111 protein-coding genes and 1 other RNA gene (1 of these 112 running past the window's edge) are annotated in these 115,343 nt (G+C 44.0%); 58 read left to right on the top strand and 54 right to left on the bottom strand.

Features of this window, described 5'->3' with window-relative positions; genetic code table 11:
* Window positions 1-2,041, bottom strand: the 5' portion of a protein-coding gene (locus tag L870_RS0107575) for an efflux RND transporter permease subunit (RefSeq protein WP_028517636.1). 59 nt of this gene lie to the left of the window's left edge; only the first 2,041 of its 2,100 coding nucleotides appear in the window; the start codon lies at window positions 2,039-2,041; the stop codon falls past the left edge of the window.
* Between the two features lie 369 nt (window positions 2,042-2,410).
* Between L870_RS0107575 and L870_RS0107570 the strand changes: the two genes are divergently transcribed.
* Window positions 2,411-3,019: a TetR/AcrR family transcriptional regulator gene (locus L870_RS0107570; RefSeq protein WP_028517635.1), complete on the top strand. Its 609-nt coding sequence runs from the start codon at window positions 2,411-2,413 to the stop codon at window positions 3,017-3,019.
* Window positions 3,020-3,076: 57 nt separating this feature from the next.
* Here L870_RS0107570 and L870_RS0107565 read toward each other — a convergent pair whose 3' ends face one another.
* The 4 genes from L870_RS0107565 to L870_RS16995 form a co-directional block, all read right to left on the bottom strand.
* Window positions 3,077-4,417 (bottom strand): MATE family efflux transporter, encoded by a 1,341-nt coding sequence (locus tag L870_RS0107565; protein ID WP_028517634.1) that lies wholly within the window; start codon window positions 4,415-4,417, stop codon window positions 3,077-3,079.
* Window positions 4,418-4,618: 201 nt separating this feature from the next.
* Window positions 4,619-5,923 (bottom strand): UDP-N-acetylglucosamine 1-carboxyvinyltransferase, encoded by a 1,305-nt coding sequence (locus L870_RS17010; RefSeq protein WP_037271624.1) that lies wholly within the window; start codon window positions 5,921-5,923, stop codon window positions 4,619-4,621.
* 111 nt (window positions 5,924-6,034) lie between these two features.
* On the bottom strand, window positions 6,035-7,528 hold the full coding sequence (locus L870_RS18975) for a peptidylprolyl isomerase (RefSeq protein WP_080676382.1): 1,494 nt from the start codon (window positions 7,526-7,528) through the stop codon (window positions 6,035-6,037).
* A 183-nt stretch (window positions 7,529-7,711) separates the two neighbouring features.
* The gene (locus L870_RS16995) at window positions 7,712-8,563 is read right to left on the bottom strand and encodes a peptidylprolyl isomerase (RefSeq protein WP_080676381.1); all 852 of its coding nucleotides are present in this window, start codon (window positions 8,561-8,563) and stop codon (window positions 7,712-7,714) included.
* A gap of 403 nt (window positions 8,564-8,966) precedes the next feature.
* On the opposite strand from L870_RS16995, the gene L870_RS0107540 reads away from it, so the two are divergent.
* The 7 genes from L870_RS0107540 (at window position 8,967) to L870_RS0107515 (ending at window position 14,426) form a co-directional block, all read left to right on the top strand.
* A complete protein-coding gene (locus L870_RS0107540) occupies window positions 8,967-9,779 on the top strand; it encodes a hypothetical protein (RefSeq protein WP_028517633.1) in 813 nt (270 codons plus the stop codon).
* Window positions 9,780-9,969: 190 nt separating this feature from the next.
* Window positions 9,970-10,068: signal recognition particle sRNA small type (ffs, locus tag L870_RS18970), an RNA gene on the top strand.
* Window positions 10,069-10,104: 36 nt separating this feature from the next.
* Entirely contained in the window at window positions 10,105-10,995 is an 891-nt protein-coding gene (locus L870_RS0107535; RefSeq protein ID WP_028517632.1) for a tetratricopeptide repeat protein, read from the top strand.
* Between the two features lie 17 nt (window positions 10,996-11,012).
* Entirely contained in the window at window positions 11,013-12,626 is a 1,614-nt protein-coding gene (gene dnaX, locus L870_RS0107530; protein WP_028517631.1) for a DNA polymerase III subunit gamma/tau, read from the top strand.
* A gap of 74 nt (window positions 12,627-12,700) precedes the next feature.
* Entirely contained in the window at window positions 12,701-13,051 is a 351-nt protein-coding gene (locus L870_RS0107525) for a YbaB/EbfC family nucleoid-associated protein (RefSeq protein ID WP_028517630.1), read from the top strand.
* Window positions 13,052-13,057: 6 nt separating this feature from the next.
* The gene (gene recR / locus L870_RS0107520) at window positions 13,058-13,660 is read left to right on the top strand and encodes a recombination mediator RecR (RefSeq protein WP_028517629.1); all 603 of its coding nucleotides are present in this window, start codon (window positions 13,058-13,060) and stop codon (window positions 13,658-13,660) included.
* A gap of 280 nt (window positions 13,661-13,940) precedes the next feature.
* Entirely contained in the window at window positions 13,941-14,426 is a 486-nt protein-coding gene (locus L870_RS0107515; protein ID WP_028517628.1) for a hypothetical protein, read from the top strand.
* A 57-nt stretch (window positions 14,427-14,483) separates the two neighbouring features.
* Here L870_RS0107515 and L870_RS16990 read toward each other — a convergent pair whose 3' ends face one another.
* Both L870_RS16990 and L870_RS16985 read right to left on the bottom strand, forming a co-directional pair.
* The gene (locus tag L870_RS16990) at window positions 14,484-15,347 is read right to left on the bottom strand and encodes a YitT family protein (protein ID WP_051411462.1); all 864 of its coding nucleotides are present in this window, start codon (window positions 15,345-15,347) and stop codon (window positions 14,484-14,486) included.
* A gap of 111 nt (window positions 15,348-15,458) precedes the next feature.
* The gene (locus L870_RS16985; protein ID WP_037271621.1) at window positions 15,459-15,653 is read right to left on the bottom strand and encodes a hypothetical protein; all 195 of its coding nucleotides are present in this window, start codon (window positions 15,651-15,653) and stop codon (window positions 15,459-15,461) included.
* Window positions 15,654-15,911: 258 nt separating this feature from the next.
* On the opposite strand from L870_RS16985, the gene L870_RS0107500 reads away from it, so the two are divergent.
* Window positions 15,912-16,904: a helix-turn-helix domain-containing protein gene (locus tag L870_RS0107500; RefSeq protein ID WP_080676380.1), complete on the top strand. Its 993-nt coding sequence runs from the start codon at window positions 15,912-15,914 to the stop codon at window positions 16,902-16,904.
* Between the two features lie 58 nt (window positions 16,905-16,962).
* On the opposite strand, the gene L870_RS0107495 is transcribed toward L870_RS0107500, so the two are convergent.
* The gene (locus L870_RS0107495) at window positions 16,963-18,177 is read right to left on the bottom strand and encodes a hypothetical protein (protein ID WP_028517626.1); all 1,215 of its coding nucleotides are present in this window, start codon (window positions 18,175-18,177) and stop codon (window positions 16,963-16,965) included.
* 470 nt (window positions 18,178-18,647) lie between these two features.
* Between L870_RS0107495 and L870_RS0107490 the strand changes: the two genes are divergently transcribed.
* From L870_RS0107490 to L870_RS0107475, 4 genes are all read left to right on the top strand, one after another.
* Window positions 18,648-21,056, top strand: coding sequence for a glycogen/starch/alpha-glucan phosphorylase (locus L870_RS0107490; RefSeq protein ID WP_051411461.1), 2,409 nt, complete (start codon window positions 18,648-18,650; stop codon window positions 21,054-21,056).
* Between the two features lie 102 nt (window positions 21,057-21,158).
* Window positions 21,159-23,045, top strand: a complete 1,887-nt coding sequence (locus tag L870_RS0107485) for a glycoside hydrolase family 13 protein (RefSeq protein ID WP_028517624.1) — start codon at window positions 21,159-21,161, stop codon at window positions 23,043-23,045.
* A 482-nt stretch (window positions 23,046-23,527) separates the two neighbouring features.
* Entirely contained in the window at window positions 23,528-24,805 is a 1,278-nt protein-coding gene (locus tag L870_RS0107480; RefSeq protein ID WP_028517623.1) for an MFS transporter, read from the top strand.
* Between the two features lie 593 nt (window positions 24,806-25,398).
* On the top strand, window positions 25,399-26,736 hold the full coding sequence (locus tag L870_RS0107475; protein ID WP_028517622.1) for an aspartate kinase: 1,338 nt from the start codon (window positions 25,399-25,401) through the stop codon (window positions 26,734-26,736).
* Between the two features lie 252 nt (window positions 26,737-26,988).
* Here the strand turns inward: L870_RS0107475 and L870_RS0107470 are convergent, their stop codons facing one another.
* The 8 genes from L870_RS0107470 to L870_RS0107435 all read right to left on the bottom strand — a co-directional run bounded on the left by L870_RS0107470 (window position 26,989) and on the right by L870_RS0107435 (window position 34,616).
* Complete coding sequence (locus L870_RS0107470) at window positions 26,989-28,395, bottom strand: glycine--tRNA ligase (RefSeq protein ID WP_028517621.1); 1,407 nt, start codon at window positions 28,393-28,395, stop codon at window positions 26,989-26,991.
* 442 nt (window positions 28,396-28,837) lie between these two features.
* A complete protein-coding gene (locus L870_RS0107465) occupies window positions 28,838-29,344 on the bottom strand; it encodes a hypothetical protein (protein ID WP_028517620.1) in 507 nt (168 codons plus the stop codon).
* Window positions 29,345-29,382: 38 nt separating this feature from the next.
* Entirely contained in the window at window positions 29,383-29,883 is a 501-nt protein-coding gene (locus L870_RS0107460) for a hypothetical protein (RefSeq protein ID WP_028517619.1), read from the bottom strand.
* A 20-nt stretch (window positions 29,884-29,903) separates the two neighbouring features.
* Complete coding sequence (locus tag L870_RS0107455; protein ID WP_028517618.1) at window positions 29,904-30,881, bottom strand: glycosyltransferase family 2 protein; 978 nt, start codon at window positions 30,879-30,881, stop codon at window positions 29,904-29,906.
* Window positions 30,882-31,018: 137 nt separating this feature from the next.
* Window positions 31,019-31,543 carry a hypothetical protein gene (locus tag L870_RS0107450; protein WP_028517617.1) on the bottom strand — a complete coding sequence of 175 codons (525 nt, stop codon included), beginning with the start codon at window positions 31,541-31,543 and terminating at the stop codon, window positions 31,019-31,021.
* A 102-nt stretch (window positions 31,544-31,645) separates the two neighbouring features.
* Entirely contained in the window at window positions 31,646-33,586 is a 1,941-nt protein-coding gene (gene thrS / locus L870_RS0107445) for a threonine--tRNA ligase (RefSeq protein ID WP_028517616.1), read from the bottom strand.
* 73 nt (window positions 33,587-33,659) lie between these two features.
* Window positions 33,660-34,142, bottom strand: a complete 483-nt coding sequence (locus L870_RS16975; protein WP_028517615.1) for a transposase — start codon at window positions 34,140-34,142, stop codon at window positions 33,660-33,662.
* A 93-nt stretch (window positions 34,143-34,235) separates the two neighbouring features.
* On the bottom strand, window positions 34,236-34,616 hold the full coding sequence (locus L870_RS0107435; RefSeq protein ID WP_028517614.1) for a hypothetical protein: 381 nt from the start codon (window positions 34,614-34,616) through the stop codon (window positions 34,236-34,238).
* Window positions 34,617-35,179: 563 nt separating this feature from the next.
* Here L870_RS0107435 and L870_RS0107430 point away from each other — a divergent pair.
* From L870_RS0107430 to L870_RS0107420, 3 genes are all read left to right on the top strand, one after another.
* Window positions 35,180-36,100 carry a uridine kinase family protein gene (locus tag L870_RS0107430; RefSeq protein ID WP_028517613.1) on the top strand — a complete coding sequence of 307 codons (921 nt, stop codon included), beginning with the start codon at window positions 35,180-35,182 and terminating at the stop codon, window positions 36,098-36,100.
* 53 nt (window positions 36,101-36,153) lie between these two features.
* The gene (gene ppk1, locus L870_RS16970; RefSeq protein ID WP_080676379.1) at window positions 36,154-38,343 is read left to right on the top strand and encodes a polyphosphate kinase 1; all 2,190 of its coding nucleotides are present in this window, start codon (window positions 36,154-36,156) and stop codon (window positions 38,341-38,343) included.
* Between the two features lie 105 nt (window positions 38,344-38,448).
* Window positions 38,449-39,093 (top strand): CDP-alcohol phosphatidyltransferase family protein, encoded by a 645-nt coding sequence (locus tag L870_RS0107420; protein WP_028517612.1) that lies wholly within the window; start codon window positions 38,449-38,451, stop codon window positions 39,091-39,093.
* Window positions 39,094-39,171: 78 nt separating this feature from the next.
* On the opposite strand, the gene L870_RS18485 is transcribed toward L870_RS0107420, so the two are convergent.
* The 9 genes from L870_RS18485 to L870_RS0107375 form a co-directional block, all read right to left on the bottom strand.
* Window positions 39,172-39,645, bottom strand: a complete 474-nt coding sequence (locus L870_RS18485; RefSeq protein ID WP_051411459.1) for a DUF2726 domain-containing protein — start codon at window positions 39,643-39,645, stop codon at window positions 39,172-39,174.
* Between the two features lie 84 nt (window positions 39,646-39,729).
* On the bottom strand, window positions 39,730-40,812 hold the full coding sequence (locus L870_RS0107410; RefSeq protein ID WP_028517611.1) for a hypothetical protein: 1,083 nt from the start codon (window positions 40,810-40,812) through the stop codon (window positions 39,730-39,732).
* Between the two features lie 242 nt (window positions 40,813-41,054).
* A complete protein-coding gene (locus L870_RS0107405) occupies window positions 41,055-42,926 on the bottom strand; it encodes a PLAT/LH2 domain-containing protein (protein WP_028517610.1) in 1,872 nt (623 codons plus the stop codon).
* 249 nt (window positions 42,927-43,175) lie between these two features.
* Window positions 43,176-44,087 (bottom strand): hypothetical protein, encoded by a 912-nt coding sequence (locus L870_RS0107400; protein WP_028517609.1) that lies wholly within the window; start codon window positions 44,085-44,087, stop codon window positions 43,176-43,178.
* A 12-nt stretch (window positions 44,088-44,099) separates the two neighbouring features.
* Window positions 44,100-44,582: a hypothetical protein gene (locus tag L870_RS0107395; protein ID WP_028517608.1), complete on the bottom strand. Its 483-nt coding sequence runs from the start codon at window positions 44,580-44,582 to the stop codon at window positions 44,100-44,102.
* A 12-nt stretch (window positions 44,583-44,594) separates the two neighbouring features.
* The gene (locus L870_RS0107390) at window positions 44,595-45,050 is read right to left on the bottom strand and encodes a hypothetical protein (RefSeq protein ID WP_028517607.1); all 456 of its coding nucleotides are present in this window, start codon (window positions 45,048-45,050) and stop codon (window positions 44,595-44,597) included.
* Window positions 45,051-45,194: 144 nt separating this feature from the next.
* Window positions 45,195-46,517 carry a hypothetical protein gene (locus L870_RS0107385; RefSeq protein ID WP_028517606.1) on the bottom strand — a complete coding sequence of 441 codons (1,323 nt, stop codon included), beginning with the start codon at window positions 46,515-46,517 and terminating at the stop codon, window positions 45,195-45,197.
* Between the two features lie 109 nt (window positions 46,518-46,626).
* Entirely contained in the window at window positions 46,627-47,946 is a 1,320-nt protein-coding gene (locus tag L870_RS0107380) for a hypothetical protein (protein WP_028517605.1), read from the bottom strand.
* Window positions 47,939-49,447: a hypothetical protein gene (locus L870_RS0107375; protein ID WP_028517604.1), complete on the bottom strand. Its 1,509-nt coding sequence runs from the start codon at window positions 49,445-49,447 to the stop codon at window positions 47,939-47,941. The genes L870_RS0107380 and L870_RS0107375 overlap by 8 nt, the downstream gene beginning before the upstream one ends.
* A 342-nt stretch (window positions 49,448-49,789) precedes the next feature.
* On the opposite strand from L870_RS0107375, the gene L870_RS0107370 reads away from it, so the two are divergent.
* The 7 genes from L870_RS0107370 (at window position 49,790) to L870_RS0107340 (ending at window position 60,121) form a co-directional block, all read left to right on the top strand.
* Window positions 49,790-52,135 carry a glycogen/starch/alpha-glucan phosphorylase gene (locus L870_RS0107370; protein ID WP_080676378.1) on the top strand — a complete coding sequence of 782 codons (2,346 nt, stop codon included), beginning with the start codon at window positions 49,790-49,792 and terminating at the stop codon, window positions 52,133-52,135.
* A 36-nt stretch (window positions 52,136-52,171) separates the two neighbouring features.
* The gene (locus L870_RS0107365; RefSeq protein ID WP_028517602.1) at window positions 52,172-53,233 is read left to right on the top strand and encodes a sensor histidine kinase; all 1,062 of its coding nucleotides are present in this window, start codon (window positions 52,172-52,174) and stop codon (window positions 53,231-53,233) included.
* Between the two features lie 45 nt (window positions 53,234-53,278).
* On the top strand, window positions 53,279-55,600 hold the full coding sequence (locus L870_RS0107360; protein WP_028517601.1) for a glycoside hydrolase family 95 protein: 2,322 nt from the start codon (window positions 53,279-53,281) through the stop codon (window positions 55,598-55,600).
* Between the two features lie 18 nt (window positions 55,601-55,618).
* Window positions 55,619-57,286 carry a glycosyl hydrolase gene (locus L870_RS16960; RefSeq protein ID WP_051411458.1) on the top strand — a complete coding sequence of 556 codons (1,668 nt, stop codon included), beginning with the start codon at window positions 55,619-55,621 and terminating at the stop codon, window positions 57,284-57,286.
* A 13-nt stretch (window positions 57,287-57,299) separates the two neighbouring features.
* Entirely contained in the window at window positions 57,300-58,610 is a 1,311-nt protein-coding gene (locus L870_RS0107350) for a hypothetical protein (protein ID WP_028517600.1), read from the top strand.
* 189 nt (window positions 58,611-58,799) lie between these two features.
* Window positions 58,800-59,555, top strand: coding sequence for a sporulation transcription factor Spo0A (spo0A, locus tag L870_RS0107345; RefSeq protein ID WP_028517599.1), 756 nt, complete (start codon window positions 58,800-58,802; stop codon window positions 59,553-59,555).
* Between the two features lie 56 nt (window positions 59,556-59,611).
* Window positions 59,612-60,121 carry a flavin reductase gene (locus L870_RS0107340; RefSeq protein WP_028517598.1) on the top strand — a complete coding sequence of 170 codons (510 nt, stop codon included), beginning with the start codon at window positions 59,612-59,614 and terminating at the stop codon, window positions 60,119-60,121.
* Window positions 60,122-60,148: 27 nt separating this feature from the next.
* On the opposite strand, the gene L870_RS0107335 is transcribed toward L870_RS0107340, so the two are convergent.
* Window positions 60,149-60,400, bottom strand: coding sequence for a helix-turn-helix domain-containing protein (locus L870_RS0107335; protein ID WP_028517597.1), 252 nt, complete (start codon window positions 60,398-60,400; stop codon window positions 60,149-60,151).
* Between the two features lie 131 nt (window positions 60,401-60,531).
* Here L870_RS0107335 and L870_RS0107330 point away from each other — a divergent pair, with 131 nt between their 5' ends.
* Window positions 60,532-60,735 (top strand): hypothetical protein, encoded by a 204-nt coding sequence (locus tag L870_RS0107330; RefSeq protein WP_028517596.1) that lies wholly within the window; start codon window positions 60,532-60,534, stop codon window positions 60,733-60,735.
* A 28-nt stretch (window positions 60,736-60,763) separates the two neighbouring features.
* Here L870_RS0107330 and L870_RS0107325 read toward each other — a convergent pair whose 3' ends face one another.
* On the bottom strand, window positions 60,764-60,985 hold the full coding sequence (locus L870_RS0107325; protein WP_028517595.1) for a helix-turn-helix domain-containing protein: 222 nt from the start codon (window positions 60,983-60,985) through the stop codon (window positions 60,764-60,766).
* A 116-nt stretch (window positions 60,986-61,101) separates the two neighbouring features.
* On the opposite strand from L870_RS0107325, the gene L870_RS0107320 reads away from it, so the two are divergent.
* Window positions 61,102-61,467 (top strand): hypothetical protein, encoded by a 366-nt coding sequence (locus L870_RS0107320; protein ID WP_028517594.1) that lies wholly within the window; start codon window positions 61,102-61,104, stop codon window positions 61,465-61,467.
* A gap of 293 nt (window positions 61,468-61,760) precedes the next feature.
* Here the strand turns inward: L870_RS0107320 and rpsT are convergent, their stop codons facing one another.
* Entirely contained in the window at window positions 61,761-62,021 is a 261-nt protein-coding gene (rpsT, locus tag L870_RS0107315; protein WP_028517593.1) for a 30S ribosomal protein S20, read from the bottom strand.
* On the opposite strand from rpsT, the gene L870_RS20025 reads away from it, so the two are divergent.
* Together L870_RS20025 and gpr are read left to right on the top strand one after the other, a co-directional pair.
* The gene (locus tag L870_RS20025) at window positions 62,015-62,137 is read left to right on the top strand and encodes a hypothetical protein (protein ID WP_278244606.1); all 123 of its coding nucleotides are present in this window, start codon (window positions 62,015-62,017) and stop codon (window positions 62,135-62,137) included. The two genes, rpsT and L870_RS20025, sit on opposite strands and share 7 nt — an antisense overlap.
* 110 nt (window positions 62,138-62,247) lie before the next feature.
* Entirely contained in the window at window positions 62,248-63,096 is an 849-nt protein-coding gene (gene gpr, locus L870_RS0107310) for a GPR endopeptidase (RefSeq protein WP_028517592.1), read from the top strand.
* Window positions 63,097-63,458: 362 nt separating this feature from the next.
* Here the strand turns inward: gpr and L870_RS0107305 are convergent, their stop codons facing one another.
* Window positions 63,459-64,211: a DUF2461 family protein gene (locus tag L870_RS0107305; protein ID WP_028517591.1), complete on the bottom strand. Its 753-nt coding sequence runs from the start codon at window positions 64,209-64,211 to the stop codon at window positions 63,459-63,461.
* 338 nt (window positions 64,212-64,549) lie between these two features.
* Here L870_RS0107305 and L870_RS16955 point away from each other — a divergent pair, with 338 nt between their 5' ends.
* Window positions 64,550-64,915: a hypothetical protein gene (locus L870_RS16955; RefSeq protein ID WP_051411457.1), complete on the top strand. Its 366-nt coding sequence runs from the start codon at window positions 64,550-64,552 to the stop codon at window positions 64,913-64,915.
* Window positions 64,916-65,248: 333 nt separating this feature from the next.
* Here the strand turns inward: L870_RS16955 and L870_RS0107295 are convergent, their stop codons facing one another.
* From L870_RS0107295 to L870_RS16950, 3 genes are all read right to left on the bottom strand, one after another.
* Window positions 65,249-66,544, bottom strand: a complete 1,296-nt coding sequence (locus L870_RS0107295) for a Sapep family Mn(2+)-dependent dipeptidase (RefSeq protein ID WP_028517590.1) — start codon at window positions 66,542-66,544, stop codon at window positions 65,249-65,251.
* Between the two features lie 124 nt (window positions 66,545-66,668).
* Window positions 66,669-67,799, bottom strand: coding sequence for an ABC transporter ATP-binding protein (locus L870_RS0107290; RefSeq protein ID WP_028517589.1), 1,131 nt, complete (start codon window positions 67,797-67,799; stop codon window positions 66,669-66,671).
* Window positions 67,800-67,911: 112 nt separating this feature from the next.
* Window positions 67,912-68,697: a pseudouridine synthase gene (locus L870_RS16950; RefSeq protein ID WP_037271765.1), complete on the bottom strand. Its 786-nt coding sequence runs from the start codon at window positions 68,695-68,697 to the stop codon at window positions 67,912-67,914.
* Window positions 68,698-68,788: 91 nt separating this feature from the next.
* On the opposite strand from L870_RS16950, the gene L870_RS0107280 reads away from it, so the two are divergent.
* The gene (locus L870_RS0107280; RefSeq protein WP_028517588.1) at window positions 68,789-69,196 is read left to right on the top strand and encodes a DUF4830 domain-containing protein; all 408 of its coding nucleotides are present in this window, start codon (window positions 68,789-68,791) and stop codon (window positions 69,194-69,196) included.
* A gap of 1 nt (window position 69,197) precedes the next feature.
* Here the strand turns inward: L870_RS0107280 and L870_RS0107275 are convergent, their stop codons facing one another.
* The 3 genes from L870_RS0107275 to L870_RS0107265 are packed head-to-tail and all read right to left on the bottom strand — an operon-like array spanning window position 69,198 to window position 70,876.
* Window positions 69,198-69,581: a magnetosome magnetite crystal formation protein family gene (locus L870_RS0107275; RefSeq protein WP_051411456.1), complete on the bottom strand. Its 384-nt coding sequence runs from the start codon at window positions 69,579-69,581 to the stop codon at window positions 69,198-69,200.
* Between the two features lie 18 nt (window positions 69,582-69,599).
* Complete coding sequence (nrdR, locus tag L870_RS0107270) at window positions 69,600-70,076, bottom strand: transcriptional regulator NrdR (RefSeq protein ID WP_028517586.1); 477 nt, start codon at window positions 70,074-70,076, stop codon at window positions 69,600-69,602.
* A complete protein-coding gene (locus tag L870_RS0107265; RefSeq protein WP_028517585.1) occupies window positions 70,073-70,876 on the bottom strand; it encodes a sugar phosphate isomerase/epimerase family protein in 804 nt (267 codons plus the stop codon). The genes nrdR and L870_RS0107265 overlap by 4 nt, the downstream gene beginning before the upstream one ends.
* A gap of 161 nt (window positions 70,877-71,037) precedes the next feature.
* Here L870_RS0107265 and L870_RS0107260 point away from each other — a divergent pair, with 161 nt between their 5' ends.
* Window positions 71,038-71,652 (top strand): MntP/YtaF family protein, encoded by a 615-nt coding sequence (locus L870_RS0107260; protein WP_028517584.1) that lies wholly within the window; start codon window positions 71,038-71,040, stop codon window positions 71,650-71,652.
* 2 nt (window positions 71,653-71,654) lie between these two features.
* Here L870_RS0107260 and L870_RS0107255 read toward each other — a convergent pair whose 3' ends face one another.
* From L870_RS0107255 to dnaA, 11 genes are all read right to left on the bottom strand, one after another.
* Complete coding sequence (locus tag L870_RS0107255; protein ID WP_028517583.1) at window positions 71,655-72,455, bottom strand: metallophosphoesterase; 801 nt, start codon at window positions 72,453-72,455, stop codon at window positions 71,655-71,657.
* Window positions 72,452-72,916, bottom strand: a complete 465-nt coding sequence (locus L870_RS0107250; RefSeq protein WP_028517582.1) for a hypothetical protein — start codon at window positions 72,914-72,916, stop codon at window positions 72,452-72,454. Before L870_RS0107250 ends, L870_RS0107255 begins: the two co-directional genes overlap by 4 nt.
* A complete protein-coding gene (gyrA, locus tag L870_RS0107245; RefSeq protein ID WP_028517581.1) occupies window positions 72,906-75,536 on the bottom strand; it encodes a DNA gyrase subunit A in 2,631 nt (876 codons plus the stop codon). Before gyrA ends, L870_RS0107250 begins: the two co-directional genes overlap by 11 nt.
* A 39-nt stretch (window positions 75,537-75,575) precedes the next feature.
* Window positions 75,576-76,163: a hypothetical protein gene (locus L870_RS0107240; RefSeq protein ID WP_028517580.1), complete on the bottom strand. Its 588-nt coding sequence runs from the start codon at window positions 76,161-76,163 to the stop codon at window positions 75,576-75,578.
* Window positions 76,160-78,091, bottom strand: coding sequence for a DNA topoisomerase (ATP-hydrolyzing) subunit B (gyrB, locus tag L870_RS0107235; protein WP_028517579.1), 1,932 nt, complete (start codon window positions 78,089-78,091; stop codon window positions 76,160-76,162). The genes L870_RS0107240 and gyrB overlap by 4 nt, the downstream gene beginning before the upstream one ends.
* Window positions 78,092-78,217: 126 nt before the next feature.
* Complete coding sequence (locus L870_RS16945) at window positions 78,218-78,658, bottom strand: transposase (protein WP_028517578.1); 441 nt, start codon at window positions 78,656-78,658, stop codon at window positions 78,218-78,220.
* A gap of 1 nt (window position 78,659) precedes the next feature.
* Complete coding sequence (gene remB / locus L870_RS0107225) at window positions 78,660-78,920, bottom strand: extracellular matrix regulator RemB (RefSeq protein ID WP_028517577.1); 261 nt, start codon at window positions 78,918-78,920, stop codon at window positions 78,660-78,662.
* Window positions 78,898-80,046 (bottom strand): DNA replication/repair protein RecF, encoded by a 1,149-nt coding sequence (gene recF, locus L870_RS0107220; RefSeq protein WP_028517576.1) that lies wholly within the window; start codon window positions 80,044-80,046, stop codon window positions 78,898-78,900. Before recF ends, remB begins: the two co-directional genes overlap by 23 nt.
* Window positions 80,043-80,255 carry a S4 domain-containing protein YaaA gene (yaaA, locus tag L870_RS0107215; protein WP_028517575.1) on the bottom strand — a complete coding sequence of 71 codons (213 nt, stop codon included), beginning with the start codon at window positions 80,253-80,255 and terminating at the stop codon, window positions 80,043-80,045. The genes recF and yaaA overlap by 4 nt, the downstream gene beginning before the upstream one ends.
* A 27-nt stretch (window positions 80,256-80,282) precedes the next feature.
* Window positions 80,283-81,389 (bottom strand): DNA polymerase III subunit beta, encoded by a 1,107-nt coding sequence (gene dnaN, locus L870_RS0107210; protein ID WP_028517574.1) that lies wholly within the window; start codon window positions 81,387-81,389, stop codon window positions 80,283-80,285.
* Between the two features lie 489 nt (window positions 81,390-81,878).
* A complete protein-coding gene (dnaA, locus tag L870_RS0107205) occupies window positions 81,879-83,249 on the bottom strand; it encodes a chromosomal replication initiator protein DnaA (protein WP_028517573.1) in 1,371 nt (456 codons plus the stop codon).
* A 558-nt stretch (window positions 83,250-83,807) separates the two neighbouring features.
* Between dnaA and rpmH the strand changes: the two genes are divergently transcribed.
* From rpmH to L870_RS0107140, 13 genes are all read left to right on the top strand, one after another.
* On the top strand, window positions 83,808-83,942 hold the full coding sequence (gene rpmH / locus L870_RS0107200; protein ID WP_028517572.1) for a 50S ribosomal protein L34: 135 nt from the start codon (window positions 83,808-83,810) through the stop codon (window positions 83,940-83,942).
* A 68-nt stretch (window positions 83,943-84,010) separates the two neighbouring features.
* Window positions 84,011-84,379: a ribonuclease P protein component gene (gene rnpA, locus L870_RS0107195; protein WP_028517571.1), complete on the top strand. Its 369-nt coding sequence runs from the start codon at window positions 84,011-84,013 to the stop codon at window positions 84,377-84,379.
* Window positions 84,376-84,657 (top strand): membrane protein insertion efficiency factor YidD, encoded by a 282-nt coding sequence (gene yidD / locus L870_RS0107190; protein WP_028517570.1) that lies wholly within the window; start codon window positions 84,376-84,378, stop codon window positions 84,655-84,657. The genes rnpA and yidD overlap by 4 nt, the downstream gene beginning before the upstream one ends.
* Before the next feature lie 12 nt (window positions 84,658-84,669).
* Entirely contained in the window at window positions 84,670-85,788 is a 1,119-nt protein-coding gene (locus L870_RS0107185) for a YidC/Oxa1 family membrane protein insertase (protein WP_028517569.1), read from the top strand.
* Window positions 85,789-85,807: 19 nt separating this feature from the next.
* Window positions 85,808-86,893: an RNA-binding cell elongation regulator Jag/EloR gene (jag, locus tag L870_RS0107180; RefSeq protein WP_028517568.1), complete on the top strand. Its 1,086-nt coding sequence runs from the start codon at window positions 85,808-85,810 to the stop codon at window positions 86,891-86,893.
* Between the two features lie 53 nt (window positions 86,894-86,946).
* The gene (gene mnmE / locus L870_RS0107175) at window positions 86,947-88,308 is read left to right on the top strand and encodes a tRNA uridine-5-carboxymethylaminomethyl(34) synthesis GTPase MnmE (RefSeq protein WP_028517567.1); all 1,362 of its coding nucleotides are present in this window, start codon (window positions 86,947-86,949) and stop codon (window positions 88,306-88,308) included.
* Between the two features lie 46 nt (window positions 88,309-88,354).
* The gene (gene mnmG, locus L870_RS0107170) at window positions 88,355-90,220 is read left to right on the top strand and encodes a tRNA uridine-5-carboxymethylaminomethyl(34) synthesis enzyme MnmG (protein ID WP_037271762.1); all 1,866 of its coding nucleotides are present in this window, start codon (window positions 88,355-88,357) and stop codon (window positions 90,218-90,220) included.
* A gap of 1 nt (window position 90,221) precedes the next feature.
* Complete coding sequence (rsmG, locus tag L870_RS0107165; protein ID WP_028517565.1) at window positions 90,222-90,926, top strand: 16S rRNA (guanine(527)-N(7))-methyltransferase RsmG; 705 nt, start codon at window positions 90,222-90,224, stop codon at window positions 90,924-90,926.
* A gap of 115 nt (window positions 90,927-91,041) precedes the next feature.
* Window positions 91,042-91,857 carry a ParB/RepB/Spo0J family partition protein gene (locus L870_RS0107160; RefSeq protein WP_028517564.1) on the top strand — a complete coding sequence of 272 codons (816 nt, stop codon included), beginning with the start codon at window positions 91,042-91,044 and terminating at the stop codon, window positions 91,855-91,857.
* 203 nt (window positions 91,858-92,060) lie between these two features.
* A complete protein-coding gene (locus L870_RS0107155; protein ID WP_028517563.1) occupies window positions 92,061-92,885 on the top strand; it encodes a ParA family protein in 825 nt (274 codons plus the stop codon).
* Between the two features lie 45 nt (window positions 92,886-92,930).
* Window positions 92,931-93,785, top strand: a complete 855-nt coding sequence (locus L870_RS0107150) for a ParB/RepB/Spo0J family partition protein (protein ID WP_028517562.1) — start codon at window positions 92,931-92,933, stop codon at window positions 93,783-93,785.
* An 11-nt stretch (window positions 93,786-93,796) separates the two neighbouring features.
* The gene (gene serS, locus L870_RS0107145; RefSeq protein WP_028517561.1) at window positions 93,797-95,089 is read left to right on the top strand and encodes a serine--tRNA ligase; all 1,293 of its coding nucleotides are present in this window, start codon (window positions 93,797-93,799) and stop codon (window positions 95,087-95,089) included.
* Window positions 95,089-95,520 (top strand): DUF3592 domain-containing protein, encoded by a 432-nt coding sequence (locus tag L870_RS0107140; protein ID WP_028517560.1) that lies wholly within the window; start codon window positions 95,089-95,091, stop codon window positions 95,518-95,520. Before serS ends, L870_RS0107140 begins: the two co-directional genes overlap by 1 nt.
* Before the next feature lie 394 nt (window positions 95,521-95,914).
* Here the strand turns inward: L870_RS0107140 and L870_RS18965 are convergent, their stop codons facing one another.
* The gene (locus L870_RS18965; RefSeq protein WP_080676375.1) at window positions 95,915-96,022 is read right to left on the bottom strand and encodes a DUF3789 domain-containing protein; all 108 of its coding nucleotides are present in this window, start codon (window positions 96,020-96,022) and stop codon (window positions 95,915-95,917) included.
* A gap of 287 nt (window positions 96,023-96,309) precedes the next feature.
* Between L870_RS18965 and L870_RS0107130 the strand changes: the two genes are divergently transcribed.
* The 6 genes from L870_RS0107130 (at window position 96,310) to L870_RS0107105 (ending at window position 101,684) form a co-directional block, all read left to right on the top strand.
* Window positions 96,310-97,467: an FprA family A-type flavoprotein gene (locus L870_RS0107130; RefSeq protein ID WP_028517559.1), complete on the top strand. Its 1,158-nt coding sequence runs from the start codon at window positions 96,310-96,312 to the stop codon at window positions 97,465-97,467.
* A gap of 20 nt (window positions 97,468-97,487) precedes the next feature.
* Entirely contained in the window at window positions 97,488-97,691 is a 204-nt protein-coding gene (locus tag L870_RS0107125; protein WP_028517558.1) for a ferredoxin-thioredoxin reductase catalytic domain-containing protein, read from the top strand.
* 20 nt (window positions 97,692-97,711) lie between these two features.
* Window positions 97,712-98,029 (top strand): thioredoxin, encoded by a 318-nt coding sequence (trxA, locus tag L870_RS0107120; protein WP_028517557.1) that lies wholly within the window; start codon window positions 97,712-97,714, stop codon window positions 98,027-98,029.
* A 139-nt stretch (window positions 98,030-98,168) separates the two neighbouring features.
* Window positions 98,169-98,663: an RNA polymerase sigma factor gene (locus L870_RS0107115; RefSeq protein WP_028517556.1), complete on the top strand. Its 495-nt coding sequence runs from the start codon at window positions 98,169-98,171 to the stop codon at window positions 98,661-98,663.
* The gene (locus L870_RS0107110; RefSeq protein WP_028517555.1) at window positions 98,653-100,734 is read left to right on the top strand and encodes a hypothetical protein; all 2,082 of its coding nucleotides are present in this window, start codon (window positions 98,653-98,655) and stop codon (window positions 100,732-100,734) included. Before L870_RS0107115 ends, L870_RS0107110 begins: the two co-directional genes overlap by 11 nt.
* A gap of 203 nt (window positions 100,735-100,937) precedes the next feature.
* Window positions 100,938-101,684 (top strand): exodeoxyribonuclease III, encoded by a 747-nt coding sequence (locus tag L870_RS0107105; protein ID WP_028517554.1) that lies wholly within the window; start codon window positions 100,938-100,940, stop codon window positions 101,682-101,684.
* Window positions 101,685-101,721: 37 nt separating this feature from the next.
* On the opposite strand, the gene L870_RS0107100 is transcribed toward L870_RS0107105, so the two are convergent.
* Both L870_RS0107100 and L870_RS16940 read right to left on the bottom strand, forming a co-directional pair.
* Window positions 101,722-102,822, bottom strand: a complete 1,101-nt coding sequence (locus L870_RS0107100) for a metallophosphoesterase (protein WP_028517553.1) — start codon at window positions 102,820-102,822, stop codon at window positions 101,722-101,724.
* The gene (locus tag L870_RS16940) at window positions 102,810-103,901 is read right to left on the bottom strand and encodes an iron-containing alcohol dehydrogenase family protein (protein ID WP_037271611.1); all 1,092 of its coding nucleotides are present in this window, start codon (window positions 103,899-103,901) and stop codon (window positions 102,810-102,812) included. Before L870_RS16940 ends, L870_RS0107100 begins: the two co-directional genes overlap by 13 nt.
* Window positions 103,902-104,043: 142 nt before the next feature.
* On the opposite strand from L870_RS16940, the gene L870_RS0107090 reads away from it, so the two are divergent.
* On the top strand, window positions 104,044-105,333 hold the full coding sequence (locus tag L870_RS0107090) for a glycoside hydrolase family 5 protein (protein WP_423752168.1): 1,290 nt from the start codon (window positions 104,044-104,046) through the stop codon (window positions 105,331-105,333).
* A gap of 75 nt (window positions 105,334-105,408) precedes the next feature.
* Here L870_RS0107090 and L870_RS0107085 read toward each other — a convergent pair whose 3' ends face one another.
* From L870_RS0107085 to L870_RS0107075, 3 genes are read right to left on the bottom strand one after another with little or no spacing between them, the layout of a single operon-like run.
* Window positions 105,409-106,335 carry a hypothetical protein gene (locus tag L870_RS0107085; protein WP_028517551.1) on the bottom strand — a complete coding sequence of 309 codons (927 nt, stop codon included), beginning with the start codon at window positions 106,333-106,335 and terminating at the stop codon, window positions 105,409-105,411.
* 29 nt (window positions 106,336-106,364) lie between these two features.
* Window positions 106,365-106,727: a hypothetical protein gene (locus tag L870_RS0107080; RefSeq protein WP_028517550.1), complete on the bottom strand. Its 363-nt coding sequence runs from the start codon at window positions 106,725-106,727 to the stop codon at window positions 106,365-106,367.
* Complete coding sequence (locus L870_RS0107075) at window positions 106,724-107,302, bottom strand: RNA polymerase sigma factor (protein WP_028517549.1); 579 nt, start codon at window positions 107,300-107,302, stop codon at window positions 106,724-106,726. Before L870_RS0107075 ends, L870_RS0107080 begins: the two co-directional genes overlap by 4 nt.
* Before the next feature lie 222 nt (window positions 107,303-107,524).
* Between L870_RS0107075 and L870_RS0107070 the strand changes: the two genes are divergently transcribed.
* The 6 genes from L870_RS0107070 (at window position 107,525) to L870_RS16935 (ending at window position 110,888) form a co-directional block, all read left to right on the top strand.
* Window positions 107,525-107,992: a DUF2975 domain-containing protein gene (locus L870_RS0107070; RefSeq protein ID WP_028517548.1), complete on the top strand. Its 468-nt coding sequence runs from the start codon at window positions 107,525-107,527 to the stop codon at window positions 107,990-107,992.
* A gap of 13 nt (window positions 107,993-108,005) precedes the next feature.
* Window positions 108,006-108,212 carry a helix-turn-helix domain-containing protein gene (locus tag L870_RS0107065; RefSeq protein WP_028517547.1) on the top strand — a complete coding sequence of 69 codons (207 nt, stop codon included), beginning with the start codon at window positions 108,006-108,008 and terminating at the stop codon, window positions 108,210-108,212.
* A gap of 11 nt (window positions 108,213-108,223) precedes the next feature.
* Window positions 108,224-108,595, top strand: coding sequence for a hypothetical protein (locus tag L870_RS0107060; RefSeq protein WP_028517546.1), 372 nt, complete (start codon window positions 108,224-108,226; stop codon window positions 108,593-108,595).
* Window positions 108,596-108,692: 97 nt separating this feature from the next.
* Window positions 108,693-108,986: a hypothetical protein gene (locus tag L870_RS0107055; RefSeq protein WP_028517545.1), complete on the top strand. Its 294-nt coding sequence runs from the start codon at window positions 108,693-108,695 to the stop codon at window positions 108,984-108,986.
* A 14-nt stretch (window positions 108,987-109,000) separates the two neighbouring features.
* On the top strand, window positions 109,001-109,396 hold the full coding sequence (locus L870_RS0107050; protein WP_028517544.1) for a hypothetical protein: 396 nt from the start codon (window positions 109,001-109,003) through the stop codon (window positions 109,394-109,396).
* Window positions 109,386-110,888, top strand: coding sequence for a DUF4153 domain-containing protein (locus L870_RS16935; RefSeq protein WP_051411454.1), 1,503 nt, complete (start codon window positions 109,386-109,388; stop codon window positions 110,886-110,888). The genes L870_RS0107050 and L870_RS16935 overlap by 11 nt, the downstream gene beginning before the upstream one ends.
* Before the next feature lie 407 nt (window positions 110,889-111,295).
* Here L870_RS16935 and L870_RS0107040 read toward each other — a convergent pair whose 3' ends face one another.
* Together L870_RS0107040 and L870_RS0107035 are read right to left on the bottom strand one after the other, a co-directional pair.
* Window positions 111,296-112,570 carry a sensor histidine kinase gene (locus L870_RS0107040; RefSeq protein ID WP_028517543.1) on the bottom strand — a complete coding sequence of 425 codons (1,275 nt, stop codon included), beginning with the start codon at window positions 112,568-112,570 and terminating at the stop codon, window positions 111,296-111,298.
* Between the two features lies 1 nt (window position 112,571).
* Window positions 112,572-113,285, bottom strand: coding sequence for a LytR/AlgR family response regulator transcription factor (locus tag L870_RS0107035; RefSeq protein WP_028517542.1), 714 nt, complete (start codon window positions 113,283-113,285; stop codon window positions 112,572-112,574).
* Between the two features lie 336 nt (window positions 113,286-113,621).
* Between L870_RS0107035 and L870_RS0107030 the strand changes: the two genes are divergently transcribed.
* Together L870_RS0107030 and L870_RS19260 are read left to right on the top strand one after the other, a co-directional pair.
* A complete protein-coding gene (locus L870_RS0107030) occupies window positions 113,622-114,581 on the top strand; it encodes a glycosyltransferase family 2 protein (RefSeq protein WP_028517541.1) in 960 nt (319 codons plus the stop codon).
* Window positions 114,582-115,070: 489 nt separating this feature from the next.
* On the top strand, window positions 115,071-115,223 hold the full coding sequence (locus L870_RS19260; protein ID WP_155250159.1) for a hypothetical protein: 153 nt from the start codon (window positions 115,071-115,073) through the stop codon (window positions 115,221-115,223).
* Window positions 115,224-115,343 lie beyond the last annotated feature (120 nt).

Below are 115,343 nucleotides of genomic sequence, written 5' to 3'. Positions count from 1 at the left end.
TCTTGCATATTACCTTGTCAAAGACCATGAACATTGACGGGAGAACGGTAATTACTATTACCATTGAGATAAGCGCACCTCTTGCAAGGAGCATACACAGCTCTGAGATAAGACCGATATCGGAATAAAGTGCAACGCCTACTGTTGCGGAGAAAAATCCGAGAGCCGATGTAATGACAGATTTTATAGAAGTGCTGAGTGCAATGCCGATAGACTCCTTTTTGTCCTTGCCGCTGCTGCGCTCGGTGCGGTATCTTGTTGTCATGAGTATCGCGTAGTCAACAGTAGCACCGAGCTGGATAGTACCGATAACGATAGGAGCTATGAATGAGAGCTTTGAGCCTGTGTAGTAAGCTAAACCGAGGTTTATCATTATTGCAAGCTCTATTACCGAAACAAGTATCACAGGAAGTGATATTGAACGGAATGTAAATGCGATTATAAGGAAGATAGCAGCTATTGAAAGGAAGTTTACTATCTTGAAGTCTCTGTCGGTTATGGTTATAAGGTCCTTTGTTGCAGGTGCTTCGCCGATGAGCATTCCGTTGGGATCGTATTTCTGAACTATCTTGTTTATAGTTCCCACCTGCTCGTTTACATCGTCAGAAGCTACTTCGTATTCAGAACCTATGAGTATGAGCTGCCATTCATCGCTCTTGAGTACGCTTCTGAGCTCCTTCGGAACTGCTTCCTCGGGAATAGCCGAGCCAACAAGTGAATTGAAGCCCAGTGTGAACTGAACGCCGTCAACGCTTTCTATCTTGTTCATCATCTTGTTTGCGTCCTTAGCACTCATATCCGATCTTACCATGAGGATATGTGTGCTGTTCATGTTGTATTCCTCAGCAAGCTTTGTGTTTGCGATAACACTGTCAAGAGTCTTTGGAAGAGTGCTGTCAAGCTTATAGTAAACACCGTAGTTGCTGTTGCCGAATACGGCAGGTATCAGGAGAACTATCGCTCCTGTAAGGAATACCCATGAATGCTTTACGATAAATGAAGATGTACGCTTAAAGCCCGGTAAGAAGTCCTTATGTGAGGTCTTTGCAATAGCCTTGTCGAATATGAGTATCATTGACGGAAGGACAGTTACGCAGGCGATAACGCCGCATACAACGCCCTTTGCCATTACGATACCTAAATCAAGACCAAGTGTGAATGTCATGAAGCACATTGCAAGGAAGCCTGCAACTGTTGTGAAGGAGCTTCCTACAACTGAGGTTATAGTAGCTGAAATAGCGTGTGCCATTGCTTCCTGTCTGCTGTCGGGATAGAATTTCTGCTGTTCCTTGTAGCTGTGCCATAGGAAAATGGAGTAGTCCATTGTAACACCGAGCTGCAATACCATTGCAAGTGCCTGTGTGATGAATGATATCTCCCCGAGGAAGATATTGGAGCCTAAGTTCCAGACTACTGCAAATCCTATGCTCAGCATAAAGAATACAGGGATAAGGAAGGAATCCATTGTTATCATAAGTACGATACTTGTGAGGATAACTGCGATGAGCGCATATATAAGCGTCTCATTCTGGGTGATATTCTTCATATCAAGAGTCATTGCTGACATACCGCTGATGAAGCACTGCTTTGAAGTTATGCTCCTCATTGTCTCTACAGCATTGAGAGTAGCGTCTGCGGAGGTCGTATCATCAAAGAATACAGCCATCATCGTAGTGTCGCCCTTGTTGAAGAAGTCGTATATATCCGCAGGAAGTATCTCCTTCGGGATAGTACAGCCTGTCATGGACTGATAGCATACTACATTTGAAACATGATCGACAGCCGCTATCTTGTCGGCAGTCGCCGCCACGTCTTTATCGCTCATGCCCTCCACCATTACAAGGGAGAAGCCGCCTTGTCCGAACTGCTCCTTCAGGATATCCTGTCCTACCATTGTATTTATATTCTTCGGCAGATAAGAGAGTATGTCGTAGTTTACACGTGTCTTGACATATCCTATTGCCGCAGGGATAAGCATTACCACCGAGACCACAAGTATGAGTGCTCTGTGTTTTGCTATCCATTCACCGAGTTTTAGCATCTTATCATATCCTTTCTGTTATATTCAGGCGCATATTGAACGTCCGTGAGTATATACCCTTAGGAGAAAAGCTTTAATATGGGAAATTGTAAAAGCTGAACCGACCTCACGGACATTCAGTGTGCGCCTGTGCCTTTGTTATTTCATAGTATATTACAAAAATGACCGTTAGTCAACCATTTCAGAATAAAAAATGACCCTCGGTCATTAATTTTGTATGGGTGCACAATTTTACTCCTCATATAAGCTGACTGTTGGTCAATTTTATACCCTTGACAGGGTCTGTTTTTAGGGATATAATAATTATGACAACAGATAATAGTGAGGACAGTATTTAATACAAAGGATAAAATGAAAGGAGAGGTCATAATGGGTAAGGTAGATGCGAATAAAAAACTGAAAGAAAACTCGCTGCTGAAAACCGCCTTTGAATTTTTCACCACAAAGGGCTTCAGCAAGACCTCTATAACTGATATCGTAAGCAAGGCAGGTGTGGCAAAGGGTACTTTTTACCTGTATTTCAAGGATAAGTATGATATCAGGAACAAGCTTGTATCTCACAAGTCAAGTCAGCTGTTCCTGACCGCTCTGGACGAGCTTGGTGACGAGCTGAACGATCTTCCTTTCGAGGACAAGCTCATAAGAGTCATTGACAATATCATCAATCAGCTCAATAACGACCAGTCACTTCTCACATTCATATCAAAAAATCTCAGCTGGGGCATATTCAAAAGTGCAATTACTTCTCCTGCATCGGATAAAGATGTAGACTTTTCAACAGTGTATTACACTATGTTGAACGAAGCTCCCTATGATTTCCGAGATCCCGAGATAATGCTCTTTATGATAATCGAGCTTGTAAGCTCTACCTGCTATTCGGCTATACTCTACAAAGAGCCATGTACAATTGTCGAATTAAAGCCTTATCTTTATAATTCCATAAAACTTATAATCTCTCAGCACGAAATAAGATCATAAAAATGATCCCCCTTACTGAATAATTCAGCAAGGGGGATTTTTAATACTATAGGGATTTTAACGTGTGATATTCTTTACCCACTTATACTTCATGTAATGCTTGTATACAGCAGGTATTTTTACAAACTCGTCCAGCGTAATTATGAACGCTACCGCAAGTACAGGCAGCTTCAGCACAAAAGCTCCGATCATGCCCATTGGCACTACCACGCACCACAGCGTCACGATATCGCATATCATACCGAAGCGCGTATCGCCGCCTGCGGGGAACATTCCGCCTATAATGGTGGAATTCAAGGAATTGCCGATGATATAGTAAGCCGCCATGAACATCATGTATTTCAGGTAAAACTGAGCCTGATCGTTGAGCGTTATGACTTTAAGTATAACAGGGGTTAATGCCAGTATGACCACCCCCGAGCATACGCCTATGAGAATAGACAGCCGCACGAACTTGCCGCCGGCTTTTTTGGCTTCTTCGATCTCGTTCCTGCCCAGCATACCGCCCAGTATGATGCCGACTCCCGATGCGATTCCCCAGCAAAGACTGGCTATTATGCAGCGTACAATGCTTGCTATGGAGTTTGCAGCTACTGCATCAGTACCGAGTCTGCCCATGATGACAGAGTACATTGTGACTCCGCCGCCCCAGCCAAGCTGATTGAGCAGCAGAGGCAGGGTATACTTTATGTAGTCCTTATGTAGAGCAGCATCGTTCAGCCTGAACATTTTTCCCACACGCAGAGGCAGACACTTGCCGCGGAGTATTACCACAAGGATAAATATACACTCAAATGCTCTCGCAAGAACAGTAGCTAAAGCCGCACCGCTTATGCCCATTTCGGGAAAAGGTCCGATTCCGAAAATAAAGCAGCCGTTTGCTATTATATTGAATACTACAGCAAGGCTTCCTATAAGGGAGCTGAGCCTTGCACAGTCGCAGATCTTCATTATTCCAAAATACGCCTGTGAAAAGCCAGCAAGGACGTATGACAGCGACACTGTACGCAGATACACTCCGCCGAGGCGTACAAGCTCGGGATCATTGGTGAAAAAACGCATTATATATTCAGGGAATATAAATGCTCCCAAAGTAAAAACTGCGCCCACCAAAAGGGAATACCTCATGGTCAGAGCAAGAATATTTTCAACGGTAACACGGTCTTTTTTGCCCCAGTACTGAGCTGCAATGACATTACAGCCCGATACGAACGCCAAAAAGAAAAGACTGTACACAAAGGCTACCTGTCCTGCGAGTGAAGACGCAGAAAGGGAGTCCTGATTTAAGAATCCCAGCATAAAAGCGTCCGAAGCCGATACCAGCGATGACATAAAGTACTGGAACGCTATAGGCAAAACTATAGTAAACAGATTTTTGTATAATCCTTTATCCTTCATACAACACCTTTTATAAAATTAAAACGATAATCGAATGTTAGCTGAGAGTTTAGAGTTGAAAGTTATGGTATCGCCTGCGGCGATACTTTAAAATAATATGAGCAAAGCGAACTTATTAACTCTCAATTCTCAACTCTCAACTTTAACATAACTTGCCAAAAAAAGCTGCCGCACTAATGTGCAGCAGCCATTAATATTCTATCAAACCGCAGCTTTTGCGCCGTCGGTCTTTGTTCCCTCAGCCTTATCCGGAACGCTTACCTTTTCGATATCTGCGCCGAGAGCTCTGAGCTTGCCTTCCATGCAGTCATAACCTCTTTCGATATGGTAGATATCCTCGATCTCGGTAACACCGCTTGCAGCAAGTCCTGCAATGATAAGTGCAGCGCCTGCTCTCAGGTCACAAGCCTTTACGGGAGCTCCCATAAGCTTGCCTGTACCCTCTATAAGAGCTACCTTGCCGTTTACTGTGATATCTGCGCCCATTCTCCTGAGCTCGTCCACATAGCGGAAACGCTGTTCCCAGATATTCTCGGTGATAATGCTTGTACCCTCTGCAAGACACAGAAGTGTAGCTATCTGAGACTGCATATCTGTAGGGAATCCCGGGTGAGGAGCTGTCTTGACGTTTGTCTTTACCAGCGGACCGTCTACCCATACCCTTACGCTGTCATCGAACTGCTCGATATTAACGCCGATCTTCTCAAGCTTTTTAGTAATGGATTCAAGATGCTTCGGGATAACGTTCTTGATAAGAACATCACCCTTCGTTGCGGCAACTGCCACCATAAATGTACCTGCTTCTATCTGATCGGGGATAACTGCATAAGTAGTGCCGTGGAGATGCTCAACACCTCTGATCTTGATAACATCGGTACCTGCGCCCATGATGTTTGCACCCATTGAGTTGAGGAAGTTTGCAAGATCTACGATATGAGGCTCCTTAGCTGCATTTTCGATCACTGTAAGTCCCTCAGCCTTTACAGCAGCCAGCATTGCATTCATTGTAGCACCTACTGTAACTACATCAAAGAAGATCTGATTGCCGCTGAGCTTGTCAGCAGTAAGATCTATCATTCCCTGACTGAGAGTGTGTTTTGCACCGAGGGCTGTGAAAGCCTTTAAGTGCTGATCTATAGGTCTGTCTCCAAGTGGACATCCGCCGGGCATGGAAACTCTTGCTTTATTGAATTTGCCCAGAAGAGCACCAAGAAAGTAATATGAAGCACGCATCTTTCTTGCATACTCGTAAGGAACACAGAATTTGCTGATAGTCGTAGGATCTATCCTGTAGGTATCCTTTGCGATCTTTGTTACCTCTGCGCCCATTTCCTCAAGGATATGGAAACATATCCTTACATCACTGATATAAGGAACATTTTCTATAACGCATGGCTCGTCTGAAAGAATGACTGCGGGAAGTATTGCTACAGCTGCATTCTTAGCACCGCTGATAGTGACTTCACCCTCAAGGCGTCTACCGCCCTTTATAACAAACTTATCCAAATAAATTCTCTCCTTAGTATTTCGGGGTATTTTTATCTGATCCCGAATTTCTTTCTTTTGTTCGTCGGCACTCGGCCGAAAATTATTCAATAAGCCCTCGGCTTAGAGTAATCATTTATAATCGGAAATATTCCAGCGCACTTCGCCGTCTTTATACTCCGAAACAGTCATAGACTCGATAACGACATCTTCCTTTGGCTTGTCGTTTTCGCCTGTTTCTACCTTCTGTACGTCGAAAACGATATCAAGACCGTCGAATACCTGACCGAATACTGTATATCCTCCGTCAAGCCACGGCACACCGCCGTAGGTCTTGTAGACTTCCTCTTCGTTTTCTGTCAGTGAATATCCATATGATTCGATCTCTTCTATTTCAGAATCGCTGTATACTTCACCTGTAACGATGTAGAACTGACTGCCGTTGCTTGCTGTTGAACCGCTGTTCGCATAAGCGACTGCGCCTGCTGCATGGATAAGATGGGGGTCTGTACCGCCGTCGAAGCCCTTATCGTATATGGATTCGCCGCCTGTACCGTCACCCTTAGGGTCACCGCCCTGTATCATAAAGTCTTTGATGACTCTGTGGAAGGTGAGTCCGTCATAATAGCCCTGTTTTGCAAGGGTTATGAAATTCTCAACGCCCTTATCTGCATATTCAGGGAAAAGCTTTATCTTTACCTCTCCGTCATAGCCCTTGAGCTTCATGCTGACAATGGTTTCGCCCTCCTTCGGAGCGGTAAAGTTTGAGATGCTCAAATTTTCCTTACCTGTGGAATTTGTGATCTCATCTGCATCAAATTTCTCATATTCATCAAGATACCAGTGTATATCCTCGCCGTTGTAGGTATCAACGGTAACAGATTCCATTATAACGTCCTGATAAGGTCTTGACGCACTCTGTTCAACTGCTACATTCTGTACCTTGAATATTACATCAAGACCGTCGATGACCTGTCCGAAAACGGTATAGCTGCCGTCGAGCCATGGTGCACCGCCGACCTTCTTGTACTGTTCCTTTGCATTATCCGATAAAGCCAGACCGTTCTGGCTGTAATACTCAAAATCATCATCAGTCGGAACAGTTCCGGTAACTACATAGAACTGGCTTCCGTCCGTATCAGTGCCGCCGCTGTTTGCGTAAGCAAGAGCACCTGCAACGTGTATAAGGTGAGGATCGGTGCCGCCGTCAAATTTTCCGCCCCAGACAGACTCGCCGCCTGTACCTGTGCCGAGGGGATCACCGCCCTGTATCATAAAGTCCTTGATAACTCTGTGGAACTTCAGTCCGTCGTAATAGCCCTTTTTAGCAAGCTCTACGAAGTTCTCAACGCCCTTGTCCGCATACTCGGGGAAGAGCCTGAACTTTACGGTACCGTAGTCCTTTATCTTCATTGTTATTATCGTATCGCCCTTCTCGGGTGGAGTAAAGTTTGCGATATCAACGTTTTCAACCTCCGCAGCCTCTGTGGCAGCAGCAGTTGTATCGCTCTGAGATGTCGCTTCTGTTTTAGTTCCCGAAGTCGTTGTACCCTTATCGCCGCACGAAGCAAGTGTGCCCGCAGCCATAAGCATACATATGATGCCTGCCAGGACTTTTTTTAACATAAAATTCCACTCCTCAGATATATGAGATCATGATTTATTATTAGTAATTATACTTCAACTTATATATTATACATCATAAAAACCGATTTGTAAATAGTTTCCGCAATTTTTTAGTGTTTTTGGACAAAGCGATTTGTTGAACAGACTATGTTTACCTGAAATATAACGACTTATCAGACCACTTTATTTTGTTGTGGTCTCAGTAGTGGTCGCAGCAGCAGATGTGGTGGTTTTTGCAGTAGTTACTGCCTGTTTTTCGTCCTCCGAGTAGGTGCTGATAGTAATGGAATTTATCATTATATCCTCAACGGGGAATTTATAGCTGCCCTGATCTTTGGTCTCAAGGCTCGCAAGCTTTTCAACGACTTCAAAGCCGCTGTAGGTCTGACCGATAACAGTCATCTGCTGTGAGAAATTCGGAACACCGCCTTTTTCTATGAAAGCGTCTGCAAGAAGCTGACTTTCGGAGACTTCCTTCAGCTCTTTTTTGAATTCATCGTTGAATTCAACTGTATTGAGCACCATAAAACGGCTGCCGTTATAATAAGTACCGCCGCCAAGTATCTTTTCCTTGAAGGTCTTGTCAAGAGTCGTATTCATAGCCATAACAGCGCCCTTGAACGGCCAGAGATCCTGATGGAGCTCTCTCTTTACAAGCTCATGGGAATTATCATTTGCCGATCCGTCCTTATTCGGAGCACCTGCGGCAGAATACACCCCGTCCTCGGAATGAAATACATAGGTATTATTATAGTATCCCGATTTTGCAAGACTTGTGAAGTTCTCAACAGCATTGGGAGACTGCTCGGGATAAAGCACAAATCTGTATTCGCCGATTGTTGTATCCACTATAGCGATGGGATCGCCCTCTTTAGGACCGTCAAGCTGTATAAGCTTTATAGTATTGGGATTAACGGTTATATAAGCAGTCTGTCGTGCCGAAAGAGTATTGCTCAGCATTATAACAAGAGATGAAATGCCCATTATAAGGGTAAATATCAGCACGAGCCTGACAACGTGGTTCTTTTTTATCATGTATATATCCTTTCTTTTTGCATACTACCTTTATTATATATAGTTTGTACATATTTGTCAAGCAGCGTGCATTAAGCCCTTAGCCTTTAGCTTGTAGGGGCTGCCTGTGGCAGCCCGTTAATTCCGATGATATGCGGACGAGCAAGGCTGCTCAGGCTTTGCGCTGTAGGGGGCGCATTCTGTGCGCCCGCATGACACATATTTATGTGTAGGGAACGCCGCCTAACAGGCGCTGCGCCCCTCTGTCCTTCGTACATCTCCCCACACTGTGTGGAGTCACCCTCGGCGTTCCGTTGTCTGCGGAAAAAGAATTTTTTTCAAGTATTGATTTGTTAATAATTAAGTGCTATAATAATTACGCTGCATTATCACAGCGAAGAGATTATATGGAGGATAAAAAACTATGAAAAAGACAACTCTGAAGATCACAATGGCTTTTCTTCTTGCAGTATGCACACTGACAGGCTGCGGAAACTCATCATCTTCTGACAAGAAGTCCGACAAGAAGGACAAGACAGAGACTACAACTGTTGCAGAAGATACAACAGAAGAGAAAACAGATGAGAAAACAGATGAGAAAACGACCGAAGCTGAAGAAAAAAAGACAACAGCCGATAAATCCGACGGAGACAGTGATTCATCTCCTTCTGCCGCTGAAGGTACAGACTTCAAGAGAGGCGTTGTAGACGGCAATACCTACACAAGTGAATTTGCAGGCTTCAAGCTTACAGCTCCGGACGGCTGGAAATTTGCCGATGATGAAGTAATACTCCAGATGATGAATCTCGGTGCCGAAACCGTATACAGCAGCAACGCTGACGCAGCTAAGCAGATCATTGAGCAGTCTACTATAAGCGATGCACTTTGCATGAACTCTTCTTCAACTCAGAATATTACTATCGCATACGAAAATCTCAATAAAAATATGCTTCTCAGCACTGATACTACTGCAGAAGACTACTTCTCGATCCTCGAAAGACAGCTTGCCGCTGTTCCGACAATTACATACACAAAGGAATCAGGCCCCGAAACTGTAACAATGGCAGGCAAAGAATTCTTAAGAGGAAAATTCAAGGCAGAAATGAATAGTCTCTCTCTTGAACAGGCATATTATTTAAGACGTGAGGGTGATTTCATTCTCGCTATCTCATGCACAGGATACAATATGGATGAGGATATCACAACATTTGAAAAATACTTCTCCGCTCTTGACTGATAACTGATTACCTGTGAGGGTATGTCCTTCGGCATACCCTCTTTTTATTATTGTACTCAAAAAACGAAGATATACCGTGTATCAACTGCTTCAAGAAAAAAATTCTTGACAAACTCTGCGGTTTGTGATATCATATTAACAGAGCAATGTCTGCTCATATTATCCGTGATTGAAATTCCGAAATATAGATGTGTGGGCCCTGTGCAACAAGACCCCGTGAACCATGTCAGGCGGGAGACCGAGCAGCATTAAGCGGTGCGTGTTGTGTGCCGCAGCAAGCCTGCACATCTATGTTCCGGAATTTTTCTTTAATGGGGGGATAAGAATGTTCCGTTCTATTCTTGCAGCACGGACAAGACGTGTCCTGCTGTGTTTCTGGCGCAGTATCCCGAATGCTCTTGCAGCTTCATTTGTTTCCTCAATAGCTGTTTTTGCATTACGTATGGCAACAGGTGAGGAAAATACCACCCTATCAAATAATATCGTCGCTATGCTTATGCTCTTTTTCATGTACTGGACAGGCATATCATTCTATAAGATAGCGCAATTAAAAAAGAGCATCTTCCATCAGTTCGACGACGAGCTCATCGGCAACGCCTTTACGGGCATAAATCACAGATCAGCCGTATTTGAAAAGGGACTTGAACTCTTCCATAAAGGTGATTTCAGAAACGCGCTTGAAGTATTCACTGACCTCAGCAATGAAGAAATGGACATGACCAAGGAAGAAAAAGGCGTGAACGAGTTTTACCGCGGACGCTGCTATCATATCCTCGAGGCTTGTCCGAATGCGGTGATATGCTACGAAAAAGCACATGAAAACGGCTTTTATATCCCTGAGCTTCCCATATTCATAGCCCGCTGTCACGCTCAGAACGGCTACACCGAAAAGGCACAGCAGCTCTATGAGGATCTCCTTGCCCGTGAGGACTATCAGTACAGCAACAGGATACGCTGTGAGATAGGGGATATGTATCTCAAGCTCAACAAGGGAGAGACAGCGCTGAAATGGTTCGAGGAGGCTATTGAACGCCACGAAAGCTACGCAAGCGCACTGGGCGGTGCTGCTATAGCACAGACCATGCTCCATAATTTAAAAGAGGGCGAAGCTCTGTACAGACAGGCTCTCCTCAATAATATCGAAGATTCCATCGGCTTTACACGTTACTATAAAGAAATACAGGCAGCCGTGATGCTTGAACACCACAGCGACTGAAGAAGGGAGGAAAGGCTGTGTATAAGGCTCTTTACCGCAAATGGCGTCCAATGACCTTTGACGACGTTATATCTCAGGAATATACCACAGAGGCTCTGAAAAACCAGATAATCAGCGGTAAGACCGCCCATGCATACCTTTTCACAGGCTCACGGGGTACAGGTAAGACCACCTGCGCCCGTATACTCGCCAAGGCAGTCAACTGCCGAAACATGAAAAACGGCAATCCATGCCTTGAATGCGACATATGCCGCGATGCAGACAGCGGCGCTCTCACCGACATAGTCGAGATAGACGCTGCTTCAAACAACGGCGTTGACAATATCCGTGACCTGCGCGATGCCGCAGTATATACTCCCGAGCGCGGAGCTTACAAAATATACATCATAGATGAAGTGCATATGCTCTCGGCAGGAGCCTTCAACGCTCTGCTGAAGATCATGGAAGAACCTCCCCCGTACGTGAAATTCATTCTTGCAACTACCGAGATACACAAAGTACCCGCAACTATCGTATCACGCTGTCAGCGCTACGATTTCCGCAGGATAAAGGCAGAGGACATCGCCAAGCGCATAAGCTATATCGCTCAGCAGGAGGACTTGCAGCTCACCGATGACGGTGCGGCTATGATAGCAAAGCTTGCAGACGGCGGTATGCGTGACGCTGTATCTCTCCTTGACCAGTGCTCGGTATGCGCCGAGGTCATAAACGCAGAGGCTGTATCAAATGCAGCAGGTATCGCAGGCAGAGACTATCTCTACGATATCCTTGACGCTATTTCGGACGCTGATACGCCGAAGGCTCTGTCTCTTACCGCATCGCTCTACGATATGTCCAAAGACCTTACAAGGCTTTGCGAGGAGCTTATCACTCAGCTGAGAAATGTCATGCTCATAAAGGCTTCCCCCGAAACTGCGGAAAAGCTCATAGTATGTATGCCCGACGAGCTTGAAAGACTGCGGGCTATTGCCGAAAAGTCCGACCTTGCAACTGTTATGGACAGACTTTCCGCTTTGCAGGAGTGCCGCGAGCATATGCAGAGAGCCATGAACAAGCGCGTTGAATTTGAGATGTCCCTCATAAAACTTTGCGGAAATGTAAAGAATACCGCAGAGGGTATTGACAATTCCGAAATATATGATAAAATAAAACAGTTAGAGAATAAAATCAACTCCGTTCCGAGAGCTATACCAAACGGAGCGCAGGTACCTCAGCAGCCCGAAGTCCTTACGGCTCGCGGCGATTCGGAGACAGACCCGACGCCGAATGTAAAGATAGACGAGAAGAAACTCAACGAGGACGAGCTTACAGACTGCGAAAGATGGGGCGAGATACTGGAAGAGTACCAGAAGCTCAACCCCGCAGCCGCAGGAAGTCTCGACGGCTCATTTGCCAAGACAAAGGGCAATGTACTTGTTATATTCTCGCAAAACCGCTTTTTCATCAATCTGCTGAAGAGCAACCGAGATACGGCTGTATCTCTAAGCAGAGCCATTTTCAACGTTATGGGGCAGAAATACGCTCTCCGAGCAAGATGCACCACAACAGTCGAGGAACAGAAAAACCTTGCCGAGCAGCTCATCAAAAAGGCTATGGAGAGCAAGATAGAAACTGCGGTAGAAAACCAATAAACGCTTTAAAAGCAAAAATAATTTTGCTTGATATATAAAACTAAGAAACTTTATTTTCAAAGGAGAATTTTAAAATGAAAGCAAGAATACCAAAGAACGTAAACGGCGGCGGTGCTCAGAATATGAACCAGATGATCAAGCAGGCTCAGAAGATGCAGGATCAGATCACAGAGCTTCAGGAAGATATCGAAGCAAGAGACTTCTCCGCAACTGCCGGCGGCGGTGCTGTTGAAGTTACTATAACAGGCAAAAAGACGATCAAGTCTCTCACTCTCAAGCCTGAGGTAGTTGACCCTGAGGATATAGATATGCTCCAGGATCTCATCATCAGCGCTGTAAACGAAGCTGTAAACAACGTTGAGACTACAACAGAAGCTGAAATGAGCAAGATCACAGGCGGCGTTTCACTTCCGGGTCTTTTCTGATAAATAATGGCTGACCACAATGCCCTTCCGCTGGTTATACTTGCGGAAAAATTCGCATCTCTCCCGGGTATAGGCATGAAATCCGCTCAGCGTCTGGCATACCACGTTATGTCAATGGACGAGGGAGCTGTTGAGGATTTCGCAAAGGCGCTCATTGATGCAAAGAAAAACGTTCATTGCTGTAAGTGCTGCCAGAACCTTACAGAAAGGGAGATATGCCCTATATGTGACGATACTGAGCGCGACAAGAGCGTTATATGCGTTGTTGAAACGCCCAAGGACGTTACAGCTTTCGAGCGCACAAGGGAATATAACGGCGTTTACCATGTGCTTCACGGACTTCTTTCGCCTATGGACGGCATTACTCCCGACAAGCTCCGCGTTAAGGAGCTACTTGCGAGAATAGCCGAGGGCGGAGTAAATGAAGTCATAATGGCGACAAATCCCACGGTTGAGGGCGATGCTACGGCAATGTACGTGGCAGGACTGCTTAAACCGATGGGCATAAAGGTCACAAGGCTTGCCTTTGGTCTGCCTGTTGGCGGTATACTGGAATACGCAGACGAAGTTACCCTTTTCAAGGCACTCGAAAACAGAAATGATATGTAAAAACGGGCTTTATGCCCGTTTTTTAATTCATAATTCATAATTAATTGTGTCGGCTCACGCCGATGAATTATGAATGACAATTCATTGCTGCTTGCATCGCAAGACGCGGGCTGCCACAGGCAGCCCCTACATTCTCGATTCACGAACGACCAATGGTCGTCCCTGCAAGCTAACAGCTAAAGGCTAAGGTCTCACGGGCGGCGAAACGCCGCACCGCTGTTGACAAACAGCGGTATATCGGGTATAATAATACCAATATGCATTTGAAAGGAGCTTGTTCATGCTGAAAAAGATACTCAGCGGCGAAGCCTGCGCAAAATGTCGGCTCTGCTGCATTTTCGACCGCTACGACGTATGGGAGACTCCCGTATTTACCGCAGAGCTATGTGAAAAAATAAAAGCCGCCCGTCCCGATACTCAGTTCGTGACAAAGGACGGCGGCTATATATTCAGAGTGGGCGAGCTTCGCGGCGATGAACTGTTCTCATGTCCCGCGCTCACTGAAAACGGCTGTATGCTGGGCGACGAGAAGCCCTTCGACTGCCGCATATGGCCCTACCGCATCATGGAAGTAGACGGCAGACGGGCTATAACCTTCGCTTCTATATGCGACGAGCTGTACCACAGACCGCTGTCACAGCTTGTGGACTTCCTCAAGGAAGGGCTTGCAGATAAAATATTTACCTATGCTGACGAGCACCCCGAGATAGTAAAGCCCTACTACGAGGGCTATCCCGTGCTGATGTTCGAGAGAAAACCATTATAAAACTTGCTGAACCTATGAACGGAATTCCAAAGGGACTGTGTTCCTTTGGCGGAGTCCCTAAAGGGACGTCGAGACGCCGTCCCCTACACATTTATTAGGTACCGAGAATATATCCGCTACCTCAGTGAGGGTGATATAGGCAAGTGGGTCTATTTTCTGAACTATGCCTTTCATCTTCATCACCTGAAAGCGGTTCACGACAAAATACAGCACTGTGCGTTCTTCTCCCGAATATCCGCCCATAGCCTTTATGAGAGTCATTCCGCAGCCGAATTCTTCCATTAGCTGCTTTTTGATATCATCGTGACGGGCTGTTATTATCATTGCAGCCTTTTCACGCTGTAAGCCGTCAACTATATAGTCTACGGTCTTTAGCGCAGCTCCGTATGTAACTATGGAATAAAGGGGCAGTATCCAGCTTTGTATAACAGCTCCGCATATTATGTAGAGCAAAACGTTGTACACCATAACGAATGAGCCTACGGACAGTCCCAGCCGCTTTGCAAATATTACAGCCATTACCTCTATTCCGTCCATAGCACCGCCGAAGCGTATGGCAAGACCGCTTCCTATTCCCGATATCACGCCGCCGAACAGTGCGCACAGCAGCAGGTCAGTGCCTGCAAGAGGCGACGCTATGCTGACATCTATGGGAAGTACATCTGTTATGAGCCATGACATTAAGGAATACACGGCTACGGTGTATATAGCACTAAGAGTAAAGCTTCCGCCCTGCTTTTTCATTCCGTAGAGAAAAAGCGGTATATTGAGCAATATCAGAAAAATCGACAGCGACAGCGATGCAGGCGTGACCTGTGCGAGAAGCATGGAAGTGCCTGAAATACCGCTGTCATACAGCTTAACAGGCGTAAGGAAAAGAGTTATACCGAAAGCATTGACAACTCCCGCAGCAGTCAGCATGACAAAACGGAAAGCTCATATATTTTTGATTATATCAATTATTTTCTTCATATTCACCTCTTATCGTATATAAAAACAGGGCATTTTCCATCTGAAAACGCCCCGTTGCGATTATTTCTTGATCTTATCTACGATGTCGCCGACCTTATCCTTTACCTTTTCGATGTTCTCCTTGGTAGCCACCTTGCTGATCATATCTTTAGCCTTGTCAATATTTTCTTTAGTTGCGATCTTCTCGATCTTCTCATCGGGGAGATCAATACCTGTTTTTTTCTCTACTGTTTCAATTGCTTTTTTTATCTCCATAGGGGGATACCTTCTTTCATATTGATTTATGATCGTCCCATACGCACACCTGCGCGGACTTTAAAATCATTATAGCACATCAATTCGTTAAAATCAAGAGCTTTTTGACAAACATGACGTTTTTCAAAAAAACACGCGAAATATCGGCATTTGCAACCACCGATTGACAAATTGTAAAGTCGGGTTGCTTGTATGTAACTGCCCGAAATGATAAAATAAGACCATAGACCACGGGACATTCCCCGAGGGAAAAAACATATGGAGGTAACATATATGATACTTGCAGACAAGATAATCGAACTGAGAAAAAAATCAGGAATGTCACAGGAAGAGCTTGCTGAAAAGCTCGGTGTGAGCAGACAGTCAATTTCAAAATGGGAGGGCGCACAGTCCACGCCCGACCTTAATCGTATATTACAGCTCTCAGAAATTTTCGGAGTGACCACAGACTCATTATTAAAGGATACAGTCGAGCTCCCTTCTGATAATTCCACACCACAGGAGAAAGCAGAGACCGAGCCGCCTCTCCGCAGAGTCTCAATGGAGGAAGCAAACAAATTCCTTGTAGAGAACGAAAAGCGTTCAAAGCTTATCCCTACAGGTGTAGCTCTCTGCACCTGCTCTTTCCTGCCCATTATCATGCTCGATTACTTTGAGCCATTCCCCGAAGCAGGCCCTATCATAGGCGTACCTGTTATGCTCATATTAATAGCTGTAGCTGTTTCACTGTTCATAATATCGGGAAACAAGTACAAGCCATTTAAGTACCTTGACAAAGAGGGTATCGACACAGAGTACGGCGTATCGGGCATGGTCACAGAAAAGAAGTCAAAGTACGAGCCTAAGCACAATTTCTCGATAATAGCAGGCGTAATGCTGTTTATACTCTCGTTCATACCGATAATAGTTTTCAGTCAGTTATTCATCGACAATAACACAATCGAAGCCTTATCAATAGCCGCAATGTTCATTTCCATAGCTGTGGGACTTTACCTGATAATACATACCTGCACAAAAATGGACGGCTTCAGAAAGCTCCTTGAGGAGAACGAATTCTCGCGCAAGAAGAAGGAAAAACGCAATTCCAAGGTAATGACAGCCTACTGGTGCATAGTTACGGCTATATACCTCGGCTGGAGCTTTATCACAAAAAACTGGGGCATAACATGGCTCATATGGGTAATAGCAGGCGTTCTTTCCCCTGTGGTAAGCATTATAGAATCAAGCATCAGAAAAAACAAAGTTGATTGACAAAAGCCCTTGCATATACATAAAAAGGCAGACCATGTGGTCTGCCTTTGATCTTTTATCAGAGCTTTTTCTTTTCTTCCTCGATGAGCTTGAGAAGGTCATCAACGGACATATCCGCAGCCTTCTTCTTGCGCTCGTTGTGCTCGGTCTTGTTGATTATATCCGAAATATCAGGTGTATTGCTCTTCTTTACAGGCTTTGGAGCAGCTGTTGAAGGAGCTGACTGACTTCTCAGAGGAGTTGTCTTAGGAACATCGTTTCTTGACATCTCAGCAAGCTGGCTCTTTGAAAGGATACCAGTATTATCAGTGATAGGCTCGGCAGGAGCTGCGGGCTGCTGCGGAGTGCTTGTAGTCTTGATATTGAATGTACCTGTGCGCTCAGCCTCAGCTGTCTTACGGAGCATCTCTTCTCTGAGAGCGTCCGCTGTAGGAGCTGTTGAAGAAGAACCGCCAACGTTTCTTGCAGCAAATGTGCTCTCAGCACTGCGCTGTGTCTTGAACTGCATTGTACGCTCTTTCTCCTTCTGATAAGGAGAATCGGGATTTACCTTCTTCTGGCTGAAGTTCTCGGCAATAGACATCTTCTTGCGCTCAAGCTCGCTGCTCGGCTGTATCTCCTGTGAAGGTTCAAAGAGAGGATTGCCTGCCTTGTCGTGAGAATTTCTTCTTGACTCTGAAAGCTCTCTCTGTTTTTCTCTTTCGTCATACTCATAGAAGCCGAAGTCATCGTCTTCATCGCCCTTGCTTGAAGCCAGCTTTGCAATAAGCATGATAACGAGGATAACACATGGAATAACAAGCAAAAGAAGTATACCCTTGATGCTTGAAGCAAATCTTATGAACCAACCAAGTTCCTTGCTTTCTGTATGACCGGTGCAAAGAGCGACAATACTGCTTTTAGGGATAGATTCCGAGCTTCCTACATTTGTAGCGTCAGCAGTTGTGTATCTTTCCGTACCGTCCTCAGCCGTAACAACATCGAAGATACTGAGAACATGGATCTTGTCGGGATCATCGGCAGGATAAGCAAGTACGATATCGCCTCTTGCAATGGAAAGATCCTTTGCATCGGGAGCTATAAGAGCTGCACCCTCTGTAACGTTTCCGCCCATATTATCGGACTCTTTTACTACGTAGATGTAGTTTCCGGCTACCTTAGGCGTTTTTCCGCCCGAGAACATGATATTGACAGTGATCGACACCACGATCAGGATAAAGCAAAGAACTATAATTACACATTTAAGTATTGAAAAACGTTTTTTAGTTTCCATAAACATCACCTTTTCATTTTCTTTTGTTGTCTTTTATCTACACTTTCATTTAATGCGGCTCTGTTTTTCGCGAACCGCTTTTACTATTATAACACATAATAATACAAATTTCAAACATTTTCTAAGTTTTATATTTTAAAAATATAGAAATTTTTACAGGGTCAAATTTTTTCGTTTTTATGCACAAATATAAAAACATTTTTCTTACCTTTCAGTCGATATGCACAACGGACGAACGGCGTTTTGCGGCTGTTTTTTCTATGTTTTTGGCGAAATTCCGTAATACGTATATTTGGTGGACAAATATTTGTTGAAATAAACACTTGAAAAATCATTTAAATCATAGTATAATTGAAATGTATACCGCTTGTAAAATGATTTCTTACCATCGGCTAAAGCAAGTGGTAAATCATTGGGATATTTATACAAAAGGTAATAACGCCGCATCTGCGGCAGAATGGAGATCAGATATGGCTACAAAAAAGGCAAACCCTCTTATGGACAGGATCAAGGAAGAATTCCCAAGAAAACTTCAGCTTCTGTACAGCGTTTCGCCCGAAGAAGCTTCAGACAAACAGGTTTACCACGTACTTTCCTCTATAATCGTGGAAATACTTGGTGCAAAGAGGCAGAGCTTCATCAATCATACCCACTCGGTGGGCGGCAAGCAGATCTACTACCTTTCAATGGAGTTCCTTATGGGACGCTCACTCAAAACAAGCATCTACAATCTCGAGCTGGCTGACGGCATAAAGGAAATGCTCAAGCCTTATGATATAAACCTCGAGAAGATATACGACCACGAACCCGATGCAGGTCTCGGAAACGGCGGTCTCGGCAGACTTGCTGCCTGCTACCTTGACGGTCTTGCTACTACAGGCTTCCCTGCTATGGGTTATTCAATATGCTATGAATACGGCATCTTCCAGCAGAAGCTGGAGGACGGCTGGCAGACAGAGCTCCCCGACAACTGGCTCCCCGGCGGTTCGGTATGGCTGGTTCCAAAGCCTGAGCTGTCTATAGATATACACTTTGAAGGCGATCTTCAGGAATACTGGGACGACCGCTACCACTATATCTCCCATGTCAACTACAATACCGTTGTAGCTACACCTTACGATATGTACGTATCAGGCTACGGCTCTGACGGCGTTTCCGTACTCCGTCTGTGGACTGCAAAAGCTCCGAGCTTTGATATGGAGATGTTCAACAAGGGCAATTACGACAGAGCTCTCGCTCAGAACTCTATCGCAAACGCTATCTCAAAGGTACTTTACCCTAACGACAACCACCACGAAGGCAAGAGCCTCCGTCTGCGCCAGCAGTACTTCCTCTGCGCAGCTTCAATAGGCGATATCGTAAATACTCACATGAACGTTTACGGTACTCTCGAAAACCTTGCCGACAAGGTCGCTATCCACATAAACGATACCCACCCCACACTCGCTATCCCGGAGCTTATGAGAATACTCCTTGACGACTGCGGATACGGCTGGGATAAGGCTTGGGATATAGTCACAAAAACTTTTGCATATACAAATCACACTGTTATGGCAGAAGCTCTCGAAAAATGGGATGTAAACCTTGTAAAGACCGTTATACCGAGAATTTTCTCTATCATTGTTGAGATAAATAACCGCTACTGCCAGAATCTCATGGAGAGAAACGGCGGCGACAGCGCTAAAACTACACGTATGTCCATAATCAAGGACAATCAGATACACATGGCTACTCTCTGTGTGGCAGCTTCACACAGCGTAAACGGCGTATCCAAGCTCCATTCGGAGATAATCAAGCAGTCCGTATTCCACGACGAATTCGAGAATACACCTGAAAAGTTCAAGAACGTTACCAACGGCATCGCTTACAGAAGATGGCTTCTCCAGTCAAATCCGGGACTTACACAGCTCCTCAGCGATACTATCGGCAAAAAGTTCATCAAGGACGGCGCAGAGCTTGAAAACTTCAGAGAATATCAGGACGATAAGGACGTTCTCACAAAGCTCATGGACGTAAAGAAGGAAAACAAGGAAGCCTTCGCAAAGTATGTCAAGAACCAGTCGGGAATCGTTCTCAATACCGACAGTATCTTCGATGTACAGGTAAAGCGTCTCCACGAATACAAGAGACAGCACCTCAATGTAATGAATATCCTTTCGGATTATGCATATCTCCTCAATGACCCTGACGCTCCTTTCACTCCAAAGACCTATATCTTTGCTGCAAAGGCTGCTCCGGGATACTATCTTGCAAAGCAGATAATCAAGATGATATGGGCTATATCCGAGGAAATAAGAAAGAACCCGAAGATAAGCCAGAAGCTCTCGGTAGTATTCCTCGAGAACTACTGCGTAACTCTTTCCGAGCACCTCATGCCTGCTTCCGACGTTTCCGAGCAGATATCCCTTGCAGGTACAGAGGCATCGGGTACAGGCAATATGAAGCTCATGCTCAACGGCGCTATCACTCTCGGTACACTTGACGGTGCTAATATCGAGATAAAGGAAGCCTGCGGCGATGACAATATAGTTATCTTCGGTATGACCACACCCGAGGTCAATGCGCTCCGCGCAAGAGGCTATAACCCCTGCGATTACTACAACAACGACAACCGTATCCGCGAGGCTATCGACCGTATGTACCACGGTATAAACGGCTGTACCTTCAACGACGTTGCAAATTCACTCAAGGACAGAGACCCGTATATGGTGCTTGCTGACTTTGACAGCTACAGAAAGGCACAGCAGTACATCACTGAGTGCTATGAGGACAAATTCAAGTGGGCTAAGATGTCTCTCAACAATATAGCAGGCGCAGGTATCTTCTCAGCAGACCGCGCTGTTACAGAATACGCTGAAAACATCTGGCATTTAAGATAATAAACTGATGTCAAGAAGGGGACGTTGCTTTCTTCGTCCCCTTTTTCAAACACAAAAATGATACATAGTCTATCAGAATAAGAAAACGGAGTGTTTTTCTATATGAGACCTTTCTATGATACTTGGAACCTGAAATATAAATCAATTTTCGGAGCAATAAGGCAGTATGAGACCTGCCGCTTCACAATTCGTCTGCCAAAGGACAAGATCCCTGATTATTCACCTGTTCTTGTGCTTTTCAGAACAGGCTTCAAAGAGCGTTTTATCACTATGAACGAAGTCACCGAGGAAGATGACTGCTTTGCATACACAGCCGAATACAACGCAAGATATGCCGATGTCCACTATTACTACTTCTCATATACAGAGGGCGGCATACGCCACTATATCAAGAAAATAAACCTCCACGAGGGCGGTCTCGACCACGGCGAGATGTTCCAGCTTACGGTATACAAGAACCGTTACGAGACTCCTGATTTTCTCAAGGGCGGCATAATGTACCAGATATTCCCTGACCGCTTCTGCAAAAGCGGCAAGCCTAAGGAGAATATCCCCGAGGGACGCATTCTCCGCGACGACTGGGAAGGAACTCCCTACTACAAGCCCGATGAGAACGGACACGTATGGAACAACGACTATTTCGGCGGAGATTTTGCAGGTATACAGTCAAAGCTCCCTTATCTCCACAATCTGGGAGTTACCTGCATATACCTCAATCCTATATTTGAATCCCACGAAAATCACCGCTACAATACTGCCGACTATATGAAGGCAGACCCTCTTCTCGGTACTAACGAGGAGTTCGAGGAGCTTTGCAGGGAAGCAGAAAAGTACGATATGACCGTTATACTCGACGGTGTATTCTCACATACAGGCGCAGACAGCGTTTACTTCAACAAATACGGACGCTATCCCGAGGTAGGCGCTTATCAGTCAAAGAAGAGCAAATACTACGACTGGTACACATTCATCGACTACCCAAATGTATACGAAGCATGGTGGGGTATAGACACTCTCCCTAACGTATGGGAAAACAATGAGGACTACACCGAATTCATCTGCGGTGAGGACGGAGTTCTCCGCTACTGGCTGGACAGAGGCGCAGCAGGCTTCCGTCTTGATGTTGCCGACGAGCTTCCCGATGAGTTCCTCAATAACCTGAGAAAATGCGTAAAGGGCTATGACAAGGAAAAAATAATCATCGGTGAGGTATGGGAGGACGCTACCAATAAGGAGAGCTACGGCATAAAGCGCCGCTATCTCTTGGGCGATCAGGTAGACTCGGTAATGAATTACCCCTTCCGTGAGGCTATAATCGCATTTATGAAGGGCGGCAAGCCTATCGACTTCATTATCTCTGTAATGTCCATAGTCGAGAACTACCCCAAGCCTACCATTGATGTACTTATGAACTTCGTTTCGACACACGATATCGAACGTGCAATAAACCGTCTCGGCGGTGAGAACTGCGATGACAAGACCAAGGACTGGATGGCTGAACGCTATCTCTCAGAGGAGCAGTACGCTCACGGCAAGGAAATGCTGAAGGCTGCAATGGCTCTGCAATTCTTCCTCCCCGGCGTGCCCAGCATATACTACGGCGACGAAGCAGGACTTCAGGGCTATAAAGACCCATTCAACCGCCGTTGCTATCCGTGGGGACATGAGGATAAAGACCTTATCAACTACGTTGCAGAGCTTGGAAGAGTAAGAAAGTCTATCCCGAATATGAAGGACGGACGCATATACTTCGTCATCAACGAGAAAGAGACTCACGACAGCCGACTCATCGGCTTTACCCGTCAGGGACAGAAAATGGACTATATCTTCTTCGTCAACAGAAGCAGCGATACAGTCCAGCTTGAAAATATCAGCCAAATACTCTCGCGTTTTGAGGACTTCCAGCCATTCTACGGCGGATTTATGAACGATACCATTACAGTAAAGCCTTACGGCTATACTATCATCAAAGCTAAATTCATCGAATAGCGAGCTGAGGCAGCGTGACGCTGCACCCTTGCTCGTCCGCGTATCATCAAAAGGGCAGCTGCTCCTCGACACGGGCAGCGTGACGCTGCACCCTTGCTCGTTCGCGTATCATCAAAAGGGCAGCTGCTTCTCGACACGGGCAGCGTGACGCTGCACCCTTGCTCGTCCACGTATCATCAAAAGAGTAGCTGCTTCTCGACACGGGGAATATTATCAAAATTGACGGGCTGCCACATAAGCAGTGCCCCAAATCTGTGATTTGGTTGGCAATGCTATATGCAGAGCAGACAGCCCCTACAATTCTGATCACTAACCACTATACACTAATCACTGACAACTAAGGAGATAATCATGAGACGATGCGTTGTAAATGCTCCATGCAAGGTTTGAGGGAACTGCATGGAGATAAAACCTAAAGTCTAACGGCTATACCCCCTCGGACTTTGCATTTCCGACGATAATATCAAAAGGAGCAAAGTCAAATGAAAAATTCAATAAAACAACTAAGGATATATCTTTTACTGTGGAGCACTCAGTCTCTTTCCGCACTTGGGAGCGCTATGACGAGCTATGCGTTGGTACTGTGGCTTTATGACTACAGCGGTTCTGCACTGAAAACCGCACTTCTTACTGTATGCTCGTATGCGCCATATGTGCTGATGAGCATATTCGCAGGCGCACTCAGCGATAAATGGAACAAAAAGCGCGTCATGCTATTGTGCGACCTGTTCGCAGCAATGACTACAGTTGCAGCGTTCATACTCATAAAAACCGACGCTCTTGCACCATGGCATCTGTACCTGATAAACGCCCTCAACGGGCTTATGAACACCGTACAGCAGCCTGCAAGCGAAGTTGCTTCCACACAGCTCATACCAAAGGAATATTACCAGAAAACAAGCGGACTGCGGTCGTTCTCACAGTCGCTGAATACACTGCTTACGCCCGTTCTGGCAACGATATTGTTCACATTCGGCGGTGTATCGGCAGTTATTACCGCTGACCTCATAACCTTTGCAGCGGCATTCACGGTATTGCTGCTGTTCATACCTATCCCCGAGCCCAAAAACACGGACAAAAAGAAAGAACCTCTGCTCACATCGGCAAAGGCAGGGCTGAAATGGCTGAAAGGCTGCCCCGTAGTGCTGATACTCATATTCTTTCTTGCAGGTATAAATCTTATCGCATCGGCTTACAATTCCGCACTGCCTGCAATGGTGCTTGAAAAGGCATCAGACGGCGAAAAAACGCTCGGCACGGTAAATTTCTTCGCAGGTGCGGCTGCACTGGCAGGAAGCCTTATAGCTTCACTGTCGCCTGCTCCGAAAAACCGCGTAAAAGCCATATGCCTTGCGCTGTTTTTCTCGATGAGTACGGAAAATTTCATGCTCGCATTCAGCGATTCGCCTGTTATATGGTGTATCGGAGCTGTCTGCGGCTGGCTTTTCATACCGTATATGGGCGCAAATCTGGACGTTATCCTCAGGAGCACTATTCCTGCCGATATGCAGGGAAGAGTGTATTCATGCCGAAATACCCTGCAATTCTTCACCATACCCGTGGGATACCTTTCGGGCGGCATACTTATCGACAAGGTGTTTGAGCCTTATATGTCGGGAAGATCCGCCGACAGTGCAATGGTATCGCTTTTCGGAAGCGGAAAAGGTTCGGGAGCTGCATTCCTCTTCGCAGTCCTCGGCTTTGCAGGAGTTGCAGTATGTACAATATTCAGCCTGCTTCTGCGCAAGAAAAAAGAATAATAAAACTCTATCCCCGAAAGCACTTGTTTTCGGGGATATTTTGTTATTAGTGCATAGTGTAGGGGAACGCCGCCCTCGGCGTTCCGCAAATTACGACGCAAGCAACATGAACTCATGTAGGGGCGCACACTGTGCGCCCGTATTACACATAACCTTTATGTATACCGTAACTATTTGTAGGGGCTGCCTTTGGCGGCACGCAAGTGAGTAGTTAGTAGAAAGTAGTGTAGGGGACGGCGTCCTCGACGTCCCATGCCTTACGACACAAATAGCATGACCGCATTGTAGGGGCGAGTTCCACTCGCCCGTGTATACCTTACAATACAAACGACATTAACCCCATGTGTATGGGCTGGCGTCCTCGACAGCCCGAGGCTATTCCCCGTGTCGAGAAGCAACAGCCCTTTCGATGATACTCGGACGAGCAAGGCAGCGCGGGCTCCGTGCTGTCCGCCAGCGGCGTACAAGCGTATTCACCAAAAACACAACTTTTATTGTGTCTAATTTTGGCTTTCTGTCAATTGATTTCATACGCAAAATAGCATATAATAAGTATTGCTATAAAATTATCAAAGTTACGAAGGATGATATATATGAGTAATAAGGTTGTTAAATTCGGCGGAAGCTCCCTTGCTGACGCAAATCAGTTCAAAAAGGTAGCTGCCATAATCAAGAGCGACGAAAAGCGCAGATACGTTGTTCCGTCAGCTCCCGGAAAGAGATTTTCCGACGATATAAAGATAACAGATATGCTTTACAAGTGCTGTGAGCTTGCAGGCAGCGGCATGGACTTCTCAAAGGATTTCCAGATAATCAAGGACCGCTATAACGGCATTATCTCAGAGCTTGGCATTGATATGTCACTGGACGAAGAGTTCGATGCTATCGTTAATGAGCTCAAGGCTCGTCCTGCCAAGGATTTCGCAGCAAGCCGCGGCGAGTATCTCAACGGCAAGGTGCTTGCAAACTACCTCGGCTTCAATTTCGTTGACGCTGCTGACGTTATCATATTCGATACAAACGGCGTACTTCTCCTTGACGAGACAGTAAAGGCTGTACGCGAGAAGCTCAGCGGCCTTGACAACGCAGTTATCCCCGGCTTCTACGGAAGAACTACAGAGGGCTACATCAAGACCTTCTCACGCGGCGGCTCTGACGTTACAGGTTCTATCATCGCAAACGCTGTAAAGGCTGATATCTACGAGAACTGGACAGACGTTTCGGGCTTCCTCGTAGCTGACCCAAGAATAGTTGATAATCCCGATGTTATCGAAGTAATAACATACCGCGAGCTTCGTGAGCTTGCTTACATGGGAGCTTCCGTACTCCACGAGGACGCTATTTTCCCTGTACGTTCAGCAGATATCCCGATAAATATCAGAAATACCAATGCTCCGCAGGACGCAGGTACTATGATAGTCGGCAATGACTATGATTTCAGCAAGGAAAGCCTTAACCATACAATTACAGGTATCGCAGGCAAGAAGGGCTTCAGCACTATCAATATCGAAAAAGCCATGATGAATAATGAGACAGGCTTCGGTATGAAGGTACTGACTGTACTTTACAACAACGGTCTTTCATTCGAGCATATGCCTTCAGGTATCGACACCATGAGCATCACAGTCAGCACAGATAAGCTCAATCCTGTACGTGACAAGGTGCTTGCAGAGCTTCGCAAGGCTGTAAACCCCGATCATCTTGAGATAGAAGACGGCATCGCACTCCTCGCAGTAGTTGGTCGCCGCATGAAGAACACAAGAGGTACTGTTGCACGTATCTTCGCTTCTATGGCTCATGCCCGCATCAACGTAAAGATGATAGATCAGGGTTCAAGCGAGCTCAACGTTATCATCGGCGTAAGCGAGAACGACCTCCCAGAGGCTATCCGCCGTATCTACGATATGTTTATCAATTCAGAAAAGCAGTAATAAAAGCCCGTGAGCGATTAACGTTCACGGGCTTTTTGGCAGCGTTAGCGCTGAACCCTTTCTCCGCGCTGCCTTGCTCGTTCCTGTATCATCGAAATTGACGGGCGGCGGAACGCCGCCCCTACACATCGTATCTTGTATTTTTAATTATGAATTATACATTACGCATTGATACAGCCGCTTCTACACAGGCATACAAAAAGGCGCACAGTTAAGCTGTGCGCCCTTACTCTTTAACTAATCACTAACAACTCAAAACTGCATTTTAGCTTCGAGGTATGCAACGAGGTCGTCGATAGCTACACGCTCCTGCTGCATTGTGTCACGGTCACGGACTGTTACGCAGTTGTCCTTTTCAAGTGTATCGAAGTCGTATGTGATACAGAAAGGTGTACCGATCTCGTCCTGACGGCGGTATCTCTTACCGATAGTACCTGCCTCGTCGAAGTCTACCATGAACTTCTTGGAGAGCATATCGTATACTTCCTCAGCCTTTGGTGTGAGCTTCTTAACGAGAGGAAGTACAGCAGCCTTGAAAGGAGCAAGTGCAGGATGGAAGTGCATAACTGTTCTTGTTTCCTTCTTCTCCTTGCCGTCCTTGTCAGTTGAAACCAGTTCTTCCTCGTCATATGCCTCAGTAACAACTGAGAGGAAGAGTCTTTCTACGCCGAGAGAAGGCTCGATAACGTATGGGATATACTTCTCGTTTGACTCAGGGTCAAAGTATTCAAGTGACTTGCCGCTTGTATTGATATGCTGTGTAAGGTCATAGTCGGTTCTGTCTGCAACGCCCCAGAGCTCGCCCCAGCCGAACGGGAAGAGGTACTCGAAGTCTGTTGTAGCCTTTGAATAGAAGCAGAGCTCCTCCTTGTCATGGTCACGGAGACGGATATTCTCCTCCTTGAGACCAAGTGAGAGAAGGAAGTTCTTGCAGTAGCTTCTCCAGTAGTCGAACCACTCAAGGTCAGTACCGGGCTTGCAGAAGAATTCAAGCTCCATCTGCTCAAACTCACGTACACGGAAAATGAAGTTACCGGGAGTGATCTCGTTACGGAAAGACTTACCTACCTGTGCAACGCCGAAAGGCACCTTTTTACGTGTGGTTCTCTGTATATTAGCGAAGTTTACGAAGATACCCTGTGCAGTCTCGGGACGGAGATAAAGCTCAGACTTGCTGTCCTCGGTAACGCCCTGAAATGTCTTGAACATAAGGTTGAACTGACGGATATCAGTGAAGTTCTGCTTGCCGCAGTTAGGGCAGGTAATGCCTTTTTCCTTGATATAGTCCATCATCTGCTCGTTTGACCAGCCTGCAACATTAGTGCCGTCGAAGTCCTCGATAAGGTTGTCGGCACGGTGACGGGTCTTACACTCCTTACAATCCATGAGAGGGTCTGAGAAACCGCCGATATGTCCTGAAGCTACCCAAGTCTGTGGGTTCATAAGGATAGCGGAATCAAGACCTACGTTATACTTGTTTTCCTGTACGAATTTTTTGAGCCAAGCTTTCTTGATGTTGTTTTTCAGCTCAACGCCCAACGGACCGTAGTCCCATGTATTTGCAAGACCGCCGTAAATTTCAGAGCCCGGGTAAACGAAGCCCTTTGATTTACAAAGGTCAACTATCTTGTCCATTACTTTTTCATTGTTTTTAAGCATATTAAGCAACCTCGCTTTTATATTTATATAGTCAACTTATATTTTACCTCAAACATGAAAAAAAGTCAAGACTTATGGAGCTTTTTAAAGTTTTCCCGCCTTGCGGCGGGAAAACAGGGGTATTTACCGCATTGTCCCGAAAATGTCAAGCTGTTTTAGCCGTTAGCCTGTAGGGAACGCCGCTTCGGCGTTCCCCAAGTGAATAGAATTGTAGGGGCGAGTTCCGCGCGCCAGTTTATCCGTAACCATTATATATGCCGCAGCTATGTGTAGGGGCTGCCTATGGCAGCCCCTGATGATCTCATTATAACTTGCTGACTCCGTTCCCGCTCCTCAACTAACGGGCGAACACTGTTCGCCCCCACAGCGCGTCATTTGGAGTTTATGCGTAATTCGCGGACGAGCAAGGGGATGCAGGCTCTGCGCACTGCGATGTGCGATATCAAACACAAGTAACGATTCTTTTAAACCCCCAATTATTGCTGCCTTTTTTACGCTCGATATTAAAGAATCTTCCATTATTTCCACCCGGGCTCAGATAGCCTCTCTTGTAGTCTACAGCGATAAATACGCTATCACAATCATCGTTTGAATATCTTTCCAGGTATCTGAGCTGGTTTAATTTGCAGTATTCAAAATTATCACTTTTTTTGAATTGATCAATGCATACTTCAAATATATCGTTCAGTTCCTGTTCGCTTATGGGAAATGCCTTTAAATTTTGTTCTCCTGCCAGCAGTTCAACATTTTCCGTATCAGGTGTTTTTGTGTATGGTCCGCCTTCTTTGATATGCAAGCCCAGGAAAAACATACACAATAACGATATCACAGGAAGTATTGCATAGGGTAAAAATACTTGTTTGCCTTTTTTCTTTATTAGTACTATGATCGCAATTATCGAGCCTAAAATTACCAGTGCAGGCAATATATAGTAAATAAACAAAACCAAAATGATCCCTCCTATAAACTAAGCTGTGATTTTTATTATCAGCCTCCGCCAATACTTTTTACCGTCCAGTTTTCGCCTTGTCCGCGTTCAACTGTGAAATGCTTGCCGTCATAAGCGGCACTTGATTTAATGCCTGATTTTATTTTTGATTCAATAATCAGTATTTCCTTATTATCGCTGTTTTTCTTGTAATTATATTCATTTTCCTCGAATTTAAGTTCTTGCAGCCAGCAATATTGAAAGTTCTCTCTGTCACAGAAATATTTCTTGCACGCTTCCATAGCACTGTCTACATCTTCTTCACTTATAGTTTCTGCCTTGGCTATGTGTTTCCAAGTGAATGTGGCGTGCGGACCTTTTGTAAACGGAAATAAGAAATATATCACACATATTGAAACGGCAGCAGTCAGTAAAATTTTCAGACCTGCTTTCTTTATTTTCCATTTTATCATCAGCACCGCAGCGATAACTATTGCAATTAAAGCAGTTACGGGCAGATATAACAGCAAAAAACCTATTGCATTTTTTATAGTGTCCATTTGTTGATCTCCTTATCCTGTCATTTTTCTTCTTTTTTATCGGTTTCGTTGAGAAATTCCGCTATTATATATCTCGGGCGCTGTTTTACTTCGGCGTATATCTTGCCTATGTACTCGCCAATTATACCGAGGCAGAAAAGCTGCAAACCGCCTATAAGCCATATGGAGCACATGGTACTTGACCAGCCGTGCTCGGTAAAGCCCACTATCTTCGTGATGAACGCCCATATGAATGCGATTATGCTGACTGCGGACATGATAAGTCCAAGAGCTGTTATGAGCTTCAAAGGCTTTGTGCTGAACGAGGTTATGCCGTTGATAGCAAAGGAGAGCATTTTTTTCAGCGGATATTTGCTTTCGCCTGCGGCTCTCTCATGGCGCTCGTAGTACACCTTGCAGCTCTGAAAGCCTATAAGGGGCACCATTCCGCGAAGGAACAGGTTTACTTCCTTGAAGTTTGCAAGCTCCTGCAAAACTCTTTTGCTCATAAGGCGGAAGTCCGCATGATTATACACTACGTCCGCACCCATTACCTTCATGAATTTATAAAATCCCTCTGCCGTAGTCTTTTTGAAGAAAGTATCGGTATTTCTTGCACTTCTAACACCGTAGACCACCTGATTGCCCTCATAGTATTTCTTTACCATTTCGTCAATGGTATTGATATCGTCCTGAAGGTCTGCATCCATAGTTATACACATATCACAGATATCCTTTACGGTCATAAGTCCTGCGAGGACTGCATTCTGATGACCGCTGTTGTGGGCAAGATCTATGCCTGAGAAGAGGGAAGGCTCATTGTCGTGAAGCTCCTTTATTATGCTCCATGTCTGATCGGAAGAACCGTCGTTTACGAAAACTACACGGCTTTCGGGAGATATAAGACCTGATGAGATAAGGGCAGTGTATTTTATTTTCAGCTGTTTCGCTGTTTCTCTGAGCACTTCCTGCTCGTTATAGCACGGAACTACCATATAAAGTTTTTCAGGTGACTGCATAGCGTATCCTTTCGTGAAGCTGTTTTTATTAAGTATATCACAGGGGGCGAAATATGTCAATAAAGCGCATAGCTGTTAGTTTTATCAATGCGCAATTACGCATTATTAATTAAAAAGGCACCCGAAGGTGCCTTTTTTTATTTAGTTACCTGTCCCTTGCGGTATCTGCCGAAGAATATGCCGTCATCGACGTACTTATCAGCCTGTGACACCCACATTGGGAATTTTCCCGTAGCCAGAGCCGTCTGACCGTTGAGCATTCCCGTATGGAAAGAGATATGCCGAAACTGTCTCAGCACCAGCTCCATGCGCGTGTGCTCGCATTTTTCGGGACATTCATAGAGCATATCGTCTGTGAGACTGTCGATATAATCGAGAGTTTTCTTCTCAACAGCGTTCAGATATTCAAGGAGCTGCTCATCTGAAAGCACAACAGAGGTCGGCTTGTCGGGATTGTCCATACCCTCCTCATGGAAAGAGGGTTCATCGTAAACGCAGGGATTTATGAACCACTTGTCCGCCGAGTGTATAGCGTGATACGCCCAGCGCCAGCAGGGAGCTCCGCAGCACAGAGCGTCACAGTCGTAAGTTCGCAGTGAAGTCCTTATGTTCATAAAGTTAGGTATTACCATATCTTTGATTATCTTGCAAAGCTCGTTCATAAATTTCCCTCCGTTCTTTTTTGTGTAGGGGACGGCGTTCCGCTTGTCTCGATGCGATTATCGCGGACGCCCAATGGGCATCCCTACAAGTTTGTAGCTAAATTAAAGAGTATCTATAATATCGAGAGAATGCTCCTCGTTCATTGTACGGCACATCTCGATGAACTTGTCGAGAGGAACGTTTTTCAGCTGCTTGTTGCCGCGGATATTGATAGATACCTGCTCGTTTTCAGCCTCGCTGTCGCCGATGATAACAACGTATGGATCCTTGAAGTCCTTGAACTTTCTGATCTTGTTCTTCATATTGTCGTCAGTATAGTCCACCTCAACTCTGATGCGGTTCTTCTTGAGGAGGTCAGCAACCTTCTTAGCATACTCGTTGTGGTCTGTTCTGATAGGAACGATACCTACCTGCATAGGTGAGAGCCAGAACGGAAATGCACCTGCGAAGTTCTCGGTGATGATACCGATGAATCTCTCAAATGAACCGAATATAGCACGGTGTATCATTACAGGCTGTTTCTCTGAACCGTCAGAAGCGATGTACTTCATCTTGAAGTTCAGCGGAAGCTGGAAGTCAAGCTGGATAGTACCCATCTGCCACTCACGTCCGATAGCGTCCTTCATCTTCAGGTCGATCTTAGGACCGTAGAATGCGCCGTCGCCCTCGTTGAGCTCGTATCCGTCAGGACCGTACTTGTCCTCAAGGATAGCCTTGAGGTCAGCCTCAGCCTTATTCCATACGTTTATATCGCCCATGTAGTCGTCAGGACGAGTTGAAAGCTCAGCCTTGTACTCCAGACCGAAGGTCTTGTAAATCTCTGTAGCGATATCCATGATATCGTTTATCTCGGAAGCTATCTGCTCCTCTGTTACGAGGATATGAGCGTCGTCCTGTCTGAACTGCTGAACGCGGAAGAGACCGTTGAGCTCGCCTGACTTCTCTTTACGGTGGATAACGTCTACCTGATTGAATTTAAGGGGGAGCTCCTTGTATGAACGCTGCTTGTTCATGTATACCTTGATAGCGTTAGGACAGTTCATGGGCTTAGCGCAGTAAACCTCTGTATCTTCCTCGGAAGGGATAACGAACATACCGTCCTGATAGTGATCCCAGTGACCTGATGTTACCCAGAGCTCCTTCTTTGAAAGAACAGGACCCGAGATCTCGGTATAACCGTGATCCTCGTGAACTCCTCTCCAGTATTCAAGAAGTGCATTGAAGAGCTTCCAGCCTCTTGGGAGCCAGTAAGGCATACCGGGAGCTGTGTGATCGAACATGAAGAGTGCCTGCTCCTTGCCAAGCTTCTTGTGGTCGCGGAGCTTAGCCTCCTCGATCATCTTGACATACTCGTCAAGCTGTGAAGCCTTCGGGAATGCGATAGCGTATACACGGCTGAGCATCTTGTTGTTCTCGTTGCCGCGCCAGTAAGCACCTGTACATGAAAGGAGCTTGAATGCCTTTACGGGAGCTGTGTCCATAAGGTGAGGACCTGCGCAGAGGTCGATGAATTCGCCCTGCTTGTAGAATGAGATAGGCTCGCCCTTGTCAGCGTGTTCCTCGCAGAGCTCTACCTTGTAAGGCTCGTCCATTTCCTTGAGCTTAGCGATAGCGTCAGCAGGTGAGAGCTCGAACTTTTCAAGTGCAATACCCTCCTTGACGATCTTCTTCATCTCGCCCTCTATCTTTTCAAGTTCCTCGGGAGTGAAAGGCTTTTCGAGGTCGAAATCATAGTAGAAGCCGTTCTCGATAGCAGGTCCGATAGCCAGCTTTGCAGCAGGGTAAAGTCTCTTTACAGCCTGTGCAAGGATATGTGAGGCTGTGTGCCAGAATGTCTTTTTGCCGTCAAGGCTGTCAAAGGTGCATACCTCGAACTGACAGTCGCTGTCGATAACTGTGCGGAGGTCCTTGACCTCGCCGTTAACCTTTACACAGCAGGCAGCCTTGTAAAGTCCCATGCCGATGCCCTTGATGATTTCTGCGGCTGACTGTGCAGACTCGATCTCGCGAACGCTGCCGTCAGGTAATGATAATTTGATCATGATGATCTCTCCTTTTTATTAATTCATAATTCATAATGCTTGATGCATAATTATTCGTTTGTACGATGATGAATTATTCCTTGCAGAATAATTCATCGTTTTCCCAATTTTCGGGATTGTTTTCGATGTATTGCCACGCATTGCGGTATTCCCATTCATTCCGCAATACACGGTCGTAAAACGACCTTTGCCATACGGAAAAACCAATTTGTTTTGTAACAAATTCTTTGAAATTTTTGATGATAAGCGATAATGTAGGGGCGCACAGTGTGCGCCCGCCTGTTTCAATTCCCACATTATCCGCTTCAATACGAATAATTACATGGATATGATTAGGCATTATCACATATTTATCAACCGTTACCATTGGATAATAGTGATTAATATTTTTCAATCCTTCTTTTACAGTTTTTCCAATATCAGACAAATGTATCTTTTTATCGTGATTTTTAATTTGCGGGCGCACACTGTGCGCCCCTACATTTTGTTTTTCCGTTGCCTCAATATTTGACGAAATCGGGCGGTATTTATCGTTGTTATCCCAGAAAATGCACATTTTATTTTTGTGCATATCGTTACGAAATACGCGCCGCTGCGGGAATAATCGTAATTATCGAGGCGTATATCCTTCCGCTGAGGTCTGTCCATTTCATGTGACCCAGCCTGTTATCTCGAACAGTTCGCCGAAGAGCTCCACATGGACGAAGTCTTTCATAAATCCGTCGTCAGTCCCCGTATCGAAGCAAACAACGATATCCTCATCGTCGATATCCACATAGACGTTGTTGATTTTCAGTATTTTCGCAAGCGCGTCCGCGGCACCGCCTTCATAGTAGCCTTCGTCGATAAGCATGCCTGCTATCGTACCCTTGCCGCTGTCAAGCTGAGCCAGCTTTTTTGCGATATCCTTGAGATTGCTGATTATAGTCTCTTCGCTTTCGGTATAAAAGCGGACTGTCATCATCTCGCCCCATATCTTATACGGCAGCTCATATGCTTCCTCATGCTCGTTGTACCTGATATTGCTCACATTCTCACCTCCGACTGCGTCAAGATAACAAAAAAGCCCCTTATGCCTGCCAATAGGTATAAGGGACGATAATAACCGTGGTTCCACCCTGATTCACACGGAGCCTTCTCCGTATCTCAAGTGCTCTGTAACGGGAGCTCCCGACGCTTATTGGGCGCACTCAGAGGCGGTGTGCTGTGATATCCTGCCCGTGCAGCCTCGCACCAAACGGCTGCTCTCTGAATCGGTCGCGGAAAAGCCTTCCTCATCTACGTTTTATGGAATATTGTAAACTAATATTATCACAGTTTTTACTGTTTGTCAAGAGGGGGAGCCTGCAAAAGTTATGTTTTACGTGCAAAAATAAACTGTCTGTTGAATACAACGTTAAAAATACCAAATTGATGGGTTGAAATAATACAAAAAATGTGATATAATATTATAAATGTACTACCGTCATGACACTATGGACAATAATTTTGACCTTCATACGGATATTATGCCGAAATACGCGGCTGCGCACTGTATAAAAAACACGCAGGAGCAGAAGCTCTTTTAAATAAAAAAATAAAGGAGATCCCTTAATGAATATTGAAGTTGCAAGAATAAATCAGGGAATAGAAAAAGACCCTAAGGAATACGTAAGGGCAGTAAACGAGGATTACCTCTATAAATTGAAGAAAATAGCAGACGATATTGCCGAGAACCATAACGAAAAGCCTGTAATACTCCTTTCGGGACCATCGGGCTCAGGCAAGACAACTACGGCAATGATGATAGAAAAGCTCCTTGACGACATGGGACACGAGACCCATACCCTTTCTATGGATAACTGGTTCTGTCCGCTGACAGAGGCTGAAAAAGCCCTTGCTGCCGAGGGCAAAATGGATCTGGAATCGCCTCTCCGCGTGGACAGTCAGCTCCTCAATCAGCAGATAGAGGCAATAAGCGCCTGCAAGGAAATAGAGCTGCCAAAGTACAATTTCAAGACCTCAACACGCTGCGGCTCGGGAAAGATGTTCAAGAGAAACGAAGGTGAAATAGTTATCTTTGAGGGCATACACGCTCTCAACCCCTCCGTTATCACAGTTCCCGACAGCATGATAAGCAAGATATATGTCAGTGTCCGAACACGTATCTCAAGCGAGAATATCCTTCTACACCCGTCAAGAGTACGTCTTATGCGCCGTATGATACGCGACAGGAACTTCCGCAAGCGCTCTCTCCGTGAAACAATGAATATGTTCCACAACGTGGAGGCAGGCGAGAACAAGTACATAATGCCGTATAAATACCGCTCTGACTATGATGTGGATACCTTCATGGCTTATGAGCTTTCTGTTTACCGCAGCGACCTTCTCGGTCAGCTTGAGGAGCTCATGGACGTTCCCGAGGTAAGAGAATGTGCAGAGATCCTCGAAGCTCTCACGCCTATCGACAAAAAGGACATAACTCCCGATTCACTCATCTGCGAATTCATAGGCAACGGACAGTTCAAATACTGAGCCCTTAGCCGTTAACAATCAGCTTATACCTCAGACAAAGATTGGAGATAGATATGGATTATCTTGAAAACAGGGAGCTTTCATGGCTCAAATTCAATAAAAGAGTCCTTGAAGAAGCTGTCGATCCCGACACGCCTCTGCTTGAAAGGATATCTTTTTCAGCAATATATCAGAGCAACCTTGACGAATTCTTCATGGTAAGGGTAGGTTCTCTGACAGAAAAAACAAAGGATAAAAAAGCAAAGCCAGACAAATTCACAGGAATGACTCCCGCTCAGCAGCTTGATGCTGTATTCACGGCTGTACGCAGATTACAGCCCTCAGTTGAGGGAGCTCTGCTCACGACCATGAGCGAGCTTGCGGAATACGGCTACGAGCACGTTTCCTTTGACAAAATGACAAAGGAAGAGCTGTCTTTCCTCGAATTGTACTTCAAGCGCGAGCTGAAGCCCTTCGTATCGGGCATTGTCATCAATGACGCTCTCCCGTTCCCGTTTTTGCAGAACAAAGAGATATACGCCGTAGTGCAGCTCGGCACGAAAAAGGGCATATCCATCGGTCTGATACCTGCAACTATCAACCGCTCGGAGCGTATAATAAACCTCGGAAGAGACGGCAAGCGCTTTATACTGGCTGAGGAAGTGATACTCAAATTCGCTCACCTCATGTTCAAGAATTACAAGGTCATCGACCGCGCACTCATAAGAGTTACCCGAAGCGCAGCTATCACAGCCTCGGGAAGAGGTCCCGAGTTCCGCAGACGCATGGAAGAGCTTGTAGACAAGCGCAAAAAGCTTGCTCCTATGCGCCTTGAGCTGTCGGGAGTTTTCAGCCGCGATGCACTGGATTATCTCTGCAAGAAGCTGAAGCTGAAAAACGCCCGTGTATTCACATCGCGCATTCCTCTCGACCTTTCCTACCTGTTCACATTGCAGGAATACGACGACGACCCGAGACTGCACTACACTCAGCGCACCCCCCGCAAGCCTGCGGCTCTTTCCGATACAAGACCTGTATTCGCACAGGTAAAGGCAAAGGACATTCTTCTCAGCTATCCATTCGAGTCCATGAATCTGTCTTTTATACGCCTTTTGCAGGAAAGTGCCAACGACCCCAAGGTAACCTCCATAAAAATAACTCTTTACCGCCTTGCACGAAGCAGTAAGGTCATAGACGCACTATGCACAGCTGCCGAAAACGGCAAGGAAGTCCTTGTAATGATAGAGCTTCGCGCCCGTTTTGATGAGGAAAACAATATCGAATGGTCAAAGCAGCTTCAGGAAGCAGGAGTAAACGTGATATACGGTCCTAAGGACTTCAAAGCACATTCAAAGCTGCTGCTCATTACAAGAAAAGCTCAGGGCGGCAATTTCGACTATGTTACACAGATCGGCACGGGCAACTACAACGAAAAGACTGCCGCACTGTATACCGACCTGATGCTGCTCACAGCCGACAGAGACATCGCAGCGGACGCAGAGGCTGTATTTGCAGGACTTATCAACGGTACTTTCGTAGAAAAGACCAATAAGCTCCTTGTGTCTCCTCTTGCCCTCAGACCTCAGGTACTGGCAATGATGGACGAACAGATAGCTATTGCAAAAAGCGGCGGAAACGGCTATATAGCTGCAAAGGTCAACTCTCTCAACGACTCTGTCATAATAAACAAGCTTGTTGAAGCTTCACAGGCAGGCGTAAAGATAGAGCTTGTTATCCGCGGACTATGCTGCCTTATCGCAGGCGTACAGGACTATACAGAGAATATCACAGTCCGCAGCATAGTGGGAAGATTCCTCGAACACAGCCGTATTTTCATATTCGGCACGGATTCTCCCGAGCAGAAGATATATATCGGTTCAGCCGACTATATGAGCAGGAACACTGTCCGCCGTGTTGAGGTAGCCGCACCTGTTGAAGATGAACGCCTCAGAAAGCGTATCCGCGAGATGTTCCGCATACTTATGAAGGATAACGCAAAGGCTCGCATCATGCTCAGCGACGGCAATTATATACACGAGCGCAGAAATCCCGATACTCCCTTCAATTCGCAGGAATATCTTTACGAAGAGGCTTACAGGCGCCTCGATGATAAGTCTGCCCGTCAGGAGCAGATGAAGATAAACCGTGAAAAGGGTGCAAAAAAGAAGCCTGCGACCCGTAAAACAGCCGCAAAAAAACAAACAGAAAAAAAGGCTGAGACCAAAGCTCCCGTAAAAAGAGGCAGAAAGAAAAAAAATCCATAAAATACCTGCATGAGAAAATAAGAAAATATACTTGAAACTTTGCAGTTTTTATGATATAATGATTTTTAGATTTTAATTGCAATTTTCATTTCTGAGGTTTGGATAATGATTGGATATTATAACTATACGGTTATTCTTACATATATGAGCCTCATCTCGTCTGTAGTAGGTATGTTCTTTGCAGCAGGCTACAGCGGTATGAGACCTCACCCCGAATATGCCATTATTTGTCTTATGGTGTCGGGTCTGTGTGATATGTTTGACGGTAAGGTCGCCCGTACCAAAAAAGACCGTACCGAAAGCGAGAAAAAGTTCGGTATACAGATAGATTCACTGTGTGACGCTATCTGCTTCGGAGTGCTTCCCGCAGTTATCGGCTATTCTGTAGGCATGAGAGACTGGTGCGACCTGCCCATTCTCGTAATGTTCCCGCTTTGCGCAGTCATCAGACTTGCTTACTTCAACGTTGCCGAGGAAGAAAGGCAGAAAAAAACCACCGAAAACCGCAAGGTCTATGAGGGACTGCCTGTTACAAGCGTAGCACTTATACTGCCGCTGCTCTACAGCTTCCACAGGGATATCGGCAGAGACTGGTTCCCTGAGGTATACGGCGGTGCGCTCTTTATTATCGCACTTGCCTTCATCACCCGATTCAAAGTCAAGAAGCCAAGCATGAAAACTATGCTGTGCTTCATCGGTATCGGCGTTCTGGAGCTTATCTGGATGCTGTATAAAACCAAAACAAGATAAAAAGGACTGCTTATGCAGTCCTTTTTATTATTAAAGGGCACGGTCATGCGCCCTTACATTTCTGCTCAATATTAACAGCTACATACTGAGATATTCTTCAATAACATCAAGCTCACCGTAGGTTCTCAGCAGAGCATAACCTGTATTTTCCAGTACAGCGTTAACGAAATCATCACGCTCTATGCGGTCGGGACGATCATGTGAGGTGTCATCAAGCTCGATAAGAGCAACAATAACGGTATCCTCGTCTGCAAGAGCAAAGTCTATATGCTTGGACTTTATTTTGTTGAAGCACTCCATCCAGTAAGGATTTTCGGCTTTGGGTTTAGGCTCGATAAGATCGGCAAGTCTTACCTTTGTGAATATGCTGAGACCGTATTCGTCAGCAAGGGGCTTCAGCCTCTTGTAGAACTCGTATTCTCTGTCGGTGAGAATGGTCTTGGCATTATAAAGCTTGGTGATATCGGGCTTGTGAAGCCTTCTGTAGAGCCATATTGCCGCGGCAATAATGAGCAGTAAAACCAGCAGTGCAAGAAATTCATCAAATCTCATTGTTATTTAAAAGATAAAAATATATTTGTATATTCAACGGTTTTCCGTTGAAAAAGCGTTTTTTCGGATCACTTATGAAAGGGCTCATCTGTCAATGCCTGCGGTTATCTTTTCGGTGACCTTGCCGTTTGCATCTGTTTCGGCAATAACCTTGCGGAAGGGTCCCGAATTGCCGCATACATAGAGCTTGTTATCGGTTATTCCGACGCCTGAGATATAATCACAGCCATCAATATCGGACGCTTTGAGGAGAAGGTCAGTCTTTCCGTTTTCTGCTGAGAAAAGGTCAGTGCCGTCTGTGAAAATGAGCTTGTCCTCATAGAAGCAGAAATCCGTGCATCTTTCTTCGCTGACGCTTTCTTTTTCGCCGCCGCCAAGAGGCATACAGCAAAGGCTGTTGAAGTCAATGAAATAGACCTTATCTCCCACAATATAGGGAGAGCTGCCTGTTTTAAGCTCCGTGGAGCTTTTTTCACTTTCGAATGTGCAGATATATCCGTTTGTTCCCACATCATACGAGCATATGAGTTTATTGTTATAAAAGCCTACGATACGGGCATTACGGCGTTCTGTGTAATATACCTTGTCCGAGAGCTTTCCCGAATAGTCCATGCTCTTTATCTCTGTACCGTTATCGCCTGAAACTGCGAAATATATGCTGTCATCGGTGAAGAAGAAATTCTCTCTCTTAACTGTATTTTCGGACTTTGTTTCCTTATTAAGGGGAGTTGTTTTTCCGTTGTCGTATTCACAGATACCGTCAGCGGGTGAGCAGTAATACAGCTTTTTGCCGTCGGAATAAAGCACAACGCTTCCCTCAGGCAGTTTAAGCTCCTCAGCCTTTCCATTTTTGCCGCCGAGGAAATATACCTCTTCGGGGCCGTCGGAGGTGTCCTTGAATGCCGAATATACGCAGTCGCCGCTGTCCATAGAAAAAAGCATCTGGGGACGGTTTGCTGCACATTCCTCTGATGGAGCACCGATATCGGCGGATATCACAGGAGAAGTGTTATCTTCCGCATCTGTATCAACTGTTTCGGGAGCTGTATCCTCTGTGGCTGAGACATTGTTTTTCTCATAGTCGGAGGTATTATGGTTTGAGCAGGCTGACAGCGCGGAAGCTATGACCAGCGTGCCCATAAAAGCTGCAAAAAATCGGTATTTCATATATCAAATCTCTCAATTCTGTATATGGGACATTGCTTCATTACCCATAAAAAATTTTGTGTCAGCATAAGTGACTGACAATCACAAAACAACACACCACATAATTATAACATTATGGAAAACCAATGTCAAATATCATGCATGAATAAAATGCACTTATACGGTGAAATACTCCGAATGTACTAAAATAATAAAACAGGCAGATACAATTTTTGTACCTGCCTGTATAAAAATATTTTTTATCAGTTAGCTATAATGCCTTTTACCTCTTTGTATTTACCTTCGATCCAGCTATTAAGGTAGCATCTGTATGTATTGCCTGTATTCTGTTCTTTTATTGTAACAGTGGAAATATAGAGAGCAGGACCTTTGCCCGCATTATTATGTCTGATGCCGATACCCCGAAGTATACCGATATCGCGCGTTGTTGAAACAACGACCTTGTTGTCGCTGTTTCTTTCAAAGTCATCACGGTTAGGATCATCGGGAAATCTTACAAAATCAGTTTCTCCTGTTGTACCGTAAAGCTTTATATCAACATCTGCGTTAGTTCCTGCGTCTGATTTATCGCCGACTCTTGCAGTTATATTATATACAAATTTATTATTGGTCAGGGTAAGCTTAACAGATGGCTTTGAGGAATTGAGCCAGCCGCCGTATTCAGCATAATATACCTTTTTATTCGATACATCTTTGACAACTATCTGTTTAAAACTCATCGCAGGATCTTTACCTGAATTATCAGATTTTACGGTGATAGCCTGTAGAATTCCGATATCTTTATTTACAGCGATCTCATATTGTTTGGTAGTTCCTCTTTCAAAATCATCATAGTTCTCAGTATCAAGAGAATAGTATGAACTGTTTCCTTTTGAACCATGAAGCATTACATTGATATCTGCATCTGTTCCTGCTCCGTCCACATCGCTCATTGTCAGCGTTATATAATACCTGTGACTGCTCATATTCAAGAAAAACTGATGAGACAGATGTCCCGACTGCAGCCACTGATTGCAGGATATTGCAGGATATACCTTGTTATTTGTTGCATCTGTTATTTTGACGCGCTCTAATTTAAATCCGGGATCTTTTCCTTTGTTATCGCTTTTTATTGTAAAGCTCTGTATCGTACCGATATCTTTGAATGTACTGATGAGATAGGATTTTGTCGAGCCTCTTTCAAAATCATCATGGTTTACCGTATCAAGTGAGATAAATCCTGTTTCGTCCTTATCACCGTGAATATTGATCGAAATATCCGCATCAGTACCTGCGTCTTTTTCATCTGCTGTTCTGATCTCAACTATGTAATAATTTAAATTTGCATTGATGGCAGTATCACCGAAAACAGGAAAATATGATTTTTCGGGATAACACATATCATTCTGGTATTCGATACTATTGTATTTTCTTTCGGTATAATCACAAAGATCGGTCACAGACACATATCCGTCATTATTTGTATCAGCAGGTCTGTTTTTAGAATTGGGATAACGATAATCATAGCCTGCGCCTTTGCACCAGTCATTTGTAATAATACCTCCGTTTTCTCCTCCCCATGCCGAGCTTTCAGGGTGGCAGGCTGCTATAACATAATAATTAGGAGCTTTAAAAACAGTAGTTCCTGCATACGGATTTTGAATTGCTGCTCCTGAATGACACGATTCTATCATCAATACCCTTTTTCCGGGAATCTTATCTAACCATGTTTTCAGTTCAGAATATGATAAATGACCTGTTTCTTTTCCGTTGAGAAAGATTGCAAGACCGTCCGGGTTTCCGTGACAGTTTATGTAGATATAGCTTGTGTTGTTGGACTTTGCTTTGCCTGCAAGAGTTTCAACAGCAGATTTCAATTGAGAGTAGGTATAGTTCACTGCAAATGACGGGGTGATCTTGTTTCTCTTGAACATTTCTGCGACATGATTTCTGTTGGCTGTTCTTCTTGTTACTTCTTCTGATGGAGCATCAGAACTTGAAGCAGTGATTATCAATCCATAGTTCTCCGTAACTCTTGATGTAGCGAGTAATCCAAAAAGCGGACCCGGTATCTTATTTTTCTCATTCTCCTTAGCATTTGTCGAAGCTCCTATTCCAAAATAAAAACCTGGCATAGTATATTCCTCCTTAATAAATAAAAAATAATAAATAAGATGTCATGATCGAGTTCCGTGCACTGAACTGTTTTCCATTTGTGTTATGATGTGATTATATCACGTTCACATGAGCTTGAAAAGATGTCGTTTGTCATTTTACAAGTGACAAATGTCACTTGTTTCATATAACAAAGTTGAATGAATTTATAAAACTTATCTATGTTGATGCAAAAAAAGACGATGCACGTTAAAGCATCGTCTTTGATATTATTCTGTTGTGGTTTCTTCTTCCTCTTCGGGATTGAGGATAATATCCTCTTCTGGTATCTGGTCAGCCACTGATGAGAAGTCAAAATCCTCGAATTTATCGACCTTTTTGAATTTGACTCTGAGATTTGCCTCGTCGTCAACGATAAGGGTATCGTTTTCAAGTTTTATGCTGAAGCCCTCATAATCGCTCCACATATACATCTCACCCTTTTTATCGGGAGACCATTCATATGAGATAGGGTCGCCTATTATAGACATTACAGAAGTATTGTCATCGAAGAGCTCAAGGCGGAAAGCCACATTTATCGGATATTCGCCAAGCTTTTCCGTGTAGGTCTCGCCGTCGGTCTTTACCTCTGCTGCTTCCCATTTGCCCATGAAATCCTTGTAATCGGAATTACTCAGACCTGCTTCCGTAGGAGTCTCGTTATTTGTAAACTCGCTTACAGGCATGAGGAATATCTCAGTACCGTCGTCATCGGCATATCTCATTATCATCTGTCCCTGTTCTATGCGGCAGAAATAGCCGTCATCGGGACTTTTCAGCCAAAGCTCGTCATCTTCGGTGATTTCCCATGTGTAATCATAAGTCCTTGCTTTTCCGCGGGGATTTAGGGAAATTATCATATCAGCCGTAAGATCGTCGTAAACTTCCAGCTGAGCTACGGCGCTGAGAGGAAATCCTGCGTATTCAGTCTCATATGTCTCACCGAATACAGTTGCTTTGTATGATTCCCATTTGCCGAGGAAGGGCTTTGCGGAATTATCCGAAGCGGTAGTTATTTCAGCTGCTGTGCTGCTTTCTGTAGTTCCGCTTCCGGAAGTGTTTTTCTTCTTTTTGCTGCTGCAGCCGGATATACAGCCTGAAAACATAGCGGCTGCAAGACAAAAACAAATGATTTTTTTCATATCTGCTCCTTATTACTGATTAATGCCGAAGTTCTGTATAGCACTTGCGGCAGCGTTGAGTGCGTCTGTGTCGATTGGTGTGAATTCGTCAACTTTTTTCAGGTATATAGCAGTTCCGTCCTCCTCGATAGCAAGCAAGCCGTCGCGGTAATGCAGGTTCATGGTCTGATCAGCTTCTTTTCCTTCAAGGTCTACAACTCTGAGCTGTATTATGTTTGGCTCTGTTTCTTTCCATGTTATGTCAGTATTTTTTCCGTACTGTATTACATCGTTGTCTATAGCTGATACCCAGTTTGCCTTGCCTCCGTCCTTTATTTCATATCTGAACAGTGCAGAGAGAGGCATACCCAGCATATCCGTTGTTTTTTCGCCGTCAACATACATATAATCGGCTTCCCATTTGCCGCAGTACTTAGGATCGTACTTTTCTCCGCAGCTTACTGAGCATAAAAGAAGCATGACAGCCGACAGAACAAAGGTCATCATTCTTTTCATATTTAGCCTCCTTTATTTCTTTTCATCTATTGTGAATACGGGGACTTTTGCGATGTGGAGCTCGTTTTTTCCGTTTGGCGTATCCAGCGTTGTTACCATATCGCAGCCTATAAAATCGTATAATTCAAATTTTTCGCCTTCATCATCATAGACGAGCTTCATTCCGCCGTCAGAGGTCACCGACCAGCTTACCTGCTGGGAATTGCCGTCAGGCTCATAATAAGTACCGCTGCCGTCCTCAAGGAATTCATAGCGTCTGTAAACAGGCTTTACCTCTTCATCGTTGAGAAGCTCTATGGTAGTTTCCCATTTTCCTGTTATTTCTTTTGCGATATCAACAGCAGACCTGTTGTTGACAGAAACAGCGGAAACCGTTACGCCGTCATTTGATACTGTATGGCTACCGCATGAAGCAATACAGCAAAGTATCAAAGCTGCGGCAGAAAGACCGCAGAAAATTTTTTTCATAATATTTCTCCCTTCACTATAATGGTATTATACCGCACAATGATAAAAATGTAAAGTCCTTTTTTCATGTCGTTTACTGAGTCCGCATTAAATAAGACTGTTAAGCCCCGATGCTTTGCATCGGGGCTTGTTCATTTCATTACGTTATTTTATGGTTACAGCGTATGCCTTTTCTATTTTATTTGAGCCATAGGATACATAGCTGCTTTTTAACTCTATATCTTTTATCTCGTCTATCAGAGAATTGAATACGACTTTATCGTCAACTACCGATATTCTGTTGCAATCAATGCCCTCAGCTATGGTGTATACGATACCGAACTCAGGTTTTATACAGTAAAAAGGTATTTTGTGATCTCTGTACATACTGCCGAGGAACAAAAATCCTCCGCTGTAGACTGCAATATCGCCCATATCATGCACATCAAGTATGTAATGCTCCATTTTTTCCAGGTCATACATATGGATAAGCGTATAATTCTTGACAATAAACATCTTATCGTCACCGTAAATTATAACTCCGCCGGGATATGAAAGTGACACGCGGTAATACTCACTTACCATATCAAGATAGGCCGTATCATCGGGCTTTACAAGATAAAAGGGTACTCCGCTGAAAACATTGCTTGTGACTACATCGCCGCCCATATCATCAGCCTTAACGCTGATAAAGCTTTCTGTGTCTGCATCATAACGCATTGTATCCTTAATATAGTCTTCTTTACTGTACACGATCATCGAAGGACAGCCAATGTTGTCATAACATACCCTTGCAACTTCGTCAGAGCCGCTGTTTTCGTAAATGATCTTTACATCGCCTGAAATAAGATCATAGGAATACGCCGTTTCACTATAATCTTCGAGATCAAATACCGCATAGAACATTTTTCCGTTTGCCAAAACAGGTGTTTCAACGTAACTGTCGTTTATATCACTTGACGACCAGCTGTATAACTCCTCGGTTTTACCGCTGCTTTCATCATATCTGAAAAGAGAAAAATCATATCTTCCGTGAAAAATTGGCTTATACTCAACGACTATATAGAATTTGCCATCATATGTACAGCAATTAGTCGCCACGCCTTTTTCTGCATTATCCGTATATGAGAACCAATCGTGTTCCTCATCGTCTTCCAGCATACTGTATCCGCTGCTGTAATAGCCCTGAACATTCTCCGCTTTATTGCATATGGGGACTTTTTCGCCGAAATCAAGTCCGCTTATATCCACAAAACTGATATCTACGGGCGGCTCTTTGTCGTAATTTGTAAGGGATACCTCCACCGTCCTGAAATCTTCTTCGCTGTACTCACGGTAAACAGGCTCGGTAACGAGTGTATCGCCTGTATCTTCATTGACTGCCGTATCCGTTGGCTTGGGCTCTTCCTTTTTCTTTTCATCATCACTGCACGAAAAACAGCTTACTGTCAGTGCGGCTGCTGCGATTATACTAATTATCTTTTTCATACTGATGCCACCTTTATTTTACGTATCATTCGGACGGATAATTAAGCAGTGCTCCAAATCTTTGATTTAGTCAGCAATGCTATATGCAGTGCTATACGCCCCTATAATACTATTTCGCTGTGACGGTATATACTTCGGACATCTTGTCCATACTATATGCTATGCCGCCGCTCGTTTCGTCTTTTAATTCTTTCTTATATTCAATGCATGAATTGAATGTTACAGTATCGCCAGCGGTCTTTAGTCCGCAGTATAAGTCATCATCAGTTATGGCATATGCAATGCCCAACTCGGGAATAATGCAATATACAGGCATTTTATATTTTTCGTACCAGTTGCCTGTGAACAACATTCCGCTGCAGTATGTACACTCGGTTCCCATGCCTGTTACGTCAAGTATGTAATGCTCCATTTTTTCAAGGTCGTACATATGGATACTGCCTTCGTTTTTTATCAGGAATTTCTTATCATCGGCATAGATTATTGTTCCCCCTGTGTATGACAGCGATACATGGTAATATTGGCATATCATGTCAAGCTTGCGCTTGCCATCGGACTTCACGATATAATACTGAACTCCGCCGAAATATCTGGTTGAAATTATCTTTCCGCTAATGTCGTTTGTCTTATCACCTACAAAGCTTTCATCTGTTTCGTCATAGTACAGATAATCTATCTGCTCACCGCCATTATTTATAAGCTGCAAACAAGGATAGTCCATGCTGTCATGATCGAAATATACGTAAACATCAGACTCTTTCTCCTCGTATACCGTCTTTACATCGCCTGTGTTAAGGTCATAGGCGAAAACCTTATTACTATTGTCGCTGCTGTTTCTGATCTCATAGAAAAGCTTATCGTCAAATATCATCGGCTGATCTGTGTAATCCTCGTTTATATCCTTTGACGACCAGCTGTATACCTCTTCATTCTTACCGCTTTTTTCATCATAGCAGAACAGTGAGAAATCAAAATTGCTCGTCAGAAAGCTCTTATATTCCACAACTATATAGCACTTTCCGTCATACATACAGCAGCTGCTTGCAATACCTTCCGCTTCTTCATTTATAAGGTTTTCCCAGTTGTATTCGATATGACTTAAACTGAACATATCTTCATAATAGTTCTTTGCATTCTCTTCAGTATTGCATACAGGCAGCTTTGTGCCGAAGTCAAGTCCGCTTATGTCAATGCTGCTGACATCTACAGGAGGCTCTTTATCGGGATAATTAAGCGTTACTGTGATAGTTTTGAAATCTTCTTCGCTGTACTCACGGTAAACAGGCTCGGTAACGAGCGTATCGCCTGTGTCTTCGTTTACTGTGGTATCCTTTGGCTTCGGCTCGGGCTTTTCCTTGTCATCACAGGCTGTCAGCACTGACGATAGCGCAAGAACTGCCGCTATACCCAGAATTATCCGCTTATTCATTTTTTTCCTCCTGTGTGAACCATACTTTTACCTGATCGTAATCGTATTCTTTATATATAACGCCCGGTTCTTCCGTGACTTCACGCTCGTCCTTTTTGATGTTGATATCGAACCAAAGGCTGTTATCATAGCTGTCATAAAGGGACAGCCACATATCCAATGCATATTCATCATATGTCGAGTCAAATGAGGCAAGGTCAAAGGTAAGTCCTATTTCGGGCATGATGTAATATACCTTGCCTGAACCGACTGAGGGATATACAACTATACCGTCCTTTGCATACTTGCAGTTGTCTGCGCCAAGACCGCTGTAGTCGATTATATAATGTGTGGAGCTTTCAAGGTCGAACACATGGACAAATGAAGTTTCTGAGCTTGACGCTTTGCTGCCCTGTCTTAAAACAAGCTTTTTATCGCTTGCATAGAGTATATCACAGCCCGTAAGTCCTGTGGAGACCTTATAGCTCTCGGTACATACGTCATATTTACGGGAGTTTTCGGGCTTTTCCTTCCATGCGAAAAGCTCGCCGTAGATAAACGGACATTCCTTGCTGGCTGAAATTGAACCATATACATTCGGATCATAATCCGCAAATGCGGAATATAGTTCTTTCCATGTCTTGCTGCCGAAATCGTATTCCTTTACTTTGACATCACTGCCTGTTATTATATAATAATTCTCGCCATCATCTGAATAAGTATACTGTCCGCTTTCAGTTTTGTAATCTTTTGGAACGTCCTCTGTATGGTTTATGGACTCCCTTACCAGCAGCCTGCCTGCGGAATTGCCCATAACATATGCGCTGTATTTCTGGCTTTCCTCAGCCTCAAGAATGTTTACAAGCTCTTTCTTTTCCTCGTCAAGATAGTAAAGACCTTTCTCCCTTGTGAGCACGTAAAGTACGCCGTTTATACTGTAAAGCTGCCAGATAATAAGGCTGTTTTCGGGGTCTGAATGGCGGAATACCTCCTCCTTATTGCCTGTAAGCCCGTCAACGCGGAATATGGCAGACTCATGATGACCGAGACAGGTCGTGTCATATTCGACCTCGATATAAAAGGTATTCCCTTCAATACAGCTGCAATATATATCGCCTTTCTTCGGCTCTGTACAGCTCTTTTCCCATTGCTCTGTGATAAATTTCCGGTATTCCTCATCTTCATAATCGGATCTGTCTGTTCTGTACCTGTCACGGTACTTCTCATCTTTGCAGGGCGGTATTACGCTGCCGAAATCTATCTGCGAAGTATTCAGCTGATGCATTGTCAGCGGCGGCTCTTTGTCGGTAATATTCAGTTTTACCTCAACAGTATTGAAGCTGTCCTCCGAAAACTCTTTGTATTCGGTCTTTACAGGCTCGTCAAGGGCAGGCTCGTTTACGCCGTCCTCAATGTTTACAGGCTTTTCCTCAGGCTTTTCCTTTTTCTTTTTATCCTCGCTGCACGAAAAACAGCTCAATGTCAGTGCGGCTGCTGCAATTATACTTATTATTTTTTTCATACTTATACCCCCTTGATGGTTTATATAAATAAGTGTATTTCAAGGTTGGAAAAGACGATAAATTTTATGTTAAAATAAAAAAATATATTCATCGACAAAATTCGTCAATTTCTATTTTACAGGCAATATTCCGCAATGTCAAGAATTTTTGTATATTAAGACTTATTTTTGCGAAATGTGTCGGGACTTCATCATTTATCCCAAATCACCGCCATTTCACGAGGTCTTATTTATGATTTATCTGGAATTTTACCATTAATTTCTCATAGATTTGCAATATTGCCTTATTTGTGTTATAATAAAACGATAATATATTTTTGTACATTGAAAGGGGTTTTAAAAATGGATCGAAATGTGTTTATTGAAAAGTTCAGCGGAAGGCTTCCTAAAGATATAAAGTCAGCTTCTCCGCAGCAGCTCCATGATGCTCTCGGCAAGACCGTTATGGAAATGTTCTCTGAACGCTGGAACGAAAGCCGTCAGCAGCACCTCTCAAAACGCCGCGCTGCGTATCTCTCAATGGAATTTCTCGTAGGACGCGCTGTATTCAATAATCTCCTTGTACTCGGCATCTATGACGATGTGGAAAAGGCTTTCGCAGAGCTTGGTCTTGAACTTTCAGCTCTCGAGGATATCGAGGACGCTGCTCTCGGCAACGGCGGTCTCGGCAGACTTGCTGCCTGCTTCCTCGACAGTGCCGCAACTCTGAGCCTGCCCCTTGACGGATACGGTATCCGCTATAAATACGGTCTCTTCAAGCAGTCTATCGTGGACGGCTTTCAGAAAGAGGACATCGACGACTGGACTAAATACGGCGATCCGTGGTCTGTACGCTGCGACGAAGACACTGTCCTTATCGAATACAACGGTCAGACCGTAAAGGCTGTGCCTTATGATATGCCTGTTTTCGGCTTTGGTACCGAAAATGTGGGGACTCTCAGACTCTGGCAGGCTGAGCCTGTAAAGGAATTTGATTTCGACATTTTCAATAATCAGGACTACCTCGAAGCTTCTAAGGAAAAGATATACGCCGAGGACATCTCCCGCGTACTCTATCCTAACGATGATACCGACGAGGGCAAGAAGCTCCGCCTTAAACAGCAGTACTTCTTCAGCTGCGCTTCTCTTACAGATATAATCAGGAAGCACAAGGCTCGCTTCGGAACTCTCGATAACCTTGCTGACTATATCTCAGTACAGCTCAACGATACTCATCCTGTTATATCTATCCCCGAGCTTATCCGCCAGCTGGTGGACAACGAGGGCTATACCTTTGAAACTGCCCTTGATATGGCTAAGAGGATATTCAATTATACAAACCATACCGTAATGCAGGAGGCTCTGGAAAAATGGCGCACCGATCTCGTTGAAGAGCTTCTGCCGCGTATCTACGCTATAATAATCCAGATAAACGAGGCTCTCATTGCGGATATGTACGCCGCTAATGTGCCTAAGGACAAGATAAACCGCATAAAGATAATAAAGGGCAGCCTTATCCACATGGCTGACATGGCTTGCTATGCTTCGAGCCATATAAACGGAGTTGCTGAGATACACACTCAGATACTCAAGGACTCTGTGCTTGCGGATTGGTTCAGCCTTTATCCCGAGCGTTTCCGCAACGAGACAAACGGCATAACTCAGCGCCGCTGGATAGCTCTCTGCAATAAGGAGCTCTCCGCGCTCATTACCGAACTTATCGGCGATAACAGCTGGATAAAAGACCTTGATAAGCTCAAAGAGCTTGCTAAATACGCAGATGACGAGAATGTGCTCCGCCGCTTCATCGACATAAAGCAGGGCAAGAAAAAACAGCTTGCCGACTTCATAAAGGCTCACGATAGTATCGACACAGACCCGAATTTCGTATTCGATATACAGATAAAGCGCCTCCATGAGTATAAGAGACAGCTCCTCAATGCTTTCTCCATACTATGGATATACTACGGCATAAAGGACGGCAGCATCACAGACTTTACTCCTACTGCTTTTATCTTCGGAGCTAAGTCTGCTCCCGGATACCGCCGTGCAAAGGCTATTATCAAATTCATCAACGAGGTGGGCAGGATAGTTTCATCTGACCCTGATACACGCGACCTTATTAAGGTAATATTCGTACAGAATTACAATGTTTCCTACGCTGAAAAGCTTGTTGCAGGCGCTGATATCTCAGAGCAGATATCCACAGCAGGTACAGAAGCAAGCGGCACAGGCAATATGAAGCTCATGCTCAACGGTGCTGTGACTCTCGGTACTTACGACGGTGCTAACATCGAGATAGTACAGGAGGCAGGCGAGGAAAATAACTATATCTTCGGCGCAAAAGTCGAGGATCTCGAAAAGATAGTGCCCGAATACGACAGCAGAAAGATATTCGCTGACGATGCTATGGTAAGAAAGGTAGTATCCTCACTTATCGACGGAAGCGTTTCCGACGGCGGCAGCGGCGATTTCCGCGAGCTTTACACTGCTCTCCTTGACGGTGCAAGCTGGCACGCTCCCGACCATTACTACCTTCTCGGCGATATGAGGAGCTATGTTGAGACAAAGCTCCGCTGCATAAGCGACTACCGCTCTGACCGCCTTGCCTTTGCAAGAAAGCAGTGGCTCAATATGTGCAATGCGGGCAAATTCAGCTCTGACAGAACTATCGCTGATTACGCAGAAAATATCTGGAACATCAAATAAGACATTTATTTCGCTTTCACGAAGGGCGGTGGACATTTGAACCGACTTATTGACAAGCTGGCTATACTCCTTATATGCCTTATGAGCATTGTTATGTCCGACAGCTTTACAGCTCCTGTTATCGTTGCACTGGCAACTCTTACAGTATCAGCTGCTGTACAGCTTATGACAGGCTCTGTCATCGCGTCTGTCCTCATAGCTTCATGCTCACTGCTGTGCGGAGTTTTTCCGCTTATGCTGTGTTCACTCCCTTTGCTGCTGTATGACGCACTGTGGGAGAAAAAATGGTGGCTCATAACTCCTGCTGTAACTGTACTGACAAAGCTTAATACGCTAAGCGCAGAACAGCTCATACTCACAGGTGCTGCCTTTGCGGTTACTATAATAATCTACAAACGAGTTTCAAATCTTGAAGAAACTGTATCCGTCCTCACTTCTCTCCGCGATGAAGTCGCAGGAAAGAACCGACAGCTTGCGGAACAGAATCTGCGCCTTGCTGCCGCTCAGGACAATGAGATACACCTTGCCACCATGAAAGAGCGAAACCGCATCGCCCGTGAGATCCACGACAATGTGGGACATATGCTCACACGCTCACTTCTTCAGTCGGGCGCTCTCATAGTAATAAACAAGGACGAACAGCTGAAAGAACCGCTGGAAAGCCTTAAAACTACTCTTGACAGTGCCATGACAAGCATACGCGAAAGCGTTCACGACCTTCATGATGACTCTATAGACCTTAAAAAGGTCATAGAGGACAGTATAAGCACAGTGGATAACAGGTTCAGGGTCACACTGGACTGCGATGTAAGCGAAAATATCGCAGGAAATATCAAGCTGTGCATAATTGGCGTTGTAAAGGAAGGACTTTCCAATGCCGTAAAACATTCAAACGGGGATAGAATTAACATCATTATACGTGAGCACCCTGCGTTCTATCAGCTCATGCTGGAGGACAACGGCTGCTGTACTGAAATAAAAGAAAGCGGCATAGGTCTGAAAAATATGTCCGACCGCGCTGCCGCTCTTAAAGGCAGAATATCATTTACGCCTTCTGCCGAAGGCTTTAAGATATTCATGTCTCTGCCTAAATCCTGATAAAAGTCACACTAAGCGATTCATTATCCCATAGGAGATTTTAAAATGAGTACAGAAACTTTAATGAAATACAATTCACCTGCTGAGAGCTTCTCGGAGGCTCTCCCTATCGGAAACGGACGTATAGGCGCAATGATCTACGGAACTCCCGATAATGAGAGTATCGTTATAAACGAGGACTCTGTATGGTCGGGCGGTCTGCGCCACAGAATAAACCCTGACGCAAGAGAGGGCTTCGCAGAAGTAAGACAGCTCCTTGCAGAAGGAAAAACAGCGGAAGCTGAGGATACAGCCTTCAGAAAAATGCAGGGCGTTACTCCCAATATGCGCCGCTATATGCCTCTCGGCGAACTGGAGCTGGAGCTTCAGCTCGGAGGAAAAGCCCGTGAATACTCCCGCAGTCTCGATATCGGAAACGCTGTTGCAGATGCTTCCTTTACCGTGAACGGCGTAACATATACAAAAGAATACTTTGTATCCGCTCCCGACGAAGTTATGGTAATGCGTATATCCGCGTCAGAGCCTGCTTCTGTCTCTCTTTCCTGCTGCATCGGCGGCCGTGACGACTATTACGACGACAACCGCCCCTGCGGTGAGAACATGATACTCTTCAACGGCGGCAGCGGCAGCAAAAACGGCATATTCTTCGCTGCCTGTCTCGGCGCTTCTTCAAAGGGCGGCGAGCTTTCTACAGTAGGAAACAGGATATGCGTGAAAAATGCCGACGAAGTAATGATAGTTCTCTCGGTAAGAACAAGCTTTTACAGCGAAATGTATGAGGAGTCCGCTCAGGTGGATACTGAAATGGCTCTCCAGTGCGATTTCGAGGAGCTTTACTACCGCCATGTAAACGACTACAGAGAGCTTTTCGACCGCGTAGAGCTCTCTCTCAACGACAACAGCGAGGAAGAGGACCTTGCTCTGATGAATACTGACGAGCGTATCGACCGCCTCAAGGGCGATGAGCTTGACAATACCGAATGTGAAAGACTTATCCACGACAATAAGCTCATCGAGCTTTACTTCAATTTCGGAAGATACCTTATGATATCATGCAGCCGTCCCGGTACTCAGCCTGCCAATATTCAGGGCTTGTGGAATGACCAGATGTCATCGCCGTCGGGCAGCCGCTATGAGCTCAATATCAATACGGAAATGAGCTACTGGATAGCTGAAAGCTGCAACCTCTCCGAGTGTCATCTGCCCCTCTTTGACCTTATGGAGCGCATCTGCGGCAACGGAAGAGTCACAGCTAAGGAGATGTACGGCATACACAAGGGCTTCGTATGCCATAATTCTACTGATATATGGGGAGATACCGTGCCTCAGGACGAGTGCAGGACTTCAAGCATATGGCCTATGGGCGGTGCATGGCTGGCTCTCCATATCTATGAACACTATGAATACACCCTCGATAAGGAATTCCTTGAGGAGAAATACCATATATTAAAGGAAGCTGCCGAATTCTTCACCGAGTATCTCACAGATGACGGAAAGGGCAGACTTGTAACAGGTCCGTCCGTATCTCCCGAAAATGAATATATCGGCGAAAACGGCGTTAAAGCAAGCCTGTGCATGGGTCCTGCAATCGATATGCAGATAATAACCGTGCTCTTTGCAGACGTTATCAATGCTGCAAGTATTCTCGGTAAGGACGAAGCATTTGCCGAAAAACTGAGAGATATGATGCAGCTTCTCCCGCTGCCTCAGGTGGGCAAGTACGGACAAATAATGGAATGGGCAGAGGACTATGACGAGTCTGATATCGGTCACAAGCACATCTCTCAGCTCTTCGCCCTCCACCCTGCCGACCTTATCAATCCCTACAGGACTCCAAAGCTTGCGGACGCTGCAAGAGCTACTCTTGTCCGCAGACTTATCAACGGCGGCGGCAAAAAGGGCTGGAGCTGCGCATGGATAACCAATATGTGGGCAAGACTCTACGACAGCCGTATGGTATACGAAAACCTCAAGCGACTGCTCTCACATTCAACTAACCCGAATATGACAAATTCAGAGCATACCTTCCAGATAGACGCTAATTTCGGCGGCACTGCCGCTATCGCTGAGGCTCTTTTACAGAGCTGCGGCGGTGAGATAGACCTGCTCCCTGCACTCCCTGACGAGTGGAAAAGCGGTCATATAAAGGGTCTTAAAGCAAAGGGCGGCTACACCTTTGACATTTTCTGGGTAGAGAGCAAGCTCTCTACGGCTGAGATATATTCAGATACCGACGGAGAGATGCATCTCCGCGCAAACTGCGTAGCAAGCATTACCTGTGACGGTATATCCGTAAATTCACGTATCGAGGACGGCGTTATCATCTTCAATACAGAAAAGGGAAAGAAATATACTGTCAAATCCTGAAACTCATAGGAGGAATAAATGGATATTCGCAAGATAGCTGCTGTAGCTGTGGCAATAGGAGCAGGTGCTTCTGTTTTTGCGGCTTGCAGCAACAGCAAAAAACCTATTACTTCCTCTGTGCCTATCATAGAGGAAACTACTGCAAAAACCACTGCGGAAGCTACCACGACAGAACCCGTTGAGACCTTCCCCGACTATCCCGTTACCTTCCCCGAAATAGAGAAAAAACAGTCGGGCAACCTCTACGAAGCCGAAAGAGCCGAGCTGAAGGGCGGCGCTGCTGTTGATACCAACAAGCCAGAATTCAGCGGTGACGGCTACGTTACCAAATTCGGAAACGAGGGCAAGGCTTCTGTTGTTTTTGAGATAGATGTACCAAGCAATCAGCACTATGACCTTTCATTCAATATACTGTCCGAAAAGGCTGTAAACTGCCGTTTGAAGCTTGACGACAAACAGCTTACGGTATTCAGGACTACAGACAATAATCAGTTCACCTATATCACCGTATACGGCGTTTTCCTTACAAAGGGCAAGCAGAAGCTTGAAATTATTCCCGAAAACGGCGATATGTGCCTCGATTATCTGAAAATTGAAAATAATACCTCTCTCAGCGACATAAGCTATGACGCTAAGGGTGAGCTTGTAAACAAGAATGCGGGAAAATCCGCAAAGGAGCTTATGAGCTTCCTCTCCGAAAACTACGGAAAATACATGATAACAGGTCAGTACGCTTACGGCGGAGACAATTACGAGCTTGACCTTATCTACCACACTACAGGTAAATACCCTGTTATACGCTGCTCAAACTTTGAGGTCTCACGCGGAAATCTTGACGAGAGCTTCAAGGAAGTGGACGCAGCTGCCGAGTGGTACTTAAACGGCGGTATCTCCTCCGTCAGCTGGTACTGGAACTCACCCTCTGACAAAAAAAGTGCCATGACCGCAGACGATACTGACTTTGACCTTTCAAAAGCCGTTACAGATGAAAAGATAGCGGAATTGAATGAAGAAGAGATACGTGAGCTTTACAGCAAGGGAAATATTTCCAAAGAATGCTACGGGCTCATACTGGATATAGATAATATGGCAGGTCAGCTCACTTCACTGAAAAACAGGGGAGTCCCTGTGCTGTGGAGACCTCTCCCCGAGGGCTACGGTGACTGGTACTGGTGGGGCGCAAAGGGCGCAGACGCTTATAAATGGCTGTGGAACCTGCTTTACGAACGCTTTACCAAATACTTCGAGCTGGACAACCTTATCTGGATATGGAACGGTCAGAGCGACAGCACTCTCGTTGACAGGCGAACCTTCGATATCGCAGGCGTTGACCTTTACTTCAAGGACGAAAAGGACTACGGAAACAGATTCTATGAGGAATTCGCCGCTGTTCAGAAATTCGTGGGCAGCGATAAGCTCATCGCTATAAGCGAATGCGGAAGTGTTCCCGATATGGACGCGGCTTTCCGTGATAATGCTGTATGGTCGTTCTTCGGCGTATGGTACGGAAAGTACATACAGAACGAAAAAGGCGAATACAGCGAGGAATTCACCAGCAGGGACGCTATTATAAGAGCGTATAACTCCGACGGTGCTATGACACTCGATGAATACCGCAGGCTCAGAGGCATAGAGACACCCGAAACAGAAGAAGCTTCTGAGAAAGAAACAAAAACGACCGACTAAAGGAGGTTTTTAAATGGAAGGAGACTTTCAGCCAAAAAGACCGCCCTCTGCGGCACAGGACGAGATACTCGTAAAAATGCTCCATGAGGTCGAAAGAAACGACCACAAAACCATAAGCTTCAAGCTTTGGGATACTCTCGTACTTACTCCTTTTTCCAAGCCCGAGGATATGTTTCTCTTTATGGAGGAGGATTTCTCGCTGCTCAACACCACAAAAAAGACCTTCACAGATCTTCGTATGGAAGCGCAGAAGGCTGCTGAGAAAAAATACAGTGCAAAGGGCAATGTAACTCTTGAAAAGATATACAATATCCTTGCTAAAATGAGCGGTATCACTCCCACGGGAAGAGAAAGACTTATGACAAGAGAATGTGACCTTATCGAGCATTTTGCTTTTCCGAGAAAGCTTGGAAAGCTCCTCTTTGATAAGGCTAAGGACTGCAAAAACAAGGTGATAATCACCTCTGTATCCTACTATCCCCGTGATGTTATCGTAAAGATACTCTGCAGCTGCGGCTACGGAGAATATGACTCCGTCATAATCCCGTCAGAGCAGAATATCCCCGATTCCGCAGAAACAGCCTATCTTGAGACTGTCATAAAAAAATCGGGTGTCGAACCAAACAATATCCTCCATATCGGCGGAGACTTTTCAAACGATGTGGAAGCCGCTATCGTCAGAGGCATAAAGGCTGTCATGCTGCAATCAGTACAGCCCCTTATGGTAAAATCGGGACGACTCCGCGGATTTGTCGAAAATAAGCTCCTGTATGATATAGACGGCGAAAAATGCATGGCTATAAGAACAGCTTTCGCCCTTTATGCAGCCTACGGCTTCGATGTTCCTCAGAATAAAAAGCCGAAAAGCGATTTTTGCCTCGATGAGTATATGATAGGCTTTATGATACTGGGTCCGCTTTCATTTATCGAGGATTTTGAACCCGAGACAGAAATGCAGAAGTCTCTCATTGAGGCAATGGAAAATAATCAGAAAATAATTGACGGCAGAGACGATTTCAAGGATATGCTGTACTTTCATTTCGGAGATTTTATCGGGAAATACGGCAGCGAAGGCTGTCGGCTGCCGCTGGAATTTCTCGAAAACCACAGCTATATCGGTGACAGAAATATTATTATACCTGATCTTTCGGATAAAGAAAAGAAAAAATGGGGCAAGGCTGAAAGTGAGCCTGAACTCGCCCCTGTTCATACAGAAAGAGTCAGAAAAAACCCGCTTCAGAAGCTTGCCGACAAGCTTTTCCCCGAAGGCACCAGCGTAAGAGAAATGTCGGAAGCTGCCCTTCACAGAAAAAAACGGAAGTAACCCTGCTTTCCCCTTGATTTCCGTCTTTTGTGACAGCCTTTTCCGACGGCTTTTTTCACTGTCTCTCTGTTGATACATTTCCCGAACTTATACCTCCAAATACCTTAAAATAAATCCTTGCAGCTACTTTTGCAGTGTGATATCATTATTAAGCGGTCGAAAACCGCTGAACAAAAGGAGGTATAAATCATGAATAACAAGGTAAAAGTACTTATCGGCGACGATTCTGCCGAGACAGGCGTGAGCATAGCAAATAAGCTCCGCGAAAAGGGAATGTATGCGTATACAAGACGCAGTGACTGCGGTATAATACTGGAGTCTATAAAAAAGGATCCGCCCGATGTTGCGGTAATGGATATATCCTCTCAGAACGGCGACGTCATATCTGTCATGAAAGCCGTAAAGGAGCTTGGGATAAAATCCCCTGTATTTATAATAACGTCTGCATACGACAACGAATTCATCGAAAGACAGGTGACAGAAAACGGTGCTTCTAAATTTCTGCTCCGTCCGTGCAGTGCCGACGACCTTTGCAATGCCATAAACTCTGCCCTCGGCGACAGAGTAAACAGCTTCAGCGATGATCTGGAGGTTGTTGTTACGGATATGATCCATCAGCTGGGCGTTCCTGCACATATCAAAGGCTATCACTACCTGAGGACGGCTATACTCTATTCTATCAAGGACAAGACCCTCCTTGACAGCGTTACAAAGCTGCTGTATCCCACTGTGGCAGGTATCTACGATACCACATCTTCCCGCGTTGAACGCGCTATACGCCACGCTATCGAGATCGCATGGGACAGGGGCAATGTTGATACCCTTAACTCTTTCTTCGGATATACCGTTGATACGGGCAAGGGAAAACCTACAAATTCGGAATTTATCGCGCTTATCACTGATAAGATACGCCTGCGCTATAAAAGTGCGCTGAAAGCTTTCTGATGTATCATAAGCCGCGGTGATACCGAATAAAAATATAATAAAAAAGGAGAATCACCATGGCTTTTAAAAAAATTGGCATCAGTGAGCTTTCCTTCAATCCGTTTGATAAGATAGGCAAACAATGGATGCTGCTTACAGGCGGAAACAAGGAAGGCTTCAACACGATGACAGCCTCATGGGGACAAATAGGCGTTCTATGGAACAAAAACGTCCTCACCTGCTACATCAGACCAACACGTTACACCTATGGCTTCGTTGAAAAAAACGAATGCTATACCGCGTCATTCTTAGGCGAGGAGTTCAGAAACGCTCTTTCCTTCTGCGGCTCTCATTCAGGAAGAGACTGCGACAAAGCTAAGGAAGCAGGACTGACTCCCGCTGAGATAGACGGCTGTATGACATTTGAAGAGGCTGAGCTCGTTCTCGTATGCCGTAAGCTCTACAGCTATGACCTTCAGGAAAGCGGATTTCTCACAGATGACGGCATACCTGAAAAATTTTTCAACGGAGACGCTTATCATCGTGCATATATCTCGGAGATAGTGGGAGTATATGTAAAGGAATAAAAATACCACCTGCCTTTCAGCAGATGGTCATTCTCTGAATTCAAGAAGCTTGTACGGCTCGATCTTCAGCGCACGGGCAAGATCAAAGATCACTTCAAGTGATACGTTCTGGATAATATTCGGAGCCTCTATGGCACTTATATGCGAGCGGCTTATTCCCGATATTTCCGCAAGCTCTTCCTGTGTAAGTCCCTGAAGCTTCCTGTAATAGGCAATATTCAAACCGATCTGAATATACTTGAATTCATTCTCTTTGGAAATTTTCATTGTCTTTGACATAAAAACCGTTTCTTTCTTATATAATCTTAACAAATTATAAGAAAGAAATACACTTTTTATCAATTAGCTATTGCTTTTTATCGGTAAGCAATATATTATTATAATACCACAATAAAAGGGGGATATATGCAATGAATGATGATATCTTTAAGAAAATCGCTGCAAAGAATAATGTTAGCGTTGAAGAGGTAAAGGAAGAGATCAATAAATCTATCCGTGAAGCCTGCAAAAATCCGGATGCTCCTATCAATAAAATAGGTGCAGGTCCAATTCCTACTGCTGAAGAAGTAATAGAATATGCTCTTAAAGAGATAGCTAAATCTAATATGAACTGAAAAAAATCCCCTTACTAAAGTAAGGGGTTCATTTTTTTATGGGGTATTTCTCTTTTTCATCGGTAAGCCCAAGTATATAATCCGTGCTCGTACCGTAAAGCTCTGCAAGCTTGATGATTATATCCACAGGTACATCACGCAGTCCGCGCTCATACTTGGAGTAAAGCGACTGGTCGCAGAAAAGATAGTCAGATACTTCTTGCTGTGTCTTGTCATTGTCTTCACGAAGATTTCTTATTCTGACGAACATACTTTCCCTCCTGTATTTGTAAATTTACAAATTCTTATGTATTAATTATAAAACAGGAGCGTTTTTTTAACAGGATATAGGACAGATAGTCCTAATCTAATAAAGGAGTTATATATATGAAATGTCTGTTATGTGCAAGGGAAATTTTTAATGAAGATGAAGCAAAATGGATAAATGAAGATAATGCTATCTGCCCGGAATGTGCTTTGCTTGCTGAAAAAAATAAACCTGAAGAAATTGATTATTCTGAAACCGAAAAAAATAAAACAGGTTCAGCTATACAGGTAGTTGCAATAGTATTATGGATATTAGGCGGAATATCAGTAATTGCATTCAATTTCATGGTAAATGATTTCTCACTCGCTACAATGATAATAGGTCTTTTTGCAGCTTTTACATCTGGACTTATGGTATACGGTCTTGGTGAGATAATCATACTCCTCGGACAGATAAAAGATAAAATACCAACAAAAAGAAAATAAAAAAATCGCCGTCAGGCGATAATATAACTCTCAACTCTCAATCTTAAACTCTCAACTAAAGGGCATATCTAAAAACCCATTTGATTAAGGAAAAAACAGATAGGTGCGGCAACTGCAAGGAAAGCCCTCGCAGGCGTGCTTTCGCACTACAAGAGGGTATGACGCAGCAGATGTCGTGCATAGCTGTTTTTTCTCAAAAAGGGTTTTTAGATATGCCCTAAACAAAAACGCCCCTTGCAGACCGTGAGTTGTCCGCAAGGGGTTCGATTTCTTATATGATCAAAAAAGACCTATTACTTTGCAGCATTGAGCTTCTTAGCGAGCTGAGACTTCTTTCTTGCAGCCTTATTCTTGTGCATAAGACCCTTTGCGCAAGCCTGATCAACTCTCTTGATAGCAACCTTGATTGCCTCTGCCTTGTCAGCAGCACCTGTTGCTACAGCTGCATCAGCCTTCTTGAGAACTGTCTTGAGATTAGACTTTCTTGCCTTGTTAGCAGCAGCCTTTGTTTCGTTAACCTTTACTCTCTTCTTAGCAGACTTAATGTTTGGCATTTTGTTACACCTCCTTGAATTATGCAGGCGGAATAATCGTCCGCATTTTACAGATAATAGGAGCAAACACGGGTTCGTTCACTCCCGACAGCTGCAACGCACAGCTGCCATACTGAGACAAATATAATTATATCATTTTTCCACATGGTTTTCAATATCTAAAAGTGAAATATTAGTGATAAATTTTTTCCACAATTAAAGCAAAATGCACAATATGGAGGAATATATGGATTTTCGCACCGATCTTGCGCTGGAAAGTATATCCTGCGGCAATTTACCCGACAGCGTTCACATCTCGACACGCGGCAGGGCTTTCAGCATTACTGAGATAATCATTGACGATGACAGCTGCCTTTCAACCATTGGCAAGGGCAAGGGGCGCTATATCACCCTTGAGGGCAGCAGCCTAAGCCGATTTTCCGACGATTACAGACTCATGGCGCAGGAGCTTGCTGACGAGCTGTCAAGGCTTCTCCCTGACGGTGATGTGCTCGTTGCAGGGCTTGGCAATAACGATATAACCCCCGATGCCATAGGTCCGCAAACAGCTTCGAGAGTACTTGCCACCCGTCATCTCAGCGAAGAGCTTGACAAAAACGAGGAGAAGTTCCTGACCTCGCTGCGAAGCGTCAGCACCTATTCGGGCGGAGTTATGGGTCAGACGGGTATCGAAACAGCTGAGATAGTACGCGCTGTAGCTGCCGAAATAAAACCTAAAGCCATTATTGCCGTAGACGCACTCGCTTGCAGCGATATAAGCCGCCTCGGTACTACCATACAGATAACAGATACGGGTATATCCCCAGGCAGCGGCGTTTCAAACCGACGAAGGGAGCTTTCTGATAAGCTTTTCGGCATTCCCGTAATCGCTGTGGGAGTCCCTACCGTTGTGGATATGCACACTATCGTCAGAAGCCTCACAGGTCAGGAAATAAGCAGGGAGCTGCCGAATATAATGGTAACTCCTCGTGATATAGACCGCCTTACCGAACGGGCTTCACAGCTCCTTGCTTTCGGTATCAACCTCGCCTTGCAGCCTACTCTGACCTTTGAGGACGTAAGAGGGCTGTTTTAATTCATAATTATTGTCGTTTACGATGATATTCCCCGTGTCGAGATGCAATGCCCCTTTTGATGATATTCGGACGAGCAAGGGGGCGCAGGCTCTGTGCTGTAGTGGCGAGTTCCGCTCGCCCGAAAAAATGATACAAACAAAGTAAACGCGCTGTAGGGGCTGATGCCCACATCAGCCCGTGATAATATCATCGGAATCTACGGGCCGCCACAGGCAGCCCCTACACAGTTGCATTGATACGTTATATTTTTGTATAATGGCTTAAGCGGGCGCTCAGAAAGCGCCCCTACAAACTTCCCGTGTCGAGATGCAATTGCCCTTTTTACGATATCCGCCCGAGCAAGGGTGCAGCGTCACGCTGCTTACCACATGAATTCAACATCGGGAGCTTTTACCATTTTTATTTCAGGTTCGGGCTGAGCGATCTGCTGCTCCTTTTCCTCTTTGAGTATTGCTTTGGCAAGCTCCTCAATTTCAACAATTTCATGGAAATAGTCATTAAGCGGCTGGACTGCCTTGAACACCTCGGCGGTATGCTCCGCTATTTTTCGGCTGAAAAGCTCCTCGGGATCACTTACCTTCGTGTACACGCTGAGTCCTTTTTTAACGAAATATTTCTCCAGTTCGGGGGTCGGACAGGGCTTTTTGCGCTTGTATTCGTCACCTCCGACCGTGAGTCCGTAGTTTTCAACAAGTTCTGATATCATGTTGAGAAATGGCTCTGAGTCCTCGGTAAGCTGACTGCGAAAACGTTCCATAACAGCAGCTTCGGGCTTGGATATACGGAAACCGAACTCCGCGCCCTCGGGAGAAAGCTCAAAATAAAGCGTAGGTGTCTTGTTCCAGTACCAAGCATCGTAGCGGACGTATATCCACATAGTGTCGCGGTAATGAAGATAGGGAGCGAAATTCTCGTCGCGGTATATCCTGCCCACCTTGTACATCATGCCGTTAATATCGTCAAAGGGCGCAAAAAGCTCCTCGCCCAGAGCCTTCATAGGCTCGAATATCTTTTCGGTATATACCTTTTTCCGCGGCTCGAACCAGTCCTTATTGTTGTTATGCCTTATGCCAAGGAGGAATTCCAGTGCCTCCTGCGAAAATCCTTCAAACATTATATCACCTTTCAATTTCATATCTGATACTATTTTATCACAAGCTGCGACATTAATCAAGCGGCTGCAACTTTTAACCAAAAATTTACAGCAATATAGTTCTAATTATATTTCACATTGGGGTGGAAAAGTTTTCAACACGGTGTTGAATTGATTGTGGATTCATATGTTCGATTGTTGATAACTCTGTTGAAAAGGTGGAAAACAACGTAAAATACACTTTCTGGAAGTGCGGAAAAGTTGAAAACCCTGTGGATAATCAGGGAAAATGAGTAAACAATAAAAATATGTTGTGGAAAACAACTCCACAATAATACTCTGTAAAGGATATGATTTGTATGAAAAAGCTTTTAGCAATATGCTCCATATTTTTTACTGTTTGTGCAACTCTCACAGGCTGCGGTGATAACAACGACGGCCATTATACAGATGACGGAAACGGCACTGTAATTACTGACGGCACGACTGATAAAACCTATGAAAGCACCACTGACAGAAAAGATAACGACAGCATTCGTGACCGCGTTGACGATGCCGCAGACGGTGTCGGAGACGCAGGTAAAGACCTCGTTGACGGCGCAGGAGATGCAGGCAAAGATGTCATTGACGGAGCTCAGAACGCTGTTGACGACGTTATCGACGGTCTCGACGGCGACAAGGAACACGACGATAAAACCACAACAACTGACAAGAAAGACAGATAAGCAAAGGCGGACTTAATGTCCGCCTTTTTAATTAAGATTCATAATTATTGTCGTTTACGATGTTATTCCCCGTGTCGAGAAGCAACTGCTCTTTTGATGATATCCGCACGAGCAAGGGGGCGCAGGCTCTGCGCTGTAAGGGCGAGTTCCGCTCGCCCGAAAAAATGATACAAATAAAGTAAACGTGCTGTAGAGACTGATGCCCACATCAGCCCGTAATAATACCATCGGAATCTAACTGTCTGCCACAGGCAAGCCCCTACACAATTGCATTGAAACGTTATATTTTTGTAAAATGACATAAGCGGGCGCTCGGAAAGCGCCCCTACAAATTCAGCTGCAAAGCTCCGCCATTGCTTCTGCCATAATTTCTGCGTTTTTCAGCAGATTTGATACTGTGATGAACTCGTCGGGACTGTGCATATGACCATCCTCGTTTGGAAACTCCGCACCGAAGGCTACTCCGCCCTCTATCTCGTGTACATAAGTTCCGCCGCCGATTGCGATACAGCGCCCCTTATCACCTGTAACACGCTCGTAAGTTTTCAACAATGTTTGTACAAATGTTGAATTCTCGTCGGTGCAGTGAGGCTCAACTCCGTCGCAGGAGTCAACAGTAAAGCCTGCACTTTCAAGTGCGCCGCAAATTATACCGCTTATTTCAGCTTTTGTACGGTCAAGTGGGAAACGTATGTCGATACCGCCGTATATCCTGCCGTTTTCAGTGTTCAGCATGGACAGTACACAGGTCATATCTCCCGATAATTCGTCACGAAAGCCAAGTCCGCAATTTTTTCCGTTAAACTCGCCGTGAGGGAAAAGCTCAGCCAGTCCGCAAAGCAGCATATTTCCGCTGCTGTAGCTGTCAAGGAACTGAGTTATAGCGTTCTCGCCCTTATCAGGAGTAGAAGCATGAGCAGAAACGCCCTCATAAACAGCCTCCACAGGCTCGCCCTCGTCACTGTCCATTTTTACAGTGCAGAACTGAGGAACAGCATTGATGACTGTTCCTGCTTGTATTTCCAGTATCTCGTCATCGTCGAAATCAGAAGAAAAATATACTCTCAGCATACCCTTTTCCGCATTTATAAGTGGGTACTCGCCGTCAGGAGTGAACACCATTGGCGGTAATTCGCGCTTTTGGCGGTAGTAAGCAAGGTCTGCGGAGCCGTTTTCCTCATTAGTTCCGAAGATAAGACGTATACCCTTTTTCAGCGGTATACCGAGTTCTTTCAGAGCCTTTACAGCAAAAAATGCGGCTACAGCAGGTCCTTTATCGTCAATAGCTCCGCGTCCGATGAGCTTGTCCGTGTCTGCCTCGTATCGCAGTACGAAGGGATCGGTAGTCCAGCCCGAACCTACGGGAACTACGTCCAGATGTGTGAGTACGGCAAGCTCGGCAGGAAGATCATTTATATCCGCCGAGCCTGCGTAGTTATCAACATTATCAACTTTAAAACCTGCCTCACTGCACTTTTTCAGCATTACTTCAAGTGCTCTTGCAGGCTCTCTGCCGAAAGGAGCTCCTTCCTCGGCTTTTCCCTGTATACTGGGTATTGCAACGAGCTCTGCCAGCAGGTCGATCATCTCCTGTTTATGTTCCTCAAGATATTTTCGTATTTCAGTCATTTTTGCCTCCGTAAAACTAAATAATACAAAAAACCGCAGTAAAAATACTGCGGTAATTTGTCTGTACACAACATCTCCCGACGTTGTGTACCAAGAAAGAAAGGATAAATATGAAAAGAATTAATCAGTTAACAATAGCCTTTTCAGTTTCCTTATCAAAGATATGGATTCTGTTAGGATCAATAGCAACCTTGATATCATCTCCGGGTCTTGCTGTTGATCTTGGGCTAACTCGTGCTGTAAGCGGAATACCCTCGCAAAGGAGATAGAGGTATGTCTCAGCACCCATCATTTCTGTAATTTCTACGTTTGCGTCGATAACGCCTGTTGAAGCATTTGAGAGATACATCTCTTCGTCGTGGATAGACTCAGGACGAACACCGAGAACGATCTCCTTGCCTACATAGCTGTTGAGCTCTTCGTTTACCTTTGACTCGGGAACGATGATCTGATATCTGTTTCCTCTGCCGTTTGCAGCACCGAATTCAACGATATACTGACCGTACTCTTCCTTGAGCTCTGCGTCGATGAAGTTCATCTGAGGTGAGCCGAGGAAGCCTGCAACGAACTTGTTTACAGGGTTCTCATAGAGGTTCTGAGGTGTATCGATCTGCTGAACGAAACCGTCCTTCATACAAACGATTCTGTCACCCATTGTCATAGCCTCTGTCTGGTCATGAGTTACGTAAATAAATGTTGTACCGAGCTTCTTGTGGATCTTAGCGATCTCGGTTCTCATCTGAGCACGGAGCTTAGCATCGAGGTTTGAAAGAGGCTCGTCGAGAAGGAATACCTTAGGTGAACGAACGATAGCACGACCGAGAGCAACTCTCTGTCTCTGACCACCTGACATAGCCTTTGGCTTTCTGTCGAGAAGGTGTGTAAGGTCGAGTATCTTAGCAGCTTCGTTAACCTTTCTCTCGATCTCAGGTCTTGGAACCTTACGGAGCTTAAGACCGAATGCCATGTTATCAAATACTGTCATATGAGGATAAAGAGCGTAGTTCTGGAAAACCATCGCAATATCTCTGTCCTTAGGTGCGATATCGTTTACAAGACGATCGCCTATATAAAGTTCACCCTCTGAGATCTCTTCAAGTCCGGCGATCATACGAAGAGTTGTTGACTTACCGCAGCCTGACGGTCCAACAAGAACGATGAACTCCTTATCTCTTATCTCTAAATTAACATCTGAAACAGCAACAACGCCGCCCGGATATTTCTTATAAATGCCTTTAAGTGTTAAGCCTGCCATTTAATCCAGTCCTCCAGTTCAAAATATAATGCCGATTATTTTATTCCATTATCAGCTATGATAATATAATAGCACATTTTTCATAACATTTCAAGTTGCTAAATCGCCAAACTTATAATTGGTTGTTTATTAGATTTGCCGAAAAAATGGGCGAATATCGGTCACAAAAACTCTCAAAATCCTGCTCTTTGAACAAGTTTTCAACATCTTTGTGCAATAATTCCATACACTCTCCGATTGCCAGTTTTTCGGGCAGAACCAGTGCTCCGAGAGAAACTCGCATAAGCACTTCTACGTGATTGCCTACAGCGGCAAACATTCTTTTGACCTGATGATATTTTCCCTCATGTAATTCAACAAACGCCAATTTATCGCTGTTTTCAGCTTTTTTTACCCGTGCGGGTAGACAAGTCTCTCCGTCTGCCAGTGTTAATCCTGTTTCAAATTTGTTAATATAATTATTTTCAAATGGTCTGGCAAGTTTCACAATATAAATTTTGGGTATATGGTGTTTCGGAGATAACAAATTGTGCGCAAGTTCGCCGTCATCGGTGATGAGCAGAGCGCCTAAGGAATCCTTGTCGAGCCTGCCTGCGGGGAACATTCCCTTTGTGCGAATTTCAGGCGGTATCAGCTTCAGCACAGTCTCTCCGTCCTTGCCGTCGGTAGAGCATACATAGTCCTGCGGCTTGTTGAGGAGTATATACTTATAGCGCGAGCTGCCTATCCTCTGTCCGCATACCTCTACCTTTGCCGACTCTGAGTCTATCTTTGTATCAGACTTTTTCACTACCTCGCCGTTAAGGCGTATCCTGCCCTTTGCCGCAAGCTCTTTTATCTGACTTCTTGTATATTCAGTCCTTTCGGAAATGAATTTGTCAAGTCTTATCTGTGCCATTGCTTCTCCTTCCGGCATATATGCCGCCGATGCTGAATATTATCTACTGATATGCCATAGTAAAGGCATATCGGAAACGGAGTTGTCTCACATGAAAAAATTCACTCTTATGGTATTTGCCGCAGCTGCATTCGCTCTTGCCTCCTGCGGAAAAAACGAGGATACCCCCTCACAGCTTCCCAAAGCCGCAGACGTTTCTCAACGCATGGATTATTTTGCTTCTCACGGCTGGGAAGTGGAAGAGATATCCGAAAAAGATATTCTTATTCCTTCCGTATTTTCGGATACTTACGAGAAATATGCCGAAATACAGGATAAACAGGGACTTCCTCTTCGTGAATACTCAGGAAGAAATGCAAAGCTTTACACCTATGAGGTGAAGAATTACAGTCCCGAAAATATGAAAATGCTGGCAGAATTGCTGGTATGCGATGATAAGGCTGTCGCCTCAATGGTCTACAGCGAGGACGGCGGCAGTATCAGAATGCCTGTCAGCTGACTCAGAATACGTTGAAAAGGCTTCCTACGAAGGGGAGTCTGTATGCCTTTCCCTTTAAGCTTCCGATAATGAATGCAACGTCAACTGCAAGTATCGTTATGGGGAATAATAACCTCATTACGATAAATCCTATAACAGGGATAATACCGATTATGCCGCAAAGTATCGAAATCACTATAAGCGTCACAAGCCATAAAAAGCTCTGATTTGAGTGGAATTTGCAGTATGCGGAATTTTTGTCGCATACATATGGCAGAAAGAAAAGAACAGGCAGAAGATACGCAAAAATAGCAAATACGCTGTCCTTGCTGATATCATTGTCATCAAATGTCCTTTCAGTATCAATGTCGTTGAACTGTTCGAGAATGTTTTCAAGCTGATCCATACAAATATACCTCCATTTTTAGTGATCGGAACTATCTTCCGATACCTTATCCTTTTTATCGAATTCACTGATAGCGGCTACAAAGCTGTCGATATCAGTAAAATCCTTATACACCGACGCAAACCTTATGTAGGATATAGGGTCGATATCCCTTAGCCTGTCAAGCACAAGCTCGCCTATCTCCGAGGATTTTGCAACTGTTCTCAGTGCATTGGCGTAATAATTCTCTACATAGTTTGCTATTTCAGTGACCTTCTCAGCAGAGACAGGTCTCTTTTTTATTGCGGAGACTATGCCGTTTATAAGCTTTGCCTTATCAAAAAGCTGAACGCTTCCGTCACGCTTTTCCACCATCAGCAGCGGAACTTCCACTGCCTCATAGGTAGTAAATCTTTCTCCGCACCTTGTACATTCGCGCCTGCGCCTTGTCTTATCCTCAGCAGGACGCGAGTCTATTACTTTAAGGTCTTCAAATCCACAGTAAGGACATTTCATATTTTCTGCTCCCCGCCATAAGGCTCGGTCATTTTTGTAAGTATGTTATAGCTGGAAATAAGGTCGCTTATACCTGAAAAACCGCTCCTGTAAAGCTCAAGAACTACGCTGCAATCCGGATTATAGCAAGCAAGCTTTTCAAAAAACTGCCTGAAATTGAATCTTCCCCTGCCTATGAGCAGACAGTCGCCCATTTCTCCCGAGTCGCTGATATGCACATGGGCTATCTTGTCGCCGACTATATCGAGGAATTTCATGGGACTTTCGTTTGAACGTATTGCCTGCTTTGTATCAAGCACAAATGCAAACTCATTGCCCAGCATATTCTTTATTTCTTTTACAAAGGCTGACGAACCGCTCCTGCACCTTGAGACATTCTCCACAGCTACCGTAACACCGAATTCCTTACCGAGACGATAAAGCTTTGAATACCTTTCACAGTAAAGCTCGGGAGTACATACCGATGAGGGTTTACCGCCGTGAAAAACGAAAATATCTGCTCCAACGATGTTCATAAAGCGGAAGTACAGCTTGTAATATTCAAGTATATCATTCATTCTGCGCTCATATTCCGAAAAGAACATCTGAGGCTCTATCTCACAGGTAAAGGGGTGCACGGAAGGACACCTTACATCAAATCTTTTCAGAAGATTTGCCATACCGTGAGCATAGCCCTTTTTCAGCTCGGAATGAGTGTTGAGAAATATCTCCACACAGGAAACGCCATTGACTGCAAGGTCGTAAAGTGCTTCCTCAAGGGGCTTCGGATACAGGCAAGCTGTTGAAACACCTGCTATCAATTCAACCCCTCCCTGCGAAAATTTTATAATTTAATTATAACTGTATTTCCTCGGAAAGTCAATAGACTACAAGAAAATAATAACCTGAAAATGAAAAAATAACTGCTTTTATTGTCATATTTTGAGGCTGATGCATATGATAATGCGGAGGTGTAATATTTGTGCTAAAAGAATTTTTTCTCGCCTTTATAGTCAGCATCGACATATATCTTGCGGCAGCTGCCTGCTGCAACAGCGGAGTAAAGATACCCTTTTGCTCTGCACTGGTAATAGATATGTTTTCGTCTGCCGTTTTATTTATTTCCATTATGCTTTCCGACTTTATCTCGGGATTTATTACCTCGCATACTATCCACATCATCGGTACGGCTGTACTTATAACCATAGGCTCGCTGAATATCGCCAAGAGCATACTTCGCAGCGTCATAAGGTATATCTCGGAAAAAGACGGTATTTCCGTGAAAATGGGCGATCTGTCAGTATTCGTCAAGCTCTGTCTCGACGATTCCGCCATTGATATGGACAGCTCAAAGGTACTGTCCATAGGCGAAGCCGCTGTGCTTGCTCTTGCAGGCTCACTGGATGCTGCGGCAACGGGACTGAGCTGCGGCGGTAAGGGTATATCCGCTGTGGGTGCAGCCGCTGCCGTATTTGTCTGCGGAGCTGCTGCGCTGTTTTTCGGCGGACTCACAGGCAAAAAAATATCCTCCCTGAATCACGACTTTTCGTGGACGGGAGGAATGTTTCTCATTCTGTTTGCCGTTTTTTCGGCGTAGCATCATATCTCATACACTACTATCTCGGGAGGGTCAAAAAGTCTCAGCTTTCCGAGACCTGCCGATACCAGAAGCTTCATATTGCCGTAGGTATAGACTCCCTTTGAATTCTTCGGGAAGAATTTTCTCTCGGGAGACAGCATTGCAATACCGAAAATTCGCACTGCTCCGCCGTGAATATGACCGCTGAAGGTATATTTTGCTCCCCATTCCGCATAAGCTTCCGCAAAAAACGGGTTATGTGCCATGAGCAGCACCTCGCCCTCGGGACACTTTCCGAGAAGCTTTTCAAGGTCATCGGTTTTTATGGTGTCAAGGTCACGATAGCCGCCGTTTTTCTTATAAACTCCGTAATTCTCAAGGAGTCCGTATACTTTCAGGTGTCTGCCGTTAATATTTATCTCGGAGCTTTCATTTCTCAGCAGTATGACCTTTGACCTTTCAAACATTGCTTCAAGCTCGGGACGCATTTCCTCGGAAATGCTCTGCTCGTGGTTGCCGTATATCATATACACGGGAGCTATCTTGCAAAGCATTTTCAGAGTCATTTCCGCACATGACAGATCCTTTTCATAGCGCGTTATAAGATCACCGCTGAGTATTATCATGTCGGGATACTGCTCCTTGACCTTTTCACAGAGCCTTATATTGTTTCTCCCGAAACGCTTTCTGTGAAGGTCGGAAAGATGTACTATCCTGACTCCCTTTCCAAGATCCTCACGCCTTACCGTAAGGAGACAGAAATTCTCGATAAAGGCATATATCACAAATAGAATAAAAACGATAAGTATAATATATTTCACTGCATTTTCCTTTTTTCATCAAGCTTTTTCAGTATAAAATGGTCTGCCGCCGCAAATATCAGCAGATACAGAGACGTGAAAACAAATCTTCCCGCATATGTGGCTATTGCCTCGCGGACTGTTCCTTTGTACTCGGCTTCGGGCGAAAATACGCTTATCTCGGGTGCTGCAAGCAGCATTATCACTGTCAGCAATATCCCGACAAGAAGCGGTATGACCACCGAAAATATAAAAAAGAACTTCCGTGAAAAGCTGCCTTCGCGTCCGCCGTCAAGCTGTACGAAATGATACATGGCACATAGTACGAGGGGCGTCACTAATGTGATGCCCCATGCGTAACCTATTTTTTCGTATGCAAACCAGTTTATGAACTGACAGAAAAGGCTCAGCACCGTTATTACCAGTGCTGTAAAGGCACTTTCTCCGAATCTGAGAAAGCCCCTCTCAGTCTTATTCCTCATTCTCCTCGTCCTCAGGGTCTGCTTCGATTATTACTTCGTTCTGCTCTTCAAGTGCAGCCTCGGCTTCCGCAGCCTTAGCCTGCTCTTCTGTGAGCTGCTCGACCTTTTCGGTCTCGGCATTGTCGTCATGCTCTGCACGGGTGAATGCAACTACATTTGCGCCCTCGCTGACTCTCATTACACGAACGCCCTTTGCGATACGTCCCATTACTCGGATATCGCTTGCAAGTATTCTGATAATAATACCGTCGCTGGATACGAGGATAATATCGTCCTCCTCGTCAACTATCTTGATGCCGCAGACGTGTCCGCGGATATCGTCTACCTTGTAGTTTGTAAGTCCGAAGCCGCCGCGGTTCTGTATACGATAGCTGTCAAGCTCTGTACGCTTGCCGTAGCCGTTTTCTGTAACTGTAAGGAGAGTTGCTCCCTCGCGGACTCTTGCCATGCTTACAACATAGTCGCCGTCGCGGAGCTTGATAGCTCTTACGCCGTGAGCCGAACGTGAAAGTGCTCTCATCTTGCTTTCTTCAAGACGGATGACCATACCGTTATGAGTTGCAACAAAGAGCTGAGCGCTGCCGTCAGTCATACGGACTCCCTCTATCTCGTCGCCTTCATCAAGTCCTATGGCAATAAGACCGTTCTTGCGGACATTCTTGTAAAGTGAGAGGTTAGTCCTCTTTATTTTGCCGTTCTTTGTGACCATAGTAATGAACTTGTCGTCACCGAAGTCTGTGGTCTTTATCATTGCAGCTATCTTCTCATTTTCTGTGAGAGGAAGCAGATTTATCAGATTAAAGCCTCTTGAAGCCTTTGAACCGTCAGGTATCTCATAGCATTTCAGCTTGTACATGATACCCTTATTGGATATGAACAGGATATTGTCATGTGAGCCGCAGATGAACATTTCTTCAACGAAGTCCTCTTCACGCTGCTTCATACCTGTTATTCCGCGTCCGCCGCGGTGCTGTGTCTTGTACTCTGTAAGCGGCATACGCTTGATATAGCCGTTGTTTGTGAGAGTTACAACGCAGTCCTCCTCGGGGATAAGATCCTCGATATCGACTTCACCGCTGACATTTTCGATGTCTGTACGGCGCTTGTCGCTGAACTTCCTGCGGATAGTGTTGAGATCCTCAAGGATTATAGCGTAAACACGGTTAACGTCTGCAAGGATATCCTCATAGTCGGATATCTTTGTGAGAAGTCCGTAGAGTTCATCGGTTATCTTCTGTCTTTCGAGACCTGTGAGCTGTCCTAAACGCATCTGTACGATAGCCTCAGCCTGTTCCTCGGAAAGACCTGTCTGAGCCTCAATGTGAAGTCCTGTAAGGTCATACTGTGCACGGTCAAGGAGTGCAGACATATCAACGTCCTTGAAACGCTCCATCATACGTGTCTTTGCTTCCTGTACAGTCGCACTTGAACGGATTATTGCGATAACTTCGTCGATATAATCAGCAGCAAGCACGAAGCCCTGTAAGATATGAGCTCTTTCGAGAGCCTTTCTCAGGTCGAAACGAGTTCTTCTCTGTATTACATCTACCTGGAAGTCGAGGTAGTGCTGGAGCATCTGCTTCAGCGTGAGTATCTTAGGCTCGTTGTTTACGAGAGCAAGCATGATTATGCCCACTGTGTCCTGAAGCTGTGTAAGTGCAAAGAGCTTGTTGAGAACGATATTCGGTATAGCGTCCTTTTTCAGCTCGATAACTACTCTCATACCGTCCTTGTCGGACTCGTCGCGGAGGTCGTAAAGTCCCTCTATACGCTTGTCTCTTGCAAGCTGATTGATGCTCTTGAGGAGTCTTTCCTTACGGAGCATATAAGGTATCTCGTCTATGATGATGCAGTTTCTGCCCTTTATCTCCTCAAAGTGAGTACGGCTGCGGAGTGTGATCTTGCCCTTACCTGTAGCGTAAGCAGCACGTATGCCTGCTCTGCCCATGATTATGCCGCCTGTAGGAAAATCAGGTCCCTGAATGTGCTCCATGAGCTGTTCGAGAGTGCAGTCCGGATCGTCTATAAGGAGCTGTAAAGCGTCTATTACCTCGCCCAGATTGTGTGGAGGTATATTTGTAGCCATACCAACAGCGATACCAACAGAGCCGTTTACCAGAAGATTCGGGAAACGTGAAGGAAGTACGGCAGGCTCTTTGAGACGGTCATCGTAGTTGGATACGAAGTCAACGGTCTCCTTGTTGATATCCGTGAGCATATCAAGGGTGAGCTTTGCCATTTTAGCCTCGGTATAACGGTAAGCCGCAGGTCCGTCGCCGTCAATGGAGCCGAAGTTTCCGTGACCGTCAACAAGTGGATAGCGCATAGAGAAATCCTGCGCAAGTCTGACAAGTGCGTCATATACCGACGCATCGCCGTGTGGATGATAACGTCCCAGAACCGCACCGACTGTATCGGCACACTTACGGTATGGCTTCTCGGGAGTAAGTCCGTTTTCATGGAGCGTATACAGTATTCTTCTGTGTACGGGCTTCAGACCGTCTCTTACATCGGGAAGTGCTCTGGAAACAATTACCGACATGGCGTAATTGAGCATGGAATTTTCCATTTCGTCAACTATCTCGGTATTTATTACCTTTGAGTTGTCATTGTAAAGCATTTTTTCCTCCTGAGAGAATGTATTTTAATTTATGGTCTTTCAATTCTTTATATCTCTTACGATCTTCAGCTCAGACTCGGAAAAGCCATCCTTCGGGAGTATATAGAAGGACTCCTTTCCTGCAAGCATCAGGAAAAACTGATCGTACTCCATGAGCTGAAAGCCTTCATTTACTTCAAGTCTTGTCTTTTCGGGAAGTGGGTCTGTGTCCTGAGTGCTGTCCCTTTCTTCCTCGGGAATATCGCTGAGATCCTCGGAAACTGTCGATATATCAACAAATTTATCGCCTACACCTATCTTGTAGACAGGCTCGCCAAGTGCCTTTACGGATTCTGTCAGATTGCGGCGCATTTTTTCTGGAGTATACCACTCCCTGAAAGCAAAGGCTGCTGCCATGATAAAAGCGATATAAGTGATGTACTTCTGTTTTTTCGGAGCATCGTTCATGGCGATCACGCCAAAGATAAGTATACCCAGAGCCAAGGCTGAAAAAAGCAGCACATATACTCTGCTTTTGGGATATACGAACTTTTTCTGGAACGCACGGTATGCTTCGCGGAAGGTATCCGCAGGCAGCCTGAATTCTTTTTCAAGTTTGTAATTCTCTTCCATAGGTACTCCGATCATATATCAAGATCCTGTGCGAACTTAGCGTTCTTTTCGATGAAATTACGTCTTGGCTCTACCTTGTCGCCCATGAGTATGCTGAATGTCTCGTCAGCCTTTAAAGCGTCCTCCATGCCTATCCTTACGATAGTACGGTGCTCAGGGTCCATAGTGGTCTCCCACAGCTGTTCGGGATCCATCTCACCAAGACCTTTGTAACGCTGAACTTCAACGTCCTTGTACTTTCCGTCCTCGGAAAGCTCTGAGATATACTTGTCACGCTCCTCGTCGGAGAATGCGTAGTATACCTTCTTCTTGCGCTCAACTCTGAAAAGAGGCGGCTGTGCTATATAAACGTTTCCGTTGGTGATGAGCGGTCTCATATAACGAAAGAAGAATGTGAGCAGAAGTGTTCTGATATGCATACCGTCAACATCGGCATCGGCCATGATGATGACTTTACCATAGCGGAGCTTTTCTATATCGAAATCCTCGCCTATGCCTGTACCGAGTGCAGTAACAACAGGCTCAAGCTTGTCATTGCCGTAAATCTTGTCGATACGAGCCTTTTCAACGTTGAGCATCTTGCCCCATAGTGCAAGGATAGCCTGAAAACGTCTGTCACGTCCCTGCTTTGCAGAGCCGCCCGCAGAATCTCCCTCGACGATGTATATTTCGGTGTATCTTGCGTCACGCTCGGAGCAGTCTGCAAGCTTTTCGGGCATTGAAGCGTTTCCGAAAGCGTTCTTCTTACGCTCTGCCTCTCTTGCTCGCTTTGCAGCCTCACGGGCTTTAAGTGCAGACAGGCTTTTCTCGAAGATAAGGTTTGCAGTCTCGGGATTTTCCTCAAGGAAATTCATGAGCTTTTCCTGCACCATTTTCTCGATAAACGGGCGCACTTCGGGATTTCCGAGACGTCCCTTTGTCTGTCCCTCAAATTCGCACTCGGTAAGCTTTACGGAGATTATGGCTGTAAGACCTTCGCGGACATCTTCGCCTTTCAGCTTGTCCTTGGCGTCCTTTATCTTGCCCATTTTCATTCCGTAATCGTTTATTACCTTGGTAAGTGCGTTCTTGAAGCCTGTTTCGTGAGAACCGCCGTCCTTGGTATGGATATTGTTTGCAAATGAAAGTATTACTTCATTGTAGCTGTCGTTGTACTGGAGAGCTATCTCAGCGAATGAGTCACCCTGAGTACCTGAAATGTAAATAACATCGCCGCTGATAGCTTCAAGCTCGCGGGTCTTGTGGATATGCTCTACGAACTGGCGGATACCGCCCTCATAGTGGAGAGTCTCGCCGAGGATATTTTCCTTGTCGCGCTTATCGGAGAATATTATCTTGATTCCTGCGTTGAGGAAAGCCTGTTCACGAAGCCTTCTGAGAAGTATCTCATAGCTGTAGACAGTAGTCTCGAATATCTCGTCATCAGCCTTGAACATAACGGAAGTACCTGTTTCTGTGGTATCGCCGATGATCTTCAGCTGTTCATCATAGTGACCGCGCTCGAAACGCTGGAAGTAAACGTGCTCGCCGTCCTTTACGGTAAGCTCCAGCCATGATGAAAGAGCGTTAACTACAGAAGCTCCGACACCGTGGAGACCGCCTGACACCTTATATCCGCCGCCGCCGAACTTACCGCCTGCGTGGAGAATGGTATAAACAACGGTAGCTGCGGATATGCCCTCCTTCGGGTGGATACCTACAGGTATACCACGGCCGTTATCTGAAACGCGGATAACATCTCCTTCAAGTATCTCGACAGTTATCTCTGTACAGTAGCCTGCAAGAGCTTCGTCGATGGAGTTGTCCACGATCTCGTAAACGAGGTGGTGGAGTCCTCCGGGACCTGTCGAACCGATGTACATACCCGGTCTTTTGCGGACCGCTTCAAGTCCTTCAAGGACTTGTATGTCGTTTTCATCGTAGTTGTTGTTCTGCTGACTCATGATTTACCTCCAATAATTTTGGTTGTATATGTCATTTACCCAGTTTATGGGATTATTGTCAATGTAATCGCAAATTTCAAGGAATTCCTTTTCATTGCGGATTATGTGGTCGTGGAATGATTTTTGCTATATCGAAAAACCGATTTGTTTTGTTGAAATTGATTTCAATCCGTTTATTATTTGTGAAACGGATTTTGTATGGAACGCCGCCCCCGGCGTTCCGTTTTTCAACGGTTTATCACCAAAATCCGAAACAAATAATATCATATGGATATGATCGGGCATAATAACGTATTTTGTAACAGAAACATATTTATATATTTCATTTATTTTTTTGATATTTGTATTTACGATTTTACCGTATTCGGTCAGTTTTACGTACGGAACGTCAAATATAACGTTTTCCGATGTTGCATTTTGCGGAACGCCGAGGGCGGCGTTCCCTACAGAGGTAATCTCCGACAAATACGGTACCCTGTCTTTTGTGCATATGGTTATGAAATACAGACCGTTACGTGAATAATCGTAATTTTCAAGTCTGTTCAGTTTTCTGTCAGGTCTTTCCATTTCAGAAGCCGCCGCCCTCTTTGAGGCGTTTTCTCAAAGTTGCTGCGGAAAGCTGTGATATATAGACCTTTTCTATGCCGTTTTTTACTGTAACTATGAAGCTTTTCGGCATTTCGTATGTGGTGTAGATACAGTGCTTTTCCTTTTCTGCCCGTTCAAGCAGCTTCTTGGTACACTTTTCAACAGTTGTATTCTCAATGTCGAAAACTCCCACTATATCTCTTACATCAACAGAGTAATTATTCCCTATGTGCAGATACATTTTCTTCCACCTCTGATACGCTGCCGCCGCTTATATGCAGGACCTTTCCCTTTATCTCGGGAAGAAGCGCACTTTCATTCGGAGTCGTGATAAATACCTGCATATCCCTGATTATCTCAAACACGAACCTCTGACGGCTTTCGTCAAGCTCGCCCATAACATCGTCAAGGAATATCACAGGAGCGTCCTTTGACTTCTGCATGAATATCTCTGCCTGTGCAAGCTTCATAACAAGAGCCGCACTCTTTATCTGTCCCTGTGAGCCGTAATCCTTCGCGCTCACGCCGTTTATTTTTATTATTATCTCATCGCGGTTAACACCTGCATGGGTGCTTCCCGTTCTGATATCGTAATCTGCTGTTTCGGCAAGCTTTCTGTAATACTGCTCGTATGCTTCCTCGCCGCAGGGCTTTTCAAAGTCCTCGGATCTGAAAACATTTGACTTGTATTCCAGCTCAAGTTCCTCACTGCCGCCCGAAATAGTGCGGTAAAGTCTGCCGCATATCTCATTGAACTTTTTTATATACTCACTGCGCATATAGGATATTACAGCTCCCTCACGTGAAGCCTGTCTGTCCCATATCTCAAGGATACCGCGGTCGGTATTTCCCTGCATTATGCCTTTCAGCAGAGCATTTCGCTGATTCATTATAGCGTTGTTCTTGTTTATATGCATGACGAACACGGGATTGAGCTGCGAAGCAGCCATATCCACAAAATTACGCCTTTTCTCGGGTGAACCCTTTACAATATCCGTATCATCGGGAATGAAAGCGATACACTTGAAAACATCGAAAAGTGCTCTCGTACCCTTCTGTTTTACTCCGTTAAGTGTGATATTCTTGGGATTTGCCGTACTTCTGGTCATCTCAAAGGATATTTTCTGTTCGCGGACGCTGTCAAGAATTTTTATCTTTGACTGCATACGTTCTCCGCCAAGGCAGATATAGTCCTTTTCCTTTGAGCCGCGGAAGCTCTTACAGCCAGAAAGTATCCACATCGCTTCAAGAAGATTGGTCTTTCCCTGTGCATTCGGTCCGACGATGATATTATATTTCGGATCGGGTGCAAATGAAATATCTTTCAGATTTTTGAAACCGTCGATGTCAGCATATGTGACTATCACTCTACGATTACCTCTTGACCGTTAAACTCGACTTTATCACCGGGACGTATCTTTTTGCCGCGCATAGTGCATACTTCGCCGTTCACAAGGACTTCTCCGTCCTGTATGAGCTGCTTTGCTTCTCCGCCCGAACCAACAAGTGAAGCAAACTTCAGAAGAGCGTCAAGCTTTATGAACTCGGTAGTTATTTTTATTCTGTTTTCAGGCATTTTCTTCACCTCTTAGTAGTACAGCCGTTAGCCCTTGAGCTGTATAGGCATTACAAGGAATATGAAGCTTTCGCCCTCAAGGGGAAGTATCTCAATTACCTTCATTGCGCCGTTGAAGCGTAAACGCACCTTGTCTCCCTCTGCGGCTTTGAGAGCCTCGAGGATAAGCTTGTTATTGAAGCCGATAGTTACAGTTTCTCCCGAAATATCAGCGGATATAGCATCATTTATCTTACCAATGCCTGTTTTGCAGCTTATCTTTATCACGCCGTTTCCGACTTCGCAGCGTATAGGTGACTTGTTCTTGTCGTCGATAAGGAGAGAACATCTTTCAAGACAGGTGGTGAAGTCTCTCTTGCTGATGATGACCTCTGTCTTGCAGCCGCTTGGTATGCTGAGCTTATAATTATGGAAAACTCCTTCGAGGAGTCGTGATATTACGAAAACATTGCCGATCTCAAAGATTATATGGCGGTCGTTGGTGCAGACAGTACACATTTTCTCGTCGTCATCGTCCCTGATAAGTGTGGAAACTTCAAGGAGAGCCTTTTTCGGTACTACGAAATGGTACTTCTCGCTGCAATCGGTAAGCTCGTTTCTGATAGCGAGTCTGAAACCGTCTATTGCGACCATATTGAAGCTGCCCTCCTCTATGTCGAAAAGCTCACCTGTGAGAACGGGCTTGCTTTCATTGAGTGAAGCAGCGTAGCTTGTCATATTTATCATTGATTTAAGTATGCTCTGCTTTACGGAAAAGCTTCTTGCAGAATCTACCTTCGGAAGCTCGGGATATTCATTGGCTGACATTGCAGGGAAGCTGCACTCTGTAGCACTGCATGATATAGTTATAACAAGATTTTCGTCAATGTCGAATTTTATTTCATCACCTGACATACGTCTTGTGAATTCACTGAAAAGTCTTGCACTTACTACAAATTCGCCTTCGCCTTCGGTTTCAGCGTTTATAGAAGTGCGTATACCCATTTCAAGATTATAGGCAGTAAGCTCAACGCTTCCTGCCGATACTCTTACTTTTATTCCTTCAAGTGCGGGAATAGTGGATTTCTGTGAAACAGCTCTTGAGACATTGCTTATAGCCTCACTGATCTCTGTTTTATTGCAAATGAACTTCATTATATTTTTCCTCCGTGAAAATTCTTAGCCGAAGGATAGATAAGCTAAGATAAGATAAGTATAATATTATTGTTGTTGTTATTGTGTCGGTGGAAAAGTTAGGATCGGCAGTATTTGAAGATATACGCCGAAAAGCTCGTCCACAAGGGGGTGTTGTGAAATTCTTGAAATTGAGGAAAACATTTCGTAAAGACTTTTTCAGTGTTTAATCGGTCGAATAATGTGGAGTTGAAATGGAAAAAAAGTTGAGAAAAAAGTGGAAAGACAGGATCAGTAATTTTTTTTGACGAAGAATTTCACAGCCGTGTTAAGTGTTGAATGTTTTCTGTGTTGAAATGATATCCGACGGTAAAAATATGAATAGACTGAAATGCATTTTTATGTCGGGTAAAATTAACACACAAAGTTTTTAAGATAGTTTTAAACACAGTGTTGAAAACTATGTTGAATAAGAATTATTCAACACTTTAAACGTTCACTTTATGTTTATCAGACCTTGCTCTTGTCCTTGATATTTTTGATAATATCGTTTACAAGGTTCTTGAGATTTGAGTCCTTTTCCATAGACTCTGTAACGCTTGTAACAGAGTAAACTATAGTAGAATGGTCTCTTCCGCCGAATTCTGTACCGATAGATGCAAGAGGCATCTGTGTGATCTCGCGGACTACGTATATAGCCACCTTACGTGCTGTTGAGATCTGTGCGGAACGCTTGCTTGAACGGAGATCGTCAGGAGATACGCCATATACTGTGGATACCTCTGAGATGATCTTTTCAACAGTGATCGGTATAGGCTGTTCATCTGTGAGCACATCGCGGATAACGCTCTGAGCCATAGATATGGTTATAGGGCTACCTGCGAAGTGGTTGAGAGCCTTGAGGCGTACAACTGCGCCTTCCAGCTGACGGATATTTGATTTAAGGCGGTTAGCCATGAATTCAGCAACTTCGCTTGGCATTTTGAGCTCTAAAAGCTCTGACTTTCTGTTGATGATAGCCAGTCTTGTCTCATAGTCAGGAGCAGAGATATCAGCGATAAGACCGCCCTCGAAACGTGTACGGAGACGCTCTTCAAGTGTGAGCAGCTCCTTTGGCGGCTTATCAGATGTGATAACGATCTGCTTGCCTTCCTGATGGAGCTTGTAGAAGGTGTGGAAGAACTCTTCCTGCATACGCTCTCTTCCCGAGAAGAACTGGATATCGTCGATAAGGAGTATATCGGCATTTCTGTACTTGTCGTGAAAATCCGATATAGAGCTCTTGTTAAGTGCGCTTACAAGGTCGCTTCCGAAAGTCTCGCTGGTAACGTAAACTATATTGAAATCAGGGTGATTCTTTCTTACCTCGTTGGCAATAGCCGTGATAAGGTGAGTTTTACCCATTCCCGAAGGACCGTATATGAACAGCGGATTATAGTCCGGAACAGCCTTTGTTCCGCAGTTTTTAGCTACAGATTTACTGCACGCAAGTGCAAATTCATTTGAGCGTCCCTCAATGAAGGTATCGAAAGTATAGTCATAGTTTGCAAATTTGTATGACTGTTCAAGCTCTGCGTGTTTCTGCTCGAGCTCTGCGTCTGTAGGTACTTTTATTGTCTCAGGCTCTTCCGACTCAACATTGATAACTATATTGACATCGAGTCCGACAACATTGAAAAAGGCTTCTTTTAAAACTGTACTATAGTTTTCAACAACGATACTCTTCTGAAATTCTGTAAGTACGCTGAAAATAGCGTCAGTTCCTTCAAGCTTTAAAGGAACAAGAGTATTTATCCATGTTTTCATACCTATTTCGGGTATTTTACCGTTTTCAAGGCAGTAGCTCTTTACTTTCTCAAAAACCTCGTCAAATGAATTCATAAAGACCTCCGAATATATGTAAGTTTAAATGTGGAGAAAAAAATAACGATACTCTCCTATATTAATATATAAGACTATTATATCATAAACAATGTTGAAATGCAAGTAAAATTCATGTTAAACCCATAGAAAATGAATCCTCTTTCCACACGTAAATTGACATATTGTTGAAAACTGTGTTGAAACAACCTCAAATCAACACAAAAAATCTTGAAAAAAGCTGTTTTTCGTATAGAAAAATGTTGAAAGATGTGTGTGAATAAGTTTTTTACCTATTATTTTCAAAAGTTTCAACATATTCTTGCGACAAAGGCTTTCACGTATGAAATTGGACAAAGTATTGAAAATTAAAGGCTTTTCGTTTAAGATATATTGTTAAAAAAACAGAAAATGCTTCCGCGTATAAAAAAATTTCCCGAATTGCTTGACATAAGGCGCTTTTTAATATATAATGATTTAGTGTAATGCAGGGAGAAGTGTCCCTGCGCCCTATAAAAATGTTATCCAGAGCTGTTTTTCGGCTCTTGTTTACAATCGGAAGAGAGGAGGACACTGAATATGAAGAGAACATATCAGCCTAAGAAGCTCCACAGAAAGAAGGAGCACGGCTTCATGAAGAGAATGTCTACTAAGAACGGCAGAAAGGTTTTAGCTCGTAGAAGATCTAAGGGCAGAGCAAGATTAACTCACTGACGAGGCTGACCACAAAATCTTTATTTTGTGGTCTTTTTTGTTAGGACGGCTATGTGCAAGGTGCAATTATGCTTTATACGGAAATACTGAACGATAACAAGGACTTCCTGACCCTCTATAAAAAGGGCAGGTACGCCGCTTCAAAATATTCGGTCATCTATGTCAGACCAAACGGTAGACCTTTTAACCGCCTTGGTATAACAGCGGGAAAAAAGGTCGGCAATGCTGTCTGCCGAAACAGAGCAAAAAGACTTATCCGTCTTGCCTACCAAAATGCAGAGTTAGAGCTGCCGGTAGGCATGGATATCGTCATAGTTGCAAGAGCTGCTATTTGCAGCATAAAATCACAGGAATACTGCGGCTATATGGACAAGTACGGAGTAAATGACATCAGAAAGATGTTCAAAAGCTTCGATAATAAGAATAAGCGTGTATGAAATATCTGGTTCTGGGTCTTATAAAGTTCTACAGGAAATTTATATCCCCGCTTTTTCCCCCTAAATGCAAGTATTACCCAACGTGCAGCACTTACGCCTTGAAAGCAGTAGAGCGTTTCGGCGCAATAAGGGGTTCAGCTCTTGCCGTGTGGAGGATACTCCGCTGCAACCCGTGGTCAATGGGCGGTATAGACTATGTCCCCGAGAAATTCACGTTCAGGGTCAAAAAGTATGATTATATTGACCCCGATTACGATGAAAATGATAAAAAGATCTAAGAGGGATGAATATTGAACGCACTTTATGATATTATCGGTGTGCCTTTCGGCTATCTGATGAGACTTATTTACTCGTTATGCAATAACTATGCCGTAGCTATCATTTTATTTACGGTAATTACGAAAATACTGCTGTTCCCTGTCAATTACAAGACACAGAAGGGTTCGGCAAGAATGCAGCTTCTTCAGCCGAAGCTGGAAAAACTAAAGAAAAGTTTCGCCAATAACCCTACAAGATTACAGGAGGAACAGCAGAAGCTGTATCAGCAGGAGGGCGTAAACCCTATGGGTTCATGTCTGCCTATGTTTATACAGATGTTCCTTCTCTTTGGCGTTATCGACGTTATTTATAAGCCTATAACCCATATCCTTAATATATCCAAGAACGTTATCAATGAAGCCTGTGCTATCGCAGGTACAGATAAGGGAAACCTCAGATGTGAGCTTATCACTATGGAGCACCTCAGAGATAACAGCGACAAGTATGCTTCTCTCAGTGAGAAATTTCTCTCAAAGGTAACTGAATTTTCTGAGAAATTCACTATCTTTGGCGCTAATCTTGGAAAAACACCTACACTTCATCCTGAAAGCTGGTCTAAGGAAGCTATCGTGCTTTGTGCTATACCCTTCCTTGCAGGTCTTTCACAGCTTCTCGTATCCGTTTACAGCCAGATACATCAGAAAAAGGTAAATCCTGCTTCACAGCCCGGCGGCGGCTGTATGGCTGTAATGATGTACGGTATGCCTCTCCTCTCGATCTGGTTCGCATTTCAGGTACCAGCAGGTGTCGGCTTCTACTGGATATGGTCATCTGTCTTTTCATTCTTGATAACCTTTGCGCTTAACTGCTACTTTACTCCCGAGCGCATTAAGGTAATAAATGAGCAGGAAAAAGAAAAAGCAAGAATTTACGCAGAAAAACATCCGAATAAGAAATCCTTCATGCAGAAGATGCTTGAGCAGCAGGCTGCACTTGAACAGCAGAATAACGGAGGTTCGTCATCAGGCAAGGCTAACGGCGTTTCACGTTCAGAGCAGAACAAGCAGAACAGAGACAAGCTCAAGGAAGCAAGAAGACGTATGGCTGAAAAGTACGGTGATTCTTATGACGATAACGATGATGAGGAGTAATTCCTCAGGGAGGTAATGTATGACTGAAATATTCACAGCAAGATCTGTTGACGAGGCAAAAGAACTCGCAGCAAAAAAATTCGGAAAGAAAATCAGTGAGATCAAGTTTGAGATCATCGACGAAGGCAAGAAGGGTCTTTTCGGACTCGGATCAAAGGAAGCAAAGGTAAAGGCTACTGTTATAGAAGGTGCACCACAGACTACAGCTGCTCCAAAGGCTGCTGCCCCTGTTGAAGCTCCGAAGGCTCCTGTTACAACTGCTCCTGCACCAAAGGCTGAGCCTGTTGTAAAGACAGTTTCAGAAGAAAAGCCTGTTGTTACTACAGAAACTACTGCTGTAAAGGCAGAAGAAAAGACAGCAGAGGCTGCTGTTGAAGTTCCCGAAGAATCAGAAGAAGCTTACTCACTTGATAACTTCACACTTATCGAGGACGAGGCTCTTATCAATCCTAAGGTAAAGCTTGCAAGAGACTATATCACAAGTATTTTACGCGCAATGGACGTTGATGCTGAGTATAAGATATATCAGAACGAAACAGGTGCTGTACTCAATATCGAGAGCAGCAATAACGGTACTATAATCGGCAGACGCGGCGAGACTCTCGACGCTATCCAGTACCTTTGCTCTATCATCGCTAACAAGGGCGACAAGGATTACTACAGAATCACAATTGATTGTCTCGGCTACAGAAGCAAGAGAAAGGAAACTCTTGAACAGCTGGCTGCTAAGGTCGCAAAGTCTGTTCTCAGAACAGGCCGTTCACAGCCCCTCGAGCCAATGAATCCTTACGAGAGAAGAGTTATCCACTCTGCTATCTCAAATATCGAAGGCGTTTCTTCACGCTCAGTAGGTGAAGAGCCTTACAGAAAGATCATAATTTCTTCAAACAACCCAAGAAGAGGCGGCGGCAGACGCGATAACAACAGACGCGACGGCGGCAGAAGAAATGACAGAAGAGGCGGCGAGAGAAGAAACAACCGCGACAGAGAGGTAAGCATGGAGCGCAGAAGCGTTGACCTCTCAACAAGCTTTGAGAAGGATTATAAGAGACCAAAGCCAGAGGACGAGATCCAGGGCGGTCTTTACGGCAAGATCGAGCTTTGATGAAAATATCTTAAACAACGGCTTAATGCCGTTGTTTTTTTAGGAGTGATTAAATGTCTACCATAGCAGCAATCTCAACTCCGAATGCTATCGGCGGTATATCCGTCATACGCATCTCGGGTGACGATGCTATTGGCGTTGCGGAAAAGATATTCTCCCCTTGCGGCGGTAAAAAAGTTTCGGATATGGCAGGCTACACCTGCGCATACGGTATAGCTCACGACGACGATGAAAGACTGGACGACTGTATCCTCACAGTGTTCCGTGCACCGCACAGCTACACAGGAGAGGACGTTGTTGAGATATCATGTCACGGCGGACTGTACGTAACGAGAAAGGTGCTCCGTGCAGCTCTTGGACACGGTGCTGTGAATGCAGAGGCAGGAGAATTTACAAAGAGGGCTTACCTTAACGGAAAGCTTGATCTCACACAGGCGGAAGCCGTCATGGATATTATTTCCGCAAAAGGAGAGCGCGAGCTTAAAATGGCTGAAAATCTCCGCGAGGGAGCAGCTTTCAAGAAGGCTGAGAAGTGCTCGGGAAAGCTTATGAAAATTCTCGGAGACCTTGCGGCTTGGGCTGATTATCCCGAGGAGGATATCCCTGAGGTGCGTCCAGAGACTCTTATTGAAGAGCTTTCGGAAGTACGCGATGATCTGAAGTCACTGGTGCAGAATTATGACAGTGGACGCATTCTCAAGGAGGGCGTTTCCACGGCTATCATCGGCAGACCTAACGTGGGCAAGTCTACCCTTTTCAACTGCCTCAGCGGCTGTGAGAGAAGTATCGTGACCGAGATAGCAGGTACAACACGTGACATTATTGAGGAGTCTGTCCGCATCGGCGACATCACTCTCAGGCTTTCGGACACTGCCGGTATCCATGAAACAGATGATATCATCGAGGGTATCGGAGTTGATATGGCTGAAAAAATGATCGCTTCATCGGAATTGATAATTGCTGTCTTTGACGGAAGTTGTCCACTCACCGCGGACGATTGGTATTTAATTAATAAAATTAATAAAGATAAAACAGTTGCTGTGGTGAATAAAAGTGACGTTGAGCAGCTCCTTGATATTGCTGAGCTTGAGAAACAGATTAAACATATCGTATATATTTCAGCTAAGGAAAATACCGGAGTCGAGAAACTCCACAGACATATTGAAGAGATTTTCAAGCTCAATGAAGCTGATTTTGATACGGTAACTGTAGCAAATGAGCGTCAGAAATACTGTATCGACAAGGCTCTCGAAAGTATTGAAAGTGCTATTTCATCACTTGAAATCGGTGAAATGCTTGATGCTGTGAATATTCTTATTGATGAGGCTGAGCAGTCGCTGCTCATGCTTACAGGTAAAAAAGTTACGGACGCAGTCGTGGACGAGGTGTTCTCTCGCTTCTGCGTCGGAAAATAAATGTTTCATGTGAAACAATAAAGGAGGGGTATTTTTGACTTACGAAATGGGTGAGTTTGATGTGGCAATCGTCGGCGCAGGTCACGCCGGAATAGAGGCTGCTCTTGCTTCTGCACGACTTGGCTGTAAGACTGTCATGTTTACAATATCGCTGGATCAAATCGCTAATATGCCCTGCAACCCGTCTATAGGCGGAACTGCTAAGGGTCATCTTGTGCGTGAAATAGACGCTTTAGGCGGAGAAATGGGCAAAGCTGCGGATAAATGTTTCATTCAGAGCCGTATGCTCAACCGCGGAAAAGGTCCTGCTGTTCATAGTTTGAGAGCTCAGGAGGACCGTGTAAAGTATCACGAGTACATGAAAAATGTGTGCGAAAAACAAAAAAATCTTTTTATAAAGCAGGCTGAAGTTGCTGATGTAATTGTCACTGACGGGAAAATAACAGGTGTGAGAACTTCTCTCGGCGCTGAATATAAAGTAAAAGCAGTCGTAATTGCAACGGGAACTTATCTTAAAGGAAAGATACACATCGGTGAAGTTTCATATAAAAGTGGTCCCGATGCTGCACTTCCGAGTAAATATTTATCAAATAGTCTGGAAGAAAACGGAGTAGAACTGAGAAGATTCAAGACCGGAACTCCCTGCCGTGTAAATAAAAGAAGTATTAATTTTGATATAATGGAAAGACAGGACGGCGATGAAAATATCGTTCCGTTCTCATTTGAAACAGATGCAGATCCACTTGAGAACAAAGTTAGCTGCTATGTTACATATACCAACAGTAAAACACATGAAGTGATACTTGCAAACCTTGACAGATCACCTTTATACTCAGGAAGAATAGAGGGAGTAGGTCCAAGATACTGTCCGTCAATAGAGGACAAGATTGTAAGATTTTCAGACAAACCAAGACATCAGCTTTTTGTAGAGCCCATGGGACTTACAACAGATGAGTACTATTTACAGGGAATGTCGTCATCGCTGCCTGAGGACGTGCAGCTCGCATTTCTCAGAACAATAGATGGACTCGAGGATGTAGAGATTATGAGACCCGCATACGCCATAGAGTATGACTGCTGCAATCCAAATCAGCTGCTCCCTACCCTTGAATTTAAGAATATTGAGGGTCTTTACGGTGCAGGACAGTTCAATGGAAGCTCTGGATACGAGGAAGCAGGTGCACAGGGACTTGTTGCGGGCATCAATGCTGCATTGAAGATCAAGGGAAAGGAACCGATGATACTTGATCGTGCGAGCTCATATATCGGTACACTCGTCGATGATCTGGTAACTAAGGGTTGCTCCGACCCGTATAGAATGATGACATCCCGAAGTGAATACCGACTAATTCTTCGTCAGGATAATGCCGACCAGAGATTGACTCCTATCGGCTATAAAATAGGTCTTATTTCTGCTGAAAGATACGAAAAACTCATGGAAAAAGAGCGCCTCACAGCTGAAGAGATCGACAGAGTTTCAAAGCTTAACATATCCCCTTCCGATGAGCTTAATCTATTTCTTGAAGAAAAAGGTACTTCTCCGATGACTACGGGCTGCAAGCTTGCAGATCTTATCCGTCGTCCACAGATAAATTATAACGATCTTGCTTTTATTGATAAGGAGCGTCCGGAGCTTCCGTGGGAAGTTTGCGAACAGGTGGAACTACAGATAAAGTATGAGGGATATATTCAGAAACAACTCATTCAGATAGAGCAGATGCGAAAAATGGAGTCCAAGAAACTTCCAAAGGATATGGATTACAGCCAGATATACGGTCTAAGGCTCGAGGCGATAGAAAAGCTTAATAAGATAAAGCCGCTCTCAATCGGACAGGCTTCGCGTATTTCGGGAGTCTCTCCTGCTGACATTTCTATGCTTGCTGTGTGGCTAATGCATGAGAAGGGAGAATGAAATGCTTCCTGAATTTGAACTATGTTGCTCTGAATTTTCGTCGTTTGGAATTGAATTAAATGAGGATAATTACAGAAAACTCGATGTATATGCGGAATTTCTTGTGAAATATAATGAAAATGTAAATCTGACTGCTATTACTGAGCCACATGAGGTACTTCGCAAACACTTTATTGACTCTGTTGTGCTTTCAAAATACGTCGATATTTCGGAGAATTCTTCACTTATTGATGTTGGTACTGGTGCTGGATTTCCTTCAGTTCCGCTTAAAATTTTCAGACCTGATATCAAGCTGACGCTTTTAGATAGTCTCAACAAGAGAATTGATTTTCTTAAACAACTCTGTGACAAACTTGAAATTGAGACCGAGTTTATTCATGATCGTGCTGAAAATATCTCGAAATTGCCTGAATACAGGGAAAAATTTGACTACTCATGTGCAAGAGCGGTTGCTAATATGTCGCTTCTTAGTGAGTTTTGTATTCCCTTTGTCAAGGTTGGCGGCTTTTTTATTGCGATGAAGGGTCCGAGTGAGGATATATCTCTTGGCAAGAACGCTGTTGAACTTCTTGGAGGAATTATTGAAAACACCGTTGACTATGAGCTTTTTGACGAGAGCCGCAGGATAGTTGAGGTGAAGAAAATATCGCATACTCCGCCAAAATACCCTCGAAATAGCAGTCAAATAAAGAAAAAAAGTCTTTAAAATAGTTTAATTTTGTCAGTAAAACCGTTGTTTGAATGAAAAACAGCGGTTTTTTTGTATGGAAAGTATTTCCCAATGGTGTTAAAATTGTTATATCACCAAAGGAGGTATTTTTATGGCAGGATTTTTAAATTTCACCAAAGAAAAGCTTATAAATAAGGTCATTGAAATAGGCATCAGCGAGATAATACCAAACCCGTATCAGCCGCGCAATGACTTTAATGAGGACATCACAGCACTTGCGGAGTCCATTGCACAGAACGGGATTTTACAGCCTTTATCAGTCAGAAAAAAGGACGGAAAATATGAGCTCATCGCCGGAGAGCGTAGGCTCAGGGCTGCGAAAATGTGTGGTTTCGAGGCTGTCCCGTGCATTGTTCACGAAGTTAGTGACAGACATTCGGCGATACTTGCCCTTGTGGAGAATATTCAGCGTCAAGACTTGTCTTTTTTTGAAGAAGCCGCAGCAATTGAGAAGCTTATTACCCATTACGGTATGACTCAGGAGGATGCTGCCTCAAAGCTTGGTCGTGCGCAAAGTACCATTGCAAACAAGCTAAGGCTTCTCAGGCTCACTGAAAAGGAGCGAGAATGTATTATTCACTATGGACTTACCGAGCGTCATGCGCGTTCTTTATTAAGGCTTGGAAGTCCCGATGACAGACTATTTATTCTTGAAAAAATTATCAAAAATAATCTTAACGTTGAGCGTTCTGAGCATCTTATTGATGAGTTTATTGGCAGTCAGCGCAGCAAGGTCAGTTACAAAAAGCGTTCAGTAGTTTTTCAGAATGTAAAGATGTTCGTGAATACAATTAATAAGGCAGTTGAGACAATGCAGGCTGCGGGTATTTCTGCCGATTCCAGAAAAATACAAAATGAAGATTATATTGAATATCGTGTCAGGATCCCAATTCAGAAGAAAACATGATATGAAATTGTTTCACATGAAACATTCTAAACGATGTTTCATGTGTTTTTTTATGTTTCACGTGAAACAATTATAAATTGACGAGGTTATTTATAGGTAAAATTGTTTCATGTGAAACAATTTTTGAAAAAAACATCTTTTTATATTTACATTGCAATCAAAAAGTGATATAATAGTATAAGTAACTTTGAAAGGAAGATAATATGGGCAAAATCATAGCTGTTGCCAATCAGAAGGGCGGCGTTGGAAAGTCAACAACTGTTATAAATATTGCGGCATATCTTGGCTCTCGGGGTATGAAGATACTTTGTATCGACTCTGACCCACAGGGAAATACAACTACAGGCTTCGGTATAAAGAAAAAATCTGTTAGCGCTTCAACTTATGATGTTATAACGGGCAAGACTCGCATTCAGGAAGCTGTTATTGCTACTGAGTTTGAAAATGTATCAATCGTTCCTGCTACAGAAGCTCTTGCAGGCTGTGAAATTGAGCTTGCAGAGTATGAGAACAGAGTCAACAGACTTAAAATGCAGATACTCACCTGTAAAGACGACTATGATTATATTTTCATAGACTGTCCGCCTGCACTTGGTACAATTACTATAAACGGAATTGTTGCCTGTGACACTATAATCGTGCCCATGCTTGCAGAGTTTTATGCCCTTGAAGGACTTTCTCAGCTGGTGAATACAATAAAAATAGTTAAAAATAATTATAATCCAGCGCTGGAGATCGAGGGTATCTTATTTACAATGTTTGATGGCAGACTCAATGTTGCTAACGATGTTGTAACTGAGGTTGAGAAATATTTCCCTGATAAGGTGTTCAAGACAAAGGTGCCGAGAAATGTCCGCATTTCGGAAGCTCCAAGTCACGGAAAGCCTGTAATGTACTACGACAAGACATCAAAGGGTGCAGAAGCTTATGAGCTTGTATGCCATGAGATGCTTGGCGAACCTCTCGAGCTGCCGAAAAAAGTAAAGATCTTCTCTTTCAAAAAACATAAGAAAGGAAAACGTTCGTAATTGATTTGACGGTGTAAATCAATAAAGACGAATGAGGTTTGAACTATGGCAAAAGGTGGTTTAGGCGCGGGTCTTGATACACTTTTCAGCGATAATACCAATGATATACAAGTAAAAAAGACTCTCCGCACCTCAGAAATAGAGCCGAACCGCGATCAGCCGAGAAAGGCTTTCAGCGATGAGGCAATAACCGCTCTTGCAGACTCTATCCGTGAGCATGGTATGCTTCAGCCGATTCTCGTTCGCCCTATAAGCACAGGCGGCTATCAGATAGTTGCAGGTGAAAGAAGATGGCGGGCGGCAAGAATGGCAGGTCTTGATGAAGTTCCCGTAAATATACGTGAGCTTTCTGACCTTGAGACCATGCAGATAGCAATTATCGAGAATTTGCAGCGTGAGAACCTTAATCCCGTGGAAGAAGCCGCAGGCTATAACGAGCTTATAGAAAAGTTCGGTATGACACAGGAAAAGGTTGCTAAAATGGTTGGACGTTCGCGTTCCGCAGTTGCAAATGCTGTAAGACTTCTTGCACTTCCCGAAAGAGTGTTGAAAATGCTTGAAAACGGCGAGATATCAGCAGGTCACGCAAGAGCCCTGTTAGGCTTTGAAGATGAGGAAATGCTTGTTGCAACAGCTCTCAAGGCTGCTGACGGCGGTCTCACTGTAAGACAGGTAGAAAAGGCTGCGCAGAAGTCTGCTGAACACGCAGAGGAGTCCGCTAACGAGCGCTCAAACAAAAAAATTGATAATTACTTTAAGGAAATGGAGCTTTCTCTTAACGAGCGTCTTGGCAGAAAGGTCAAGGTAGACTACGGCAAGAACAAGGGTGCTCTTATACTTGAATTTTATGATAAAAATGACCTTGCGGCACTGGCTGAAAAGCTTGCCAAAGAGGACTAAGGAGAATAAATATGATAGATATTAAACTTATTAGAACAAATCCCGAACTGGTAAAGGAAAACATCAAGAAGAAGTTTCAGGACGACAAGCTTGAACTGGTTGACAAAGTAATCGAGCTTGACAAGCAGTACAGAGAGACTAAGCTGGCTTGCGATAATCTCAGAAACACAAGAAACGTAAAGAGCAAAGAGATCGGCGGTCTCATGAAGAACGGTCAGAAGGACGAAGCTGAAAAGGTAAAGGCTGAGGTATCTGCTCTCGGCAAGGAGCTCGAAGAAAAGGAGCAGCTTGAAGTTAAGCTTGAAGCTGATATCCGCGAAATAATGCTTGTTATCCCTAATATTATCGACGAGACAGTTCCGATAGGAAAGGACGATACAGAGAACGTTGAGGTAGAAAAGTTCGGTGAGCCTGCTGTTCCTGCATTTGAAGTACCTTACCACGTTGATATCATGGAAAAGCTCAACGGTATCGACATCGACAGCGCACGTAAGACCAGCGGTAACGGCTTCTATTATCTTTGCGGCGATATTGCACAGCTACAGAGCTGCATACTCTCTTATGCAAGAGACTTCATGATAGACAAAGGTTTCACATACTACATTCCGCCATTCATGATAAGAAGCAACGTTGTTACAGGCGTTATGAGCTTTGCTGAAATGGAAGGAATGATGTACAAGATAGAAGGGGAGGATCTCTACCTCATCGGTACTTCCGAGCACTCTATGATAGGTAAGTTCATTGACACTATCGTTCCCGAGGAAGAGCTTCCAAAGACTCTCACAAGCTATTCACCATGCTTCCGTAAGGAGGTAGGTGCTCACGGTATCGAGGAGCGCGGTGTTTATCGTATACACCAGTTCGAGAAGCAGGAAATGGTAGTTGTATGTAAGCCTGAGGAGTCTATGGACTGGTTCCACAAGCTCTACAGCTATACAGTTGAGTTTTTCCGCACACTTGATATACCTGTACGTACACTTGAATGCTGCTCGGGTGACCTTGCAGACCTTAAAGTTAAATCTATTGACGTTGAGGCTTGGTCACCTCGTCAGAAGAAATATTTTGAAGTAGGAAGCTGTTCTAATCTCGGCGACGCACAGGCAAGACGTCTCGGTATCAGAGTTAAGGCTGCTGACGGAAGCAAGTACTTTGCACATACACTGAACAATACAGTTGTTGCACCTCCGAGAATGCTCATCGCATTCCTTGAAAATAATCTCAACGAGGACGGTTCTATCCGCATTCCAAAGGCTCTCCAGCCTTATATGCGCAAGGATATAATCAAAGTCCCTGAAAAGAAGTAATGGGATATGTAATATATTTCTCTGTAATAGCTGTTATCGCTGTCATTGGCATACTGCTTTATAATTACAATAAAAAAACATATACTGTCTGTGTAGAAGCTGTAATAACAAATTGCGATGTACGAATAAAAAGGAATGACAGTTCATCACATGAATCAAACAAAATCTATTATTATACATGTGAATATTACTACGAAGGACAGCAGTATATTTATAAGTATACGCAAAGCGGCTCATTTCAGTATTCATTTGCTATCGGTCAGAGAATAGATATTTATATTGATCCAAATAAACCTGATAAAGCAATATTAGATCATTCATCTGATAAGGTCGGACTTATAGTCCTGCTTTCAATATTAGGTGCGCTGACTCTGGCAGGTATAGCTATTCTGGTTTTAACGAAAATTTATTCAAAAATCGGTCTTGTGTAAAACAGACCGATTTTTTTTACGCATAGCCTGCGCACCCTTTGCTTGTCCGCTAATTGAGAATGGAGAATTGAAAATGTAGGGACGACCATTGGTCGTCCGCGATAATAAATTATATCTTGTGGGACGTCGAGGACGCCGTCCCCTACATTTGACATTGTAGGGACGAGTTCCGTGCGCCCGTGGAATGATTGATATTTTGTGTTTATGTGAGTTTTGAAAGCGTCCCTACCGAACGGAACGCCGAGTGACTCTCTGCTGTGCAGGGAGATGTCCGCAGGACGAGGGTACGTGCAGCTGTTAGCTGCGGCGTTACCTACAGTGTATCATTTAGCTCTTTTGTTAGGCAGGGACGTCCAATGGGCGTCCTTACAAGCTAACGGCTAAGAGCTAACGCCTAATGGCTGTCCATATGCTCGTCGCCCCATTTTGCTGCTGTGCAGAGACACATCGTTATAACGCCAACTACCCCTCCGCACATACTTCCTAAAATGAAATTAAGCATATACTTCTCCTTTACTTGAATAGCGTATGACGGGAGCGGAGGCACTCAGCCCACCGAATAAACTTCCCAATACGAAATTAACCATAAATTACTCCTTTACTTGAATTATTTGCGCTGATATTATTATGCGCAGTTTATTTCTTTATAATCATTTCTGTGCAGGAATATTTTCTGCTTAATTCGGGATAATAAAAGAAAATTCTTTAAATTTGTTGCAAATGCCACTTTTCAATAACTCTTATTTATGGTATAATTATTTCATAAATTATGAAAAGAGGTAATTTCCAATGAATAATATAACCAATGACATTTACTATATAGGCGTTAACGACCACCAGATCGACCTCTTTGAGGGACAGTACGACGTACCTAACGGTATGGCTTATAATTCATATATTATAGTTGACGACAAGACTGCTGTATTCGATACAGTTGACGGCAATTTCGCTGATCAGTGGCTGGGCAATATCGCTGAGGTACTTGGCGAACGCAAGCCTGATTACCTTATCGTTCAGCACATGGAGCCCGATCACTCCGCTAACATCAAGAATTTCCTTGAAAAGTACCCTGATGCAACTATCGTAGGCAATGCAAAGACATTCGGTATGATAGAGAATTTCTTCGAGGGACTTGTTATCGCTAACAAGCTTGAAGTCAAGGAAGGGGAGAAGCTCTCACTTGGAAAGCATGAGCTTTCATTCGTATTTGCTCCTATGGTACACTGGCCCGAGGTAATGTTCACATATGACAGCACAGACAAGGTACTCTTCTCAGCTGACGCATTCGGCAAATTCGGTGCCCTTGATGTTGATGAGGACTGGGCTTGTGAAGCTCGCCGCTATTATTTCGGTATCGTAGGTAAGTACGGTATGCAGGTGCAGAGCGTTCTCAAAAAGGCTGCTGCAATTGATATACAGACAATATGTCCTCTCCACGGCCCTGTCCTTAAAGAAAATCTCGGCTATTATCTGGGACTTTACAACACATGGTCAAGCTACGGCGTTGAGTCTGAGGGCATATTCATTGCTTACACATCAGTATACGGCAATACAAAGAAGGCTGCCGAGCTTCTGAAAGAAAAGCTTGAAGCAAAGGGCTGCCCGAAGGTAGCTATTGCAGACCTTGCAAGAGAGGATATGGCAGAGTCGGTCGAGGACGCATTCCGCTACGGAAAGCTTGTTATCGCTACAACTACCTATAATGCCGATATATTCCCGTTCATGAAGCACTTCATTCTCGACCTTACAGAGAGAAACTACCAGAACCGCACAATCGGTATTATCGAAAACGGAAGCTGGGCACCTCTCGCAGCAAAGACAGTAAAGGCAATGTTCGAGAAGTCAAAGAATATCACATTCACAGATACCACAGTATCTATCAAGTCAGCTGTTAAGGCTGCAAATATAGCTCAGATAGAGGCACTTGCAGACGAGCTGATGAAATAAAAAGTCAAGGAGGGACTGATATGAAAGTTACACTCAATCCCGACAAAGAAGTTGTTGACAGAATCAAAGAGGGACTTAAATTAAAGGACGGCTACTGTCCTTGCAGACTGGCAAAGACTCCCGAAAACAAGTGTATGTGCAAGGAGTTTCGTGACCAGATAGCAGACCCGAATTATGAGGGCTTCTGCCACTGTATGTTATATTATAAATCTTTGGAAGATTAAAGATGTTTAGGAGGTAAAAAATGTACGAAGTAGTAATTACAAAGGAAAATTTCCAGAGGGAAGTTCTTCAATACAAGAAAACACCTGTACTTCTTGATTTCTGGGCAATGTGGTGCGGACCGTGTATGGCTATCGGTCCCATAATAGATCAGATCGCAGATGAATACAAGGGAAAGTTAAAGGTAGGCAAGGTAAATGTTGACGAGCAGCCCGAGCTTGCAGCAGCTTTCAGCGTTGACAGTATACCTATGCTCGCTGTAGTCAAGGACGGCTTACTGGTAACGAAGCACGTCGGACTTATGCAGAAGGAAGATATACTTAAAATGGCAGGTCTTTAAAAAATAAGCTCACTGATGAATGTCAGTGAGCTTTGCTGTTTATATATTCAGAAAAAATTTTTTGAAATATGCACGGAAAATATTTTCAGAGTTGTATATATCTATGAAGCGACGCTTCAGACAGAAAGGAGGAAGTTCTATGAATGACAATTCAGCGTTGTATGCATTCAATAAATACGGCGATACCGTTCTGAGAATGGCATTCGCTATTATTGGAAGCTACCATGAAGCCGAGGATATAACGCAGGAAGTATTCCTGACGCTTCATGCAAAGCCACAGGATTTTGAAAACGAAGAACACATGAAGGCATGGCTTTTAAGGTCAGCCATAAACCGCTGCAAGAACTATAAAAAAAGCTCACGTATAACAAAAAATTCTCCTCTTGACGAAACTCTTGAAAACACACTCAGCTGTGAATTTACAGAGAGGGACAACGAGATAAGAGAGAAGATAGAAAAACTTCCCGAGAAGTATGCAACTGTGATATTTCTGTACTATTTTGAGGAATACAGCATAAAGGAAATAGGAAATATCCTCGGAAAGAAAGAAAATACAGTAAGCTCACTCTTGCAGCGCGGAAGAAAAAAGCTTAGAACAGAACTGGAAAAGGAGGGTTATGTTTATGAGACCTAATGAATACGATGACCTTCTTAAAAAGATAAAGTGCAGCGATAAATTCCGCAGCCTTATGCAGGAAAAGCTCAGCTCTGAGCCTTTAGAGATGAAAGATTATGAGGACAGCGTAAGCGGAATAGAAGTTGCTCCGAAACACAGCTGGGGAAGAGTTGCGGCTGTAGCTGCTGCATTCGTGCTTGTATGCGGAGCTGTAGGCGGTGGGATATATCATTTCAATAAGATGAAGGATAAGCCTGTTGTAAACGAAGAAATTGAGAACGATTATGATTCGATATATGAAACGGTAAAGGAAAATAAAGATTCCTACGATATGAGCGAGTATGTATGGAATTTTTCAGTAAGTGAAAGTATCCTTGTAAGAGAGAAAAGCGATTATAAGGACGAATTGTTTGAATACTTAGACAGCCTTGAAGGGGTAAGAGAAGTTGAAAAATATTCGAATTCTTTCAGAAGCGTGCGTTTTTCATTTATTGATGAGAAGAGCGGAAAGAAGTATGATTTTTCCATACGTGAGAACGGATACGGTATATGGCAGGAAATAGATGGTGACGAAAATGCAGTAATGACACCTCCGAACATAGAAAGTTACTATTACGGCAAGGATGTATTTGAAAAGCTGTTTAAAGAGGCTCTTAACGGTGCAGACAGCGATACTATAGAAGCTATGAACAAGGTATCTCAGGACGAGATAATGGGCTTTGTCAGCAATCATCTGGAAAAAAGCGACGATAAGGTAGTATTTGCTCCGTGGCAGGGTGCATTTGACGGTGAAATGGATCATTATATCATTACAGATAAAGAAGCTCTTACAAATTCTTTGATGCAATTTGAATGGGTAAAGATAAAAGAAAGTGAATTTATATATAATAACTATTATGAAATGGGTATCAGAATATCCGAAGATGGATATCTTATGGCAGTAGATGAAGATCCTGATCCCTACGGCTGCTACAAGCTCAAAGATGAAATCGACTGTGAAAAGCTTATCGACGCTATCAAGTCTGTACTTGGATATGATACTGAATCCCGTGATGCTACAATCGAAGAGATAAAAGAAGCTTGCAGAAGTATTGTTGATAAGCCTAATTACAGCACATGGGAAGGTACGATAGGTGTTCCTCAGGGTGGACAGTATTACGGTGCTATTTACCGTTATTATAATATGAGCGATCCTGAGAGCTTCATAAACGAGATAGCTTCTTTGGAATGGGTAACTTGTTCTGATAAGGAATATGAAGATGCTTCAGAAAAATGCTGGTATTTATCATCTGTTAATTTGAAGGAAAGCGGATATTTATCAGCACCAACAAATAAAAGTAACAGTTATAAATACTTCAAATTAAAGAACGAAAGAGATAAAGATAAAATACGCACAATAATAGATAAATACATTACTATGACGGATTGTTCACAGCTTGCGGAAAAGCTTCGTATCGGATTGGACAATTATAATAATCTTGAATCGGATTATGTTATTGAAGACAGTGATATGTACAGCGGCGGTTATTCTTCTTTGAGAGGACATCTTTATTATGATGCCAAAAACCATAAGATGTATATGAACGGCGAAGGAACCTTTGAGGGTAAAGAGGTCACTATTGAAACAGTAATGAACGGTGAGGACGTTTCTGCATACAGAATTATCGACAAGTCAACAGGCGAGACATACCGTGAATACACATACTGTATAGTCTCTCCGATGACTCCGGGATCACCTGTTCATTATGTTTATAAGAGCAAGGGCATTGAACAGATGCTTGGACCTGTATGGTCAGGAGATCCTGAATTTAATATCGAGTCAAGAGATATTGGCGGAGGAAAAACAGAATATAATATTTCAGGCAGACAAGGTGAGGGTTACGATGAGATAAATAAGACTATCGTGCTTACAGAGGGCGGTCAGCTGATTTCAAGTGAAAGTAACGGCTACTCATTCAGACTTGAAAATTACGTGTTTGACTCTCCTGATTTCACTATGGAAGATGTTGGACCAATATATGAAAGCATTAAGGCAGATCAGGAAAAACAGGAAGAAGAATACAGAAAGTCAATGGAAAATAATTATTAAAAGGCAGTTTATCACCGCGTATCTTGCTTTTAGACATCTTATATGCTATAAGCAGCGTGACGCTGCACCCTTTTTCGAGTTCAAGATAACGAGAAGGGCAATGTATCGCCGCGACTGTTGATTTACTCGTAATAATATGATATAATAAAAGAAAGTCTCCGCAGTCGGCATGGCTGCGGAGAAATTTTTTCGGAGGTATTACAATGAAGCTCATATCATGGAACGTAAACGGCTTTCGTGCTTGTCTGCAAAAGGGCTTTGAGGACTTTTTCAAGGCTGCGGACGCTGATATATTCTGCCTGCAGGAAACAAAAATGCAGCCCGATCAGGCAGACTTCAAGCCCGAAGGCTATCACATATATTTTCACAGCGCATTAAAGAAAGGCTATTCGGGTACGGCTGTATTCAGCAAGACAGAGCCTTTATCCGTTACATACGGCATAAACGGTACTCATATGGACGAGGGCAGAGTCATCACCTGCGAGTACGAGGACTTTTACTTCGTGTGCTGCTATGTGCCGAATGCACAGGACGGCTTAAAGCGTATCGACTACCGTATGGAGTTTGAGGACGATATGAGAGCATATCTCTCAGACCTTGACAAGAAAAAGCCTGTTGTGTACTGCGGCGACCTGAATGTAGCACATGAGGAAATAGACCTGAAAAATCCCAAGACCAACCGCGGAAACGCAGGCTTCTCGGACGAGGAACGAGGAAAGTTCACGGAGCTTCTCGGAGCAGGCTTTACCGATACATTCAGAAAGCTCTATCCCGATACGGTTACATATTCATGGTGGTCTTACCGCTTCAAGGCTCGTGAAAAGAACGCAGGCTGGCGTATAGACTATTTCGTGGTATCCGACAGATTTATGGAGCGCGTGAAAGACTCCGAGATACTGACCGATATTATGGGCAGCGATCACTGCCCCGTTATGCTCACTGTAGAATAAAAAGGGGCGGATATTATCCGCCCTACAAAAATAATATTTAATTCGTAACGTCCATGACTACATATTCCGAGATACAGCCTGTCTTGAAAGGTATAGCCCAGCCTGATATGCCCGAGGTAACGATAAATTCAGTATTGTCTATGGTCTTTGAGCCGTAGACGAAATCATTCGCGCCTATGAGCAGTCCGATATAGCCTGCGGGCCAGATATGTCCGCCGTGGGTATGTCCCGAGAAAACAAGGTCAGCACCTACAGCAGCTTCGTTGTCGTAGTCGTTAGGCTGATGGTCAAGAATAAGCTCAAACTTTGAGTTGTCAAGGTCTTTCGTGAGAGTCTTGATGTCCTCACGCTCTTTGTAGTGCTTATCAAGTCTGCCCACTATGCGGAAGGTATCGTTTACCTCGACTGCCTTGTCATCAAGGATAATAACATTGTTTTTTTCCAGCTCATTGCAAAGGTCGGCGATAGTGAAGTCGCGGTGTCCTTCTTCGTAATAGCCTTTATCGTGATTGCCCACGGTGAAATAAACGCCGTAGGTTGTTTTCAGCTCGCCTAAAGCCTTGCAGGCTTGCACCATATCCTCGCGGCAGGAATCATCGTCAACGAAGTCTCCTGCGACAACTACAACATCGGGATTTTCAGCTTGTATACGCTCAATTTCCTTTGTGAACTTTTCACCGTCAAGGGTAATGCCGAGATGAGAGTCAGCAATGCCCACTATCCTGAGACTTCCGCCTGCTATGGGCTTATCGGTATGGACTGTATAGACAGTCCTTTTTACGTCATGGGCATTTATCCAGCCGAAAGTGAGATACACAGCCGTAATGATTATAGTCATAACGCCTTCGATATAGAAGCGGCGTTCTTTTTTTATTGCCTTGCGGACTATCTTTCCCAAAAGGTCAGCGACGAGCCAGAAGGCTGCCAGATGAAACAGTATTATAACTACCGCATAGGTATTTATCAGTGAGAAACAGCCTATGCCGCACAATGGCACAATGCACAGCAGCCATGAGAGAAATTTGTGCTTTTCGGCTATTTTCTGTACAAAGCCGAATTTATGAAATCTTGTGATAAGATAAAATATACAGCCAAGACATACAATGCCCGCAATTGCAAAAAGTATCAGCCAGAACATATGACACCTCCGATAATATCGCGTATAACGTCCGTATTTGCATTATATGGACAGCTTGCAAGCTTTTTCGGATTGCCGAGGAGAATTTCCGCAGCCTTTTCCAGAAGCTCCTGAGGCACGTTTACAGGGCTTATATCAGCAATGAACTGTCCCAGCTCATCTGTATCCGCAAAACCTGTCAATGACAGGATATGTTCGCGGTCGGAGCGATCGGCGTTCCTGAGATAGCCCCGCTGAAAAGCTCCAACAGCCGCACCGTGAGGGATACCGCCCTCATAGGTGAGAGTATAGCTTAGAGCATGGGGCAGGGTAGTGCCTGTCTGAGCGATAGCCATTCCGCCAAAGGTAGACGCAGTGAGCAGGTCATTGGCAGTTTTTGCGTCAATGGGCATATCTCCTGCAAGGAAGTCCTTGCAGCTTTTCCAGAGCTTCATACCGCTGTCGGCACACATACGGCTGAAGGGCGAAGCAGCAGAGTTTATATAGCTTTCTATCATATGGCTGATAGCGTCAACCGCAGTATTTGCAATGAGATGTTTCGGCGCAGTAAGCAGGTATTTTCCGTCACATAGTGCTATATCGGGGAATACCTTGTGTACCATAGACATCTTTGTTCTTAGGTCATGCCGTGTGAGTACGGAGACTCCCGTTACCTCAGAGCCTGTTCCGCAGGTTGTTGGAACAGCAGCCAATGGCAGATGCTGCGGAGAAGCGGAGCTGTCATACATAAGCTCCCATGAGCTTTCGGGATCTTTCATCATTACCGCAACAGCCTTTGAAGCGTCGAGAGCTGAACCGCCGCCCACTCCGATTACGAAGTCGGCGCCGCAGGAAAGTCCCATATCACGCGCTTTCATTATCGTTTCAACGGAAGGATTTTCCTCTGTCTCGCTGAATACCGTATATTTTACGCCGTGCATCTCAAGTGCAGTGATAACGTCATCGAGAGAGCCGTTTTTCTTTGAAGAATTATGTCCTGTAACTATAAGTGCGTGAGAACCTAGAGCTGCTAAGTCTCTGCTGTGAGAAACGACGCAGTCAGGCTCGTAAATTACCTTTGCAGGCATGAAAAATATCATATTTATACCTCATTCGTTATATAAAAATCTCTTTTATTACTTATAATAATATTGTACCTGTTTTGAGCAGCAGTGTCAATACATGGGTAGAAAAAACGCTTTTTTGTAGCATATAATCTCCTGTTTCAACTGTAGGTTGAAAATGGTGGAAAAGTTATGGTATAATGAATACAGCAAAATAATACAGCACAAATCTGATATAATGACAGCTTGTGATTCTGCGAAAGGGGATACCGGCGTAATGGGCATAAAGGACAACAGAATATTTACAGCTTCGTCGGCTGATATCGCGGAAAAAATGGGAGTGGGCTGGAACTGCGGCAATACTCTCGAAGCGAATTTCGACGGAACTCCCAGCGAGACAGTATGGGGCAATCCCAAGACATCGCAGGAGATAATAGACGCAGTTGCCGATGCAGGCTTTAATACCATAAGGATACCCATAACTTACCTGAGCAAGATAGATGATAAAAACGGATATATGATCGACCGTGACTGGCTCGAAAGAATAGCCGAGGTAGTGGATTACTGCTACAAAAGGGATATGTTCGTGATAATCAATATCCACGGCGACGCATACCACACTATAAACGGCGGCTGGCTGCTATGTGATGAAAATGATCAGGACAGGATAAAGAAGAAGTTCAGAGCTGTATGGAGACAGGTGGCTGAACGCTTTGCCGACCTTGATGAGCACCTCATATTCGAGAGCATGAACGAGGTTTTTGACGGCGTATATCACGAACCTGTGCCCGAGTATTACGTGAATATCAATGATTACAACCGCATATTTGTTGATACTGTCCGTGAATGCGGAAAGAACAATACTCACCGCTGGCTCATGGTCTGCGGCTGGAATACAAATATAGATTATACCTGCGGAGACTACGGCTTCTGTTTCCCAGAGGACAAGGGCAATACCGCCGATGAGGGAAGGCTCATACTTTCCGTGCATTTTTACGATCCGTGGGACTACTGCGGCGAAGAGGAAAAGGACGTTTTTCTCTGGGGCGAAAAGGGGCAGAGTATATCCGACGAGTACGGACTCTCACCCGACAGCGTTGCCAACTGGGGCGACGAGAGCCATATGCAGTTCCAGTTCGAAAAGCTGAAAAAGAAGTATATCGACAAGGGAATACCCGTTGTACTGGGTGAATTCGGCTGTATCGACAAGGGTATAGCCAACGAAGCCATAGCAGGTAAAATAGAAGAGAATCGCGCATACTACAACGGCTTTGTTGCGGGAACTGCCGCAATGAACGGTATAACTCCAATATACTGGGATAACGGCTTCAACGGCAAGTATGGTTTGGCACTTTTTGACAGGCGCAAGCTTACACAGACTCAGCCTGCTATTATTGAAGCTATAGTAAAAGGCGTAAAGAACAAAGACCCTATGGCAGGTCTTTGTACAGGAAATAAACAGAACTGATGCAGACAAAAAGCCCCGAGGCAATGCCTCGGGGCTTAACATATACCCGAATAACTGCCTTTACAGCAGTTTTTGTCAGTTTATCGGCTTTACCGATATATTAGACAGTTTAAATCCTGAACGATCATGTATCGTTTTTTCGTAATCGAATCCGTCACAGTAGAATAGGACAGTAGCCTTGAACTCAAGGTAATCCTTGCCGTTCTTATCTTTGATAACGCAGTATGCCTTACAGCTCTTATCGTCATCGTTGTTTAAAATAATAACATCCTCTTCAAGATCATTCTTTGAAGTATCCTTTGAGATCATAAGATCGCCGGCTTTGTAATCTTCGCAGACATTCAGGAAATAGTCCTTTATGGCATATGCGGCTGCACATTCCATATTACGTCCGACATCTATATTATTGATCTTCCATTCGCCGTTGTCGCATACAAAGTCAAATTTGAGCTTTGTGCCGACGTTTGAACTGTCAGTGTTTATGAAAGGATAGAAATTAGCAAATACAGTTGCAGAGAATGAGTTATCATCATGGCTTATTATTACAGGATAGCTGGAATAATTGCTGCTCTCCGGCATCTTGTTGTAGAAAGATGAAACATAGAAGCTGCTGTTATAGGTGATAAAGTCCAGTGAGTGGTAATTCATATTTACCAGATCTATATCTGAATTATTGTCATAATCACTTAAATCCCTGTCAAAATCCGAACTTTGATAAAGATATATGTTCTGAGGCTCTATTATAAGAGTTTCATAATCCGAACCTGAATTTACATTTACAAGTCTGTTATAATAATCATCTGTAAGCAAGCCTTTTACAGCGTTCTTCAGGTCATTGCCCGATTGAAAATCAGCGTCTGTTACTCTGTAATAATGTATCTCTTCTGCTTTTTGACCCGGATAATCGGAATTGTATACATTAAATGCAAGAGTATCATCAACATCAACGCTCAGAGCGTGAAAATAATACTTATTTTCCAGTTCTGCAAATTTATTTGTCATTTCAAAAGCAATATTTTCATATTCGGATATTATATCTTCTTTTTTATCCGTAGTTTTTTCGGTAACAGCAGCGGTAGGCTGTACCTGTGAATTAGGAAGGACATTGTTTTTTCTGTATTTAAGAAATGCCGATCCTCCTGCAATGCCTGGGTAAGAACAGCAACAGCAGCAGCTGTACTTACTATTCTTGACAATATTGGTCTGTTGTACTGCTCAACGCCTCTTACCTCTGTATCCTCATCGAAAACCATATTATTTTTGTCTTGGTTATCCATGTTGTACTTTTTTTCGCTCATTGCAAAAATTCTCTCCTTCTCAGCCTCTGTGAGAACAGGGAATTCCTCCGAAATTTTGTCAATGATCATGTTATCAATCTCCTTAAATAAACTCAAATCAGCCCCTCCTTGCCAATGCCTGCTTCAGCGAGAAGCGATTTAAGTCTTTGTTTTGCGCGGCTGCTGCGCTTCTGAACGGCAGCAGATGACATAGAAATACTTTCTGCGATCTCCTTGGCTGTCCTGTTATAGTAGTACTGCTGGATGATGATAGTCGAGTCGGGCTCTCCCAATTCCTTGATCTTTCCGAGAATGATACGTGATTGTTCCTTTTTTTCCGAGTTTTCCATGAGTGAGTCGTCAGAGCGTAGCTCTTCCATATTGTTTTCTTCAATGGAGAAATTTCTGTTGTTATGGGTACTTAGTCTGCGGAAGGCATCTATAGCTGTATTCCTTGATATCGTACCTATATATCCCTTGAGATTACCTGAAAAATCCGTGTTTACATCAAAGCGCTTATATAATTTCATGAATATATCACTTACACAGTCCTCTATATCCTCACGAGTCCCACAATTTCTGAGGATATCTATTACGATCGCATAAACATAGTTACAGTAACGATCAAAGACTGCTCTGTGACATTTGGGTACAGACTGAGACATAAGCTCTTTCAGTTCGGCATCTGTCATCAGAAACTCCTCCTTTTTTTGAATGCATTCAATAGAAATAATCGAATGAATAGGGCGATTTCAGACACTTTATTATACCATTTTTTCACGAAAAAAGCAACGGTTTTGAAAAACAGAAAAAAATTATTGAAAAACGATAATTTTCTATTGACAAATGATATTTTATGTGTTATACTATAGTCACAGTAAGAAAAACGAAAAAATGTGAAGGAGCGCAGATATATGTGGAATAATAACAAATCTCTTTTTTTATCCCGAGTGCTTACGATAGCGGCAGCAGGTGTGGCTGTATTTGTGGCATTTTTCATACCCACAATAGCCGATTGGTATCAGTACATGATGACTGTAGAAGCCGCAGGCATACTTGACAGAGAGACAATGTTCATACCGATGTGTATATCGCTTTATGTATGCGATGCACTTGCACTTGCGGCATTATGGAATTTACACGTGCTTCTCGGCAATATCAGCAGGGACGAGGTGTTCATACCGAAGAATACAAGCTGCCTGAGAAGGATATCGTGGATATGTATGGCAGCGGGAGTTGTGTGCATCATATTCGGACTGTGGAGCTCTATATTTGCCTTTGTAGGAATGGTGGCAATAATGTTCGGGCTTATCATGCGCGTGCTGAAAAACGTGTTTGAAAAGGCTGTAGAGATAAAGTCGGAAAACGACTTTACTATATAAGGAGGTGTTTTCCATGCCGATCATAGTTAATCTTGATGTAATGATGGCGAAGCGGAAGATGTCCTCTCAGGAGCTTGCCGAAAGAGTAGGCATAACAACTGCAAATCTATCCATACTGAAAACAGGCAAGGCAAAGGCAGTACGCTTTTCGACCCTTGAAAAGATATGCGAGGAGCTTGAGTGTCAGCCGGGAGATATACTGGAATTCAGACGGGAATAAGGGGTGAGGATATGTCAAGGGCGATATGGCGGATATTAAAGCTTATCGTAGCTGTGATGTTCGTGTTCGGGCTGTTCGTTGCAGGATATACTGCGTTTCAGATAGCGCATTATCAGAGATCACCTGTTATAACTGCAAAGGAACAGCTGATATTCCCACCGTCCTCCGAGATAAAGTGCAGCGATATAGCTGAATTTGAAAACAGCAATGGAGCAGAGATAACGGGTGCTCAGTGGGTAGACGGCGGACACGAAAAGCTTGCGATATTGAGCGACGGAAGTTCACTTACGGTAGGCGAAAAGACAGGAAAGCTCAATGTCATGGTAATGGCAAGAGGGGACAGAAGGGACGTTCATTCCGAGATACAGATAACAATAAAATAATGCGGAAATAATACGGGATAACGTATTTTCGCACATCGGGGCAAACTCTAAACATAGTATGCAGATATTTATAATAGGTCTTTGAGGAGGGATCGGTATGAAAAAAACAGCAGTTACAAAGGTGCATGAGCTGAGATATACCTACGGCATAAATATGGCTTTGTGTGTATTTGATTTTCTTATCTGCTCGGTGCTGTGCGCAGGGGGCAGCGAATACCTGAATATTGCAGGCGTTATAGCTCTTATGACAGCTGTCATACCCATAGGCTTCAAGCGGCTCTACTTCAAGGACGAATATATCCCCAAGTCAGTGGGATCTGTTATGACAGTGTACAGGGTATTGCTGGCGGCACTTATGCTGTACGGTATCGACTATTTTCTCATAGCGTAAACGGAGGAAGCAGAATGAAAGAGCAATGGAAAAAGGTACGTTATTGGTTTTTGATGTCATTGCTGACCACAGTGCTCATATTTATGCCAATGATGGTATTTTTTACGGTATACTGCATTACTAAATTCCTGTGTCATCTTGCAGCCGCAATAGCGGTGTCATTTGATAATTTTGCAAGACCTTATGTATGGTACTCGGGCACAGCTGTATTTATTACCTTGCTGCTGACTGCATATCTGGCAAGGGATATAGCAAATGAGGAGTATGGCTCGATCATGGCTGCTGCTGAGATCTTTGCGGTCATATTTTTTATGCCTATATCGCTGATAACGGGTTTCAGAGAATACAGAAAAGGAAAAAAAGAAGAAGCAGAAATGCTTCAAAACGGAGGAGACTATTATGGAGAATAATATGCTTGGCGGATTTAATGAGAGCACAGCTTTTGTTGCTCAGCACGATGAAACGAAAAAGCCCGAATACACAAAGGCAGATGTTGCAATTTCTATATTTGCAATGACAGCGGCATTCTGCTTCGTGAGATATGTGCTGTTTCATGTAATGGGATTTGTCACAACGGGACTTTTCATATCTATCATTTCCGCGGCAATCATCTACATGAAGAAAAAGGAATGTGAGTTTTCGCGCTTCAATAAACTACTGGCGGCTGTTCTTTACATTTTCAGCACTGTATTTTCAATTACTGCAAATACTCTTGTAAAAGACCTGAATGTTGCATTTCTCATAGGTGCAGGAGCATATTTCGTTTACTCTGTGGGAGCTTCAAACAGGAATGTCGATCGTTTTCTGCCATATGCCATGTGCAAGGCTTTGTTTGAATTTCCCCTTTCACATTTCGGTACGCAGGGAAAAATAACCTCGGACTCAGTATCTAATTCCAGAAACGCCTCTAATGCAAAATACATATTCATAGGACTTCTTATCACAGTACCTCTTACGGCAATAGTTGCGGCTCTGCTGATGTCAGCTGACGACGGACTCGAGCGTATGCTCAGCGGTATAACAGGCAGGTTTTTCGGCACAGGTTTCTGGGACACTATTCTTCAGCTCATATTAGCTATCCCCTGCTCTATGTATATTTTCGGTATGCTTTACGCAAATACTCACCGTAACGAGCTTAATGCCCTTAACGAGCAGGTGTGTACACAGAGGATATACAATATGCGTTTTCTGAGCAATCTTATCGTATACACAGCCGTAACTCCCATATGCATACTTTACGTTTTATTCTTTATATCTCAGGCTGGCTATTTTCTTTCAGCCTTTACGAATTCACTGCCTGAGGGCTTTACCTATGCCGACTATGCAAGGCGCGGATTTTTCGAGCTTTTTGCGATTGCGCTCATAAATCTCGGAGTCACCTGCTTTATGAGTCTTTTCTCAAAGAAGGCAGGCAGAGAAAAGACCTTCGCACTCAAATTCTACAGCGTTATGATAAGCGTATTCACACTTATCCTTATAGCTACAGCTATGAGCAAAATGGTAATGTATATCAACAGATACGGTCTTACAGCACTGAGATTTTACACAAGCTGGTTCATGGTGCTTCTTGCAGTAATATTCGTACTTATTATCATAAAGCAGTTCAGATTCGAGATGAAGATATCGAGGAATATATCATTTGCATTCGTGCTTATGTTCGGTATACTGTGCTTTTCCCGTCCCGAATCTATTATAGCAAAGTACAATATAGAGATGTACAGAGCGGGCTGTCTTGAAGAACTCGATACCGATACAATAATGGGAATGTCCGATGATGCTGTTCTGACAGCATATAACGAAGATGCTGTAACAGAGGACGAGATACTGCAAAACAGGTCAGACAGTGACGACCTGAGGAATTACAATCTTTCGTCCTTAATACTCAGCATGAAAGTGGACTGAAAACAAAAAGCTCCCGAAAAACGGGAGCTTTTGCTTTATTTACAAAAGAAAGCATTAACAGCTTTCAACCTTAGATTTCCTATCACGGAGACTTCAATTCGGTATAGGGGGGAGTCCGAACGACGATCGTCAATATGTCTCCGTGGGGGACAAAGCCAAATTAAGCGGAGTTCGTTACGGCTCAAAAGCCGTATATAAATATCTGCTATCAGACGGAGCAGATATTAAATTATATAATAGCTTATAATTAAGCATAAATCAATACTTTTGCGTGAAATGTAATTTTTGAGCGTGAAATGCACATTTTTGTTCATTATTCGTTAATATTTAGAGATCATTGCGGTATCATACTCCAAAAATACCGCCTCAGTTTTACTGAGGCGGTAAATACCAGCGCATAGAGCGCGTCAATATGCTATCATTATATCGGCTGTAAAGATATCATTATCCCAGTTGAATGAAAGGATACCGTCCAGCTGTTCAACGGCGTCGCGGATACTGCTTACGCCTATACCGTGACCTATACCAGGTTTGTTGGTGGTAAGGTTTTCGGTATCTACCTCGTCCGAGGAATTCATAACGCATAGCCTCAGCTTGTTATCGTTCTGGACTATGGATATATAGATGAATTTTTCTTCCGAGGAACACCTCTGTACGCCCTCAATGGCGTTATCGAGGAGATTTGCTATTATACGGCAGAGCGGAAGCTCGTCTATATCCATTTTATCGGTTATGATGACCTTGCAGGAGAACTGTATATTGTTCAGAAGAGCCTGTTTCCACTTCATATTTACGATAGCGTCAACAGAAGAGATACCCGTATAGCATATACGGCTTGCGGCAGAAAGCTTCTGATAGAGTCTGTTGAGGTGTGCGATAGCCTCAGGACCCGAGCCCTGCTTGAACATTCTTCTTGCGGCAGCCAGCTGATTACTGATATCGTGCTTTAGCTGGCGTATCTCGGTATATTTTTCCTCAATGAGTCTGTAGTTTTCTTCTTCCGATTTAAGACGCTGTTCCATAAGCCGCAGCTTAATGGTGTTTGAGTAGGTGTCGAAGAAATCGAAAACGAATATATTGAGCAGGAATATTCCTGCTACAGACATAAGATACATCAGCGACCTGCGCGGAGCAAGCTCTGATGAAATGAAAATACTGTTGAGTATTATAAGGCTGAGCAAAGGTACAAATATAACCAGCAGCCAGTTCCTGAATGGGATATCTCTTTGCTTGGCCTTGAGGTATTCCGCGATATATATGGCTGCCCAGAAGCAGAATACCTTGCCGATAGCCATACATATGTATCTTCCGAAGCCTGATGAGGTATTGTGCTCTGTAGCGCCTATATTCATTATATTCAGAATAGCGGCAGGCGCGATCTCCGCGACAAGGAGCACAACAGTGAACAGCAGACAATAGAATATGATACTTCGGACTTTGCTCTCAAACATCACAAAGGACGTTGTTAGCATCATTGCAAGTATTATGCCGAGCTTTACCCATGAATTGACCTGTGTGACCATCAGGGCTTCAATTATACCGAAGAACCCGATGGCAGGTACAGCAAGGAATTTCAGCGGATATCTGCATTCCTTCTTCATAATAAGGAACAGATAAAATATTATCAGGCAGGCATCAAAGAGGCAATTGATCGTTTCTACTATAAATTGGGAAGTCTTCATCTCAACTCCACCTGCTTCTGCTGTAATCCATAAAACACTGCTTTATGTTTTTGATATGGTTCCTGCTTGCAAAGAGAGTTTCTCCGCTTGTAAGGATTATCTCATTTTTGCGGATATAGTCTATATTGATGATATTAACGATGCTGCTCTTGTCAAGCCGGGCAAAAAGCAGATCTGAAAGCTGAGCTTCTATCTCCGAGAGTGTACCCTTTGTAAAGTATTTCCCCTTTTTGGCGTGTATCAGAAGCTTATGCGAAAAGACCTCTATATACATTATATCATCTGTAGGAAGCTTTTCTTCCTTTGTGCTGTTGTCGGCAGTAGCAATAACATATTGTGTATTACGGTAATATTCACGCACAGCGTCACTGAGCTGTTTCATGTAAATGGCACGGGGCTGGTTTTTCAGTATATACCTGAAAGCCCTTACCTCATATCCCTGAACGGCGAATTTCTCATAGCTGGTCAGGAAGATAATAATAACGTTTTCATCTATATCTCGCAGAAAACGGGCGGTCTCCACTCCGTTGAGGCCCTTCATCTGTATGTCAAGTATAATAACTGCATATTTTCCCGCAGTAAAATCCAGTATCAGCTCTCTGCCGGTTTTGAATTCAAAAAAATCAAATTCACCCTCATATGATTGCAGAGCTATAAGATCATCTTTGACTTTAGTTATATATCTTTGCTCATCGTCGCAAATTGCGATATTCAACGTTCTGATCCCCCTTGATATGGCTGTCCTGCTGTTCAAAAAATGACAAAAACAACGCAGGACGGTCGATTGCACGTTCTATCATATATCATTTTAATTATACTATGATATTAATACTTTGTCAATGCTTTGAAGCGATTACAGCACAAAAAGTGAATGAATTATGAACAAAAGTCGACATTTCACGCTTAAAAATTACACTTCGCGCATTTTTATTGAAATTTACACCCATTTAACGCTATAATAGTGACAGACAAAAGATATTATATCTGCTTTCAGAGCAGGGGATTACTCAGCGGTATCTGGACCGCAAAAAGATATGACAGGAGAATTAATATGAAATGCAGCATAATAATACCATATTCCTATTCCACCGACAGGGCTGTCAGAGTTTTCCATTCACTTGAAAACCAAGACTTTTCATACGATGAGTATGAGCTTATTTTTGTTAACTACGGCGACAGAGATGATCTTGCAGACTATATCGCTCAGCACGAGCACAAGGTAAGAGTACGCTGTTTTACTCTTCCGCAGAGCACAATAGGTCAGGCAAAAAATCATGGAATAAAGAGAGCTTCGGGAGAACTTCTCATATTTCTGAACGGTGACGAGATAGCTGCAAGGAACTTCGTTTCGGGTCACTATGAAGCGTACAGAAAGTGCGGCAGACCTATCATGCAGTTCGGTCTTACAAAGGAAGTTTTTGAGGACGACGATAAGGTCTTTTACGAAAACAGGGAATTTTTCAGGAACGGCATACGTTATTGGCTCACAGAGCCTGAGAAATACGGGCTTGACAAGAAAAAGAGCTATTATTTCATAAAGGATATCCGTCTTAAAATGCTTGAGCCTTATTACTATGATTTTGATAAGGTTCAGTATAAGATGATATTCACTCAGACATCAAATCTCTCTATCCCTATGGAATGTATCAGAAAATACGGCGGCATAGATGAAAGCTTCCGTGAGCAGGAGATAGAGGACTGGGAGTTCGGCTACCGAATGATGAAAAACGGTGTTGACATCGTATATAATCCAAAGGTTGCAGTTCTTCATCTTTACGAAAACGAGAAATACGACAGCAAGCGTTATATCGAATGGAAAGACAATCTTGATACAATGCTGAGAAAGTATAATGACAGCTTTCTCAACGAGCTTGAAGAGTTCAAGAGCTTCTTTGACCCTGTATGCAGGGAGCGTATAAGAAAAAGTGAACCGGGCAAGAACATATGGCTTGAGATATATAAGCATCTTGAGCGCACTGCGAAAAAGCCTGTTCTTGTAAGTGCAAACTGATATTTTCTTATAGCTGAGCCCTTGACCCTTCCCTGACTTCAAGGGTCAGCTTTATTAAAAAACAAGTCTGTGGGGACTCACTCACTCATGGACTTCTATACTCCTTCCCCCCAAAGCTCCGTTATACGGAGCTTTTCTTCTTTATACAGAATAAAAAGTATATTATTTCCTCATGTTTAATATATATTATTTGTGACAAAGCAATATACAGAATTGATATTTAACAGACCTTGTACTCAACGTCTGCCGAATAATAGGCAGTTGTGGTTTGTGAATCAAATCTTTTCGTATATAAAAACAAACTTTGTGATTCTTGTACGATAAAAAGTGCTTTTTATCAGCATTTTGTTTTTTTGTGCGATTACCTGAAAAGAAATACCGTTTACCGTATTATTATTGATTCCGTTTCCTTTTTATGGCATACTGAAATTGTTCGATGCGGTGCGAACCGTGTCGAAAGGAATAATACATAAAAGGGAGGTAAAAATTATGGCAATTAATTGTACAGGTGTATTATGTACATTTGCATGCGCTGGTGGCTGCGGTATCGTTTGTGCTGCAACAGCAGGTGCAGGTACTGCTGTTTGTGCTCTTGGTGGTACATTTGGTGGTTCAGGTACAGCTATCGCTCTTAATTCTTAATGAGATAGCAAAGGACGACGTAAGGAGAACACGCTTTATAGTGTGTTCTTCCTCACTGTCCGGATATTTTTAAACAGTTTATTGATTATTAAGGTATAAATTTTGCATTTTGTCTTTTTA

It is taken from the genome of Ruminococcus flavefaciens ATCC 19208, from assembly GCF_000518765.1.
Lineage (GTDB): Bacteria > Bacillota > Clostridia > Oscillospirales > Ruminococcaceae > Ruminococcus > Ruminococcus flavefaciens.
Note: the sequence above shows the minus strand (reverse complement) of the source record. Positions and strands in the feature narration are given on the sequence as shown.

What these genes read in the sequence shown, in the direction of transcription:
- L870_RS0107570 (WP_028517635.1), top strand. Translation starts at nt 2,411, where the DNA reads ATGGGTAAGGTAGATGCGAATAAAAAACTGAAAGAAAACTCGCTGCTG.
- L870_RS0107565 (WP_028517634.1), bottom strand. Translation starts at nt 4,417, where the DNA reads ATGAAGGATAAAGGATTATACAAAAATCTGTTTACTATAGTTTTGCCT.
- L870_RS18975 (WP_080676382.1), bottom strand. Translation starts at nt 7,528, where the DNA reads ATGTTAAAAAAAGTCCTGGCAGGCATCATATGTATGCTTATGGCTGCG.
- L870_RS16995 (WP_080676381.1), bottom strand. Translation starts at nt 8,563, where the DNA reads ATGATAAAAAAGAACCACGTTGTCAGGCTCGTGCTGATATTTACCCTT.
- L870_RS0107540 (WP_028517633.1), top strand. Translation starts at nt 8,967, where the DNA reads ATGAAAAAGACAACTCTGAAGATCACAATGGCTTTTCTTCTTGCAGTA.
- L870_RS0107535 (WP_028517632.1), top strand. Translation starts at nt 10,105, where the DNA reads ATGTTCCGTTCTATTCTTGCAGCACGGACAAGACGTGTCCTGCTGTGT.
- L870_RS0107525 (WP_028517630.1), top strand. Translation starts at nt 12,701, where the DNA reads ATGAAAGCAAGAATACCAAAGAACGTAAACGGCGGCGGTGCTCAGAAT.
- recR (WP_028517629.1), top strand. Translation starts at nt 13,058, where the DNA reads ATGGCTGACCACAATGCCCTTCCGCTGGTTATACTTGCGGAAAAATTC.
- L870_RS0107515 (WP_028517628.1), top strand. Translation starts at nt 13,941, where the DNA reads ATGCTGAAAAAGATACTCAGCGGCGAAGCCTGCGCAAAATGTCGGCTC.
- L870_RS16990 (WP_051411462.1), bottom strand. Translation starts at nt 15,347, where the DNA reads ATGCTGACTGCTGCGGGAGTTGTCAATGCTTTCGGTATAACTCTTTTC.
- L870_RS16985 (WP_037271621.1), bottom strand. Translation starts at nt 15,653, where the DNA reads ATGGAGATAAAAAAAGCAATTGAAACAGTAGAGAAAAAAACAGGTATT.
- L870_RS0107500 (WP_080676380.1), top strand. Translation starts at nt 15,912, where the DNA reads ATGGAGGTAACATATATGATACTTGCAGACAAGATAATCGAACTGAGA.
- L870_RS0107495 (WP_028517626.1), bottom strand. Translation starts at nt 18,177, where the DNA reads ATGGAAACTAAAAAACGTTTTTCAATACTTAAATGTGTAATTATAGTT.
- L870_RS0107490 (WP_051411461.1), top strand. Translation starts at nt 18,648, where the DNA reads ATGGCTACAAAAAAGGCAAACCCTCTTATGGACAGGATCAAGGAAGAA.
- L870_RS0107485 (WP_028517624.1), top strand. Translation starts at nt 21,159, where the DNA reads ATGAGACCTTTCTATGATACTTGGAACCTGAAATATAAATCAATTTTC.
- L870_RS0107480 (WP_028517623.1), top strand. Translation starts at nt 23,528, where the DNA reads ATGAAAAATTCAATAAAACAACTAAGGATATATCTTTTACTGTGGAGC.
- L870_RS0107475 (WP_028517622.1), top strand. Translation starts at nt 25,399, where the DNA reads ATGAGTAATAAGGTTGTTAAATTCGGCGGAAGCTCCCTTGCTGACGCA.
- L870_RS0107470 (WP_028517621.1), bottom strand. Translation starts at nt 28,395, where the DNA reads ATGCTTAAAAACAATGAAAAAGTAATGGACAAGATAGTTGACCTTTGT.
- L870_RS0107460 (WP_028517619.1), bottom strand. Translation starts at nt 29,883, where the DNA reads ATGGACACTATAAAAAATGCAATAGGTTTTTTGCTGTTATATCTGCCC.
- L870_RS0107455 (WP_028517618.1), bottom strand. Translation starts at nt 30,881, where the DNA reads ATGCAGTCACCTGAAAAACTTTATATGGTAGTTCCGTGCTATAACGAG.
- L870_RS0107450 (WP_028517617.1), bottom strand. Translation starts at nt 31,543, where the DNA reads ATGAACGAGCTTTGCAAGATAATCAAAGATATGGTAATACCTAACTTT.
- thrS (WP_028517616.1), bottom strand. Translation starts at nt 33,586, where the DNA reads ATGATCAAATTATCATTACCTGACGGCAGCGTTCGCGAGATCGAGTCT.
- L870_RS16975 (WP_028517615.1), bottom strand. Translation starts at nt 34,142, where the DNA reads ATGTGCATTTTCTGGGATAACAACGATAAATACCGCCCGATTTCGTCA.
- L870_RS0107430 (WP_028517613.1), top strand. Translation starts at nt 35,180, where the DNA reads ATGAATATTGAAGTTGCAAGAATAAATCAGGGAATAGAAAAAGACCCT.
- ppk1 (WP_080676379.1), top strand. Translation starts at nt 36,154, where the DNA reads ATGGATTATCTTGAAAACAGGGAGCTTTCATGGCTCAAATTCAATAAA.
- L870_RS0107420 (WP_028517612.1), top strand. Translation starts at nt 38,449, where the DNA reads ATGATTGGATATTATAACTATACGGTTATTCTTACATATATGAGCCTC.
- L870_RS18485 (WP_051411459.1), bottom strand. Translation starts at nt 39,645, where the DNA reads ATGAGATTTGATGAATTTCTTGCACTGCTGGTTTTACTGCTCATTATT.
- L870_RS0107410 (WP_028517611.1), bottom strand. Translation starts at nt 40,812, where the DNA reads ATGAAATACCGATTTTTTGCAGCTTTTATGGGCACGCTGGTCATAGCT.
- L870_RS0107405 (WP_028517610.1), bottom strand. Translation starts at nt 42,926, where the DNA reads ATGCCAGGTTTTTATTTTGGAATAGGAGCTTCGACAAATGCTAAGGAG.
- L870_RS0107400 (WP_028517609.1), bottom strand. Translation starts at nt 44,087, where the DNA reads ATGAAAAAAATCATTTGTTTTTGTCTTGCAGCCGCTATGTTTTCAGGC.
- L870_RS0107395 (WP_028517608.1), bottom strand. Translation starts at nt 44,582, where the DNA reads ATGAAAAGAATGATGACCTTTGTTCTGTCGGCTGTCATGCTTCTTTTA.
- L870_RS0107390 (WP_028517607.1), bottom strand. Translation starts at nt 45,050, where the DNA reads ATGAAAAAAATTTTCTGCGGTCTTTCTGCCGCAGCTTTGATACTTTGC.
- L870_RS0107385 (WP_028517606.1), bottom strand. Translation starts at nt 46,517, where the DNA reads ATGAAAAAGATAATTAGTATAATCGCAGCAGCCGCACTGACAGTAAGC.
- L870_RS0107380 (WP_028517605.1), bottom strand. Translation starts at nt 47,946, where the DNA reads ATGAATAAGCGGATAATTCTGGGTATAGCGGCAGTTCTTGCGCTATCG.
- L870_RS0107375 (WP_028517604.1), bottom strand. Translation starts at nt 49,447, where the DNA reads ATGAAAAAAATAATAAGTATAATTGCAGCAGCCGCACTGACATTGAGC.
- L870_RS0107370 (WP_080676378.1), top strand. Translation starts at nt 49,790, where the DNA reads ATGGATCGAAATGTGTTTATTGAAAAGTTCAGCGGAAGGCTTCCTAAA.
- L870_RS0107360 (WP_028517601.1), top strand. Translation starts at nt 53,279, where the DNA reads ATGAGTACAGAAACTTTAATGAAATACAATTCACCTGCTGAGAGCTTC.
- L870_RS16960 (WP_051411458.1), top strand. Translation starts at nt 55,619, where the DNA reads ATGGATATTCGCAAGATAGCTGCTGTAGCTGTGGCAATAGGAGCAGGT.
- L870_RS0107350 (WP_028517600.1), top strand. Translation starts at nt 57,300, where the DNA reads ATGGAAGGAGACTTTCAGCCAAAAAGACCGCCCTCTGCGGCACAGGAC.
- spo0A (WP_028517599.1), top strand. Translation starts at nt 58,800, where the DNA reads ATGAATAACAAGGTAAAAGTACTTATCGGCGACGATTCTGCCGAGACA.
- L870_RS0107340 (WP_028517598.1), top strand. Translation starts at nt 59,612, where the DNA reads ATGGCTTTTAAAAAAATTGGCATCAGTGAGCTTTCCTTCAATCCGTTT.
- L870_RS0107335 (WP_028517597.1), bottom strand. Translation starts at nt 60,400, where the DNA reads ATGTCAAAGACAATGAAAATTTCCAAAGAGAATGAATTCAAGTATATT.
- L870_RS0107330 (WP_028517596.1), top strand. Translation starts at nt 60,532, where the DNA reads ATGAATGATGATATCTTTAAGAAAATCGCTGCAAAGAATAATGTTAGC.
- L870_RS0107325 (WP_028517595.1), bottom strand. Translation starts at nt 60,985, where the DNA reads ATGTTCGTCAGAATAAGAAATCTTCGTGAAGACAATGACAAGACACAG.
- L870_RS0107320 (WP_028517594.1), top strand. Translation starts at nt 61,102, where the DNA reads ATGAAATGTCTGTTATGTGCAAGGGAAATTTTTAATGAAGATGAAGCA.
- rpsT (WP_028517593.1), bottom strand. Translation starts at nt 62,021, where the DNA reads ATGCCAAACATTAAGTCTGCTAAGAAGAGAGTAAAGGTTAACGAAACA.
- gpr (WP_028517592.1), top strand. Translation starts at nt 62,248, where the DNA reads ATGGATTTTCGCACCGATCTTGCGCTGGAAAGTATATCCTGCGGCAAT.
- L870_RS0107305 (WP_028517591.1), bottom strand. Translation starts at nt 64,211, where the DNA reads ATGTTTGAAGGATTTTCGCAGGAGGCACTGGAATTCCTCCTTGGCATA.
- L870_RS16955 (WP_051411457.1), top strand. Translation starts at nt 64,550, where the DNA reads ATGAAAAAGCTTTTAGCAATATGCTCCATATTTTTTACTGTTTGTGCA.
- L870_RS0107295 (WP_028517590.1), bottom strand. Translation starts at nt 66,544, where the DNA reads ATGACTGAAATACGAAAATATCTTGAGGAACATAAACAGGAGATGATC.
- L870_RS0107290 (WP_028517589.1), bottom strand. Translation starts at nt 67,799, where the DNA reads ATGGCAGGCTTAACACTTAAAGGCATTTATAAGAAATATCCGGGCGGC.
- L870_RS16950 (WP_037271765.1), bottom strand. Translation starts at nt 68,697, where the DNA reads ATGGCACAGATAAGACTTGACAAATTCATTTCCGAAAGGACTGAATAT.
- L870_RS0107280 (WP_028517588.1), top strand. Translation starts at nt 68,789, where the DNA reads ATGAAAAAATTCACTCTTATGGTATTTGCCGCAGCTGCATTCGCTCTT.
- L870_RS0107275 (WP_051411456.1), bottom strand. Translation starts at nt 69,581, where the DNA reads ATGGATCAGCTTGAAAACATTCTCGAACAGTTCAACGACATTGATACT.
- nrdR (WP_028517586.1), bottom strand. Translation starts at nt 70,076, where the DNA reads ATGAAATGTCCTTACTGTGGATTTGAAGACCTTAAAGTAATAGACTCG.
- L870_RS0107250 (WP_028517582.1), bottom strand. Translation starts at nt 72,916, where the DNA reads ATGAGGAATAAGACTGAGAGGGGCTTTCTCAGATTCGGAGAAAGTGCC.
- gyrA (WP_028517581.1), bottom strand. Translation starts at nt 75,536, where the DNA reads ATGCTTTACAATGACAACTCAAAGGTAATAAATACCGAGATAGTTGAC.
- L870_RS0107240 (WP_028517580.1), bottom strand. Translation starts at nt 76,163, where the DNA reads ATGATCGGAGTACCTATGGAAGAGAATTACAAACTTGAAAAAGAATTC.
- gyrB (WP_028517579.1), bottom strand. Translation starts at nt 78,091, where the DNA reads ATGAGTCAGCAGAACAACAACTACGATGAAAACGACATACAAGTCCTT.
- L870_RS16945 (WP_028517578.1), bottom strand. Translation starts at nt 78,658, where the DNA reads ATGGAAAGACCTGACAGAAAACTGAACAGACTTGAAAATTACGATTAT.
- remB (WP_028517577.1), bottom strand. Translation starts at nt 78,920, where the DNA reads ATGTATCTGCACATAGGGAATAATTACTCTGTTGATGTAAGAGATATA.
- yaaA (WP_028517575.1), bottom strand. Translation starts at nt 80,255, where the DNA reads ATGCCTGAAAACAGAATAAAAATAACTACCGAGTTCATAAAGCTTGAC.
- dnaN (WP_028517574.1), bottom strand. Translation starts at nt 81,389, where the DNA reads ATGAAGTTCATTTGCAATAAAACAGAGATCAGTGAGGCTATAAGCAAT.
- dnaA (WP_028517573.1), bottom strand. Translation starts at nt 83,249, where the DNA reads ATGAATTCATTTGACGAGGTTTTTGAGAAAGTAAAGAGCTACTGCCTT.
- rpmH (WP_028517572.1), top strand. Translation starts at nt 83,808, where the DNA reads ATGAAGAGAACATATCAGCCTAAGAAGCTCCACAGAAAGAAGGAGCAC.
- rnpA (WP_028517571.1), top strand. Translation starts at nt 84,011, where the DNA reads ATGCTTTATACGGAAATACTGAACGATAACAAGGACTTCCTGACCCTC.
- yidD (WP_028517570.1), top strand. Translation starts at nt 84,376, where the DNA reads ATGAAATATCTGGTTCTGGGTCTTATAAAGTTCTACAGGAAATTTATA.
- jag (WP_028517568.1), top strand. Translation starts at nt 85,808, where the DNA reads ATGACTGAAATATTCACAGCAAGATCTGTTGACGAGGCAAAAGAACTC.
- mnmE (WP_028517567.1), top strand. Translation starts at nt 86,947, where the DNA reads ATGTCTACCATAGCAGCAATCTCAACTCCGAATGCTATCGGCGGTATA.
- mnmG (WP_037271762.1), top strand. Translation starts at nt 88,355, where the DNA reads ATGGGTGAGTTTGATGTGGCAATCGTCGGCGCAGGTCACGCCGGAATA.
- rsmG (WP_028517565.1), top strand. Translation starts at nt 90,222, where the DNA reads ATGCTTCCTGAATTTGAACTATGTTGCTCTGAATTTTCGTCGTTTGGA.
- L870_RS0107160 (WP_028517564.1), top strand. Translation starts at nt 91,042, where the DNA reads ATGGCAGGATTTTTAAATTTCACCAAAGAAAAGCTTATAAATAAGGTC.
- L870_RS0107155 (WP_028517563.1), top strand. Translation starts at nt 92,061, where the DNA reads ATGGGCAAAATCATAGCTGTTGCCAATCAGAAGGGCGGCGTTGGAAAG.
- L870_RS0107150 (WP_028517562.1), top strand. Translation starts at nt 92,931, where the DNA reads ATGGCAAAAGGTGGTTTAGGCGCGGGTCTTGATACACTTTTCAGCGAT.
- serS (WP_028517561.1), top strand. Translation starts at nt 93,797, where the DNA reads ATGATAGATATTAAACTTATTAGAACAAATCCCGAACTGGTAAAGGAA.
- L870_RS0107140 (WP_028517560.1), top strand. Translation starts at nt 95,089, where the DNA reads ATGGGATATGTAATATATTTCTCTGTAATAGCTGTTATCGCTGTCATT.
- L870_RS18965 (WP_080676375.1), bottom strand. Translation starts at nt 96,022, where the DNA reads ATGCTTAATTTCATTTTAGGAAGTATGTGCGGAGGGGTAGTTGGCGTT.
- L870_RS0107130 (WP_028517559.1), top strand. Translation starts at nt 96,310, where the DNA reads ATGAATAATATAACCAATGACATTTACTATATAGGCGTTAACGACCAC.
- L870_RS0107125 (WP_028517558.1), top strand. Translation starts at nt 97,488, where the DNA reads ATGAAAGTTACACTCAATCCCGACAAAGAAGTTGTTGACAGAATCAAA.
- trxA (WP_028517557.1), top strand. Translation starts at nt 97,712, where the DNA reads ATGTACGAAGTAGTAATTACAAAGGAAAATTTCCAGAGGGAAGTTCTT.
- L870_RS0107115 (WP_028517556.1), top strand. Translation starts at nt 98,169, where the DNA reads ATGAATGACAATTCAGCGTTGTATGCATTCAATAAATACGGCGATACC.
- L870_RS0107110 (WP_028517555.1), top strand. Translation starts at nt 98,653, where the DNA reads ATGAGACCTAATGAATACGATGACCTTCTTAAAAAGATAAAGTGCAGC.
- L870_RS0107105 (WP_028517554.1), top strand. Translation starts at nt 100,938, where the DNA reads ATGAAGCTCATATCATGGAACGTAAACGGCTTTCGTGCTTGTCTGCAA.
- L870_RS0107100 (WP_028517553.1), bottom strand. Translation starts at nt 102,822, where the DNA reads ATGTTCTGGCTGATACTTTTTGCAATTGCGGGCATTGTATGTCTTGGC.
- L870_RS16940 (WP_037271611.1), bottom strand. Translation starts at nt 103,901, where the DNA reads ATGATATTTTTCATGCCTGCAAAGGTAATTTACGAGCCTGACTGCGTC.
- L870_RS0107090 (WP_423752168.1), top strand. Translation starts at nt 104,044, where the DNA reads ATGGTGGAAAAGTTATGGTATAATGAATACAGCAAAATAATACAGCAC.
- L870_RS0107085 (WP_028517551.1), bottom strand. Translation starts at nt 106,335, where the DNA reads ATGACAAATAAATTTGCAGAACTGGAAAATAAGTATTATTTTCACGCT.
- L870_RS0107075 (WP_028517549.1), bottom strand. Translation starts at nt 107,302, where the DNA reads ATGACAGATGCCGAACTGAAAGAGCTTATGTCTCAGTCTGTACCCAAA.
- L870_RS0107070 (WP_028517548.1), top strand. Translation starts at nt 107,525, where the DNA reads ATGTGGAATAATAACAAATCTCTTTTTTTATCCCGAGTGCTTACGATA.
- L870_RS0107065 (WP_028517547.1), top strand. Translation starts at nt 108,006, where the DNA reads ATGCCGATCATAGTTAATCTTGATGTAATGATGGCGAAGCGGAAGATG.
- L870_RS0107060 (WP_028517546.1), top strand. Translation starts at nt 108,224, where the DNA reads ATGTCAAGGGCGATATGGCGGATATTAAAGCTTATCGTAGCTGTGATG.
- L870_RS0107055 (WP_028517545.1), top strand. Translation starts at nt 108,693, where the DNA reads ATGAAAAAAACAGCAGTTACAAAGGTGCATGAGCTGAGATATACCTAC.
- L870_RS0107050 (WP_028517544.1), top strand. Translation starts at nt 109,001, where the DNA reads ATGAAAGAGCAATGGAAAAAGGTACGTTATTGGTTTTTGATGTCATTG.
- L870_RS16935 (WP_051411454.1), top strand. Translation starts at nt 109,386, where the DNA reads ATGGAGAATAATATGCTTGGCGGATTTAATGAGAGCACAGCTTTTGTT.
- L870_RS0107040 (WP_028517543.1), bottom strand. Translation starts at nt 112,570, where the DNA reads ATGAAGACTTCCCAATTTATAGTAGAAACGATCAATTGCCTCTTTGAT.
- L870_RS0107030 (WP_028517541.1), top strand. Translation starts at nt 113,622, where the DNA reads ATGAAATGCAGCATAATAATACCATATTCCTATTCCACCGACAGGGCT.
- L870_RS19260 (WP_155250159.1), top strand. Translation starts at nt 115,071, where the DNA reads ATGGCAATTAATTGTACAGGTGTATTATGTACATTTGCATGCGCTGGT.